This window comes from Sphingomonas sp. PEI4, assembly GCF_056679955.1.
Genome location: NZ_CM155258.1, coordinates 344750 through 460092 on the forward strand (window position 1 = coordinate 344750; position 115343 = coordinate 460092).

A 115343-nucleotide genomic window follows, 5' to 3' on the forward strand; every position below is an offset into this window, starting at 1 on the left:
CTTCCGCGGCCCGAGCAGTTGCGCCATCGTCGCGCGCGCGATCTGTTGCGCGAGGAAACCCAGTGCCAGCGACACGGGGCCGTAACCGAGCAACGCAAAACTCGCCGATACGAGCGCGTTCGCCGCCGCCGCCGCCATGTTGATGAACGACAAGGTCTTGAAGTCGACCGCGCGCTGCAGCAACGCGATCGGCACGGTGTTGAACGGCAGCAGCAGGAAGGCCGCGGCGATCAGCAGCATGATCGGGATCAGCTGGGCATTGGAATAATACCACGCCATCGGCAAGCTCAGCGCCGCGATCACGGCACAGATCGCCGCGCCCACGCACAGCGTGATGGTGGTGCAGGTGTCGAGCACCTGCTCCGTCAATTCCTCGGTCCGGACGAGATACCGGTTAAGCCCGAAATCCTGCAGGTTGGAGATCACGCCCGCCGCTGCGAAGCCGACCGAGAACGTGCCGAACGCCGATGGCGGCAGCAGGTAGCGCGCCAGATAGACGCTGACGGCGAAGTTGAACGCGAAGACGAGCCACTGGCCACTGACCGACCACATCGCGGCTTTACGCACCGCCATCGGCTAGCCTCTCGGCATGAGATAGGATCGACATAGACTGGCCGCCAGCTGTCCTGCCCCCCGCAACTGGCCGTGACGAAGCAGCCGCCCGACCGCGCGTGTTGCAGGCCTGCGCTCGCCGCCTTCGGCTACGTACTCGCCGACCAGTTTCACGCCGCCCGATTTCAACGCGGGCAACGAATAGAGCAATTTCGGCGCCACCCGCGCGCGAACCCGGCGCGCGATGCCTGGCTCGTCGAAGATGGCGTCGAGTTCGTCCAGGTGCTCGACATCCGGCAACGCCGACAGGCCGGATGTCGGATCGGCCCGGCCGTTGCTGTACTGAAGATAGGCTTCCCATGCGACGGTGGCGCCAACGGCAGTATGAAGAAGATGCTGGATCGTGACCTGTCCGTCGTTGACGCAGTAGCGGAGCAGCACATCGTCGACGCTGCATAATTTGGTGATTTGCGACAGCCGCAGCCAGAGGTCGTAATCCTCGCAGTGACGGTACATCGCGCGGTAGCCGCCGACCGTCTCGAACGCGGCGCGCGAGATCATCGAGCCGGGATGGCTCATGATCGGCTTGAACTCCATCGCGGCCACGAACGTCTCGAAATCGCGCGGATAATCGTCGATCAGCCGGATGGTCTTGCCGTGGATGTCGACGTTGAGCTGCTGGCATCCGACGACGCCGTAGTCGGGATGCGCATCGAAAAAGGCGAGTTGCGTCGCGAACCGGTGCGGGAGGCATTCGTCGTCGCCATCCATGCGCGCGACGAGATCGCCCTTGGCCATTGCAAAGCCGCGGTTCAGGCTGGCGACAAGCCCGCGGTTTTCCTGCTCGACCAGGACGATACGACGATCGGCGTTCGCAAGCCGGCGCAGGATTTCGGTCGAGCCATCGGTCGACCCGTCGTTGATAATGATGAATTCGAAATCGGCGTAGGTTTGCCGCAACACGCTGGTCACGGCGCGTTCCACATAGGGCGCGTCGTTATAGGCGCTTAGCAATACCGACAACCGCATCAACCACATCCCTCAGGTCTTGTAGCGTCTTACAGACCGCGCCGTTGAAAATGAATGAATGGACTGAAACGCTTGCGACCGTTTTGCAGAGGTTCGTTCGTAGACTAACCTAAGTTAAGGCCGGGGTGAAAATCGATGTATTTGCGGCCGAACAGCGCCGGCCCGTCGACGAACGCCTGATGCATGGCTTGGGTCACGGTTTCCGGATGCGCCTTGCCCTGGATCCATGTGTCGGCGGTCGGCGACGTCGCGCCGATCGTGACCCCGAGCGGCGCGACCAGCGAGTGCAGGAGCATCTCGTCGGGGCAGTCCGTATATCTGAACAGACGCCAGTACCACGGGTTTTCATCGAGGAACTGCAGCATCTTCTCCACGGTCTGGCGCTCGAACAGCCACCATGCACCGCCGCCGTGCAAGGCGATGCCGCGCAGCTTGCTCAGGGGTTTGTCCGGCAGGCGGGGGAACAGCCGGCTCAGGATCTGCCACGTGATCGGATTCTGAACGTCGTGGAGCCAACGCCTGGTGTAGCGTTCCAGCGGTTTGTGGCTGACCGGCATGGCGGTCAGCTCCATCAGGTTGGCCGAACCGACTGGGAAACTCGCAATCCGGTCGCGGATCTGGTCGTCGCTCTTCACCGGATAGCACTGGCCGCTCATAAGGTAGAAGTGCGTGGTCGTCGGATCGCGGAGTGCGGCGCGCAGGAGGAGCAGGACCACGTCGACCTGGCTCAGCCCACCCCAGTTCACCTGCGCGCGATCGGTCAGGAACGGCGCCTTGTCGCGCAGGTCTGCGAACAGCCCGATATCGGACTTTCGATCGATATGAACCAGCGGCGCCCATAACGACCCGGCAAGCCGATCGAGCAAAAGGCCAAGCTGCTCCGGGCAATGATAAGCTCTGATCAAGGCGGCGATCTTCATGCAGTCTTACTTTCCCGATCGACACAATGGTGCGACGGTACATCGTAGACGTAAAAGAACAGCTACACTTCATCGATCACACGTATAGCGTCGTTCAAGCCGCTGATCGCTCAGCACCGCAATCAGGGTCCGATATCGATCGCTTGTGCCTCCGCGCGTTTCGCCGACGCCTTGGCAAACCCCAGTTGTTCGGCGATCGGATCGTTCCAGCCATAGGGATCCGTGCGGAACGCGACCTTCCCGCCGTCGTCGACATAGACGTTGTGATACAGCAGCCGGACCGGAATGCGGCGGGGCAGGGGGACGAAGCTCATCTCGCCCGAGTCCTGCGCGGTCTGCCAGGCCTCGGCGACCCCTTGGTCCTCTGCGAGCATCTGTGCGAAGCCAAGCGCATCCTCGACCCGTACGCAACCATGGCTCAGGTGACGCTGGCTGCGCTCGAACAGCGCCGGCGCGGAGGTGTCGTGGAGATAGATCGCCTGATCGTTCGCCATGTCGAACTTGACGAGCCCGAGCGCGTTGCTCGGTCCCGGTTGCTGGACGATCCAGCCGTCACGAACCACCATGTTGTGTTCCGCTAAGTACGCCTCGCCGACGTTCGCCATTTCGCCGTTCTGGATCGATTTGGGGACGGTCCAGGTCGGGTTCGCGACGAGCCGATAGATTGGCGAGAACAGGGGCGGCGTCTCGCGGCCGGGTTCGCCGACGATCACCTTGCGCTGGTCGACCATATTGCGGTCGCGGTAATAGCGGAGCTGTGCTGCGGCGGTGTTGACGTCGATCCGCGTCGCCGGCGGGGTTCGCGATAGCCAGCGCCGCCGTTCGAGCCCGACCGCCAGCGCGCGCGCACGGTCCCCGGCGCCGAGATTGAGGACTTTCAACGTTTCAGGACCGACTACACCGTCGGCGGCGATGCCGTAATCGGTCTGGAGCCCCTTCAACGCGTCGGCAATCTCCTGCGTGTAGAGCGAACCGGACGTCGTCGGTGCTAGCAGATACCCGCTCTCGACGAGCTGTTCGACGATGGTGGTGACGCGAGGATCGGAATTGCCCACGCGGATCAGTCCCGAGGGGATTGCCTGCACTGGCGCTGCGACCGTCGCCTTGGCACTGAACGCGAGATAGGCAGCTGACAGCGCCTTGTATTCGGCATCCTGCGGCGCGAGCCCGTCGAACCATGCCGCGAGGTCGCCCTTGGCGAGGGCGCGTGCCAGACCGGTGGCAAGATCGGCCGTCGGGCGGGGCAATGTGTAGACTAGATGCAGCGACTTCGGATCGGTTCTGCCATGGGCAAGCGCACCTGCATAATCGAGCGCAGCCTTTGTCCGAGCAACATCGTCGGCCGCCGCCGTCTGCTCGTCGGAGGTCGGCAGGAATGCCACACGGTCGAGGCCGTGCCGGGCGCGATCCGCGAGTATCCTGTTCAACGCCTCCGCGTTCGCAGTCGACCAGACGCTATGCCAGCCGGCTTTCGCGTAAAATGCGCGAAGGGCTGGGTCGGTGACCCCTTGCCTGTCGATCGGGATGGGAGCGGTGGGTGTGCTTGCCGGAGTCGTGTCGATGGCTTGCGCTGCAGCCACAGGAGCCAAACCGATCATCGCCAAGGCCAGGAGCGGCATCGAACCGAGCGCCAGCCGCGCCCGTACTGTCTTTACTGTCATGTGTCGCTAACGAGTGGACCGTTCGATTGGATCACTTCGACCGACGGATTATCGAGATCGGTCGGCATGGACGCGGATATCCGCGGCGGTGCGACGGTAGTCGAGCCTTCAGCGTCCCGGATTATAGCGGCGCTCCACATGGCCCTTGAGCTCGTCGGGATAGAAGTAGACGGGCCGCAGCTTGCCCCGGGCATACCGATCGATCTGGTCGGCAAAATGCGGTGAGCGCATGTCACCGCTCTCGCCCCCGGCCATGACCGCTGCCGCCTTCACCCGCGGACCGAACTCGACGACCGCGACGAAGCTGTTGCCGCTGGTGCCGTAATATCGCTTCGTTCCGGGCCAGGGCTTGGCACCGAACGAGGCGAGGCTGCCCCATTGAGCCGAAGTGAACGGTACCGGGATCGACGGTCGCGAATCGTCGAAATGCGGTGCGATGGAGTCATCGAGACGCTGGAAGCGGTTGATATCCTTCCACGGCGTCCGCCAGCTGCCGAAGTCGCGGCCGAGCCGGTCGACCGCGGCGCTCAGCGCCGCAAGCTTCGCATCCGGGCCGACCCGCGTGGCGATGTAATCCGGGACGTTGAGCCGCTCGGCCTGCGCGAAGCTGCCGACTTCCCGCCATAGCTGGTCGCCCCAGAATACCGCCAGGCTGGTCGCTGTGGAGTCGTAGCTCCAGCGGTAATCCCAGCCCTTCAACAGCGCGATCGGCCCGTCCAGCGCCTTGCGTCGCGGGTCGCCGGCAGGCAGCGCGGTCCACGCTTGGACCAGTCCGGGCAGCAGACGTGCGAACGCGGGCAGATACGGATCGAACGCCGCGTCGCGCAGCGTCTCCGGCGTCCACCCGGTCTTGCCGGTCAGCAACAGATCGGCGTGCACGCCGCGCGCATTGCCGCCGACCTGATCCATGTAGCGCGGATAATCCGCCGCCTTCGGGCTGTCCGGCCCCGCTGCGCTCCAGGGCCAGTCATTGGTGTTGTGTGCCCATCCGGTCCGCGGGTTGAGCACGCTCGGCAGGCTGGGGAGGGTATGCAGCGCGCGCCAGTCGGTCGCCGGATCGCTGCCGTCGACCGGCCGGGTGTAATCGAAGCGGTCGTCGCGCACCGGCATGAACTGCGGCATCAGGAACGCGATCTCGCCCTTGCTGTCGGCGAACAGCGTGTCGTTCGACGAATTGGCCTGGCGCGCTGCGATCTTCATATATCCGGCGAGATCGGTCGCTTTCGTCCGCAGATAGCTCTGCTCGAGCGCGAGCACCGGTTTCCACATGAGCGCGGTGGCGATCCACCTCCCGCTCTTGATCGCGACGATCGGGCCGTGGTGGGTGCGATACGTCGTGAAACTGCGCTCGCCCATTGCGCCGTCGGCCTTGCGGAAACACACCGTCACGACCTTCGTCGCGACGTCTCGGCTGGCCGTGCCGTAGCGATACGCATAGCCCCCGCCGCGCTGCGCGATCCGCTCGGCAAATTCATCGACATTGTCCACGGTCGAGGAGGTGTGCATCCACCCGGCCTTCGCGTTGAAGCCCTGGTAGATGAAGAACTGACCCCAGGTGCTTGCGCCATACGCGTCCAGCCCCTCCGCGCTGGTCATCTGCGCTTCGGATCGGAAGTAGAAGCTGGTGTGCGGGTTGATCAGCAGCAGCGCATTGCCGTCCGCCGTCAGCCGCGGCGCCATCGCGATGCCATTCGAACCGGACGGTTCGCGCGGTACCATGCCCAGCTCCTCGGGCGTGGGCGGCGTCGGCCTGCCGTAGAAGGTCTTCAGGTCGCTCAGCGAGATGCGTTCGATATCGCCGCCGATGCTGCCCTCGGTGAAGCTCAGCGCCATCCACGGTTCGAAACGCGCAAGGACCTTGGGACGGGTCTGCGGATGCGTCGCGAGATAATAGTTCAGCCCGTCCGCCCACGCCTGCATCAGCGTGCGCAACCAGGCGGGACTGGCGGCGTATTGCGCCTCCAGTTCGGCCGGGTCGACGAACAGCCGCTGGCGGAGATCCCCCCAGATCGCGTCCTCGCCATCGGCCTCCGCAGTTCGGCCTAGCGCGGTCAGGTAATTGGCCTCGATCCGCGGGAAATCGTCCTCGGCCTGCGCGTAGATCAGTCCGAATACAGCATCCGCATCCGATCGCCCCCGGATATGCGGAATGCCCCAGTCGTCGCGCGTGATCGTGACCCGCATCGCTTGTTCCTGCCACCGCGCGATGTCACTCGTGGGCGCGACGGACGCAGCCGTGAGCGGCGTTGCCAGCAGGGCCAGGATGATCACCGGGTTGCGCGCGCGTCTGAGGACCGTGTTCATGGCCGCAGCGTAAGGCGGTGGTCGACGAAAGGCCATGCGCCGGCGGGGGCCATCGGCGATTGCGTTGCGCCGCGCCGCGCGCGACAAGCGCGGTCGATTGGAGATTCGATGCGTATAGCCCTCGCCCTCATGCTTTTGCCGGTCGTGCCGTTAGTCCAGGCGAACGCGGCCGCCCCTGCGCAAGCGGCGAGTACGGCGGTCCAGGATGCCGCGCTGCTCGCGTTTCTCGACAAGGCTTACGACGAGCAACTCGCTCTGAGCCCGGAATCGCAGACACAACTGGGCCTCAAGACGAACAACGATCGGCTGGACGACTATACCGACGGCGCCGCGCTGCGTGCGGAGGCGCTTGCCGAGCGTCAACTGACGGCGATGCGTGCGCGCTTCAAGTCGGCGCAATTGGGCGAGAGCGCCGGCGTCAGCTATCGGCTATTCGAGTATGAAGTGGAACGCGGTCGTCAGTCGCTGCAGTTCCGCAAGCTGCGGTTTCCCGTGTCGACCAATGGCAGCCCCGCGGGCGATATCCCGGTGCTGCTTATCAACAATCACAAGGTGAGCACGGTGGCCGACGCGCAGGCCTATGTCGCACGTCTGCGCGACACCGAGCGCGTCATGCGTGAGGTCGCGACGACGATGCGCGAACAGGCGGCAGCGGGCATCATCCCCAACAAGGTGAACTTCGCGCCGGCGCGGGCAGACGCGCAGGCGGTCCTCAAGGGCGCCCCGTTCGATAGCGGAGCGGACTCCAGCGTCTGGGCGGATTTCCGCAAGAAGGTCGCCGCGCTCGATGCGCCGGCGACGGTAAAGGCGAAGCTGCTCGCAGACGCCAGCGCCGCACTGACCGGGCCGTTCCGCCGCGGGTATGACACGCTGTTCGTTGTGCTCGACGAGATCGAGCCGATGTCGAAGGGCAATTTCGGCGCGTGGAGCCTGCCGAACGGCACGGCTTATTATGCAGACCGGTTGAAAAGCTCGACCACGACCGATCTGACCGCCGACCAGATCCACGAACTCGGCCTGAAGCAGGTCGCCTCGATCCGCCTCGAGATGGAGGCGATCAAGCGCGAGGTCGGCTTCAAGGGTACGCTGGAGGCGTTTTTCAACTCCATCCGGACCGATCCGAAGTTCAAATATCCCAACACTGCGGCAGGTCGCGAGCAGTATCTCGGCGACGCGCGCGCGGTGATCGCCTCGGTCATGGTCGCGGCACCACGCTATTTCCGGACGTTGCCCAAGGCACCGCTGGAGGTTCGCGCGGTCGAGAAATGGCGTGAAGGCACCGCGTCGACCGCGTTCTACAATTCGCCATCGGCCGACGGATCGCGACCCGGCATCTATTACGTCAATCTGGTCGACATGAACCAGACGCAGAAGGTGCAGGTCGCAGGCATCGCCGCGCACGAGGGCGCACCAGGCCATCACTTCCAGATCGCGCGCCAGCAGGAGCTGACCGGTATTCCGAAGTTCCGCAAGTTCGGCGGCTACGGCGCGTACATGGAAGGGTGGGGACTGTATTCGGAGCGGCTCGCCAACGAGATGGGCGTGTACAAGGACCCGTATCCGCGGTTCGGCATGCTGTCTTTGCAGGTCTGGCGGGCGATCCGCCTCGTGCTCGATACGGGTATCCACTCGAAGCGGTGGACGCGCGAGCAGGCGATCGCGTATTTCAAGGCGAACAGCTCGGTGTCCGAGACGGATATCGCGCGTGAAGTCGATCGGTACTTCAACTGGCCGGGGCAGGCGACGAGCTACATGGTGGGCCAACTCAAGATCACCGAGTTGCGCACGCGTGCCGAGCGCGAACTGGGGCCGCGTTTCGATATCCGCGACTTCCACGAGGCGGTGCTGAGCCAGGGTGCGTTGCCGCTTGCCGTGCTGGACGAGCAGGTGAACCGGTACATCGCGGCAAAGCGGCAATAGCACGCTAACCAGCCAATTCCCCCCCCCTCAGGCGGTAGGGGGCCGATCCTGCAAGCGGAGCATCGTCATCATCGTCGGGCCAAGCGTCATCGTCGCGATCCTGGCCTATGGCGCGATCCTGTTCACGATCGCCTGGGTGGTGGACCGGCGGGGCCTGTCGCGTAGGCTCGGGCGGATCGCGTATCCGCTGTCGCTGGCGGTGTATTGCAGCAGCTGGACGTTCTTCGGGGGCGTCGGCACCGCGGCGACGCGCGGGTGGGATTACCTCGCAATCTATCTTGGGCCGGCGCTGGTGTTCCTGCTCGCGCCGAAATTCCTCGCGCGGCTGGTGCGGCTCGCTCGCGCGGAGGGCTCGAGTTCCATCTCCGACTTCATCTCGGCGCGGTATGGACGAAATCGTGGCACCGCCGCGATCGTCGCCGCGACCGCGTTGCTCGCGTCGGTGCCGTACATCGCTCTCCAGCTGCGGTCGGTCACGCTGAGTTTCGGCGCGATCGCCGGCGTCGAGAGCTCGTCGCAGGTTGGCACGTTCGTCGCGGTCCTGCTGGCGGTGTTCGCGATCCTGTTCGGCGCGCGGCGCTACGAAGTGGCGGAGCGCAACCCCGGCGTGGTGGCCGCGATCGCGGCGGAATCGCTGATCAAGCTGCTCTGCTTCGTCGTGCTGGGCGCATTCACCGTCATGCTGCTCGCCGACGTCCCGGGTGCCGTCCTCACCGCGCCCCTCGCGCGGCTGGAATCCGGTTTCACGCTGGGCGCGCTGACGTCCGACTTCTGGGTAAGGACGCTGTTGTCGGCGCTGGCGATCCTGTGCCTGCCGCGGCAATTCTATGTCGGCGTGGTCGAGGCGAGCGGCCCCGAGGCGGTGGCGCGCGCGCGCTGGCCGTTCATCGCGTACCTGATCGCGATCTCGCTGCTGGTGCTGCCGCTTGCGCTCGCCGGGATGACGCTGTTGCCGAGCGACGCGGATCCCGATCTCTACGTGCTGGCCGTCCCCTTGCGACAGGGGCACGATCTGGTCGCGCTGCTGGCGTTCATCGGCGGGTTCTCGGCGGCGACCGCGATGGTGGTGGTCGAGACGATCGCGCTGTCGACGATGGCGACCAACGATCTGCTCGCACCCCTCCTGTTGCGGCGTCACGCCGATGCGGGCGAGGGGGAACTCGGTCGACGGATGCTGCGCGTCCGGCGAGTCATCATCGCCGCGATCGTCGCCGTCGCGCTGTTGTACGGCCGCAGTCTCGGCGCGGACCTGCCGCTGGCGTCGATCGGGCTGATCGCGTTCGCGGGTGTTGCGCAGTTCGCGCCAGCGCTGATCGCGACGGTCGGGTGGAACTTCGCCGATCATACCGCGGCCCGCGCGGGGCTGATCGGGGGCGTGATCGTCTGGATTTACTGCCTGTTGCTACCGTCGATCGGCGAGGGTATCGGGCCGGCGCTGGCGCAGTTTACGCGGGGCTGGCTCGATCCGGGCGCGTTGCTCGGCTGGCGGATCGGCTCGCCTTTGGTCAACGGCACGGTCTGGAGCTTGAGCGTCAACGTCGCGCTGATGGTAGGCTTGCACATGCGAGAGCGGCATCGTGGGAACGCTGCGCTCGACCATGTCACGACGTTGGGCGAGTTGCGGATGCTGGTCGCACGGTTCGTCGGCGAGGGCGAGGCGGAGGCGATCGGCGTGACGGCGCCCGATCTGCGCGCGCCGATCGACGGCCCAGCGGCGCGCACCGCCGAGCGGCTGATCGCAGGCGTGATCGGCGCACCGTCGGCGCGGAAGATCGTCGCGTCGAGCATCGCCGGGTCCGCGATCGACGTCAGCGACGTGGTTCGCCTGCTTGATCAGCGCGGGCGTTCGCTCCGGTTCTCGCGCAACCTGCTGTCCGCGACGCTGGAGACGATCGATCCGGGCGTCAGCGTGATCGACGCGGACCTGCGGCTGGTCGCGTGGAATCCGCGCTATGTCGAGATGTTCGACTATCCCGAGGGCTATGTGGTCGTCGGCCGCTCGATCGCCGACCTGATCCGCTACAATGCCGAACGCGGCGGCAGTGGCCCCGGCGAGATCGAAGCGCATGTCGCACGGCGCATGGGCCATCTCGCTCGCGGCACGCCGCACAGCTTCGAACGGCAACGCCCGTCGGGGCGCTGGATCAAGATGGTCGGCCGGCCGATGCCGGGTGGCGGCTACGTCCAGAGCTTCACCGACATCACCGCGGAGAAGGAGACTCAGGCCGATCTGGAGGCGAGGGTGAGGGCACGCACGCAGGACCTGGCGCAGTCGAACGCGATGCTGGGCGAGGCGCGCGCCGTCGCCGAGACCGCCACGCGCGACAAGACCCGGTTCCTGGCCGCCGCCAGCCATGACCTGCTCCAACCGCTCCACGCGGCACGACTATTCTGTGCCGCGCTCGACGAAGGCAAGGCGCCGCATCAGGCGGAACTGGTGCGCGCGATCGACGGCGCGATCGGCTCCGCGGACACGTTGCTGCGGGCGTTGCTCGACGTGTCGCGGCTCGACGCGGGTGGCGTGGTGCCGAAGGTCGAGCGGTTTGCGCTGGGGGCGTTGATCGAGGAGCTGGCGGTGCAGTTCCGGCCGCTGGCGGGCGAGCGCGGGCTCGTGCTGGCGTCGCATGCCGGATCGTTCAGTGTCGCAACCGATCGCTCGTTGCTCCGGTCGATATTGCAGAATTTCCTGTCGAACGCGGTACGCTATTCGGCGGATGGGCGGATCTGGATCGGCGCGCGGCGGCGAGGCGACGACGTGTTGATCGAGGTGCGGGATAACGGGCCGGGGATCGCGAAGGGCGACCGCGAGCGGATCTTCGAGGAGTTCGAGCGGCTCGAAAGCAAGGGGAGCGCGGGCGGCGGCGTCGGGCTGGGACTGGCGATCGTCCGGCGGATCGCGCGGTTGCTCGGGGTTGCGGTCGAGCTGCGGTCGGCTCCGGGGCGGGGGACGACGTTCGCGGTGCGCGTGCCGCTGGCGCCCGCTGGGATGGACGTGCCGTTGCCGACCCCTTCGGCCGCGCGTGCGCTGGTGCCGGGGTTGCGGGTGCTGTGTCTCGACAACGACGCGACGATCCTCGCGGCGCTCGATGCTGCGTTGCGCGCGCGGCGATGCGTGCCGTTGTTGGCCGCGACGATCGCCGAGGCACTGGAACTGGCCGCGGACGAGGAGCCGGATGTGGCGCTGGTCGACTATCATCTGGATGAGGCGGAGGATGGGCTCGACGTGGTCGCGCGGCTGCGGGCGATGACGCCGACGCCGGCGATTGCGTTGGTGACGGCCGACCGTGCGGTTGCTGACGATCCGCGGTGCGCGGGGTTGGTCGTGCTGACGAAGCCAGTCGTGCCGGCGGATTTGTGGCGGTTTATCGAAGGGGCTTCGGCGGCGGCGGCGCGGGGGAGTTGACCCTCCTTGATCCTCCCCCGCCAGGGGGAGGTGGCTGGCTCTTACCACACGGAGGGGGAGGTAAGAGGTCACCGCTGTTTTGTGTCCTCCCCCTCCGTCACCTTCGGCAACACCTCCCCCTGGCGGGGGAGGATTGAGGGGAAACGGATCGATACTGAGCCGGATCGAACGCGCTGTTTCCGTCATGCCGGGCTCGTTTCGGCATCCACGGTGCCGCATATCGTCGACCGCGGGTGATGCGGAACGGTGGACCCCGGAACCAGCCCGGGGTGACGGAGTGGTTTGAGTCTCATCCGAGGCACCAGAATTTGGTTTGCTTTCAGTCGGCGAAGTGGATGTCCATTGCCCGCGCGGCCAGCACCGCCTGCGTACGGTTCTGCACGCCGAGTTTCCGGAGGATCGCGGTCATGTGGCCCTTTACGGTGCCTTCGGAGATGCCGAGGTCGAAGGCGACTTGCTTGTTCAGGCGGCCGGCCAGGACGCCGAGCAGGACCTTGAGTTCGGTGGGGGTGAGGCTGGCGACGCGAGTGGCCATCGCATCTACGGGGGCGCTTTCGGTTGGCGCGTCGCGTTTGCCGGCCAGGGCTCCGGCTACGGCATTTTCCAGCGTGGTTAGGTCCGCGGTCTTGGAGACGAAGCCGATGGCACCATAGGCCCTCGCTCGGGGCGCGGCCTCGGCTTCGTCCGCCGACGATATTACCATGATCGGCGTGTCGGGGCGTTCGGCATGAAGCAGCGCGACACCCGCAAAGCCTTCCGACCCCGGCATGCGCAGGTCGAGCAGGATCAGGTCGAGCCGCTCCGCCGCCCGCACCGCGTCGACCGCCTCGCAAAGCTGCCCCGCCTCGATCACCACCGCGTCGGGCGCGGCGCGGCTGACCGCCAGTTTGAGTGCCTGGCGGAACAGCGGGTGATCGTCGGCGATGAGGATCGTGCGCGTCATGCCGGGACGGTGATGGCTTCCTCGCGTCCGGCGATCAGCGCATCGACTACCGCGGGATCGGCCAGGGTCGAGGTATCGCCGAGCTGATCGAGCTGGTTTTCCGCGATTTTCCGCAGGATGCGGCGCATGATTTTCCCCGAGCGCGTCTTGGGCAAGGCGGGTGCGAACTGGAGGATGTCGGGCGTGGCGATCGGCCCGATCTCGCGGCGGACCCACTGGACGAGTTCCTTGCGCAGGTCTTCGCTCGGCTCGGCGTTCGCGTTGAGCGTGACGTACGCGTAGATGCCCTGGCCCTTCACGTCGTGCGGCATGCCCACGACCGCGGCTTCGGCGACCTTCGAATGTGCCACCAGTGCGCTCTCGACTTCGGCGGTGCCCATGCGGTGGCCGCTGACGTTGATGACGTCGTCGACGCGGCCGGTGATCCAGTAATAGCCGTCCTCGTCGCGGCGGCAGCCATCGCCGGTGAAATACTTGCCCGGATAGGTCGAGAAATAGGTCTGGAAGAAGCGCTCGTGATCGTTCCACACGGTCCGCATCTGGCCGGGCCAGCTGTCCGCGATGACGAGGTTGCCCTCGACCGCGCCGTCGAGGACCTTGCCGTCCGCATCGACCAGTTCCGGCATCACGCCAAACAGCGGCTTGGTCGCGCTGCCGGGTTTCAGCGCGGTGGCACCCGGCAATGGCGAGATCATGTGGCCGCCGGTTTCGGTCTGCCACCAGGTGTCGACGATCGGGCAACGGCCCTCGCCGACGACGGTATGATACCAATTCCACGCCTCGGGATTGATCGGTTCGCCGACCGAGCCGAGCAGGCGCAGCGACTTCCGGCTGGTGCGCGTCACCCAGTCGTCGCCCTCGCGCATCAGCGACCTGAGCGCGGTGGGTGCGGTGTACAGGATGTTGACCTGGTATTTGTCGACGATCTGCCAGAACCGGCTGTGATCGGGATAGTTCGGGACGCCCTCGAACATCACCGTCGTCGCGCCGTTCGCCAGCGCGCCGTACAGCGAATAGGTGTGGCCGGTGACCCAGCCGACGTCCGCCGCGCACCAGAAAATCTCGCCGGGCCGGTAATTAAACACATATTCGTGTGTCATCGACGCCCACACCAGATACCCGCCGGTCGAGTGCAGCACGCCCTTGGGCTGGCCGGTCGAGCCGCTGGTGTAGAGGATGAACAGCGGGTCCTCGGCGTTCATCGGCTCGGGCGCGCAGTCGGTCGACTGACCCTCGACGCACTCGTGATACCAATAGTCGCGACCTTCGGTCATCGTGACCGTGCCACCGGTGCGACGGACGACGATGACCACATCGACGCCAAGATCACCGTGATCGAGTGCTGCATCGACATTGGCCTTCAGAGGCACGGTCTTGCCGCCGCGAAGTCCCTCGTCGGCGGTGATGACGATGCGGCTGTCGCAGTCGTGGATACGGTTGCACAGGCTTTCGGGGGAGAAGCCGCCGAAGACGACCGAGTGGATCGCGCCGATCCGCGCGCAGGCGAGCATCGCGAACGCCGCTTCGGGAATCATCGGCATATAGATCGTGACGCGGTCGCCCTTGCGGACGCCGCGCGCCTTCAGGCAGTTGCCGAGCTTCGACACTTCGTCGCGCAGTTCGGCGTAGCTGATCTTGCGATCGTCGGCGGGGTTGTCGCCCTCCCACAGGATCGCGATCGCGTCGGGGCGGGCATCGGCGTGGCGATCGACGCAGTTGGCGGCGACGTTGAGCTGCCCGTCCTCGAACCAACGGATGTGAAAGTCGCTCTCGTCGAACGAAGTGTCCTTGATCTTGGTCGGGGCCACGATCCAGTCGAGGCGCTTGGCTTCCTTCGCCCAGAACGCGTCCGGATCGGTCGCGGCCTCGGCATACATCCGGTCATAGGCGGCGGCGTCGATCAGGGCGTCCTTCGCCCATTCCGCGGGGACGGGATAGCTGGCCTCGGTCATCTGGCTCTCCTTTTGCCGCGCTGTACGCGGTCGTGTTCGGGCGATCATCCCGCACCAAAGTAAGGGATGGACCGGGGTACGCAATGCGCCATGATGACGACGCTTATTCCACGCGTAAGACCAGTGGAAAGGTGCGGAGACGGGGATGACTAGGATGGCATTCAAGACACGGCTGGCCCTGACGGCGCTGCTCGCGGGCACTGCGCTGGTACCGGGCATGGCGCAGGCGCAGACGGCGCGCGAGATCGAGCTGGAGACACGGCTCAAGGCGCTCGAGGCGGCCGTGCAGGATCTGCGCGGCGAGTTGACCGCGGCACGGGCCACGGCCTCCGTTGCGCCATCCGCTTCGCCCGCTCCGGCAACGTCCGCGTCGGTGCCGACTGCGGTCGCGTCGTCGCCGACAGCACCCCATCCGACCGGTCCGAATGGTCCGACGGCGCCGACTTCACTCGCGGAGGCCAAGACGACGGCGCCCGCAGCCGCACCGACCGATGGCTTCAAGGTCGCCGGAACGACGGTGAAGATCAACGGCTTCTTCAAGACCTGGGCATCGGTCAGTCGCTATAGCGGTGGCAACATCCCGCCGGAATCGGTCGGCCGCGATTTCTATTTCCCAAGTATGATCCCGGTCGGCGGGCGCAACGAGGGCAACAATTTCGAATCGCACGCCAAGCAGACCCGGATCGTGCTGGCAACGGACACGCCGATCGCCGGGCATAGCCTGAAGGGTTTGCTCGAACTCGATTTCCAGGTCGTGCCGGGAACGCAGGGCAACCAGCGTGTCGTCAGTGGCTATAACCCCGGCCTGCGTCGCGCGTTCTTCACCTACGACAACTGGCTGTTCGGGCAGGAATGGACGACCTTCCAGTATATCGGTGCGCTGCCCGAGACGACCGACTTCATCGGGCCGTCGGAGGGCAGCGTCTTCGTCCGGCAGGCGCAGATCCGGTATACACGCAAGCTGAGCGACACGTTGTCGCTGTCGATCGCGGCGGAGAACCCGGAGACCGCGTCGACCGGCCTGGCCTCTGCGGCGGTCGTCGAGAACGCCGACGATCGCCTTCCCGACGTTGCCGCGCGGTTGAACTACAAGACCGGGTTCGGCGAATTCTCGCTGGCGGGTCTGGCGCGCAAACTCACGATCGACACCGGTACGTTGAACGAGAGTGCGACGGGCTGGGGCGTGTCGTTCGCCGGCAAGGTGCCGCTCGACGTGTCCGGCCGTTCCGACATCCGCTTCATGGTCACGCACGGCGACGGCATCGGTCGCTATGTCGGCCTGAACCTCGCCCCCGACGCGGTCTTCTCGCCGGTGCCGGGAGCGGAGCTGCAGACGCCGAGCCTGACCGCCGGCTTTGCGGCGCTCAAGCTGGGTTGGACCGACAAGCTGCGCTCGACCTTTATCGGCAGCGTGCAGTCGATCGACTATCCGACCGGCGGCGAGCCGATCGGCGCGAGCGCGTCCGCATGGAGCACGTCCGCCAACCTGTTCTTCTCGCCGATCAAGAACATCGATCTCGGCGTCGAATTCCGTCACGCCGAACGTACGCTGGTCGACGGCCAGACGGGCAAGCTCGACCGCGGCGAACTCGCCGCCCGCTATTCCTTCTAAAACATAATCGATCCATCTGAGAGGATACCGCTATGGCCACGACAACAGGGGATGCTTCGTCCCTCGGGCACGTGAAGCAAAGCCAGCCGCTGATCATCATCGCGTCGTCCCTCGGCGCGGTGTTCGAATGGTATGATTTCTACCTCTACGGCCTGCTCGCAACGATCATCACTGCGCAGTTCTTCTCGGGTGTCAACGAGACGACCGGCTTCATCTTCGCGCTCGCGGCGTTCGCAGCCGGGTTCGCGGTGCGACCGTTCGGCGCATTGGTGTTCGGGCGGATCGGCGATGTCGTCGGGCGCAAGAATACATTCCTCGTCACGATGGCGATCATGGGCCTGTCGACGTTCCTGGTGGGCCTGCTCCCCAGCTACGCCTCGGTCGGCGTCGCCGCGCCGATCGCACTCGTCGTGCTGCGCCTGTTGCAGGGCCTCGCGCTCGGCGGCGAATATGGCGGTGCCGCGACCTATGTCGCCGAGCATGCGCCGGACAAGAAGCGCGGGCTGTTCACCAGCTTCATCCAGACCACCGCCTCGCTCGGCCTGTTCGCGGCGCTGCTGATCGTGATCGGCGTGCGGACGCTGGTCGGCGAAGAGGCGTTCGCGGCATGGGGCTGGCGTATCCCGTTCATCGTTTCGATCGCGTTGCTCGCGGTGTCCTTGTGGATCCGCATGCAGCTCGAAGAGAGCCCCGTTTTCCAGAAGATGAAGGACGAGGGCAAGACCTCGAAGGCGCCGCTGACCGAAGCGTTCGGCCAGTGGAGCAACCTCAAGGTCGTGCTGATCGCGCTGTTCGGCGCGGTCGTAGGCCAAGGCGTCGTGTTCTACACCAGCCAGTTCTACGCGCTGTTCTTCCTGGAGAAGAACCTTCGCGTCGATGGGCCGACCACCAACATCCTGATCGCGATCGCGCTGTTGATCGCCACGCCTGCGTTCATCTTCTTCGGCTGGCTGTCGGACAAGATCGGGCGGAAATACATCATCCTGACCGGCTGCGCGCTCGCCGCACTGACCTACATGCCGCTGTTCCACGCACTGTCGAAGGCCGCCAACCCCGCGCTTTACGCGGCACAGGCGAATTCGCCGGTCACCGTCGTCGCCAACCCCGACGAATGCTCGGTCCAGTTCGACCCGGTCGGCAAGAACAAGTTCGACAGCAGCTCGTGCGACATCGCCAAGTCGTATCTCGCAAAGGCTGGCATCTCGTACACCAACGTGATCGCACCCGCCGGCACCGTCGCGCAGATCAACATCGGCGGCGCGACCATCCCGGTCGTCAACCCGGCGGTGGTCTCCGGCCCTGAAAAGGCGGCGGCGATCAAGGCGTTCGGTACCGAGGTGAAGACTGCCCTCACCGCAGTCGGCTATCCCGAAAAGGCAGACCCGGCGCAGATCAACAAGCCGATGGTCGTCGCGATCCTCGTCCTGCTCGTGCTGTACGTAACGATGGTATACGGGCCGATCGCGGCGCTGCTGGTCGAGCTGTTCCCGACCCGGATCCGCTACACGTCGATGTCGCTGCCCTATCATATCGGCAATGGCTGGTTCGGCGGGTTCCTGCCCACCGCGGCGTTCGCGATGGTCGCGGCGACGGGGGATATCTACTACGGGCTCTGGTATCCGATCCTCGCCTGCGCGGTGACGGCGCTGGTCGGTCTCGTGTTCCTGCCCGAGACGTTCCGTCGGTCGCTGCATGGCTGAAGCGGAATGATCCGATCATGACGATCGGTACAGCGACGTAACATCATGGCGGTGTCGGTCCGGTTGCCAACTGGATCGATGCCGCCGATCGTCGTGAGGGACATGTCCCAAAAATATTGGGGTGTGTAGGAACCGATGTTTAACTACGTAACTAGCAGGGGTGGTGACGACGACGTGATCGCGCGTCGTCGATGAGGAAGAAAATGCCTGTATTAAAGTTATATAGGCAGCAAGAACGCCTCTCGTTCCTGCTTATTGCGCTGTCGTTACTCATCACGCTTTCGATGATCGCTCTCGTCACCATCGGCTTGCGGCAGGAACGACGGGATGCCTGGCAGCGTGCGAACCTAGCCTCAACCAATGTTCTGACAGCGCTGGCGCAAGATATCGGCGGCAATATCAAACTCGTCGATCGCAGTCTCAAGGCGACGGTCGATGGGCTCGCGACCCCGGGGATCTGGTCGTATCCCGCGGCGCTGCGAAACTCGGTCCTGTTCGGGGCAGGGAATGCCTCGCCCTATCGCGGGCGGACGTTCGTGTTGGATGCACGCGGGCGGATGATTGCAGGATCGAGCGAGACGGCGCATCTCGGGGAAAGCTTTGCCGACCGACGCTATTTCACCGTACACCAATCGAGGCGGTTGACCGGCGCCTTCCTGAGCGAACCCTTGGATAGCCACGTTGCCGGGGATGGCAGGAGCCTCGTCCTGAGCCGGCGCGTCAACGGCAGCGATGGCGAGTTCGCCGGCATCGTCGGGGCAACGATCCCGGTGCGGTCGCTCTACGCCGCCGTGTCAGCGGTCAAATCCGGTCCGAAAAGCGCGATAAACCTTTTCACGGTGCAAGGCACGATCATCGTGCGTAACCCGCCGCTTCCTGCGGCGGCATCCCATAATATTCGCGGATCGGCGACGTTCGACCGCATGCAGCGCGACCGCGCCGGTCAGTTCGTCGGGACGTCAGCCGTCGACGGGGAGGAGCGTCTTTTTACCTTTCTGCACCTGGCCGGGTTGCCGTTGATACTGGATGTCGCGACGTCTACGCAGGAGATCCTCGCGTCGTGGTGGATACGCGCCATGCTGTACGGTGTGGCCGTCTCCGCGTTGTGCATTGCAGTGATGGCGCTCAGTTTTCTCTTCAGTCGGGAGCTTCGGCGGCGCGCCAGAACTGAAGCTGAGCTTAGTCGATTGGCGTCCACTGATGGTCTGACCGGACTGCTCAATCGCCGCTCGTTCGACACCGCGCTTGCACGCGAATGGCGCCGCGCGCGTCGCACGGGGGCACCGTTGTCGCTGGTGATAATCGACGCCGATTACTTCAAGGGCTTCAACGATATCTATGGCCATGTTGCCGGTGATAAGGTGCTCCAGGCGATCGCCACCGTGATGAAGGACTCCGCCCGCCACCCTAGCGATCAGGTAGCCCGCATCGGCGGCGAGGAGTTCGCGATCATACTTCCCGATACGGATGGCCGCGATGCCTGGCAGTATGCGGAGCGCGTACGGCGCGCGGTCTCGGACCTGAACATCCCGCACAGCGGCAATGGCGAGGGGGCGGTGACGATCAGCATTGGCGTGACGTGCAGCATCGCCGTCGAGTTCGACGACGTCGAAGCGTTTATGAATGCCGGCGACGCAGCGCTTTATTCCGCAAAGAACACCGGGCGAAACCGCGTCAGCGACAACACTCGCGGGCAACGGCAGGTATAATCTCTCCCGATTTGCCGCACCGTACGCGGACGTCTGCGACTTTCACCGCGAGCAACTCGCCGAACCGCGTAATCGATAGCGTTTCCGCGGTGCCCGGCGAGGTGCGGCGGCGAGTGCGGCGACGGGGTACGGCGACGGGGTGCTTTCTGCTGTCGTACCCGATAGATTGCCGAATACCTGATTGAAGGAATGGATATGCATCGCCGCAATTTTCTCGCCAGCGCGACGGCTGCGTCCGTCGTCGGCGCGCTGCCGATCTCTGCCCAAGCGGCCACCACGGATCGCAATACGGCGCTGCGCACCATGCTCGACCGGTTCTTCTACGCGCGGCTCGACGCGTCGCCCGAGCAGGCGACCCGGCTTGGGTTGGACAGCGGCACCCGCGCCGCACTGAGATCGAAGCTGGACGATCATTCGGCTGCCGGACAAGCGGAAGATCTGGCACGCGCCAAGGCCGAACTGGCGGAACTGCGCTCGTTCGGCACGAGCGGCCTATCGCCTGCAGCCGCGCTCGATTATGAAGTCGTGAGCTACCAGTTGACCCGCGCCGTGGCTGGCGCAGAACGCTTCACCTATGGCAATAGTCTGGGTCGGTTCGCGCCTTACGTACTCAGCCAGCTGACCGGCCCTTACCGCGACGTCCCCGATTTTCTCGAATCGCAGACGCGCGTCCGCAATGTGGATGAGGCCGACGCCTATCTGGAACGGCTCTCGGCCTTTCCGAAGACGATCGACGACAGCACGGCGCGGCAACGCAGCGACGCAGGTCGGGGCGTTTTCGCGCCCGATTATATTCTCGACACGACGCTGAAACAGCTCGGCAGCGCCATGGAGCGTCCAGCGGATCAGACCGTGATGGTCGCGAGCTTCGCTGCCAAGCTGAAGGCCGCCAATCTGCCGATGGACCGCGTGGCGAAGGCTAATGCGATCGTCCAGCGCGACGTGTTTCCCGCCCTGGAACGTCAGCGCGCGCTCGTCGCCGAACTCCGCGGCAAAGCGGTCCACGACGCCGGGTGCTGGCGCTTGCCCGACGGCGACGCCTATTACACGGCCGCTGCGGAGGCAGCGACGACGGTGGCAATGAATGGCGACGAGATCCACCGTCTCGGGCTTGCGCAGGTCGCCGAGATCGGCGCGCGGATCGACACGATCCTGAAAGCGCAGGGCATGAGCAAGGGCAGCGTCGGCGAACGGCTGGGAGCGCTCAACCAGCGACCCGACCAGCTCTATCCCAATACCGATGCAGGCCGCGATGCGTTGCTGGCGCACCTCAACCGCCAGATCGTCGCGATGCAGGCTCGGCTTCCGGAGGCGTTCGCGAGCCTGCCCAAGGCGCCGGTCGAGGTGCGCCGCGTGCCACCGACGATCCAGGCGGGTGCCCCCGGTGGATATTACCAGAATGCCTCGCTCGACGGATCGCGCCCTGCGATCTACTATATAAACCTGCGCGACACCTTCGATCGGCCGAAGTTCGGTCTGGCGACGCTGACGCATCACGAGGCGGTGCCGGGGCATCATCTTCAGGTGAGCCTGGCGCTGGAAAGCACCGAGATCCCGTTGATCCGCCGCCGCGGGTTCTTCAGCGGCTATTCGGAGGGGTGGGCGCTGTATGCCGAGCAGCTCGCCGACGAGATGGGGATGTATGAGGGCGACCCGCTCGGACAGGTCGGGTATCTCCAGTCGCTGCTCTTTCGCGCGACGCGTCTCGTGGTCGACAGCGGCATGCATGCCAAGCGCTGGAGCCGTGAGAGGGCGACCGACTATCTGATCGCTACCACCGGCATTGCGCGCGGTCGGAGCCAGGGCGAGATCGACCGCTATACCGTCTGGCCGGGGCAGGCCTGCAGCTACAAGATCGGCCACACCGTCTGGACTCGCCTACGCGCCGAGGCGGAGAAAAAGCCGGGCTTCAGTTTGAAACAATTCCATGGCGTACTGCTTCAGGGCGCGATGCCGCTCGCGATATTGGAGCGCGTGGTGCGCCGGCATGGCGTGTCGGCCAGCTGACCCGATCTTTTCCAAAGAAACGCGACCGGCGACACTCTCAGCGTGAAAAACACCGTTCCATATAGGCGATGCGCGTGGCCCCATCTGCGTGCGCCGCATCGCCCGGAAAGCCGCGCATCGAGGTATTCAATTTCGTCAGTTCGTTTCGTGACAGCCAACCCTGGATCTTGCCCTGTTGCACGGCCCAGCAGTCCGCAGCGGCCTCGCCCGGACCGAATATCTGATGCGCGCATTCGTGCGTGTACCAGAAAAGCTGCTGCGCGCGCGGTAGGTCGAGGACGCGGGGATGGAGAATGATCCGCCCCCGATAGGCCGCTGCGATATCGTCGATCGGCTTGATCATCGTATCGACCGGACCACAGGTCGCACGGTAGCCGGCCAGCAGCAGAGCACCCGGCAGGATGAGACGTTGCGCAGCCGCAGGGTGGGGGGCGAGCGCCAGCAACGACGCAGCAGCGCACGCGAGAATATTTTTGAACATGACGATCCTGGCCCCGCCGAAGGCAGGGACGCGAATGAGTAATCTGGGGGAATTGTGCGCCGATGGACGGCGGCGACCTTCGTTACAGGTCGGGCTGCGCTATCTCAGGTACAGGAACAGAAGTCCGGCCCAGAGGAGCAACGAGAACAGCAGGGCCGCGACCAGGCCGAGCGCTACCGGGTAAATATCGTCCGTCGCCGGCTCTGGTACGAACCGTGGGGCTGGACGGCGTTTCGTTCGCGCCTGGGCGTCCGCCGTGGTAGTTGGCGTTGCAGATCGTAGTGCGCGGAATATAGATTCCGCGCCTGCCGAAAACGTCGGTTGCATGATAGGTCTCCGCCGATGTCCGTTAAATCGCGTCACCCTTCACTCTCGCCGGCAGCGGAGTATGGGATGTTCCCGAACTCTTCGGTCTGGTGCGACTTAGCGCATCCATCAGGGCGGGGTGGTTGCGAGAAACTCGCTCAACCGGCCTAACCTATGTTGGTCGTATGAAGATAAACGTACGTTAGCGGCGAAAGATGCATCTACTAAAAATATAAATACATGATAAGAACATAGGCTATCGCTCTGGTCGACATGCGATGACTAAGGCAGTGAAAAGATGTCGGAATTTCTCAATACTGGCGCTTGGCCGACGGATGTTTCCGGGAATACGTCGCTGATTTCGGCGCGATTGAACGCTCTCGATCTTCGTGATGGACAGATGGAAGCGCTGACCCGTTCCGACGCTGCGATCGGAGTCCGCGAACGTATCGCCTGCTACCCCGATGCCGTCCGCATTCCCGCGAACAGTGTCGAGTTGTATATCGTGCGGAATTTTCTGTCGGTCGAGGAGTGCGATGCACTGATAGCACTCATCGATGACAATCGCGTGCCATCACCCGTGGTGGCCGATAAACCCGTTCCTTTGTCGCGCACCAGCGAGACCTGTTACCTGTATGCGGGCCCCGGTCCGGTGACGGTGGTCGAGACCAAGCTCGATCAACTGACGGGGCTCGAACCGCGGTTCGGCGAGGCGCTGCAAGGCCAGCGCTACGCTGTTGGACAGGAGTTCAAACCGCATCATGATTACTTCGATACCGGCCAGCTCTACTGGCGCAATCAGGTGCCGATCGGCGGTCAGCGGACCTGGTCGGCGATGACGTTCCTGAACGGACCCGAAGCTGGTGGGCGGACGAACTTCCCTACCGCGGGTGTGATGATCGCACCGAAAGCGGGCAATCTGGTGATCTGGAACAACATGGATGAGCTCGGGCGTCCAAATCCGGGATCGCTGCATCAGGGCATGCCCGTGGAACAGGGCACGAAATATGTCCTGACCAAATGGTATCGTGAACGGCCTTGGGGTTAATGCACCGGGCGCAGACCGCCAGCCTGCGATTCCCTTAGCGCGGAACCGCGAAGACGCTGCGTAACGGCTTGGTTTCAGGAAGAATGTAGACGATCCCGACCGTCCCTATGAACAGCGGCTTCACGATATCGTCGTAGAATTTGGCGGGCACGTTGATGCAGCCGTACGAAATCCGGTTGTCGTCCGGCGACGCCGACGCAAGCCGCGCGGCACGGCGATCCTGCGGGCGGCCGGCGATGACGCGGTGCAACGAGAGCGCCGCATCGTAATCGACCCACAAGATATCCTGGACGAAATCGCTGCCGAGCGATGCCTGGAACCGGCCCGCGGGCGTAGTACGCTCGGCCGGCGTGATCGTCGCTAGCTTCCGGTGTCCGATACCGGGTACGCTGGCATCGCCGCGCGCCATGCCGAGCAACGCGGGGGCGGTCCCCCGAAGCGATCCGCCGCTATCGAACGCCAAGACCCTGGCATTCACCTTGTAGATGACGATGAACGGCAAACCGCGATTATCGTGCGACGTCGTAACCCATGTCGCCGTATCGCGTGCATCGCGCGAGACCGCGTTGCCGTGGAACTGCACGATGTCTGCGCCGACCGACGACGGCAAGGCTGGCGCGACCGGATCGACCGACGTTGGAACGCCTGCCGGTGCGGCGTTTGCAGTGGAGATGTTGACCGTAATCGCGAAGACCAGCGAGACGAGGCCTCGCTGGCGTAGCGCCCTCATCAGTTTCGCGCCTGCTTGCGAGGATAGACCGGGACCGGGGGTTTGAATGGTGGCGCAGGCGGCACGGTGACGTTCCGTGTCCGTGTCGTAATGGGTGGCGTTGGGGTGGGCGGTATGATGGTACCGAGTGGAGGGCTGCCTTCGGGCATTTCCACCCTGACGATCCCCGGGCGATCGGGAGTGGGGGACGTCACGCCGCCCTCGACGATCGCGATCGGTGGCGCGTTTGGAACGCGCACGCGAACGGGCGGGACCTCGAGAATCGGCCTTGTCGCGTTGGGAAGCTGAGGCACGACTGGAGGCGTTGGCGGTGTCGTAATGGGTGGCGTTGGCGTTGGCGTGGGAGCAGGTGCGGGCGCAGGTGCCGGAGCGGGCGCAGGTGCCGGAGCGGGTGCTGGTGCCGGAGCGGGCGCAGGTGCCGGAGCGGGCGCTGGTGCCGGGGCGGGCGCAGGTGCCGGGGCAGGCGCTGGTGCCGGGGCAGGCGCTGGTGCCGGAGCAGGCGCTGGTGCCGGGGCAGGCGCAGGTGCCGGAGCAGGCGCTGGCGCAGGTGCAGGCGCAGCCGTGATCGTCCCCGTCGTCCGAAACCCTGCGACGCAGCACGAACTCGCCAGCGCATAGCGCTCCGCATTCGCGCCGGTCAGCGTGTAGCCGGTGAAGCTCACCCCGATGCCGGTACCTTCGCCGGCGCTGTCGAACGTCGCGGACGCATCGGTACCGGCGACCAGCGATACGCCGGTCGGCGTGCCCGAAGTGCCGTTGGTGTTGAACCCGCTCAGTACCGCCGCGTTCGTGCCGTCCGCCACCTTCTGCGCGGTCGGGAACAGCAGCATGCGCTGGGTGATCGCCGCGCCTTCGGTCAGCACGAACTCGGTCGAGAAGTCGGTCGGCGTTGTGTACGAGACCGGGTTGTAGTTGATCGACACCGGTGCCGCGGTGACGGTGGTCGGCGGCGACAGCGCGGAGAACACGATCGTGCCGCCGTTGACGCCCGGCCCGGTGCCGTCCGACCCCGCGATCAGCGTCAGCCCGACCGGCAGGCCCAGGCTCTGCGCCGGAATCGTCGTCCCGCGGGTCAGCGTGACCGCGGCGTCGATCATCACGTCATGGCCCGCGCACAACGCGATGTTGCCATCGGTCGTCGTGATCGCGTGAAATACCTGCACATTGCGCCCGGCGTTCAGCAGGATGCTGCCGTTGGTCGTGGTCAGCGGCGCGTTGACGTTCACGTCGCGGCCGCAGCAGGCGACGATATTACCGTTGGTCGCACTGATCGGCGCGTTGATGTTGACGTCGCGAAACGCGTTCATCGTCAGCGTCGTCGGCACGCCCGAGGCAGTCCACGCCACCGCATCGTTGACGAAGATGTCGCCATTGCCGGTCGTCGTGTCTCCCGCCGCGGGGATCGTGCTGATCGTGATGCTGGTCGTCACGAGCTGCGCCGACAGCGTCGAGCCCGAGATGTTGCCGCCTGCGCCGATCACGAAGTCCTGCGGATCGATCAGCCACTGGCCGGTCATGCCCGAGGTCGCATAGGTCGAGACCTTGGCGCTGTCGGCGATCCCGACGGTTGCGGCCGACGTCTCGATGAAGCCGCCATTGCCGCCGACGGGTGCGCTGGCGTCGAGTTCGCCGCTGACGCTGACGGTCCCGGTCTTCATGTCGCCGAGCAGCAGGATCGTGCCGCCACGGTTCTGCAGCGTGCGCGCCTCGACGATGCCGGTGTTGTTGACCGCGGTGTGGAGCAGGTCGCCAGCCCCCTGCGCAGTCATCACGACCTTGCCGCCGTCCGCGCGGATCAGCCCGCCATTGCGGACCAGCGCGCCGACCGCACCCTTGTCGACCGCGACGTTGAGAAGCCCGTCACCCGCAACGTCGAGCGTGATAGCCTCGCCGCCCGCCAGCACGACCGTGCCGAAGTTCGCCTTGATCGTGCCGCCATTGCCAACGTTCGCGCCGAGCAGCGCGACATAGCCGTTCTTCGCGGTGATCTTGCCGTCGTTCTGGACGCTCGCGCCGCTCGTCCCCGCAAAACTGTTCTTGCCCGCGAGGAAATCAGTGTTGGAAATGTTTAATGTCGAGGCCACCAGCCCACCGACGTTTACGTTGGCGGTCTGGCCGAACAGGATGCCGTTCGCGTTGACCAGGAACACCTTCCCGTTCGCCGACAGATTGCCGAGGATCACCGACGGGTCGGACCCAAGCACACGGTTGAGCGCGACCGAACTGCTGGTCGGCTGGTCGAAGACGACGCTCTTGCCCTTGCCGATCGAGAAGGACTGCCAGTTGATCGCCGCACGGTCGCTGGTCTGCGTCACGGTCAGCGATTTGGTACCGGTCGCGATGCTCGCTTGGCCCGCGACGACTTCGCCACCAGTCGGCAAGGTCTGCGCCTCGACCGGGCGCGCCGCGATCGTGCCCGCCAGGCTGAACCCAATCAGCCACGCGAACCGCGCAAGCCCGGTGGTGCCGAACAAGCCGCCGCGCCGCGTGCGGGTGACGACAGGAGCGGGACGACGGGTGTTTCTGATCGACGAAGGGATGGGGTTCATGTGCGGGATCCTTGGTGGCGGCGGACGGCCGCGAATTCGGGGGTGCGTGCGCGGTCAGAAGGTCTTCGAAACCTGGAACCAGGCGCGGCCCGACTTGTCGGGGGCAGACGTCGCATCGGCATTCCCGAGCTTGCGCGCATAGGTCGCCTTCGCAGCGATCCCATACGGTCCGGCCCAGCTTAGTCCGGCGCCGTACGCGCTGCGCTTTGCGTGGTTCGATCCGTCGAAATACGGGTGCTTGACGTAATCGACCTCGCCGACGTCGACGAACCCGAACAGCTGGAGCGCACCCAGCACGACCTGCGGCAAGGCCAGCCGCGCCTCGGCGGTGGCGACATAGCCCTGGTCGCCATACGCCTCGCCCTCGGGATAAGCGCGCACCGCATAGGCGCCGCCCAGCTCCATCTTCTCGGAGATGTCGAGGTTGCTGAACGCGATCTGCCCGCGGGCGGAGGCGAACAGCGACAGCGGGCCGGCGATCGTCTGCAACCGCGCGAAGCTGAACTGCACCTTCCCGTAGCTCCCGTCGGTGCGTGCGGTCAGCGCGTCGACCGAGCGCTCGTACGCGCCGCGGATATCGAGATTGCCCACCGAATAACTCAGCGAATACGCGCTCCAGCCGCCACCGAGCAGCGTGTCGTGCTCGTCGCCGCTGAGACCAGCGGTGATCACCTGTGCGCGGCGATAACTAGTGACGTCGACGATGCCGATCCGGTCCTCGAACCATTTCGCGTCGCCGCCGATGGTCAGGTACAGATTGTTGTCGCGCGAGCGGATCAGCGGATAGCTGGCATAGACGCTGGCGACGTCGGCATTGCCGCTGCCGTCGAGGCTGTCGAATTCCTTGCCCAGCGAATAGTTGAGATGCGCGAACGCGACGCCCAGCGTGACCTGGCCGATCGGTGCCTGATACGACGCGCGGCCGTAGGCGAGCCCGGAGAAGGAGGTCAGCGCGCGCAGGCTCAGCACGTCGCCCGAACCGGTCGGGTTGTTCCAGTTGACCACGCCGCCGACGCGGTAGGCGCCGGTGTAGCGGTTGCCGGCATTGTCGGCCTCGACGCTGCCGGTGATGCTCTGGCCGGGCGTGATGTCGACGAGCAGATCCGACGTGCCGACCGCGGTGCCGGGGCTGAGGGTCGAGGACACGCGTACGCCGGGAAGGTCCGACAGCATCAACAGGCGGCGTTCGAGCGGTGCGACAGCAACCGGATCGCCAACCTCGAGCCCGGCGAGAATACCGTTCGCGACGCTATCCGACAGCCGCGACTCGTTCTTCACGCCGACCGCGCCGAAGCGCCCTTCGAGCACCGCGATCGTGACCGCGCCGCTCTGCACGTCCTGCTCGGGTAGGTAGGCGTTCGCGACGAAATACCCGCGGCTGGTGTAATAAGCGGTGATCCGCGCGGCGAGCATCTTCAGGTCGGAGAGGTCGAGTTCGCTGTTCGGCGTGAACTCCAACGCCGCGATCAAGTCGGCCTCGGGAAACAGCGTCGCACCGGTCACGCGCAACGACCGGACGAGCGTCTTCGGACCACCCGTCGCAGGAACGACGACAGGCGTCTTGCGCTCAAAGCCGAAGTCGGGGGCGGGCGCCTCGTTCAGCGGTGCGGGCGGGATCTGCTGAAGCTGTCCACCGGCCCCCACGGGCACCTGCGCCTGTGCCGATTGCGCAGAAATCAGCAAGGCAGCCGGGCTCACAGCCGCAAGCGCGGCCGCCCAAAGGGTCGACTTGTACATGAACACCTCGAAAGTCACCGCGGATGGAAGGCACGGATCTCCCATCCGCAGCAGCGGGAGCCGTTCGAGGAGGGGTAGAGCGCCCGAAGCAAGGACGAAGCCTTCAAAACGTCAGTGCCGCCAATAGTGTACGTGTCACGACGTTGCAGTCAGGAGTATTCAACAGGTTCAGTCTAGAGTGTGGGGGTCGCGAGGATCGCGCTGTATGGCTTATTCTAAATCGTTCTTAACATATGTATGTATATGAAGTTTGACACAAGATAATAATGAGCGCCATGCATTATTATTTTACAATAAGAGCCATCTACGCCCAGTCGGTTCAGTACAAGATCGTAGTTAACGGGTTTGATACTGCGTCTCGGCGTTCTCGGCCATAACTCGGCGATCGAATATCATGCGGATCGGTGAGTCGTCGCGCACTTCGATCATGCTGGTGGGGACATCGATTCAGCATAGCCTTGGCGCGGGAATGTGACGGCCAGTTGCACGCGACAGCGCGTTTCCATGATGCGACGAGTTCGAACTATGCCTGCGAGAGAGACGAGATGAGCGCGCCGCTCAAGCCGTGTGCCGCTTTCCTGGACTAGCCAGTGGTCGCTTCGCCTTGTCCTGCATGAAGGCTGAAGCGGATTTCACCATGTTCCGGACTGGTAACCAGCAACATTTTCGCGTCCTTTGAGACACATGTGAGCTGCCGATCACTCGCTTCGGCATTGCATCAGGCCTCGATACGACGTGCGCGCAGGATCATGTCGGTATCGATCCTGATCGCTTGAACCGGGCACGGGCGAAGATGACGGATCGGTCGAGCACGAAGATCGCGAGGGCCGATGTGCCGAGCATCGGGAAGGCGAGACCCGCCACGATCAGGATCGCGATAGCGCCCTTGATTCTAACAGAAGGAACTCGGGCGGGGGCGGCGAGGCGACCTGTCGGGCGGCGTTTCCACCACATGACGATGCCGCTGACGACGAGCAGGACGATCGCGATGCAGATCGACAACATCAGGAGTTGGTTCGCGAGGCCAAAGTAGTTGCCTATGTGGAGCTGGACGCCGAGCTCGATCGCCTTTGCCGCCCAGCCATAATCGGGATAGCCGACCTCGCGGATCAGGCCGCCGGTCCAGCGATCGAAATACAGCGTGCGCTGGCCCTGCGGTTGATCGGGGTAGGTGTAGGCGGTGTAGACGCCGGTGGGGCCGCTCGGGAGGAACAGGCGGTAGGCGCCGGTCATCCCGTGGTTGCGGGCGACCGAGGTGGCGATCCGGTCTGTCCCCGACACGGCAGCGTTGTCGCGGACGGCCATCGCCATCTCGTGTCCGGCATGCCCGGCGTGTTCGGACGAGGCCGCCGAGCTAGGCATTGGGGCGAGTTCCATCGTCCAGGGTGCCTCGCCGAGCGCCGCCTTCATGGACACGCTGGCCGGCGCGTTGTGGGTACGGTTCGAGGCCGGGTAGCCGATCCCGATCGCTGCGGTGCCTCGGTTGAGCAGGTCGCCCTGGATGCCGGCCCAGGGGAGGCCGGTCAGCAGCAGGAACGCGATGAACGCGACCGACCAGAACCCGATCACCGCGTGCAGGTCTCGCCAGAACAGGCGTCCGCCGGCGCGCAGGCGGGGATAGAGGATGCCGGCAAACCCGCGGCGGTTGCGCGGCCACCAGAGGTAGAGGCCGGTAAAGATCAGGACCAGCGCCCAGCACGCGGCCAGCTCGACGATGCGGTCTCCGATCGTGCCTAGCGTCAGCGAACCGTGCATCGCGTCGGCAAACCCGACCAGCGTGCGCGCGTAGATCGTCGATCCGAGCACGCGACCGGTGCCGGGATCGACCGCGACGCGCCGTGGTTCGCCGTGGTCCGGCGTCACGTAGACGATGGCGGAGCGGTTGGCGGCGCCGGGAAGGTCGATCCGGGTCGCGACGCCCGGATACGCGGTCGAGGCGGCGCGGATCATCCGTGACGGCGGCACGTGCGTGGCATGAACCGCAACGAAGCGTTGCGCCGGATACAGCGCGTCGTCGATCTCGTCGTTGAAAAGGTAGATCGCGCCGGTGATGCTGAGGATCAGCAGGAACGGCGCGACGATCAGGCCGGCGTAGAAATGCCACCGCCAGATCGCGCGGTAGGCCGTTGGATCGGTGGAACTGGCGGAAGCCATCGGGAAACTCCTGCTCAGAAATGCGTGGACAGGGCGATTTCGACGCTGCGGGGCGCGCCGATATAGACGTTGGTCGTCGGGTAGCCCGAATACTCGCCGTAAAAGGCGTTGGTCAGGTTACGCCCGCGGACCGAGACGGAGGCTTGCGGCGCGACCTGGTAGCTGACCGAGGCCTCGACGACGGTGTGGCCGCGGACGAAATAGGTGTTGGCGGTGTCGGTGTAGAAACCGGAGACGTGGCGGACGAAGACGCCGAGCGTCACCGGCAGCGCCTTGATCCTGTAGAGTGCGGAGCCGCTGACGGTGGTCGAGGGGGTGTTGATCGGGCGATTGCCCGCGCGATCGATGCGGACGCCCGATATGAGTTCGCTGAGCTGATCGTAATTGGCATCGGTGTAGGCGGCGCCGGCGGACAGCGAGAGCGCGTCGGTGACCGCCGCACCGATGCTGAGCTCGACGCCTTGCGACGATTGCTCGCCGCCCTGGATTGCCTGCTGCGGATTGTTCGGATCGCGGGTGAGGATGTTCGTCTGCTCGATGCGGTAGGCCGCGCCGGTCATTGTCAGCCGCTTGGCGAAGGCCGATGCCTTGAAGCCGACTTCGTAGGAGCGGCCCTTGGTGAGCTTGTAGCCGGTGTTGACGATCGACTGGAGCAGGATCGACGACACCGGCGTGACCGCCGTCGTATATTGCCCGTAGACGGTGATGCTGGGCGTGAGATCGTAGGTGGTGCCGACCCGCCACGAGAACGGATCATAGGTCGGCGTGCCGCGCGTGACCGCGCCGTTCGCGTTCAGGTTCGTGATGACGCGGGTGAGATCGATGTGATCGTAGCGCGCGCCGCCGACAAGCAACCATCCGGGGGTGAGGTTCAGCGCATCCTCGGCGAAGACGGAGGCGGTCTTCAGCTTCGAATCGTAGATGACGTTGGTGGTGGAATAGGGGGCGTCGGTGGTCGGGAAGATGCCGACGACAGGCGCGTACGGGTCGACGTTGGCTATCCGGGCGGCCGCGCTGCCGCCGATCGGGCTTTGCTGTCGTGGGTTGGTGAAATTGGTGTCGTTATATTCGCCGCCGAGGCTGAACCGGTTGCGCAAGCCTGCGATATCGCCGTCGTTGGCGGCTACGAGGCGCTCGTTCCAGAAGCGGTGATCGTGGTAGATCCGCTGGACCGAGCGCGCGAAGCTGCCGTTCGGGAATGCGGCGGTGGGTGCGGCGAAGACCTGATCGCCGCTCACCACGAAATCGCGCTTGGCACGATACCAGGTGAAGTCGTTGGCGACCGACCAGCCGCCGCCGATCGCATAGTCGATCCGCGAGCGCAGCGTCGTGTCGCGCGCGCCCGAATAGGCGCCGGCGGGGTTGTAGTTGCGGCGGCGGAGCGCCTTGTCGAGGACCATGTCGTTGGGGCTACGAAGTGCGTCGCTCGCGTCGCGTGCGACGGCGGCGGAGACGAACGGGAGGCCCTGATAACTGCTATCGTAGCGATCCTCGTAGTGATCGACAGCCAGCAGGACGGACAGGTCGGGCGCGGGCTTGAGGAGGATGCTGGCGGTGAGACCCGTGGAGCGCGTTGCGTTGTCGTCGACGTCGTAGAGGCTGTCGGAATGGAGGTAGCTGGCGTCGGCGCGGATCGCGACGGTGTCGGACAGCTTGAGGTTGACGCCGCTGGCTGCGGTCACCGTGGCGAAGCTGCCGACGCTGAGCAGGCCGTCGAGGTGATCGCCGTCGAGGGTCGGCTTGCGCGTCACCTTGTTGATGACGCCGGCCAGCGCGCCTTCGCCGTAGAGGACCGAGGCGGGGCCCTTGATGACTTCGATCCGGTCGAAATGCCAGGTGTTGGTGTCGCGCTGGACGACGGTCGAGGTGGAGACGCGGACGCCGTCCTGGAGGATCGACACGGCGCCGCCCGAAAAGCCGCGCAACGTCACGACTGCGGGGTTGCCGGGGACGTTGCCGGCGATCGCGCCGACCACCGAATTGAACGCCTCGCGCGCGGTGCGCAGGCCTTGCACCTGCATGTCGGCTTGGGTCAGCGTTTCGACCGTGGCGGGGGTTTCGCGCACCGACAGGCCGAGGCGGCTCCCGGTGTCGGATTTGCGATCGAGCTTCAGCTGGTCGCGCTGGCCGGTGACGACGATCTCGGTCTGCGGATCGTCTGTATCGGTTGCGTGGGCGGGAGAGGCGAGCGCGACGATGGACGCCGAGGCGGCGAGGATGGTTCTGAACATGCGAGTCCCTGTTCGTCCTGTCGACGCACGGCGGCGCCGGCATGGATGCCGTGGTCCGCGCGGCGAAATCGCGCGCGGAGGCTGTTCCGTCCAGCGTGCGGACGGTCGAAGCGGCGTGATAGGCTCGGTTGGAAGACCGTCCGATCACGCGGGGACGCGCGGGGGACCTCGCAGGGGTGGCCTGAGATAGGCGGGTGCGGCGACCGGGATGGTCGACGTCCGGCGAAAGGCGACGGCGATGATGAAGGCGATCGCGACCGCGAGCAGCAGCGGATCGACCGCCGCAAGCAACGGTGCGGACAGCCCCGAGAACGCGCAGGGCATCTCGCGACCCTGATGATCGGTCTTGTCGTTTTGGTGGTGCGTCATGCCCGGCATTGCGTTGGCCATATGCGTCGCTGGGATTTCCGCCGGCATCGTGCCGCCGCAGATCTGGATCGAGACCATGCCCGCCGACACGACCGGCATGAAGCCGGCGGGGACGAGGATCTTCATCGCCAGCGCGCACGCGATCAGCCACGCCGACAGCGTGCGGTGATCGAGGAAAAGGCGCCGGAGCCCGGTCATGCGTACGGACTACGCCGAGTGCGCGGCGGTGTCACTTGGGCAAACGGTCCGGCCCGCCGCGATCCTGGTATCAGCGTCCTCTCAGACGCTTCCAGCCGAGCCAGATGCCGCTGACCGACGTCACCAGGCCGACGATCGATCGGCGGCGGTACGTTCACCGCGCGCCAGTCAATCGGCTCCGCGCGCGCCAGCGTCTCGGCCGGCGTGAGCGAAGGGTAGGGGACGTAGAGCATCACCAGCCCCGACAGGAACCACATCGCAAAGAACAGGCAACTCGCGATTCCGACCCACCGATGCACGAGATACAGCCAGCGCCGGCCTACCTTGCCGAACGACGATGGGCGACGAGCCTTAGAATCCGGCACGAAGCGACACGTCCACTGCGCGAGGCCGTCCGAGAATCCACTGCTGCGCGCCGTAGCTGTTGATCGCGTAATCCTTGTCGAGCAGATTATAGACGTGGAGATCGACCCCGACCCGCGGCGTCACGGCGTAGGACAGCGTGGCGTCGACGCTCGCGTAGCCGGGTATGCGGAAGTCGTTCGCATTGTCCGAATAGCGACGCCCGACATAGCGGAGCCCGGCACGCGCCTGGAATGCGCGCTTCGCGGTCCAGCGCAGCCACAGGTTCGCCATCGTCTCCGGCACGTCGGGCGGCGTGTTGCCGGTGTAGCTCCGGCCGCCCGAGACGAAATCGTCGAACGTGGCGTTCAGCACGCTGCCGTTCGCGCCGATCCCGAAGCCCCTTGGCAGGTCCAGCGAGATGGCGGCCTCTATGCCCTTGGCGGATCGCTGGCCGACCTGTTCGATCGGGCTGGTCGGAGTCGGTTGCGACAGCAGCCCCTTTTTGACGATGCGATAGGCGGCGATCGTCGCGGTGCCGCGTCCGTCGAGGAACACCGCCTTTGCGCCGATCTCGACCTGATCGCCCTTGGCGTTGCTGAACTCTACCTGCCCGGTCGAATAGGTCGTCAGCGTGCCGAGTGGATCGACTCCGGTCGCGTATTGCGCATAGAGCGAGACGGTGGGGATCGGTTGATAGACGCTGCCGACGCGCCACGTCGTGTTGTGCAGACGCTTGTTCAGCGCAACCGTTTCGGTGGGGACGGCGACCGTGGAGTCGATCGTCCAGCGCTGAACCCGGTCGCGTTCGTGACGGATGCCGCCGACGATCGAGACGTGATCGCCTAGCTTCAGCCGGTCCTCCGCGAAGACCGCATATTCGTTGGTCCGCGTACGATAGCGTGGCGCGATCCCCTGTGTGTCGACGATCAGGCCGGGGTCGAAGTCGTACGGATCGACTTGGGATATCTGCGGGTCGGCGCCGAAATTGTGCGAATAGGTGAGCGTGATCAGGTTCACGTCGAAACCCAGGACGACATCGTTCGAAATGCGGTCGGCGATCGGCGTCTTCAGCGTCATGCTGGCCTGATCGCCCCATTGCGTCTGGTCGTGGACGATTCCGGTCATGTCGGTGCGATAGATATGGCCCGGCGTAGCGGGGTCGCCATTGGCGCCGTTCGGGCAGAAGCCGTCCGCGGCGATCCAGCAATAGCTTTCGAGATTGCGCCAGGATCGCTTCGCGGTGAGGCGATACGCCTGGTTGCTGAAGGTGAGCGCGTCGGTGGGCTTCCAGTCGACCTGCAGGCTGGTGCGGTTGTCGCGGTAGCGGACATGGCCGTCGCGCGTGTTGTAGTTACGCTGGCGGTTATCGTCGTCGAGCCGCCCGTCGATCAGCGGCGTGCCGAAATAGCGCATCGGATTCTGGCTTCCGTAATCGTCGCGCACGGTGACGACCAGCGTATCGGTCGGCGCCCAGCGCAGCGTCACGGAGAGCGCGTGGCTGCGCGATTGGCCGCGATCGACATAGCCGTCGGACCGCCGATAGCTGCCGTCGACGCGGTACGACAGGCGGTTGCCGATCGTTCCGCCTGCGCCGGCTGCGACATGGACACTGTCCTGCGATCCATAGCCGATCTCGCCGTCGATCCGCGTGCGGGTGGTGTTGGGCTGGCGCATCAGCACGTTGACCGCGCCGCCGAGCGCACCCTGGCCGTAGAGCACGGAGGCGGGGCCGCTGAGTATGTCGATGCGATCGACCATCCAGGGATCGGTCGGGAAGGTGATCGTGCCGGCCGCGGGAAACAGGCGGACGCCGTCGATCAACTGGAGCACCGAGCCCTGGCCGCTGAACCCGCGGGCGGCGAGCGCAGTGCCGCCATTGCCGAGATTGCCGACGCTGGTGATGCCGGGCGCGCGGCTGGTCGCGTCGATCACCGTCATGTCGCCGCGTGCCCGGATCGTGTCCCCATCGATGACCGACAGCGTCGCGGGCGTTTCGAGCGGCGAGAGATTGAGCCGGCTTCCGGTCGTGTTCGGGACGGTCAGGTCGGCCTTGTGGCGGCCGGTGACGAGGATGTCTTCGGTCGGATCGCCCGACGGGTCCTGCGCGACCTGCGCATGGGTCGTGGACGGCAGTATCGAAACGAGAAAGGACGCGGCGATCGTGGCGCGCGAAATCGAAAAGACCATTGGTAACCCCCGGGGCGTCGGACGAACCGGCAGGGGACGCTCTCGAGCGAGCACACGCTTCGGTCAGCGTCACGAGCGATCAGCCCGAGCACACGCCTCAGCGAACGGGAGCAGTCGCGCCAGCCGGACGCCGTCGCGGCCGGCACGTCTGCCCATGCGGTCCCCACCGCACACATCGTCGCTCAGACGGAGTACCGTGCCTCGGTCATCCCCTGGACCAGGCAAGAGCGACCACACGCCGGCAGGTCTCCTGGCTCACGGGTCTACGCCTGATGCACAACCTTCCCAGACCGATCGGTCCAGTGGCTGGCGGCTCGGGGCATTCGCCCGGCCACGCACATGCATCACGCTCGCCGCTTACAGTTGCAGGGACAGCCTCGGCATCAGGTGGTCGAAGCCACCCTCACCGCGTTCCCTTTTAAGCTCCTTGCGGAGCACCGGTGCGATCATGCCGACCTGTTCGAAGAACGGGCCGACGAGGGGGGCGTAGCTGGGACGGAAAGCGCGGGCAATCGGCGATCGTGTCGGATGCGTTCCAATACGACCGAAGACGAGTGCGGTGTCACCAAGGCTGCCTGCCGCGAGCGCTCGGCTATGCGCGGCATTCCGGAGTCCGTCGCCGGAGTGGGCCGACGTGATCCATTCTACCCGGCTCGGAGGTTGGAGGGGCTAGCGGGACCTTGTCGCGTCAAGGAAGCCGGCGGTCCAGACCAGGGGAGCATTCCAGTTGATCGCGACTTCGTTGACGGTGAAGGCGCGGTAGTCGTCGACCCAGCAGGTTTGTGGTGCGCAACCGCGCATCGGGCCGGGTTCGTCCGCCGCCGCCGAATTGGGGCCACCGGACAACACGCCGGACGGTGGCGCGGGGTAGCGCTTGTCCGCAGCGGCCGCCCAGAAGCGGTGGTGCGGATGCTGGATCGGGCGCGTGCCGAAGCCGGTGACGTAGGACCGGTCGAGCGGGTTGCGGCCAAGGATATAGTCCAGGCTGGCGACGACGGCGTCCCGATAAGCGGGCTTGCGGTCGATCTGCCATGCGACGCCGAGTATGATCGCGCGGTTCAGGACGGTGCTGTTCGAACCCCAGGGGTATTTGGTGCCGGCGAACGGAATACCATAGCCGCTGCGTTTGCCGTCCTCGACAAAGCCATCGGCAAGCGCGGTGATGCGGGTTTTGAGCTTGGTGCGGTCTGCTGCCGAAAGCTGGCTGGGGGCGGTCGCCAACGTGAGAGCAGCCGGCAACCGCAACGAACCCCAGTCGATGCCGGTGCCGGGATCGGTGAAGAGGCCGTCACGGCGGACCCGGTCGAGGAACGCGGCTTCACCCGTCGTGGCGTAGAGCTGCGCGGCGGCGAACGTGAATTCGTCGCGGACGTCCGGGTCGCCATAGCCGCCGCTGCCGGTGAAATCCGAGCTGGTGAGCAGGTTCGGGTGGCGGAGTGCTGCTGCCCAGCCGCGTCGTGCTGCGGTCAGACACTTGGTGGCGAAGGCTGGGTCGATCGTCCGCCAGATACGCGCGCACTGTGCGGCGACGCCGACCATGTTGAGAGTTGCCGCAGTTGAAGGCGGGTAGAGGAAACGGGTCTGGCGGTCTTCGGCAGGCGCTGTCGGAAGCCCGGTCCAGTTCTCGTCCGCGATCTTGGTGTGGACCAGGCCGCTCGCGTCGATCGTCTCGAACCGCGTGATCGTCTTGCCCGCGACGCCGGCATCGGGTGCTACGGCGATCTTGGTACCATCGGGGATCTGCATCGCGAGCAGGAGGGCAACCTCGACGCGGGCTTCGTCGAGCAGGTCGTCCTTGCCGTTGGCGCGTTCGGGTAGCGCAAGGCGGCCATCGGCGAACGCGTTGGCGTTACCGAAGGCAGCCAGGCGCTCGTGCAGGTCGAGCAGCGTCCAAGTCGAGACGCCGCCGTTGACGACGTATTTGCCGTGGTCGCCGGCATCGTACCAGCCGCCGGTCGCGTCGAGTTTGTAGCTGCAGCCGGGCCATTTGACGCCCTTCTGGTCGCGGCCGGCGAAGCAGGTGGCGATGTCCGACGCGTGACCAGCGGGGCGGGCGAGGTCCTTGCGCTCGACGAACGCGGGCAGGATCGGCACGCCGCTGCGCTGCTGGTAGAAGAAGGCCATCGCCGCTGTCGCCAGCGGGGCGAAGGGGCGGTCGGCGATCGTGAAGGCGTGGCTGGCGTTCGCGCCGACGTGCAGGCGATAGCCGGCGCCGGGGGTGCGGACGGTCCCGAAGTCGATGCGGTGAATGCTTTCACCCGAGGCGGCGTCCGGCCCCACTGGTATCGTCTGGCCCGTCGCCACGGTCTTGCCGCCCGCGCGGGTCAGCGTCCACGTCAGCGGCGTCATCTGCGTCGATGGCAGGATGGCGATCTTGGGACCGCGCGTCTCGAACCCCGCCTGGTCGATCCGAATCGGCGCGGGCGGAGCTTGCGTCGCGGCGGTCGTCAGCAGGACGGCCGCCGCACCCAGCAGGAGGTTCAATCGCCGCATTTGGTCATCGGCACGGGGGCGGAGTCGATCTTCACGTCGGAGATCGACAGGCCGAGCTTGCCGTCGGTAGCGATCACGAACGGTGCGGTGACGTGCGCCATGTCGATGCCGCGCTTGGCGAAGCACTGTAGCGGGACGATGACCTGCTGCCAGTCGCCGGGCTTGCCCGCCGCGAGCGTCTTCGTGATCGGGATGGTGACTGCCTTGCCGTCGTTGCTGACCATGCCAAGCCCGACGGGCGCGCTGCCTGCGCGATCGACGCGGACATCGACGACGAGGCTCAGTTCGCCATTGCTTTCGCGCGTCAGGTCGAGCGGACCGGACGCCTCGACCCGCGCGTCTGCGGGGCCACCGGTCCAGACGAGCGCGCGTGCGTCTTCCTGGCGACGGCGGTCGACGGCCGAGGCGGTGAGGCGCTTGGTCGCAGTGGTCGCGTTGACGCCAAGCAGGCGGACCTTCGACTGATCCTGCTCGACCAGGGTCAGCGACCAGCCTTCGGGAACGCGGCCCTTGCCGAAGATCGTGCCGTTCGACGACGAGGCCATGCCAGCGGGGCGGGTCTCGTCGAGCTTCGGCACCGCGCCGGGCTTGGCGTAGCTCAGGCCGTAGCCGAACGCGAACAACGGGTCGTAATCGGGATCGGAGCGGTTCAGGACATACTGATCGGGGCGCTTCGGCCACGAGAAACTGAGCTTGCCGCGGAAGTCGTTGGCGACGCTGCCGTCCTTCTTGCGGAACAGCACGTCGGCCACGCCACCGCCTTCGCTGCCCGGCAGGAACGCCGCGACGAACGCATCGGACGCGTTCAGTTCGGCGTTCACCCAGAGCGGGCGACCCGACAGGAACACGGCGACGACCGGGACCCCCGCGGCCTTGAGTTTCCGCAGCAGTTCGAGGTCGGACTTGTCGTCGGGACTGTATTCGAGGTTCGGGCGATCGCCCTTGAACTCGGCATAGGGCTGTTCGCCGAACACGACGATCGCCGCATCGGGCTTCTTGGCGAAGCTGCCGTCCGCGGACAGAGTCGCGGTGCCGCCAGCCGCCTTGACCGCGGTGTCGATGCCCGACCAGATCGTCTGCGCATTGGGGAAGTTCGCATTGGTGGTGCCTCCACCTTGCCACGTCAGCGACCATCCGCCCGCCTGCTGCGGAATGTTGTCCGCACCACCGCCAGCGACGAGGATGTTGGCGGAGGGTTTCAGGGGGAGCAGGCCGCCTTCGTTCTTGAGCAGCACCATCGATTCACGCGCAGCACGGCGGGCGATCGCGCGGTGGTCGGCGGCACCGATCAGGTTCATCTTGCCGGCGAGCGCGCGCGACGACGGGCGGCCGCGATCGAACGTGCCGGCGCGGATCTTGACGCGCAGGATGCGGCGGACCGCATCGTCCAGGCGTGCTGCGGAAATTTCGCCCGACTGCGCCTGCTTGAGCGTATTGTCGTAGAGCGTCTTCCACCCGCTGCCCGAATACATGAACATGTCGAGCCCGGCGTTGATCGCTGCGGCGCAGCTCTCGTTCGAGCAACCATCGACTTGGCCGTGGCCGTTCCAGTCGCCGACCACGAAGCCGTCGAAGTGTAGGCGGTCCTTCAGCACGCCGGTCAGCAGGCTCTTGTTGCCGTGCATCTTGGCGCCGTTCCAGCTCGAGAAGCTCGCCATCACCGACTGGGTGCCCGCCTCGATCGCCGCCGGATAGCCGCCGAGATGGATATCGCGCAGGACGGTTTCGGGGATCAGCGCGTCACCCTGATCGCGCCCGCCCGTGCCGCCGTCGCCGAGGAAATGCTTGGTCGTCGCGATCACGCGGTCGGGGGCGAGGAACTCCTTGGTGCCGACCTTGCCCTGGACGCCTTCGATCACCGCGCCGGCGTAATCCGCCTGGATCGTCGGTTCCTCCGAATAGCTCTCGTACGTCCGGCCCCAACGATCGTCACGGACGACCGCGAGCGTTGGAGCAAAAGTCCAGTCGATACCAGCGGCGGCGGTCTCGATCGCGGTGACGTGGCCGATCTCGCGCATCAGGTCGCGGTCGCGCGCCGCGCCGAGCCCGATATTGTGCGGGAAGAGCGTCGCGCCGGGGATGTTGTTGTTGCCGTGGACCGCGTCGGTGCCCCAGATCACCGGGATTGCGGGGCGGCCGTCGGTGCGGGCCATGGAGGCGTCGTAGAACTGGTTCGCGAGCTTCAGCCATTCGACGGGAGGTGCGAGATCGTTGCCGCCAGGGCCGGCGTTACCGCCGTTGAGGATCGAGCCGAGCTTGTAGGTGCGCAGGTCCGAAGGCTCGATGCTGGCGATGTCGACCTGGATGAGCTGGCCGATCTTGTCCGCGACCGACATGCGTTTGATGATCGCATCGATCCGTGCCTCGACCTTCGGATCACGCAGGGGGCGTGCGTTCGCGGTCGGCCAGATCTCGGGATGCGCGACCACGGAGAGCGGCGCGCTAGGTGCTGCAACAGGCGTCGCCGCCGACTGCAGCAGAAGCGCGATCGTGAACGTGGAAAAACTCGCCGACATCATACTCTCCCTGGGCGGTACGCGACCGTGATCCGTACCTTGGCACGCGTGCTACCGGGTGACGGCAGCATTGCGCAAATCATTTGGTTATCTGCGCGCCCACATCGCGGGATGCGCGTCGATATACGTGGAGAGCGCCGTGGTGATCCGGGCGTCGTCAGCGGTCGAAGGATGCGCGTGGCAGCCCGTGAAGGCAAGGCCGGTCACGGGCACGAAGGCGACGTTGCGTACGCCATCGGCCTTGAGGCGTGTGGCGACCTTGCCGACCTCGGTTGCGATCTCGCCATCGGCCATGTCGGTCGCCCACAGGACGACGTGTGCGTCGGGGGCACGGACTCGCAGGCTTTTGACGAACTCGACATAGCGCTGCTCGTAATCGGTGTGGAGTGCGTCGCGCGTCTTCCACGGTTCGCCGGGATGGAGCGCAGTGGTGAAGTCGTTGGTGCCGAGCGCGATGACGAACAGCCGGGGACGCCAGGCGGGATCGGCGTAGCGCTTGGCCTTGTCGAACAGCGTGAACGGGTAGGCGACGGGAACTGTGTCGGCGCGCATCCCGTCGTAATTGCGGACGATCCCGCGGCCGGAAATCGCATTGACCTGATAGTCCGCGCCGTAGCGGCGGGCGGTCAGCGCTGGCATGGCTTGCGACGTGTCGGTGGTCGCCCAGACCTCGTCCTGCGTGCAGTCTCGCTTGGTCGAGATATTGCCATAGCCGACGGTGTGGGAATCGCCGATGAACTCGATCTGGCGGGGGCGGGCAGGGAAGGTGAGCGCGCGGGTTCCCGGTACCGCGTAGAACCCGCCGAACACGGTCGAGGCGGCCTGGCTTTCGCTCGCGACGTCGACCCGGATGATATGGCGCCCGTTCGTCAGGCCGTCGACCTGGTAGAAACCGGGCTTGGGCTTGAACAGCGTGGCGGTGGTGCCGGCATCGACCGAGACGCGAAGGATGACGTCGCCCTCGCCGACCTTGAACAGGATTGCTTGCCCGCGGAAGTTCGCCTCGAAATACGTGCCGGGCCATTGGCGCCGATAGCCATCCGCGGTCCGCTCGACGCGGCCGCCAATGTGAACCGGGAGCGGCGCGCCCGGCTTGGTCGATACCGGGGTCACGGTCAGCGGCGCGGAGATTGCGGACGTCGACAACAATGCCGCACCGACCAGCCCCATCAGTTTTTTCATGGTCTCACCTTCAGCCATGCGGGCAGCTCGTCCTTGGTGACGTAGCGCTTCGACGCGAAATCGCGGCGGAGTTGTTCCGGCGTGTTCTGGTCGGCGCCGGTTAGCCACCGGGTGTGCCACGTCATGAACCAGAGCCAGTCCGCCGAAGGTCCGAGCGAGGCCGGATCGGGGACCGGGCCGTTCTCGTGCAGGCAGATTGGCAGCGTGTCACCGATAATGGCCTTCACCTGCGCGAACATCGGGGCGAGGTTGCCGTGGTCGTTCGCATAGATGTCGGCGCCGGCGACATCTACGGTGGCCCGGCCGGGATACCAGGCGGGGTCGACGTTCTGGCCTGCCCAGCCGAGCACCCAGATCAGGTTGTTTAGGCGGTGGACGCTCGTGAACTGGTCGTACATCAGCGCCCAGAGCGCCTTGAACGCGTCCGGGCCGTGCTTGCCCCACCAGAACCAGTCGCCGCTGAACTCGTGGAACGGACGCCACAACACCGGCACGTTGCGGTCCTGGAGAACCTTCAGCAGCGCTGCCACTTCGGTCATGTCGCGCATCATCGCTACGTTCTGCGGCGTGCCGGGTTTCAGCGCGGCGGCGACATCGAAATCCTTTTTCGAATTCTCGTAGCCGGTGCCGATGTCGGGTGCGCCCCAATGCCAGCACAGCGTGACGATCCCGCCGGACCGTGCCCAGGCGGTCGCACGATCGTTCACTGCATCATTGTCGCGCGGGTCGATGTAATCGAGGCCGAGGATCGCCGGCAGCTTGCCGGTCACGCGCTTGAGATAATCGAGTTCCCCATTCGGATTGGGCGGGGCGGATCCCTGTTCCTGCTGGCCGGTCAGCGTTTTCCGCCCGTACTGGCTCCACAGGTACGCGTAGAGTTGCCGCGCCTCCGGATTGGCGTTCGGGTTGCTCAGCGTGCGGTTCGGGACCGCCGCCAGTGCCGGCACGCCATGAAGCAGGCCGAGCGCCGCGGTCATGCCCAGCGTTTCGCGTCGGTTCAGCATCAGAGCGCCGCCATCGCCGCAGCGTGCGCGCGGATCACGGCCTGAGTGGAGGCATCGCTGTCGAACACCCCGTACCAGCCCTGCGGTTCGTGCGGCGGATCGCCCATGTAGCCGAGGTCGCCGCGCTGGAAGCGGTGATCGGCATGCGGCGTCCGCGCCTCGCCATTCCAGGCCCAGAAGTTCGAGCCTGCGAGCGGGCCGCCGGATTTCGCGTTCGCCTCGATCGCCGCGTAGATCTGGCGGTAGAAGCGATCCTTGTAGACCGTCGTGATGGTCGGATCATAAGCGGTCTTCCCGTCGCGGGGATAGCCGAACTCCTCGATCACCAGCGGCTTGCCGAGCGTCGTGGCGAGCCGGATATGCGTATCGATATATTCTGCGACCTTGGCCGCACCGGCGTCGTAGGTGCCGGCGAGATTGCCCGCGTCCATCCACGTCCAGTTGTTCGGCCAGATGTGCGTCGTCAGGTAATCGATAGACGGCGAGCGATGCGCGGCGAGCACGACGTCCTCACGCTCGATCGAGCCCTTCAGCCCTTCCGAGCCGGTCGAGACGAGGTGGTTGGGATCGAGCGTCTTGATGTACCGCGCGGTCTCGTCGATCCAGCGATAAAAGGCGGGCAGGTTCGGGATGGCGACCGCGGGGCCGCCGGCAGGACGCGGTTCGTTCGCGAGCTGCCACGCCATGATCGTCGGGTCGGCCGCATAGGCGACACCCGTCACGCTGTTGGTGCGAGAGACGACCGCGCGGATATAGTCGCGGTACATCGCCTGCGCCTGGCTGTTGGTGTAGAACGCGGCGTTCCAGTCGGCGAACTCGGGCCAAGGGTGCGCGGGGTCGTTCATGTTGATGAACTTGCCGCCATTGACCCACGACAGATACGTCATCATCCCGCCCGACCATTCCCAGAAGTTGGTCAGATAGATCACGCCCGTCATGTCGCGCTTCGCCATCTCGGCCAGCGTCCAGTCGAGGCCCTTGAGCAGATCCTCGTTGTAGGTCGCGGTCTTGTCGCGGAACCCGGGGGTGATCGAGTTCTTCAGTGGCGACAGTTCGGCCGAGCCGAGGATGCGCAGGTTGCGGACGCCGAGCGCTTTCAGCCGATCGAGTTCTCGTCCGAGGCGCGCACGGTTGCCATATGCGGTCTCCGCGCCGAGCCATGCTCCGTACCAGATGTTCGCGCCGGCATAGTGGTAAGGCTTGCCGCCGCGTTTGAAGCCGGTGCCATCGACGGTCACGAACGCCGAGGGGGCAGGCGCTTCGCCAAGATGCCCGCCGTTCGTACAGGCCGCGACCAGCGCAACGCCTCCCAGCAGCGCCGCACGCCGCCCGATCATTACTTTGTCCACGTCATCCCCCTCTATCGATTGCCTCGCTGGGCGTTTCCGTCGGACATTCCGCCGATCGGTCATGGCCCGCCCGCTTCATGCAATCATCTTTAGGTTTGCGTGCGGCGTCGCGCCACCGCGATTTGTCATACTTCGAGCGAAAGCCGCGGTGCGCGTCCGGCTGGCGACGAACAACCTGCATTCCTTGCATCCCGATCGTACCAGAACGCGTTTGTGTACTACCGCCTCGCTGGTCGAGTCAGGTCATCATCACTGCCCGGAGTTGCCTCATGTCCAAGACCATCATCGCCGATCTGTTCGCCGAGACGTTGCATCTGGCGGGCGTCGAGCGGATCTACGGCGTCGTCGGCGATAGCCTCAACGGCCTGACCGACAGCTTGCGGCGACAGGGCAAGATCGAGTGGATCCACGTCCGCAACGAGGAGGCTGCGGCGTTCGCGGCGGGCGCGGAGGCGCAACTGACGGGCAAGCTTGCGGTATGTGCGGGGTCGTGCGGCCCCGGCAACATGCACCTCATCAACGGACTCTACGACTGCAACCGGACGCGCGTGCCGGTGCTGGCGATCGCCGCGCAGGTGCCGAGCGGCGAGGTCGGCTCGAACTATTTCCAGGAAACGCGGCCGGAGGCACTGTTCCGCGAATGCAGCGTGTATTGCGAGACGATCTCAGACGCGGACCAGATGCCGCGGACGCTGGAGACGGCCATCCGTGCGGCGGTCGGTCACCGCGGCGTCTCGGTCGTGGCGATGCCGGGCGACGTGGCGCTGCGCTCGACGACGGGGACTTTGGCGCGGTCGGCGGGGGCGCTGTTGCCACCGCGTTCGGTCACCGTTCCAGCCGATTCGGACATCGCCGAACTCGCCGCGCTGCTGAATGGCGCGAAGAAGGTGACGATCCTGGCGGGGCGGGGGTGTCGCACCGCGCATGCCGAACTCGTCAAGCTCGCCGGTGTGCTGCAGGCGCCGATCGTCCACGCGCTGGGCGGCAAGGAATTCATCGAATACGACAACCCCTATGACGTCGGCATGACCGGGCTGATCGGCTTTTCGAGCGGGTACGACGCGATGATGGCGTGCGACGTGCTGCTGATGCTGGGCACGGATTTCCCGTATCGGCAATTCTATCCGGAGAAGGCCAAGGTCGCGCAGATCGACCTGATCCCGGAGAATCTAGGTCGGCGGACGGCGATCGACATCGGGCTGGTCGGCGATGTCGGCGCTACGCTCGCCGCGCTGATCCCGCGGCTGACGACCGGGCGCGACGGCAGCTTCCTGAAATCGGCGATCGAGAACTACACGGAGTCCCGCAAGGGGCTGGACGATCTTGCGGACGGAAAGCCCGGCAGCGGCGTGATCCATCCGCAGCACGTCGCGCGCGTCCTCAGCGAGCAGGCGGCGGACGATGCGGTCTTCGCCTGCGACGTCGGTACGCCGACGGTGTGGGCGGCGCGCTACCTCAAGATGAACGGACGGCGCCGTTTGATCGGATCGTTCAACCACGGATCGATGGCGAACGCGCTGCCACAGGCGATCGGTGTGCAGGCGACCTATCCCACGCGGCAGGTCGTGACGCTGTCGGGCGATGGCGGGCTGGCGATGCTGATGGGCGAGCTGCTGACGGTACGTCAGCTCGGCCTGCCGGTGAAGATCATCGTCTTCAACAACGGCACGCTTGGGTTCGTCGAGATGGAGATGAAGGCGGCCGGGTTGATCGAGACCGGCGTGGCGCTCGACAACCCCGATTTCGCGGCGATGGCGCGGACGATCGGGCTGCACGGCGTTCGGGTCACCGATCCGGGCGAACTGGAAGCGGGGATCCGCGACGTGCTGGCGCATCCGGGGCCGGCGCTGCTCGATGCGGTCACCGCGCGCACCGAATTTTCGATGCCGCCGAAGATCACGCTCGAGCAGATGAAGGGCTTCACGCTCTATATGGCGAAGGCGATCATCAGCGGGCGCGGGGACGAGGTGGTCGAGTTGGGCAAGACCAATGTCGGCTTGCTGAAGCACCTGTTCTGAGCGAGCCGAAATTGGTTGGTGCCGGGTCCGTTAGAGCGCGAGACGGACCCGTGCCGCACGGTATTCGCGTTCGAGCCGGTCGACGCGGTCAGCAACGCTTTCGACTTTGGTGACTGCGCCGATGCCTTGGCCCGAACCCCAGATGTCGCGCCACGCCTTCGGCTTCGATCCCCCGTCCTTATTGGCGCCGCCGCCGAAGTCCATCGTCTTCAGGTCGCCTTCGGGCAGCGCGTCCGGGTCCATGCCCGCCGCGACGATCGACGCGCGGAGGTAGTTGCCGTGGACGCCGGTGAACAGGTTCGAATAGACGATGTCGGAAGCCTTTCCGGCGACGATGCCGTCCTTGTACGCCTGATCGGCATTGGCCTCGGTAGTGGCGATGAAAGGCGAGCCGATATAGCCGAAGTCCGCGCCCATCGCCTGCGCGGCCAGCACCGCGTCGCCGGTCGCGATCGAGCCCGACAGCGCGAGCGGGCCGTCGAACCACTGGCGGATTTCCTGGACGATCGCGAACGGTGACAGGCGGCCGGCATGACCACCGGCACCGGCCGCGACCGCGATGAGGCCGTCAGCACCCTTCTCGATTGCCTTGCGCGCGAACCGGTCGTCGATCACGTCGTGGAGCGTGATGCCGCCCCAGGCGTGGACCGCGGTGTTGAGGTCCTCGCGTGCGCCGAGCGAGGTGATGACGATCGGCACCTGCCACTTCGCGCACGTGGCGAGGTCGCTTTCGAGGCGGTCGTTCGATTTATGGACGATCTGGTTGACCGCGAACGGTGCCGCCGGGCGATCCGGGTTGGCGCGGTTATGTTCGCTCAGTTCCTCGGTGATCCGGTGCAGCCACTCGTCGAGCATCTCCTGCGGCCGTGCATTGAGGGCCGGGAATGATCCGACGATGCCCGCCTTGCACTGGGCGATCACCAGTTCAGGCCCGGAAATGATGAACAGCGGCGAGCCGATGACGGGCAGGCGAAGATCTTTTAGAATAGCGGGTACGGTCATGTTGGTTTCCTAGCGCAACCTATTCGCGTGCGCCAGCGCCGGTTTTCGCAAAATGATCCGGTCGAAATGTGGCGGGTTGATTGTCGTCCGGCGGAGCTTCGTTCAAGGCGTCCCGATGCGTACGATTTCTTCCAGCATTTCGGTCCGGCTCTACCATCTCGACGATAGCGGCGAGGGCGGAGCCGCGATCACATTGTTCTATGGCCCGCTCGGCGAGGCGATGGCGCTTGCCGCACAGGAGCCCGAGGACGTGCAGGCAGGGTTGTACCTCGCCACGGAAAACGACGTCGTCGCGTATCTCGACCTCGACGACTAGAGCAGCCTTCACCATCCTTTCCCTGGGGAGTGGGAAGCGTGTTCAGGTTCCCGGCGTGAACCCGTCATCCCGATCCGGCGGCGTCGGCGCATGCACCTCGCTACAGATCGAACGGAGGGCGGGCTTCATGCCTTCCTCGAAGGTCGGGTGGTAGAAGGGCAGATCGAGCACTTCGGTCGCAGTCCAGCCGCTCTGTATCGCCCAGGCGATCAGGTGTGCGCTGTGCTCCACAGCCGGTCCCACCATCGTCGCGCCAGTCAGGCGTCCGTCGCGCCGATCGGCGTAGAAGCGGACCAGTCCGGCATTGCACGCCTCGACCTTCGCACGACCCTGGTCGTCATAAGACGCGGTGCCGATGACCGAGTTGGCGTCGTCATCCTGCTCGACCGAGCCGATCACCGCGACGTTTGGGTGCGTGAAGGTGATCGAGAATGGCACGCTCCGCTTGCCCGGCGTCACCTCGGGATAGCTCGCCGCGTTGCGCCCCGCGATCATGCCCTCCGACGACGCCTCGTGCAGCACCGCGCGATCATGGTCGGCATCACCGGCGAGGAAGATCGGCGCAGTACCGCACTGCATCGTCTCGGAATTATAATCCGGCATGCCGTGATCATCGAGTGCGAGGCCGGTCGTCTCCAGCCCGATACCCTTGATCCGCGGTGGCCGGCCGGTCGCGACGAGCAGATAGTCGAAGCGTTGCGTGCCGGATGCGGAGCCGGTCCATGATAGCACCACGCCGTCTTCATCCAGCCGGGCGTCAAGCTCGACGCCCAACAGGATAGGCAGTTCGCGCGACAGGATCGTGTGCAGCGCCTCGCCGACATGGCGGTCCTTCAGCCCGGCGATCGTTTCGCCCATGTCGAACACCATCGTCTCGACCCCGAGCCGCGCCATCGCCTGCGCCAGTTCGAGCCCCAGCGCGCCCGCGCCGATCACGCCGAGCGACTTCGGAAGGTCCGTCAGTTCGAAGATGTTTTCGCTGGTCAGCACCCGGTCGCGCACCGCGTCGAACATCTCGGGGATGGCCGGGCTCGATCCGGTCGCGGTCACCACCGATTTCGCGTGGACCTCGCGGCCATCACTGAGCGACAGGATCGTCGCACCGGCAAATTTCGCGCGCGCCTTGATCGTCACGCCGGCGGGTAATTTGTCAATCGACGTCTCGACGCCCGCGACGAATGCGTCCCGCTCCTTTCGCACACGCGCCATAACCGCGACGCCGTCAACCTTCCCAGATGCCTCGACCCCGAACACCGACGCGTGGTTCACTGCGTGCATTGCATTCCCCGCTGCGATCAACAGCTTGGACGGCATACATCCCACGCTCGCGCAGGTCGTGCCGCCAAAGCCTTCGTCGATCAGCAGCGTCCTGGCTCCGTTACGACGCGCGCTGCGTTCGGCGGCAAGGCCGGCGGTTCCGGCGCCGATGATCGCCACGTCGCAGGTCAGCTTGGTCATGAATCTCTCCGTTGCCGGAGAATTCCGGGGTCGCGGTCAACGAAACCTTCGATGCCGCCCAGCCGTTCCGCGGTGCAGCACATTCCCAGTCACATTCCTAGTCGAAGGACGCTTATGTTAACGCTCCACCACCTGAACTACTCGCGCTCGATCCGTGTGATCTGGCTGCTCGAAGAGCTCGGTATCGAATACGACCTCGTCAAATACGAGCGTGACGAGAATTTTCGCGCGCCGGCCGAACTCAAGGCGATCCACCCGCTCGGCAAGGCGCCGGTCCTCGTCGACGACGCGCTGACGCTGGCCGAGAGCGCTCCGATCCTGTCGTACATAGACGAGCGCTACGGCGATCGCCGGTTCTCGCCGCCTGTAGACAGCGACGCGGCGGCGATCCACGACGAGTGGCTGCAATATGTCGAGAGCTCGGCGTCGCTGCCGATCATGATGACGTCGCTCGGCAAGCGGATGGGCGGGCTGCCCAACGGTCTCGCCAAGTTCACCGGGCCTGAGGTGACCAAGACGCTCGACTATATCGCGGCGGGGGTTGGCGATGGCCCGTATCTGATGGGCGAGCAGCTGATGCTCGCGGACATCCAGATGTGCTACATCCTGGCGATCGCCGAGAGCGCCGGATTACTCAACGAGCATCCCGACGTCGCCGCGTATCTCGATCGCCTGCGCGCCCGCCCGGCGTTCATCGCCGCGACCGAAATCGGTGGCCCGCTGATGCCGCCCCGCCGCTGAATGCAACGGGGGGATAAGCGTCCGCGTTATCCCCCGAAGCTGCGCCCACCAAAGCCGCCACCGAAGCCACCGCGCGAGATCACCGAACTGCGCGACTGGACGCGGGCAGGGGCTCTCGCGGTGGTCGGCGTGAAGGCGTCGGAGCCTACGCGCGTCCGGCCAGTTACATAGTCCCGGTTGATCCGGCCCCCCGCGCCGCCGTAGTAATTCCCGTCACGGTCGCGGTACATCGGTGCGCCGCGGTTCCCGAACCCGCCGTTGAGCGCTTGGCCGACGAGAAAGCCGGTCAGCAGCGGCGTGAAGAAGCTGCCACCACTTCCGTTATTTCGCGTTTCGCACTGGGCCGCACCATATTGCTCTTCGCACGTCTGCCGGTCCTGAAACCGTGGCGCAGTCTTTGCCGCGTCGGCCTTGGCCTGCTCGAACGCGGTATCGCACTGGACCGCCGACAACGCACCTGCCGCGCGGCACTCCTGCACCGACGCGTAGCTCTGCGCCTCGACGGGCTTGCCGCCGACATCGCCGTCGCAGGCGGTCAGCGAGATGCCGGAGCCTGCGATCAGGCTGGTGAGGACGATAGATCTGGAACGCTTCATCGGTGCCTCCTCAGTTGGTCATGCAGGCGGCGTTGAGGATGCCGACGCACAGCGAGATGCTGCCCATATAGGTCGCCGCCGCGATTTCGCCGCGGACGATGCGGTCGTTGAAGTCGCGCATCACGAAATGCTGGACGATCAGGAACGTCACGATCTGGATCACGCCCGCGAGCAACGCCCATACGGCGAACTCGACCAGCGAAACGGTATGCGTCAGCGCGGACGCGAGCGGCAGGACATAGCCGAGCAGGGCGGCGCCGAGCGTGATCGCCGCGGCGGTGTTGCCTTCGCGGATCAGCGACTTCTCGTGGTACGGCGTCGCGACCTGGTAGACGATCTTGAAGACGATCGTGAACGCCCCCGCCGCGACGAACGCGATCAGGAAGGCGAGCGCGCTGGCGCCGAAGCTGTATTGGTCGATCATGGCATTTCCCCCGGAGCCGTTCGCCCGTGATGCTAGGCCCTGAACTCGCCGAGTTCCAGTGCTACGCCCAGCATGATCTCGAACGAGACCTCGCCCGCCTCGTTCTCCATGTCGATCGCCAGCAACAACTCGCGACCATCTTCGCCCGGCAGGTCGCGGCTGAACAGCATGCAGGTCTGGAATATTCGGCGATCGACGATCCCGTCGCGGTCGTCATGCAATTCCTCCCAGAACGTCACCGGCTCCTGCTCGCTCGCTTCGGGGCCGAACCAGGAGCGGCCGTACTCGGGCAGGCCCTCGGCCGTGAATGTGCGCGCCTTTAGGCGGCTTTTCCAGGCGGGACGCTCGGCGGCCGACGACGGGTAGCTGCTGTCCCATGGTGCGAACAGCGTGACATCGGTCACGTCCTGGCCAGCACGGTCGTTCGACACCGCCTGGAACATGATGTCGTCGTCCGTGTAGAACCGGTGGACGAAGCCGCCTTCGTTGAGATCGATCAGTCCCTGCGCGACGATCACCAGCGTATCGCGGTCGAACGGGAACAGGAGTTCGGACCCGAACCGGCGCCATGCGAGCGGGTCGACCGTCACCGTACGCCCCAGCGTGACGTTCCGGACGACGGGCAAGGCATTGCCATCAAGCGCTGGCTTGCGGCCGAACAGGCGATCGAACATGCAATCCTCGCGTGTGTGTGGTTGGCGTGCTTCTTAGGGCAAAGCGGCCGGCGTCGCAAAGAACAACCCCGTCATTCTGACGAAACTCTCTCGTCATCCTGACGAAAGTCAGGTCCCAAGGTGACGGAGGGCGGCGCGGGTGGCTCTGGATCCTGACTTTCGTCAGGATGACGGAGGGAGGGTGGCAGGCGCTCGCGAAAAGCCTATGTGTCTCCGCGAGCGACAAGCACGGGAGTTCTTGCATTGACCGACATCTGGACCGTCCGCAGCCTGAAGGCGGCGCTCGATACGTCCGAGCCTGCGAAAGCCGGCGAATTCACCGCGCGAATCCTGGAAGGCGCGGACCCGGTATTGCTGGTGACGATGCACCATCACGGCGACCTCGAACTGTTCGTCAACGTCAGCGAGGCGCAGATCGCGTGCTCGACCCTGCTGTGGCCGTGCGACGAGCAGGAGGATGCTTTGGCGTTCAACACGTTCCTGCTGAAATCGCAGAAGCTGGTGCCGCTGTCGAACTTCGGGATCGGCACCGTCGATGGCCGCGATTATTACGAGCTGTTCGGTGAACTGGCGACGTCCAGCCCGCTCGATACCGTGGTCATCGAACTGCGCACGCTCGCCGAAAATGCGATCGATGCGGCCACCGACCTGCGCCACGCGCAGGTTCCCGCCGCCTGACATCATCGCCTGAACTGATACAAACGGAGAGACTGGCATGGCCATCTGGAGCAAGCTTTTTACCCTCGGTCGTGCCGGCGCGCACGAAGCGGGTTCGGCGGTCGTCGATGCGAACGCGCTGCGTATTCTCGACCAGGAAATCCGCGATGCCGACAAGGCACAAGGCAAGGCACGCGACGATCTCGCGGGCCTCGTCGCGCGCCGCCGCATCCTCGAAACCGAAGTCGAGAGCTTCCGAGCCCAGGCTGCGAAATACGAGGCGTCTGCCCGCATTGCGGTCGAGAAGGGTAACATGGATCTCGCGCGCCAGGTGGCGCAGCGGATCGCCGATCTCGAACAGGACATCGCGCTGAAGACGCCGCAGGTCGAGGACATGCGCGCCGCCGAAGAGCAGATCCACACCGCCGTCGCGCAGACCGATCGCAAGATCGAACAGCTCCGCCGCGAAGTGGATGTCGTGAAGGTCAACGAGTCGGTGCAGAAGGCGCAGGCCTCGGTCGCGTCGGGCAGCATGGGCGCAGGCAACAAGCTCGGCTCCGCCGCCGACAGCCTCGCGCGGATTCGCGAGCGGCAGGCGATCCGTGGCGAGCGGATCAAGGCCGCTGGCGAGTTGGAAGACCGTCGTACCGGCGCCGATCTCGACGAGAAGCTGCGACTGGCGGGCATTGGCCCCGGCCAGTCGTCGGCGGACGACGTGCTCGCGCGGCTGACGGCCCCGAAGACGCCGCAAGTCGGCCAGACGCTGCAGATCGAGCAGCGCGACGACTCCAAGACGTCGGACTCCTGATGCGCCGGATCGCGGTCGACCCGCGCGGCGACTGGCGCGACCGGGCCGACGCGATCGGGTTCGTCTATCACGACACGGACGGCGAGCCGTATTGGGATGAGGGCGCGGCCTACGCCTTTACGCTGGCGGAGATCGAGGACGACCTCGAACCCGCGGCGGAACAACTGCACGCGATGTGCCTCGACTTGGTCGACGAGGTGGTCCGCGACCAGCAACTGATGGAACGCCTCGCGATCCCGCGCGAGCAGTGGAACTACGTCGCGGAGACGTGGCGGACGCGCCAGCCATCGCTCTATGGGCGGTTCGATTTCGCCTATGACGGGACCGGCCCGGCCAAGCTGTACGAGTATAACGCCGATACGCCGACGTCGGTGTTCGAATGCGCGACGTTCCAGTGGATGTGGCTGGAGGACTTGCTTGCGAGCGGTGCGTTGCCGGCGGGGACGGACCAGTTCAACAGCCTGTTCGACAAGCTGCGCGAGCGGTTTCGTGCGCTGTTCCCGAGCGGCGGTTTCGTCCATTTTGCGGCGGATGCGAGCGCGGTGGAGGATCGCCAGACGGTGCGGTTCTTCGAGGATCTTGCGTCGCAGGTTGGTATCGAGCCGAAGTTCGTCGAGATGAAGGACATCGGCCTCGCCGCCGACGGCCGTTTCATCGACACCGACGGCTTTGAGGTGCAGGCCGCGTTCAAGCTGTATCCGTGGGAGTTCATGCTCCGCGAACCCTATGCGCCGAACCTGTCGCGGGCCGACGCGCGCTGGATCGAGCCCGCGTGGAAGTCGATCCTGTCGAACAAGGGCATCCTGCCGTTGCTGTGGGAGCGGCATCCTGAGCACCCGAACCTGCTCCCGGCGTTCTTCGACGACGATCCCGCCGCGAAGATCCTCGGGCCGAAATACGTGCGCAAACCGCTGTTTTCGCGTGAGGGCGCCAACGTCGAGGTGATCGGCGAAAGCGGCCACGCGGTACTCGACCAAGGCTATGGTGCCGAGGGCGCGATCCGTCAGGCCTATGCACCGCCACCGGTGTTCGATGGGCGCCATCCCGTGATCGGCGCGTGGATGGTCGGCAACGAAGCCGCGGGGATCGGCGTTCGGGAAGATGAAACGGTCGTGACGCGCAATCTCGCGCGGTTCGTGCCGCATATCATCGAGGCCAATGATGACTGACGCGCGTGAGCTACCCCCGTTGCCGCCGATGGAGCGGCTGGTCGAACTGATGTTCGATGCGGCCCGGACAGGGCGCGACGAGATGATCCCGGCGCTGGTGCAGGCCGGCGTCGACATCGAGGTGACTGACGCCAAGGGCTACACTCCGCTGGTGCTGGCGAGCTACAACGGCCAGGCCGAAGCCACCGCGGCCCTCCTCGCGGCCGGCGCGCAGGTCGACGGCGCAGCGGACGCACGCGGCAACACCGCGCTGATGGGCGTCTGCTTCAAGGGCTATGCCGAGATCGCGCAGATCCTGCTCGACGCGGGCGCGGATGTGAACCGGCAGAATGGCGTCGGCCAGACCGCGCTGATGATGGCGGCGCTGGTGAACCGAACAGAGATCATCGACCTGTTGCTGGAGCATGGCGCGGACCCAGCGATCGTAGACGCCGCGGGGAACACCGTACACTCGCTTGCTGTATCGCAGGGTAATGCCGAGTTGGCGACGCGCTTCGCAACGGCGAGCTAGCTACACCAATTTGTTCACCCGCGAAGGCGGGTGCCCAGTCTGGGCACCCGCCTTCGCGGGTGAACAAGCTTTTCTGGTTCGTCAGCTTTCGTCCCGCTGCTCGTCGCCTCCATACGTCTTCGGCAAAACCGCCCCGACATGCGCCTCGCCCCGAGCCTCGGCCAACCGCATTTGCCGCTCGCGCTCCGCATAGCCCGCCCGCTGAGTCTCGTCCCGCGCATCATGACATGCCGGGCAACTCACCCCCTCCACATACAGCGGCGACGAACGATCCGTGACGCTAACCGGCATCCGGCACGCATGACACAGGACATGACTTCCCAACGTCAGCCCATGTCCGACCGCAACCCGCTGATCGAACACGAAACATTCCCCTTCCCAAAGGCTCTCCGCCTTGGGCACCGTCTCCAGATATTTCAGAATGCCGCCCTTGAGATGATACACCTCGTCGAGTCCCTCGGCCTTCAGGAACGCAGTCGACTTCTCGCACCGTATGCCTCCGGTGCAGAACATCGCGATCTTCGGTGGCGGGCCGTCGCCGACCAGTTCGTCGCGATGCTCGCGAAACCACGCCGGAAAGTCTCGAAACGTGCGCGTCTGCGGATCGACCGCGCCAGCAAACGTCCCGACCGTGACCTCGTAATCGTTGCGCGTGTCGATCACGATCGTCCCCGGCTCGGCGATCAGCGCGTTCCAGTCCTGCGGCTCGACATAATGGCCGACGCCCTCCAGCGGATCGATCGCAGGCTCGCCCATCGTCACGATCTCGCGCTTCAGCCGGACCTTCATCCGGTGGAACGGCATCGTCTCGGCACGGGACTCCTTCACATCGAGATCGGCACACCCAGGCAGCGCACGGATATGCGCGAGCACCGCGTCGATGCCCGCTTCGGACCCGGCGATCGTCCCGTTGATCCCCTCGGCAGCGAGCAGCAGCGTGCCTTTCACTTCATTCGAGCAGCAGACGTGCGCGAGCGGCGGCTGGATCGCGGCGATGTCGGCGAACGGCGTGAAGCGGTACAGCGCCACGACGCGGATGGGGAGGGTGTCGGTCATCGGTCTATCGTGCAGGGGAGGAGTGCCTTCCCTTAGCGCAACTCGGCAGCCGCGTCAGCCCGCGGTGACGATCATACCGTCGACCACCGCGACCGGCCAAGGTGTCAGCCGCGCGCCGCCACAGGGTCCACCGACGCAAACGCCGCTGTCGATCGCGAACAGCGCGGAGTGCCAGCTGCACGCGATCAAGTCGCCGCGCGGCGTGAGATACTCGTCGAGCACCTGCGCGAGCGGCAGGCCCATGTGCGGGCAGCGGTCGACATAACCGAACACCGCGTCGTCCTTGCGCACGACGAAGCCGTGAAAACGGCCCGCGCGCATCTGCAGCACGAAGTTTCGCGCCTTACCCTCGACGATCGCATCGAGCGGCGCAAGTTTGATCCCGCCAGGCGTCGCGGTCAGCCGTTCGCCGTCGCTCATGCGCGGTCGGCGTCGGGTTGCCGGTCTGGATGCGCGGCAGCGAAAGCGGCGATGGCGCGGGCTTTGTCGGCAGCAGCCATAAGGTGCGGGTAGGGCGAAAGATCGACCGCGAACCGCTCCGCCGAATAGACTTGCGGTACGAGATGACAGTCGGCGATCGTCGGTGTCGCGCCGAACGCGAAGCCGACGCCGTGACGCGCGATCATCGTCTCCAAGGCGGCGAAACCGTCGCCAATCCAGCCAGCAATCCAGCGGTTCACGGCCGCCTCGTCCGCGCCGAACTCGGCGCGCAAGGCGTTCAGGATACGGAGGTTGTTCACGGGGTGGATGTCGCACGCTATCGTCGCCGCCACCGCACGGACGATCGCTCGACCATTCGCGTCGACGGGAAGGAGCGGTGGATCAGGATATGTCTCGTCAATCCATTCGAGGATCGCGGGGCTCTGCGTCAGGACCGCATCGTCGGTTTGCAATGCCGGCACCAAGCCTTGTGGATTGAGCGCGCGATACCCCGCCTCGCGCTGCGCACCGGTGCGGAGATCGTGCGTGACCTGTTCGTAAGCGACGCCCTTCACGGCCAGCGCGATGCGGACGCGGTAGGCGGTGGTCGAGCGCCAATAGCCGTGCAGCGTCAGGCTCACTTCGGCACGATCGCCTTGGGGAAATCCGACCACACGGCATCGTAATCGAGTTGCGAATGCTCCAGCGCATAGGCAGTCGGCTTATACGGCCAGCAGCTTTCCAGCATGAACGCCATCGTCCCGTCGATCTTGTGCGGCTTCAAATCCGCCGCACTCGCACCTTGCCAGCTCGCCAGATCGGGGCCGTGTCCGGACATCAGATTATGCAGCGAGATGCCGCCAGGCGCGAACCCTTCGGCCTTCGCGTCGTACGCACCGGTGATCAGCCCCATCGCCTCCGACATGATGTTGCGGTGGAACCACGGCGGCCGGAACGTGCCCTCGGCGACCATCCAACGCGGCGGGAAGATCACGAAATCGGCGTTCGCGCGGCCGGGTACGTCGCTGGGCGAGGTCAGCAGCGTGAAGATCGACGGATCGGGATGATCGAAGCTGACGGTGTTGATCGTGTTGAACCGCGATAGATCGTAGCGCCACGGCGCGAGATTGCCGTGCCAAGCGACGACGTCGAGCGGCGAGTGATCGAGCGTGGTGATCCATAGCGACCCCATGAACTTCTGGACGACCTCGACCGGTTCGTCGCGATCCTCGAACCAGGCGACCGGCGTCTCGAAATCGCGTGGGTTGGCAAGGCCGTTGGCGCCGATCGGGCCAAGGTCGGGCAGGCGGAACAGCGCGCCATGGTTCTCCGCGACATAGCCGCGCGCTTCGCCGTCGGGGAGTTCGGCGCGGAAGCGGACGCCGCGGGGGACGAGGGCGATCTGCCCGGGCGCGATGTCGATCCGGCCGAGTTCGGTCAGCAACCGGAGCCGCCCGCTCTGCGGCACGAACAGCAGTTCGCCATCTGCGTCCATGAACACGCGCGACATCATGTCGGTGTTGGCGGCATAGACGTGGAGCGCGACGCCTTCCAGATCGGCGGGATCGCGGTTGGCGAGCATCGTCGTCATGCCGTCGATCAGGTCGGTATTCGGGGCGGGCGCCTCGATCGGATCCCAGCGAAGGCGATTGGGCGCGAGCGGTGCGTCGGTGGTGCCCGGCGCGAACCGCTTGCCGCCGGTGTAGCGCTCGAACGGCGGGTGCTCGGCGGTCGGGCGCATCCGGTAGAGCCAGCTGCGGCGGTTCTCATGACGCGGCGCGGTGAACGCGGTGCCCGAGAGCTGCTCGGTGTAAAGGCCGAACGCGGGACGCTGCGGCGAATTGCGGCCAATCGGGAGCGCGCCGGGAATCGCCTCGGTCGATACGTGGTTGCCGAAGCCGGGTTGGTACTCAGTCTGGCCGGCGGTCTCGCCTGCGGCATCGATCGGCTGGTGGATTGTCATGGCTTCCTCTCCGTCACCTGTTCCGATCAACGCCCGAACCGCCGGCCGTTCAAACTCTTCTAACCCTCTCCCTCGGGGAGAGGGAGGGAGACGCGCGCTTGCGCGGCTGAAGGGTGAGGGCACGTACTGGCGTTGCGCGTGCCCTCACCCTCGGCGCTGGCGCGCCTTCCCTCTCCCCGAGGGAGAGGGTTTAGAACTCACGCGTCGACGGTTATGACTCCGCGGCGGATCTGGTCGAGCTCGATGCTTTCATACAACGCCTGGAAATTGCCGTTTCCGAAGCCCTCATTCCCCTTGCGCTGGATGATCTCGAAGAAGATCGGCCCGAACATGTTCTCGGTGAAGATCTGCAGCAACAGCCCTTCCTCACCGACATTGCCGTCGATCAGGATGCGGTTGCGGCGTAGGCGCTCCAGGTCGTGGCCGTGGTTCGGCACGCGCTTGTCGACCAGCTCGTAATAGGTCTCGATCGTGTCCTGCAGCTTGACGCCGCGTGCGCGCAGCTTCTCGACCGTCTCGAAAATGTCATCGGTGGTCAGCGCCAGATGCTGGATGCCCTCGCCATTGTAATCCTTCAGGAATTCCTCGATCTGGCTCTTGTCGTCCTGGCTCTCGTTCAGCGGGATTCGAATCGCGCGATCAGGCGCGATCATCGCCTGACTGAACAGCCCGGTTGCCTTGCCCTTGATGTCGAAATACTTCTGCTCTTCGAAGCCGAAGATCTGGCCGTAGAATTCGGCCCAAGTCCGCATCTGGCCGCGCTTCACATTGTGTGTGAGGTGATCGAGCAGGTCGAGACCGACATTGTTCGCAGCCTCCGCCTCCGCAGCACCCGGAACCTGGTTCCAGTCGTCGTACAGGCTGCCGGCCGCGCCATGCTTGTCGACGAGATACAGCAGCGAACCGCCGATCCCCTCAAGCACATAACTGCCCTCGCCGAGCGCACCCGCGGCGGGATCGGCCGCCTTGGCGCCGCGCGACAGCGCCGCGTCGAACGCTTCCTTCGCGTCGTGAACGCGGAACGCCATGCCGCTCGCCGACGGACCATGATCGGCGCGGAATGCCGCCGCGTGGCCGCCGTCCTCGCGATTGAGCAGCAGGTTGATGCGGCCCTGCTTGTAGCGCGTCACGGCTTTGGTCGGGTGAGTGGAGGCGGCGACGAAGCCGAACTGCTCGAACTGCGCGGCCATCCGGTCGGGATCGGGCGAGGTGAACTCGGCGAACTCGAACCCGTCGAGCCCCATCGGGTTTACGTCCATATGATCGACAGCGCTCATGATCGCATTCCTGACTGGTATCTGTTGTTACCAATCTGGCGGGTTGAAGAACTGGTGTCAATCGTTACGATTTCGCCATGCCCCACCGCGCACTCGTCCTGGACGATTTCATCCCGTATCGCCTGTCGATCACCTCGAACCTCGTCAGTGAGGCGGTGGCGGATACGTATGAGGCGCTGTTCGGGCTGACGATCCCGGAGTGGCGGCTGGTGGCGGTGGTCGCCGAAGCGGACGGGATCACGCAGCAGCAGATCGGCCAGCAGACGCGGATGGACAAGGTGACCGTCAGCCGCGCGGCGATCGCGCTGGTCGAGCGCGGGCTGATGCAGAGGCATGCGAACCCGGAGGATCGCCGCTCGCATCTACTGCGGCTGACCGACGACGGCGACACGCTCTACGCCTCGGTCGCGCCGAAAGCGCTGGACCTGGAACGGCGGATCTTCGCGGGCTTCTCAAGCGCAGAAGTCGAGCAGTTCGTCGCGATGCTGCGGCGGATCGATGCTGTGACGATTGACCTCGTTCAGGACTCCCACGGCGGCATCGGCGACCAGAGACCGCGCAGGTAATCGAGCAGCGCCGCCGTGCCCGACGACACGGGCCCGCGCGCATGCACGGCATAGATACCGACGTCCGCAGACCCCGCCAACTCCGGCAGGACCCGCACGAGCCGACCGCTCGCAAGATCTGCGCTGACGTCCCATAGCGAACGCAGCGCAATGCCGACGCCCGCCAGCGTGAGTTCGCGCACGACTTCGCTGGAGTTGGTCGCGACGTAGCTCGGGCGGTCGATCGTGACGTCGCCGTCTGGTCCAGTCAGGCGCCAAGGCATCTGGCCTTTCGCCGCGAGGAGGCGGTGTTTCGTGAGTTCAGCCGCGTCGTTTGGCGCAACGTAGCTTGGCGCAGCGCAGAGAACGCGGCGGCTGTCGGCGAGACGATAGCCGGTCAGGCTCGGCGGCACGGCAGGCGCGATCCGGATCGCGAGGTCTAGCCGGTCGCCGATCACGTCCGAGAAGCCGTCCGACAGATCGAGATCGAGTTCGATCGCAGGGTGCGCGTCGAGGAACGGCTTCAGGTGCGGCGCGATGTGCAGACGCCCGAACGACGTCGGCGCGCTGACCCGGAGTGGCCCCGCCGGAGTCTCGGCGCGGTCCGACACGCGCGCCTCGGCGTCGCGGATTGCGGCGAGGATCTCGATCATGTCCCGGTGATACGCAGCCCCCCGAGCGGTCAGTTCAAGCCGACGGGTCGTCCGGTTGAGCAACCTCACGCCAAGCCGTGCCTCCAGCCGCGCGATCCGCTTCGACACCATTGCCGGAGAGATACCAAGCGAACGCCCCGCCGCGCTCAGGCTGGCAGTGCGGACCACTTCGGCAAAGAGGACGATGTCGGGGTCCATTCGTTCTCCAGGCGATCAACAGCTTTCGGTTTATAGTGTCTAGTGGCCAAGATGGCGGGCGTCTATCGTGCTGGCAGAGCATAGGAGAGCAGCATGGCCGAGATGATCGAAAGGGCAGGTCTGAAGATCGCCGCGTCGCTGGTGGACTTCATCGAGACGCAGGCGCTGCCGGGCACGGGGCTCGATCCGGCGGCGTTCTGGCAGGGCGTGTCCGACATCTACGCGAAGTTCGCGCCGGAGAATGCCGCACTGCTCGCGGTCCGCGATGACCTTCAGGCAAAGATCGACGCCTGGCACGAAGCTCTCGGCGGCAAGGCGATCGAACAGGCCGGGTATCAGGCGTTCCTGCGCGAGATCGGTTACCTGGTCGACGAACCTGCGCTGTTCGCGGTCGCGCCGACCAATGTCGATGCGGAAGTCGCCGCGCTCGCCGGCGCGCAGTTGGTGGTGCCGATTCTCAATGCGCGCTTCCTGCTGAACGCGGCGAACGCGCGCTGGGGCAGCTTGTACGACGCGCTCTACGGCACCGATGCGATCCCAGGCGCGGCGTCCGGGAAGGGCTATGACGCTGCCCGAGGCGCGCAGGTGATTGCCTGGGCGAAGGCGTTCCTCGACGATGCCGTACCGCTGGCGAACGGGTCATGGACCGATTGGACTGGCGGAAGCCCCGAGCTTGCCCATCCAAGCCAACTCGTCGGGCATGCTGGCGACAACATTCTGTTATGTCACAATGGCCTGCACATCGAACTTGTGATCGACCCTGCGCATCCGATCGGGCGCGACGATCCCGCCAGCCTCGCCGACGTCGTGCTCGAATCCGCGCTGACGACCATCGCCGATCTGGAGGACTCGATCGCCGCTGTCGATGCGGAGGACAAGGTTGCCGCCTACGCCAATTGGCTCGGGCTGATGAAGGGCGACCTGACCGCCAGCTTCGAAAAGGGCGGGCGCACGGTCACGCGCGCGCTCGAACCGGACCGGCAGTACACCGCGCCAGACGGCAGCGCGTTCACGCTCCCCGGCCGCAGCCTGATGTTCGTGCGCAACGTCGGCCACCTCATGACGACGCCCGCGATTGTGCTCGCCGACGGCAACGAGGCGCCCGAAGGCATCCTCGACGGCATCGTCACGGCGCTGATAGCGCTGCATGACCTGAAGGGCACCGGCCGGATCCGCAACAGCCGCGCGGGCTCGATCTATATCGTCAAGCCGAAGATGCACGGCCCCGACGAGGCGGCCTTCACCAACCGCCTGTTCGACGCCATCGAGGATCTGCTCGGCCTCGCGCGCCACACCATCAAGGTCGGCGTGATGGACGAGGAGCGCCGCACGTCCGCCAATCTCGCCGCGTGCGTCGCCGCGGTGAAGGACCGCGTGATGTTCATCAACACCGGCTTCCTCGATCGCACCGGCGACGAGACGCACACCTCGATGCGCGCGGGCCCGATGATCCGCAAAGGCGAGATGAAGTCCTCGTCGTGGATCAAGGCATATGAGGATCGCAACGTCCAGATCGGGCTCGCCTGCGGGCTCAGCGGCAAGGCGCAGATCGGCAAGGGCATGTGGGCCGCGCCGGACCGGATGGCGGACATGCTGGAGCAGAAAATCGCGCATCCGATGACCGGCGCGAACACCGCCTGGGTGCCGTCGCCGACCGCCGCGACGCTGCACGCAACGCATTATCACCGCGTCGACGTGTTCGCGCGACAGGCGGAGCGCAAGGCCGAGCCGATCGCCTCGCTCGACGCGCTACTGACGATCCCGGTCGCAACCGGCCACAACTGGCAGCCGGACGAGGTCCGTGAAGAACTGGAGAACAACGCGCAGGGTATCCTCGGCTACGTCGTGCGCTGGATCGACCAGGGCGTCGGCTGCTCGAAGGTGCCCGACGTCCACGACATCGGCCTGATGGAGGACCGCGCGACGCTGCGGATCAGTTCTCAGCATATGGCGAACTGGCTGCTCCACGGCATCGCGACGCCCGACGAGGCCGACGCGGCGCTGCGGCGGATGGCGGCGAAGGTCGATGCGCAGAATGCGGGCGATCCGTTGTACCGGCCGATGGCGGGGCGTGAGGACGACAGCCTCGCGTTCCAGGCCGCCCGTGCGCTCGTGTTCGATGGCCTCACGCAGCCGAGCGGCTATACCGAGCCCTTGCTCCACGCGTATCGGGCGCGGGTCAAAGAAAGGGATGCCGATGCCGCTCTACGCGATCGAGGGTAAACGACCGACGCTCGGTGACGACGTCTGGGTAGCGCCCTCCGCCGACGTGATCGGCGATTCGCGGCTAGGGGAGGGTTCCAGCGTCTGGTTCGGTGCGGTGATCCGCGCGGACAACACGCCGATCCTCGTCGGCGCGCGGACGAACATCCAGGAGGGCGCGATGCTGCATTCCGATCCCGGCGCGCCGTTGACGATCGGCGAGGGCTGCACGATAGGCCATCATGCGATCCTCCACGGCTGCACGATCGGCAGCAACGTGCTGGTCGGGATGGGGGCGACGGTCCTCAACAATGCTGTGATCGGCGAGAATTGCCTGATCGGCGCGAATGCGCTTGTGACGGAGGGGAAGGTGTTTCCGGCGGGGAGCCTGATCGTCGGTTCGCCGGCTAAAGCGGTGCGCGAGTTGTCGCCCGAGGCGATTGCCGGGCTGACGATGTCGGCGGCGGCCTATGCGGCCAAGCAGCGCGTCTACGCCGAGGGGCTGACGCTGGTCGACGAACAATCCGGGCCCGGGAAATGACATCCACCCCGGCCAAAACCGGGATGGATGCTGCCCAAAATCGAAACTCGCGCGCGCCAGGTCAGAAGGTCAGGCGACCACCGAGCGAGACCTCGATCGCATGCGCGTTCCGGAGCAGGCCCCTGGTCAGGATCGGCGTCTGCACGGCGGTGCCGGCATAGGCAGCGGTGACGCGATCGATCGTCGTGTCGCTGAAGTCGATATAGTTCGCACCCAAATCGAACGCCATGCGCGGGGTCAGCTGGTAGCTGCCGCCGGCCGCATAGGTCCAGCGGTTGGCGTCAGGCACGCGCGCGTCGCGCAGACCGTCCTGGGTCGGCGTCTTGGCGCGCTGGATGCCGGCGCGCAGCGTTGCCTTCGGCGTGACGTCGTAGTCGAACCCGCCCGCCAGGCTCCAGCTGTCGCGGTAGCTTTCGGGAATCGCGGTATTCAGCGGTGCACCGAGATCGATCGTGTCGAACTTACTCCAGCTGTATGCGACGACCTGTGCGTTGAGCGTCAGCTTGTCCGTACCGCGGAAGCGGCCAGCGACGATCACCTGGCCGGGCGTGTTGAAGCTTGCCGTGGCGCCGTCGATCGAGACGTTCGAACTGGCCAACGGGCCGACCAGCCCGGTGATGTTCAGGCTGCCCTTCAGCTTATGGCGGATGCTCGACTTGTAGCTGACGCCGACGGTCGCGAAATCATTGTGCAACTGGACGCCAGCGGTCCAGCCGAGATCCCAGCCGTCGCCCTTCAGCTCCTGGAAGCCGTCCGGCTGCGCTGCCGACAGGTTGGGCAGCGCGTTGTTGAGGATCGCATCGGTGTATTCGATGTTGAGCGCGCCACCGACCCGCAGCCAGTCGGTGACCGCGATGCCGATTGAGGGCTGGATGTCGATCGTGCGCAGCCGCGTCTTGTCCGCAGTGTAGCGCGCCCAGCTATTCGCTTCGTAGTTGGTGGTGAAGCTGAACGGCGACGTCACCGCGACACCGATCGCGATGCGGTCGGTCAGCGGATAGGCGATCGAACCCGACGGAACGACGCCGTTGTTGATCGGATCGCTGGAAACGCTGTTGCCGCTGATCGGGGCGTAGCTGTTTCCGTTGGGCAGTCCCGTGGCCGAGAAGGTCGGGCGGCCGATCACGGTGCCGTTGTCGACCACGTCGCCCTTCGGCCGGATCACGGTCGCCGCGATCGCGGCGCTGCCGTCGCGGATGCCGGCAATCGCCGCGGGGTTCCACCACAGCGACGCGGCGCCGGTGTCGGCGGCCTCACCCGAAAAGGCGCGACCGGTGCCGCGCGCGGACTGCGACTGCAGATAGAAGGCGTTGGCGGAAGCGGCGCTCTCGAAGCCAAACGCGGAAACGAGCGCAGTGACAGCCAGCAACGGGGCCTTGGTACGAAACGACATGGGGAGGTCCTAAGCTAAGATACTGATTCAGATACGACGGCGGCGCCTTAGCGCACGCGCGTCCAGGTCTGCGTCTTGCAGAGCGGGAAGAACACGCAGCCGCGCAGCTTCAGCTGGTGCGCGCCGACGGGCGTGATCTTGCCGCTATAGGTCTTGCCGTCCTCGGCATTGTAGACCTGACCGCTGCTCCAGACGCCGTCCTTGTCGGGCTTGAACCCGCTGAGCATCTGCATGCCCTGGATCGGCCGGTTGCGCTGCGCCGTATTAGCGTTTTTGGCGTCCTTCATCGAAGGGTTTGCACGCAGCGCGTCGGAGGTCAGGATCTTGCCGCAGATCGACGGGCCACAGCGGGCGATCTCGACGATCGCGTTGTGCGTTTCGGTCTTCCAGCGGCCGACGACGGTGTCGGCGGTGGCAGGCGCTCCGGCGAGCAATGCGCCGATGATCAACAGGGACATCTTGTCTATCCTCTCCTAGCTGCGGGGTGACGCCGTACGTGTACGGTCGTCAATGTCTCGTAATGCGGTCGACGTTAGCGCGACCCTGTTGCCGTATAGGGCAAGTATAATGCCCCGTTAGAATTGTACAAAGACAAGTCAAGTCTTCTTACGCAATTCGGCGGGTGAAAAGATGTTCATCTCGCCAGTCATGCCGGGCTCGTTCCGGCATCAACCGTTCCGCACGCTCGAAGCCATCGAGTTCGCGGAACGGCGGACCCCGGAACAGGTCCGGGGTGACAATGAGGCGGGGCGAGATCAGTTCCGCAGCGGTTTGCCGGTCTGCAGCATGTGGACGACTCGAGCCTGTGTCCGCGGATCCTTCACGCTCGCCATGAACGCGGCGCGCTCGAGATCGAGTAACTGGTCCTCGGTTACTATATCCACCAGATCGGCCTCGCCACCGGTGAGCACCTCCGCGAGCCGGTCCGCGACGATCAGGTCATAGTCGGTCGCCAAACCCTTCTTGTGGAAGTCGGCCACCGCCATGCTCAGACCCGTCCGGCCACTCGCACCCGCCAACCGGAAGGTCGGCTTCTCCGGCGCCACATATCCCTCAACCAGCGACAACGCCTTGGCCTTCGCGTCCGCCAGCAAACGGTCGCGGTTCATGGTGATGCCGTCGTCCTTGCGCAGGATCATCATCTCCTTCGCCTCCGCCGCCGACTTGGCGACGACCGCGGTCGAGATACTCTGGAACACCTTGGTGAGCACCGGCATCGGCCCGTTCGGCAGCGTGCGCGACTTGGTCCAGCGGTCGAGCATCTCGCCATTGCCGCCCCAGCCGGGGACAAGCCCGACGCCGCACTCGACCAAACCCGCATAGGTCTCGGCATGCGCCTGCACAGCGTCGGAGTGGAGCAGGATCTCGCACCCGCCGCCGAGCGCGAGTCCGGCCGGCGCGCTGACGACGGGGAAGGGCGCGTATTTCAGCGCCTTGTACGCCTGCTGCCCGCCTGCGACGCTGGCCTCGACCATGTCCCAAAGGCCAGCCCCGACCGCGAACATCGCCGCGCCCAGGTTCGCGCCCGCCGAGAAGTTCGACGCTTCGTTATACACCACCAGCGCCTTGAAGCGCTCGCGGACGACCGGAATCGCCTCGTTGATGAGCGCGACGACCTGATCGTCGAGCGCGTTCATCTTGGTGTGGAATTCGAGCGCCGCGACGCCGTCGCCGACATCCCAGAGCGAAGCCGACAGGTTCTGGAGGATCGGCTGCGAGCGGAGCTTGATGTCCTCCAGCAGTTCGACGCCGTCTGCGCGCGGCACGTCGGCATACGCACCGTCCGCAGTGAGATACTGGCGCTGCCCGTTCTCGACGCGGTAGAACGGACGATCGCCCGCAGTCGTCAGGATCGTCGGAACGTCGCGACCTTCGTCGGCGAGGCGCGCGGCGAGCACACCCGGTCCCATCCGGTCGATCAGCTCGAACGGCCCGTATTTCCAGTTGTAGCCGAGCTTCATCGCGTCATCGATCGCGACGACATCGTCCGCGGCCTCACCGACGAGCATCGCCGCATAGGACAGCACGCTGCCGAGAATCGTCCACGCATAGGTCCCGATCTTGCCGGGCTCCGCAACAAGCGCGGCGAGATCCTTGCCGGTCTTGCCTGGCAGCTCGGCGGGCTTCGCCTCGGCGCGATACTCGCCGGTCACAAGGTCGAGCGACAGCTTGGTCCGCGTCGCCTTGTCGAAGCGGTAGAACCCGCCCTTGCCCTTGCGGCCGGTAAAGCCCTCCGCGATCATCTTGTCGACGAGCGGCAGCGGACGCAACGTATCGAAATACGGATCGCCTGCGGGCAGCGTGGACGACAGGCTCTTCGACAGCAACGGCATCAGGTCGACACCGACGAGATCGACCAACCCGAAAATGCCGGTCTTCGGCACGCCCATGGGCCGGCCGCCAATCTGGTCGGCTTCCTCGACAGTCAGCCCCTGGTCCATCGCCGCGTTGATCGCGATCGCCAGCCAGTACGTGCCGATGCGGTTGGCGATGAACCCCGGCGTATCCTTCGCCCGCACGATCCGCTTGCCCATAAAGCGATCGACGAAATCCTCGACCTTCTCCGCGACCGCCACGTCAGTGTGCTCGCCCCGGACGATCTCGACCAGCCGCATGTAGCGCGGCGGGTTGAAGAAATGCGTGATGAGGAAATCGGCCTTGAACTGCTCCGAACGCCCCTCGACGAGGTTGCCGAGCGGGATCGTCGAGGTGTTCGACGACACGGCGGTGCCAGGACGCTTCAGCGCCTCCAGCTTGGCATACAGCGCCTGCTTGATATCGAGCCGCTCGACGATCGCCTCGACGATCCAGTCGCACTCGGCGACACGGGCGAGATGATCGTCGATGTTGCCCGTCTCGACCAGCTTGGCCGCACGCTTCGACATGAAGGGTGCGGGGTCGGTCTTGAGCATCTTCGCGACCGCGCCCTTGGCCACCGCATCCCGGTCGTCGCCCTCGCGGGGGACGATATCGAGCAGCAGCACCGGGATGCCCGCATTGGCGACCTGAGCCGCAATGCCCGCGCCCATCACGCCTGCGCCGATGACGCAGACCTTTTTCACAACGTCGACCATCATGCGCGCTCCAGCACCGTTGCGATGCCCTGACCGCCGCCGATGCACTGGGTCGCCAGAGCGTAACGGCCACCTTCGCGCGACAGCAGCGAGGCCGCCTTGCCGACGATGCGCGCGCCGGTCGCGCCGAGTGGATGGCCGATCGCGATCGCGCCGCCATCAAGGTTGATCGTCTGCTCCTTCAGCCCGAGGTCGCGGATGCAGGCAATCGCCTGGCTAGCAAACGCCTCGTTGATCTCGACCACGTCGAGGTCGGCGACCGTGATGCCGGCGCGCTCAAGTGCCTTCTTCGAGGCCCCGATCGGGCCGAGCCCCATCGTCTCGGGCGCGCAACCCGACACGCCGATCGACTTGATCCGCGCGAGGATCGTCAGCCCGTGCTTCTTCGCGAACTCCTCCGAGGTGACCAGCACCGCGGACGCGCCATCGGTCAACGGGGAGGACGTGCCCGCCGTCACCGAACCGTCAGCGCTGAACGCGGGCTTCAGGCCGGCGAGCGCTTCGGTCGTCGTACCGGCGCGGATGGTGCCGTCCTGGCTGACCGGGCCAGCCTTGGTCTGGATCGTCACGATCTCGTCCGACAAGCGGCCATCGGCGCGCGCAGCGGCGGCCTTGTCCTGGCTCTTCACCGCGAACGCGTCCTGCTCGGCGCGCGTGATCTGGTAGTTGCGCGCGACGTTCTCGGCGGTCTCGCCCATGCCCATGTACGCGCCCGCGCTCTTCTTCGCGAGCTCGGGGTTGGGCAGGGGGTTGTAGCCGCCCATCGGTACGCGGCTCATCGATTCGAGCCCCGCGCAGATGAACGCCTCGCCCGCGCCGACCGCGATCTGGCCGTAGGCGATGTGGATCGCGCTCATCGACGACCCGCAGAACCGGTTGACCGTCATGCCGCCGACCGAGATCGGCAGGTCGGCGATCTGCGCGATCAGCTTGGCGACGTTGAGGCCCTGCTCGCCCTCGGGGAAAGCGCAGCCGAGGATGATGTCCTCGATCTCGGCCGGATCGACGCCGGTCTTGTCGAGCAACCCGCGAATCGTCTGCGCGGCGAGATCGTCCGGACGGACGCGGGCGAGCTCGCCTTTGCCGGCGAGGTGGAACGGCGAACGGGCGTACCCGGCGATGACGACGTTGGTCACGATGATCCTCTCATATTTCGGTCGACCCGGTTAACGCTTGCGGGTTACCCTTAAGGTGCGATACCTCACCTTTACGTCAAGGTGAAGCGGCCGACAATATGGCTTACGCACACCATGTTATGGAGAGCGACATGCAGGAGAGTTCCGTGGGCACCGCCGTCGGCGTACCGTTGCTGAGCGAGGCGCGATTGCTGGGCGACATGCTCGACACGTCGGTCCGGCGGTTCGGATCGCGCACCGTGCTCGATTTCCTCGGACGGACGATGACTTATGCCGAGCTCGGCGAGTCGGTGACCCGCGCCGCACGCGGGCTCCAGGACATGGGCGTGGTGAAGGGCACACGCGTAGCGCTGTGCCTGCCGAACACGCCCTATTACCCGATCCTGTTCTTCGCGATCCTCAAGGCCGGCGGCATCGTCGTCAACGTGAACCCGCTCTACGTCGAGCGCGAACTGGCCCATCTGCTCGAGGATTCGGGCGCGACGATCATCGCCACCTGCGACATTACCGAGATCCACGCGCGCGTCCTGAAGGTCGCGGGGCAGATGGGCGTGAAGCACGTCATCACCTGCCCGATCGCCGGCGCGTTGCCGACGCTGAAGTCGATCGCTTATCGCATCTTCAAGCGCGGCGAGATCGGCCACGTGCCGAGCGACGCGCGACACTCGACGTTCGACGCGCTTTTGAAGGCGAAGGGCGCGCCGACCCCGGTTGCGGTTTCCCCGGATGAGGTCGCGGTGCTGCAATATACCGGTGGGACGACCGGCGAGCCCAAGGCGGCGATGCTCAGCCACGCGAACCTCGTCGCGAACGCGGATGCGATGGTGACGTTCGTCGGCGGCGAGCAGCCCGAGCAGGACCGCGTGCTCGGCGCGTTGCCGCTGTTCCACGTCTTCGCGCTGACCACCGTGCTGACCTATTCGATCCGCGCCGGCGCGGAGATGATCCTGCTGCCGCGGTTCGAGTTGCAGCAGCTGCTCAAGACGATCGCGCGAACCAAGCCGAGCTATTTCCCCGCGGTGCCGACGATCTACGCGGCGATCACCACGGCCGCGGAGACACAGAAGATCGACCTGTCCTCGATCCACGCGTGCATCTCGGGCGGCGCGCCGTTGCCTGCAGAAGTGCGGATTGCGTTCGAGGCGGCGACCGGCGCCAAGCTGTGCGAGGGCTATGGCCTGTCCGAAGCCTCGCCGATCATCACCTGCAACCCGATCGACGGTCTCAACAAACCGGGCTCGGCCGGTCTGCCGTTCCCGGGCACGACGATCGAGATCCGCGACCGCGAGAACCCGACCCGGCTGCTGCCCGTCGGCGAGAATGGCGAAATCTGCGCGCGGGGTCCCCAGATCACGCAAGGCTATTGGCACAAGCCGGCCGCCACCGCAGACCTGTTCGCGGACGGCGCGCTGCGCACCGGCGACGTGGGACACCTCGACGAAGACGGGTATCTGTTCATCGTCGACCGTATCAAGGATTTGATCCTCGCCGGCGGCTACAACGTCTATCCGCGCGTGATCGAGGAGGCGCTGTACGAACACCCTTCCGTTCTGGAGGCGGTCGTGATCGGCGTGCCCGACAAATATCGCGGCCAGGCTCCCAAGGCGTTCGTCGTGCTCGCCGAAGGAGCGGTCGCTACCCCGCTCGAACTACGCGATTTTCTCCGCGACAAGATCAGCAAGATCGAGCTTCCCCGCGAGGTCGAAATCCGCGACAGTCTCCCCAAGACGCTGATCGGCAAGCTATCCAAAAAGGAACTTGTCGCAGAAGAGGCCGCAAAGGCCGTGGCGGCGGAGGCGAGGGGAGTGAACGCGTGAACGACCGACAGGACGATCTGACCGGCATACAGGAGGTCTCGCGCATGCTCGGCGTGAGCGCGCGGACGCTCCGGTTCTACGAGGACAAGGGGCTGATCGAGCCCTGCCGGATCGGTACTACGCGGGTCTATACAAGGCGTGAAGTGGCGCGGATGCAGCTGATTTTGCGGGGCAAGCGGCTTGGGTTCACGTTGCGCGACATCGAGGAGTTCCTCGACCTCTACGACGCCGACCCGCAGCACGTGGAGCAGATGCGCGCACTGGCAGAGCGCTGTCGCCAGCGGATCGAACTGCTGGATGCGCAACGCGAGGCGATCGTCCAGACGAGGGATGAACTGGAGAAGATCGAGCAGGAGGCGCTGGCGCGGATACCGGCCGGCTCCGTCTAAGCCGCGCGCATGGCGTGTTGGAGGGCTGGGCGATCCGCCTTCGTCATGCCGGGCTTGTTCCGGCATCCACGGTGGCACAAACCCGCGGAGTATGGAGAGTGCGGAACCGTGGACCCCGGAACACGTCCGGGGTGACGGGTAAAGGCTGAGGCGCGCACCCCGATATCTCACCCACGTTCTCCCGCGAAAGCGGGAGCCCAGGGTCAAGCCATACAACGCAAATCGCGCTGCTCCCCTTTCGCAAGGATAGCAGCGCGAAGGTAGCGCTAGTAAATAGGCCGATCGCCAAGACGGCGTGGCGCGCCTTCACGCACCACCCCGCCTCGGACCCGAAGCTTAAAGCCCCACAACACCGCCATCGTTCTTCGTAATCACGATCGTCGACGACCGCGGCCGCGACGGCGTCGTCACAGGCCCAGCCTGGTTCGCAGGCCAGCTGCTCGTGATGTTCGTCGGCCCGCCACCCTCACCCGGATGCTGGATGTTCACGAACAGCGAGCGACCGTCCGGCGTCGAGTAAATGCCGGTGATCTCGCACTCCTTCGGCCCGACCAGGAAGCGACGCAGCGCCGCCCCCGGTGCCTTGCCGATCCGCGTCGTCACGGATCCGGTCGCTGCACCGACCGTGTTCGTCACGGTCCGCGTGCCGCCATCGTTGACGATCCCCGGTACCGAGGCGAGCAGCATGCAGTTGGTGACGTCGGTGTACGCGCCGTCGTCGGTCTCGATCCACATCACCGGTGATATCGTCCCGGAAGCATTGCTCGGCAGGCCGAACCACAGGCCATCCGGCGACGAGAAGTCGTTGGTCGCATCCAGGCCCGACAGGTTGATGTTGGTCGCATCCAGATCGCTGCCGGCACCGAACGCATAGATGTCCCATGCGAACGTCGTCGCCTCGGACGTGTCGCCCGCCTCGCGAAGACGGATGATGTGCCCGTTTACGTTGCCAGGGTTATTCGTGCGGCTATCGGTGCGCGGATCTACATAGGCGCGTGGGTTGGACGCGTCCGCAGTCGCCACGGTCCGCGACGAGTTGTTGGTGAGCGTGCAATACATCTCGCCGGTCGCCGGATTGACCGCGGTCCACTCCGGCCGATCCATCCGCGTCGCACCCAGCGCATCCGCCGCCAACCGCGTGTTGATCAACACATCGACCTGGCTTGAGAACGGATACGCCGCGTTGGCCGATGTCAGCGGGCCCACATTGTAGGTCAAAGGCAGCCACTGGCCGCTGCCATCCGCTGCAAGCTTCGCCACGTAAAGCGTTCCGGTATCGAGATACTTGTCACCGATCGCGAGACGGTTCGCCGCCGTTGCATCCGCCGCAGACCACGGCGTGGCCGACACGAACTTGTAGATATACTCGTTCTGCGCATCGTCGCCCATGTAGAACGCCGGCCGCTTGCCGGGGATCGTGCGGCCGATTTCGCAGCCTTCATGGTTCATGCGACCAAGCGCGGTCCGCTTGCGCGGTGTCGAAGCAGCATCGAACGGGTCGATCTCGACCACCCAGCCATATTGGAAGATCTCGTTGCGGAAATCGCCCGTACCGTCAGCGGGCGCACCGTCCTGCGCGGTGATGTTCCAGCGCGCATACGCGGTGCTGGCCGCATCTGCTGGCTTGACTGTCGACCAGCCATAATTGCCGCCGGTGTTGTTCTCGCTCTTGCCGTAGCGTGCCAGCGAAGTGTTGGCTTTCACACCCGCCGGGCCGCTCGCTGCACGGCGCGCGCCGTCACCGACCTCGCGGCGGAAGTAACCAACCCAGTTCTCTTCGTTCGTCAGGTACGTGTTCCAAGGCATTGTACCGTTGGCACAATTATTGATGGTACCACGCCCGGCGGTGCCGTCGGGCGAATAGCGCGTCTTCAGGCTGTCGGCACCGCGCACCGGCCCCGAAAAGCGCATTGGCGTCAACGGGGTGATGCGACGGTTGAACGACGAGGAAGTCGTGTAGCTCCAGGCCGCGGCGCGGCTGACCTCGATCACCGATACGCCGTGGCACTCCATCTCCTTTAGCGCCTCGGCTTCGGGGCGGACACCGCCGGTCGTGGTCGGGCCGGTGGGATGCAGATAGGCTTGCGTGATGTTCTCATGGTTGAGCACGAGCAGACCGCGCGTGTTGCCGTTCGCGTCCGGCGTACCCGTAGCGGACATGCCGAAATAGCTCATGCCGTCATGATGATCGCCGGCACGCTTCGAGAAGGTCGCGTCGGTGCCGTCATTGGCATAGGCGCCGACCCCGCTGCCGATCGGATCGCCGAGCCGGTACAACACCGTCACCGCATATCCGGCTGGAACTGCAACGACATCGGCGAGGCTCTTCGCAACCGCCGTGAAGCCAAGTGAAGCTGCGCCGACGGTCACGCTGGTCGTCGCATTCACCGATCCGCCAGCCGATACTGCCGTGAACTGGAAGCTTAGCACGGTCCCGGCGGCAGCGCCCGGTACGACGAAGGTCGCGGTGGAGGTCGTTGCCCCTGCGAGCGTGACGGCGGGACCGGCTGTCTGCGTCCAGGTCACGCTGTCGACCTGGCCGATCGCTGCGCCGGTAAGCGTCGCGACGCGACCTGCGGTCGAGCTGCCACCGGCAGTCGCGGTCACCGTGACAGGGCTTGAGCCGTTGCCGTCATTGTCGTCGTCGCACCCGGTCAGCAGCATGCCGCCGAACACCGCCGCGGCGGTCGCGGACATGCCGCCCATCAACGTCTGGCGACGCGAATAGCGCGTGTCGATCAGGTCGTTGATGTGCGGGTTGGCGGTCGGGTTGGTATCGATATCGCCGTCGGTATAGATGGTCTCGAACGTCATGCTTGGTCCCCCCGGGGATTGTTGCGTGGTGTGTAACGATGCGTGAGAGTTAGAATTTCGCGCCCAGCTCGATGCCGTAGAAGCGCGGTTCGCCGGCGATGTAGGTCGGGATGCCGAAGCCCCCGCCGGTGTTGCCCGCGTCGATCAGGTACCGCTTGTTGGTCGCGTTGCGGACGAAGCCGCCGATGCTATAGCGGCCTTGTGCGAACTCGAGACCGGCACGGACGTTGACCAATGTGTAGCCCGGCGTGCTGATCGCAGGATTGTTCGGGAGTTCGAAAAACGCCTTGGTCCGGTAATTGACGCTCGGCGTGGCGTAGAGCGTCGCGCCACCGACGGGCAGACGAAGAATCACGCCGCCCGACGCGGTCGTATCCGGCTGGAGGCGGAACTGGTTGCCCGCAAAAACGCCGTTCGCCGCTTCGTCGCCGATACCGCCGTCGATGTACGCAAACGTCCCGAATACCGATAGATACGACGCTAACCTCAGATTACCTTCGAGCTCGACGCCGAGGTTCTTGGCCGATCCGGCGCTCTGGGTAGTGGTGACGCCGTTGTTCGTCACCGACACCTGGAAGCCGTCATAGGTCTGGTAGAAGACCGACGCCGCGCCGCTGAACGGACCAACGCGTCCCTTGATGCCGCCCTCGTAGTTCCAGACGTTCTCTTGCGGCACGACCTGCAGGTTCGGACCGACGCCGAACGCGGTGCGCTGTGCGGCAAGCTGGACCACCGGCGAGCGCCGGCCCTTGCTGATCGTGCCGTAGAGATTCACGTCGTCGGTCAGCTTCAGCAGCGCGTTGAAGCGCGGCAGGATCGCGGTGAAGCTCTTCTCCGCAACGAACTTGTTGCCGTTGGTGTTGGCCGTCCCGAGCAGGCTAGTTAACGTCGTAAACGGCGCAGGCAGGCCTGCGAGGATCACCGAGTTCGGCTGGATCGACGAGTAGCCCGACTGGCGATCCTCGATCAGGATGCGCGCGCCAGCAGTCAGTTCCAGTGCTGGTACCGGAATATAGGTCGCATCGGCGAACACCGAGTAGGTGTCGTTGTTGCCGTAGTTCGTGAACTCCGCGGCGTAAGGTATTGCCGTGGCTCGACCACCGGTCAGTAGTCCAGTAGCGCGCGTGGCGGGGATCGTGCCGTTTGGTGCAACACACCCGGTCCCGGTTGGGATGCCCGCACCGTTCAACACCGATCGGATCGGCGCATACGCACCAGCGACCGAGCAAGCGAGATACGTCCCCTCTTCGGTCGCGAACGGTACGCGCTGATAGCCGTTTTCGAAGAACGCGTTCCAGCCGACCGAGGCGCGGTATTTCGGCCCTTCGAACGCGAAGCGGCTCTCGTGGCTCCACTGGTCGCCCTTCGCGTCTTCGGCGAACTCGAGATACGCGGCGGGGCCACCGTCCGCGTCGAAGATTTCCAGCGCGTCAAAGCGGCGATAGCCGTTGACCGTGGTGAAGGTGATCCCCGGCGAGAGGTCCGCGGTGATCGTCAGGTTCGCGTCGTAGACGTTGCGGTCGAGGCCAAGCTTGCGCGCGCCGAGTGCGGTCGCGCTGTACGGCGAGCCCGAGAGCTCGGCATAGCCATAGTCGCCGGTCTGGCCGCCCGTCGGTGCATGCGCACGGCTCTTGAACGCGGTGCCGGGGTTGCGCTGTCCGTCATAGGTCAGGACGAGGTCGGCGGTGATGCTGTCGCTCGGGCGATAGCGCAGCGATCCGCGGATGCCGCGCTGGTCCTGACCGTTCAGGTCGTCCTGGTCGACGCGGCCCTGGTTCTGGTTCGGCACGTTCGCGTCGCCGGCGATGTTGCGGACATAGCCGTCGCGGTATTTGTACGCGAACGCGATCCGCCCCGCGAGCACGTCGTTGCCGGCGTTGAGGAACCCGGAAACCTGCGTGCGGTTGAAATTGCCGTACGATCCGTTGATCGCGCCCGAAAAGCCGGCTTCCGGCCTGGCCGAGATCACGCTGATCGCACCGACCGCAGCCGCCGTGCCGAACAGCGTCGCCTGCGGACCCTTGACGACCTCGATCCGCTCGAGATCGTACAGATCCTGATACGCGCCACGCGAGCGGCTGATGTCGATCCCGTTGTAATACAGCGTGACGCGGGCGCCCTGTTGCGACGAGCCATTGTCCGAGGTGATGCCGCGGATCACGAAGCCCGGATTGTTCGCGCTCTGCTCCTGGATCTGGAGGCCGGGGATATATGCGGCGACTTCGGTCAGCGAATTGACCCCGATCGCGGCCATGCGCGCACCGGTCAGTGCGGTGACGGTGACGGGAACATCCTCGATCCGCTGTTCGCGCTTCTGGGCGGTGACGACGATCTCGTCGTCGGATGCTGCAACTCGTGTTTCGGTTTGGGTGGTCGCTTGGGCGAGTGCCGCGGTCGAGCAGGTCGTGGCGAGCGTCGCAACCGCGAGCCGCGTGAAGATACGTGTCATTAAGTCCCCCGTTTCGTTGTCGTCGCACTACGGGGGGGAGGTGACGTTTCAATGGCGTCTTCGTGAAAGCAAAATGACTATTCCGTAACGGCGCTGTCACATCGCTGCCGCCGGGATGTCTTCGATCGTGGCTAGCAGGCGGGCAACACCCGTTACGAAAGTCTGAGACGATGACAATAAACCGCCGCGATGCCCTGAAGAACGCCCTGAAACTGGCCGGCTCGGGCGCGACGCTCGCGCTCCCCGCCGTCGCCGCGCAGGCAGCGGGCACGGCGAAAGTTCGGTTCGATCACGGGGTGGCGAGCGGCGATCCTTCGGTCGACGGCGCCATCCTCTGGACCCGGGCGACACCGGTCGACACGGCGCAGGCCGGCGACATCGCGCTGACCTGGCACGTCGCGGAGACCGAAGGCGGCAAGCCAATCCGCTCGGGCAGCATCAAGGCTCGGGGCGCGCGCGATTTTACGGCCAAGGTCGAGGCGAGCGGACTGCAGCCAGGCCGCGAATACCGCTATTGGTTCGATGCAGCCGACGGCACGCGCTCGCCGGTCGGCCGGTTCCGGACGTTGCCGAAGGGCAAGGTCGCGGACGCGGTGATGGCGGTCGTCTCATGCCAGCTCTACGGGGGCGGCCTGTTCAATGCGTATGACGCGATCGCCAAGCTCGACCGGCTCGACGTCGTGCTGCACCTCGGCGACTATATCTACGAGTATGGCGCGAGCGGATACGGCGCGGACATCGCCAAGAAGATCGACCGCCTGGTCGAGCCGCGCCACGAGATCGTCAGCCTCACGGACTACCGCATGCGCCACGCACAGGTGAAGCGCGACGTCGACATGCAGGCAGCCCATGCGCGCGCCGCCTTCATCTGCGTCTGGGACGATCACGAGGTCGCCAACGACGACTGGATGCACGGTGCCGAAAACCACGATCCGAAGACCGAGGGCGACTGGGACGCGCGCAAGGCAGCTGCGATGCAGGCCTATTTCGAATGGATGCCGATCCGCGATCCGAAACCCGGCCAGCCCTGGGCCGCGATCAACCGCAGCTTCGATTTCGGCGATCTCGCGACGCTGGTGATGGTCGAGACGCGGTTGCTCGCGCGCAGCCAGCAGGTCGCGTCGAAGGGGGAGGGGATCTCTCCGGCTGACTATGCGCCGATGATGGCCGAGCGTGCTTTGCCCAATCGCGAGTTGCTGGGGCCGCAGCAACTCGCCTGGGTCGAGAAGACGATGGCGACGTCCGTCGGGGCGGGGAAACCGTGGCAGGTGCTCGGTAACCAAGTGGTGATGGCGAAGGTTGCGGGCCCCGACATCGAGCGGCAGCTTGGCCCGGTGCGCTACGGCGCGATGACCGCGAAGATGCCGGCGATGTGGCGCGATCGGCTGGTCCAGGGCATGGCATCCTACCGCGCAGGCTTGCCGTTCAACTTCGACAGCTGGGACGGATATCCACCGGCACGCGAACGCCTGTACGCGGCGTTCCAGCGGGCGAAGTCGCGGCCGATCGTGCTGTCGGGCGATAGTCATGCCGCGTGGGCGAACGATCTGCATGACGATACGGGGAAGCTGGTCGCGGTCGAATTCGGCTGCACTGCGATCACCAGTCCATCCTACGGATCGCTGCTGCCGGGTATCGGGACGTTGATCTCCGACGCCAATAAAGGCGAAGTGCGGTTCTGCGATCAGGACGCCAAGGGCTTCACGCTGCTGACGTTGACGCCCGAGCATGCGACCGCCGACTTCCAGACGGTGTCGACCGTGCTGGCCAAGCCGTTCACGCAGGCCACGGCAAAACGATTCCGGGTGCAAGCGGACCGGCCCGAACTGCCGCTGGAAGAGATTGCCTGAAACGATCCCCCGCCGGGAAAGGACTGAAAATTGGTTGCAGGCGGCACCGACTACCGCGTGACAATCAAAGTTTTTCCACGGCAAAGTTCAATCGACTGTCAATTCCTATCTCTCGAGGGGATATTCATCTCTTCGGACGGAGATGGGAATGCAGCGAAAGGCTTCGAGGTCTACGGTAGGATGGCTGACCGTCCTGCTGGCGGGTATCGTGTACGGCGGATGGATGCTTGCGACGGCGTGGCATTCGGTCATGCCGACGCCGTTGCTGGCCCTGGTCGGCGGGTGGTTGCTCGCGTGGCAGGGGTCGCTGCAACACGAGGCCATCCACGGACATCCTACGCGTATCCGCTGGATCAACGATGCAATCGGGTTCGCACCGCTGTCGCTCTGGCTACCCTATCGTCTCTATCGCCGCAGCCATGTCGCGCATCATGGCGCGGAGGTCATCACCGATCCGCGGCATGATCCCGAATCCCGCTATCGCGTACGGGCGCACGGCCTGGACGGAGTGCTGGGCCGGCTCCAATCTACGCTCCTCGGGCAGATGATCGTCGGACCTGCGATCTCGGTCGTCCGGTTTGTCCGCGAAGAGTCCCGCCGACTGGCGCGCGAACCCGCGCGCGTGATGCGCGACTGGGCGCCGCATCTCCTCGCGGTCGCGCTGGTCCTTTGGTGGCTCGATCACGTCGGGCTGGGGCTCGGCCGCTACGTCCTCTGCTTCATCTATCCGGGGATGGCGCTGACGATGGTGCGTTCCTATGCCGAACACCGCGCCGATCTTTCGAGTCCCGGTCGAGCTGCCAGTGTCGAGCGCGGCGGCCTGCTCGGGTTGCTCTATCTCAACAACAATCTGCACGCCGCGCATCACGAGCGGCCGTCGCTCGCCTGGTACGATCTGCCTGCGTACCACCGACGTAACCGAGCCCGGTTCGCGGAGGCGGGGGCGCCGATCTATCAGGGGTATGGCGAGATCGTGCGGCGGTTCGCATTCAACGCGCACGACGACATGGTCCATCCGCTCCACCGCGAGCTCTTGTCTTGACGGACCGGATCGCCTCGCTCGGGATGTACGACCACCCCGCGCAGCACGATGCGAACGACCGGTTCTGGTCGGCGATCGCTGCCGTCCTGCGCGCGCGCGGCGTGGCGGATGTGCCCAATCGGCTCGATCGGACGCGCGACGTCCATGCGTTCTGGCACGATCCGGCGCTGCTGTTTGGTCAGGCGTGTGGTTATCCGTTGATCGCAGATCCGACCCTGCATCTGCGCGTGATCGCGTTCCCGATCTACGCTGAGCATGAAGGTGGCAGCTTCGTCGTGGCGAGAGCGGACGATCCTCGCGCTTCGATCGAAGCGTTTCGCGGTAGCCGTGCGGCCATCAACGATCGCCAGTCGAACACCGGCATGAACCTGTTTCGCGCGACGCTCGCGCCATTTGCAGGGCAGCGAGCGTTCTTTGCCGAGGTGCTCGAAACCGGCGCGCATCGTGCCAGCATCGTCGCTGTCGGATCGGGCAGGGCGGACCTCGCGGCGATCGACCGCGTGACCTATGCGGCCATCGCGCGGTTCGAGCCGGCTTTGGTAGCCGACCTTAAGATCGTCACGCACACCCCCGCATCGCCCAGCCTGCCGTTCGTGACCGCGGCCGGGACCGACGCCGAGACGGTGACGGCGTTGCAGATCGCGCTCGATCATGTCGCCGCCGATCCCGATCTGGCGGCGGCACGCGAGACGCTGTTCCTCGCCGGGATCGTACCCGCCAAGCCAGATGCGTTGGCGCCGATATCGACGCTGGAAGCCGAGGCCGTCCGGGCCGGCTATTCCACGCTCCGCTGACATGAAGGACAACGCCGTGTCACCAGCACCCGACCCGATCGACCTCGCCACGACGATCGACGAACTGCGCAGCGCGCGTCGCGCCTGGCGGCAGGAGCAGGACGGCCGCCATAGCGTCGCGCGCTTCCCGTCGCTGGCGGAGACCGGTTGCGCGCTCGACGATCTCGTCGCGGCGCTGTTTCCCGGGAGGCTCGGCATGTTCGCTGGCCCGATCGAGCGTGAGGATGCGTTCGTCGAGACGCGGCTGCGGCAGGCGCTGGAACGGCTGCAACGGCAGGTCGAACGCGAATTCGCCTATTGGCAGGAAGAGGCGGTGCTGTCGTTCGACGTCAGCCACGCGAGCATGATCATCGGCCTGTTCTGCACGGAACTGGGGCCGATCCGCGAGCTGGTCGACGACGACGTCCGCGCGGCATTCCTCGGCGATCCGGCGGCCCGCAGCGCAGACGAGATCCTGATCTGCTATCCTGGCATCGTCGCGATCCTGTATCACCGGATCGCGCACGCGCTCTATGGCCTCGGCGCGCCGATCGTCGCGCGGATCATCTCGGAACTCGCCAACAACCGCACCGGCATCGACATTCATCCGGGCGCGACGATCGGCCGCAGCTTCTTCATCGATCACGGCACCGGCGTCGTGATCGGGGAGACCGCGATCATTGGCGACCGGGTGCAGATTTATCAGCACGTAACGCTCGGCGCCCGCAGTCCGCTCGGCGTGACCGACGTGTCGGCGCGTGAACGGCTCGCGCGGCATCCGATCGTCGAGGACGACGTGGTGATCTATGCGGGCGCGACAATTCTGGGCCGCGTGACGATCGGGCGGGGGGCGACGATCGGCGGCAATGTCTGGCTGCTCGAAGACGTTCCCCCAGGCAGCGTGGTCGCGCAGCCGACCGCGGTGATCCTGGCGGGCGATGCGGCGGACCAGTTGCACGAGACGCTACGGGGGCGGGGAGCATGAGGCGGTTCGCCTGCTGCCGCGACGAGGACGGCCCCGTAAAGCCGGTGATCGGCGTGCTGTGCTGCAACGAGATCGCCGATCGACCGGTCCAGGCGGTTGCGACGCGCTTCATCGAGCCGCTGGTCCGCTATGCCGGCGCCACCGTGCTGCTCGTGCCGGCGGTTGCGGACGCGATGGACACGCGCGCGTTGGCGGGGCGGCTCGACGGGCTCTTGCTGACCGGGTCGCGCTCGAACGTTGCAGGCGCGCGATACGGCAAGACGGATGCCGCCGACGATGCGCTCGATCTCGACCGCGATACGGTCGCGCTCGAACTCGCGGGCCGAATGATCGAGGCGGGGCGACCGGTGTTCGGCATCTGTCGCGGTCTGCAGGAACTGAACGTGCTGTTCGGGGGCACGCTGACCGAAACGCTGGAGGACGGGCACCACCGCTGGACCGACGACAAGACGGAGTATGAATCGCTGTTCGATCACGTCCACGATGTCGCGCTGCAATCGGGCGGCCGGCTTGCGACGGCAACGGCGCGGGAGAGCATCTCGGTCACGTCCGTCCACCGGCAGGGGATCGATCGCCTCGGCACGGGCCTTCGAGTCGAAGCGCATGCCGTCAGCGATGGCCTGGTCGAGGCGTTCTCCGCACGGCCATGCGGCGGCGACGTGCTGGCGGTGCAGTGGCATCCCGAATGGGACGTTGCGGCCAGCGCATCCAGCCGCGCATTCTTTTCACTTATCGGCCAGTCGCTTGAAACCTATCGGGACCATTGAACGCGTCGGATCGTTTCACGCCTACCGCAAAGATCGTCTCAGAACGATTCACCTACAGGGACTCTAATATGACTGCTTATCGTACCGCGTTGGCGCTTGCCGCCTCAACCCTCGCCTTCGCCAGCGCACACGCCGCATACGCCCAGGACGTGCCGGCCGATGCCACTGCACAGGCCGCGGCGCTGCCCGACACGCAGGACGATATCATCGTCACGGGCACGCGGACGGCGGGCCGGTCGCGGCTCGACAGCGCGGCACCCGTCGACGTGCTGAGCTCGGCGGCACTTCAGCGGCAGGGCACGACCGAGCTTGGCGCGGCGCTGTCGGCGATCGCGCCGTCGATCGACTTCCCGCGGCCGTCCGCGGTCGACGGGACCGATGCGATCCGCCCGGCGACGCTGCGTGGCCTTTCGCCCGACCAGACTTTGGTCCTGATCAACGGCGTGCGCGGCCATACCGCGGCGCTGCTCAACATCGGTGGCTCGGTCGGCCGCGGTTCGGCGGCCGTCGATCTGAACACGATCCCGACCGTCGCACTCGACCGGATCGAAGTGCTGCGCGACGGGGCGTCGGCGCAATACGGCTCTGACGCGATCGCCGGCGTCGTCAATCTCCGCCTGCGTGAAGCCCGCTCGGGCGGCGCGGCATCGGTCACCTACGGCTTCTACAACACCGATATCGACACCGCGCGCGGCAGTCGCAGCAGAACCGGCGAGCCGACCGTGTCGGTGTCGGGCTGGCAGGGCGTCGGCTTCGGCGAGGACGGGTTCCTCACCATCTCGGGCGAATATCTGAACCGTCAGGCGACCAACCGTGCCGATTTCGACAACCGTCCCCTGGTCAGGGTCCCCGGAACGCCGGCCCGGGTGACCGGTCGCTTCGGCGATCCCAAGGTCGAGCAATACAGCATTTTTGCCAATGCCGGGACGACGCTGAGCGGTACGTGGAAGCTGTACGGCTGGCTCGGCTATCAGGACCGCGACACGCGTAGCGCGGCTTTTCCGCGGTTGCCGCTGGCATCGGATCCGGTAGCTGTCGCGCGACTGGACCTGGCAGGACTTTCCGACGGCTTCCTCCCGCTGATCAACACCAAGTCGCGCGATATCAACTCGGCGCTCGGCATCAAGGGTGAGGTCGCCGACTGGAACGTCGACCTGAACGTCAGCTATGGCCGCAACAAGATCGGCTTCCGCACGCTCAACTCGGCGAACTACGCCTATGGCAGCGCCACGCCAAGGGACTTCTCGGACGGCGCGCTGATCTACGACCAGTACATCGTCGGGCTCGACGTCGATCGCAAGTTCGACGTGCTGCAGGGCGTGAACGTCGCCTTCGGTCTCGAAGGGCGCCGCGAAGGGTTCAAGATCCAGTCGGGCGAACTCGCATCCTATGGCTATCCCGCCGCTGGCACGGTGACCGGCGCGCTGCCGACCGCACCACCGGGGGCGCAGGGGTTTGGCGGTTTTTCGCCGGACAACGCGATCGAGCGGAGCCGCCGCAACGGCAGCGTCTATCTTGATATCGAAGCACAGGTGACGGACAAGTTCCTGGTCGGCCTCGCCGGCCGCGGCGAGGATTATTCCGATTTCGGCTCGACCGGGACCGGCAAGATTTCCGCCCGCTATGATTTCGCGCGGTGGTTCGCCCTGCGCGGGACGGCCTCGACCGGATTCCGTGCGCCAGCGCTTCAGCAGCAATATTTCACCTCGGTCGCAACCGTCATTCAAAACGGGAGCCCGATCCAGACCGGCACCTACCCCTCGGTGAGCCCCATAGCGACCCGGCTGGGCGGCCTCCCGCTGGAGCCGGAGAAGTCGACCAACTTGTCGGTCGGCACGGTCTTTCGCTTCGGCGGGTTCGACCTGACCGTGGACGCGTACCGCATCCATATCCGCAACCAGATCGGGTTGTCGGAGAACATCACGACGTCGACGAGCCAGTCCGACGCGGTCAACACGCAGATCCGCGACCTGCTCGCGGGATCGGGCGCATCCGCCGCGCGCTTCTTCATCAACGGGCTCGCCTCGACCACCAAGGGCATCGACGCGGTCGCGCATTACCGGCTGCCAACCGATGCGGCTGGCACATTCGACCTCACGATCGCGGGCAACGTCAACGACGTGAACGTGACGCGGGTGCCGACCTCGACCTCCGCGCTTAATCCGGCGCCGACGCTGTTCGCACGTAGCCGTATCGAGTCGCTGGAGAACGGGACGCCGGGCGAGAAGGTGACGGGCTCGATCGACTGGTCGCTGGACAATCTCGGTGCCACCGCCCGCGTCACCTATTATGGCGACGTCAACCAGCCCGGCACGACCGAGGCCGGCGACGTCCATAGCGGCAAGCACGTCATCACCGATCTCGAACTCCGCTATCAGGCAAAGAAGGGTGCGCAATTCGGCTTGGGCGTCAGCAACCTGTTCGACGTCTATCCCGATGCGACGGTCGTCGCGAACAATCCGACCGGCGTGATCGGCTTCCCCTACTACTCGCCGTTCGGGTTCAACGGCCGCTACGTCTATGCGCGCGCCGGCTTAAGCTGGTGATTAAATCATAGCGTCACGATAGGGTATTGCGTTCGACCGCATCGCTCGGTAGCTTTCGGTTCCAGAACCGATGTTGCGCAATGCGGTCGTAATTCTGAATTAGTCACCACGGAGACCATTCGATGAAGAAGATCACGATCGTGCCACTGATTGCAGTCATGGCGCTCAGCCTTGCCGCATGCTCCAAGCCGGCTGACACGTCGAATGTCACCGACATCGAGACGAACACGATCGTCGAGGACACGGATTCGAACCTGTCGGCAGTCGACGGCATCGAGACCAGCAACTCGGCCGATCTTGAGAACTCCGCCGATCTGAACAGCAGCGGAAACGCTTTCTGATCGCTTACGGTCGACATAAAGGCAGATAAAGATCGGTCCACCGCGGTCGTTTCTCTACGCGCCAAAGAACAGGGCGATGCGTTCCATTTCAGCATGGAACGTATCGCCTTTTTTCGTATTGAAACCTTTATATTCGCGAGGTTACGAGAGAATTTAGCTGGTCGCATTTAGTACTCGATCCGCCGCGGATACTGACGAATCCTATTCCCTATGCAATCGGTGTGTATTACGAGGAGGTAACGTCAAGGCGAAGTGAAGCTCCCTAGACGGAACCTCGTGGTCCAGCAGAACCCCTCTGCTGGGCCACCGTTTTTCGTGGCTGGATCGATACGGCCGCGTGTGTGCCATCGGCTCGAACCGGCCGACGGCGTCGCTGCGCTATTCGGGACGTGACGTGGATCGTCAGCGTGGGGACGTGGCGGTGTTCGATCGCCGTCCGCGCCAGTACCGGATCACCGCCATCACCGACGCGATCACGATCGCCAGGATCGCGACACCAGCCAGCTTGTGCTTCGGCATGATGCCATGGACCGCGTCCAGCAACGTGTCGCCGAACAGATAGCCGATCCCGGTGAACAGCACGCCCCAGACCGCGGCCGAGATCGCATTGAGCACCATGAACGTGCGTGCCGGGACATGCGACGTACCGATCGCGATCGGGCTGATCGTGCGCAGGCCGTAGAGAAAGCGGAAGCCGAGGATGAAGACCGTCGGATGGCGTTCGAGCGTGTCGAGCGCCTTGGCGAACGCCGGTTTCGCCGCGATCCTGCGGACCCGTACCGTGTCCCGGTAGCGGCGACCCGCGAGGAAGAAGAGCTGGTCCGCGGCGAACGAGCCCGCGATCGCCGCCGCCGCGCTGCCCCAGAGCGGCAGCAGATCCTGATGCGCGAGCAGCCCGCCGGTGACGACGGCGGTCTCTCCCTCTATCCCTGCACCGAGGTAAATCGCGGCGAGGCCATATTGGGCGATGAGCGTTTCGATCGACATGCCCCGTCCTTGCCGCAGCGTCGTGCCGTTCGCCAGCCTTGCCTAACGGCCGAGATAATCCATCTTGCCGATCGCCACGCCGCGCATCCTCAGCAAGGCATAGGCTGTCGTGACGTGAAAATAGAAATTCGGCAGCACGAACCCGAGCGCGTAGCTTTGTCCGGTGAATTCAACCGTCCGACTGGGCGTGACGAGCGTAACGGCTGCGCTTTCCTTGCCGTCGATGGCGGCGCGCGGCACGGTGTCCAGGAAGGCGAGCGTCGCGGCGATACGCTGCTGAAGCGCGGCGAACGTGGTTTCGTCGTCGGCCATCGCCACCGTCGGGACGCTGCCGATCCGAACCATCGCGCCCTTCGCGGTATCGCTCGCACGCTGCACCTGCGCGGTCAGCGGCGCCATGTCCGCGATCAGACGGGTGCCGAGCATGTCCGCTTCGGCGATGCCGCTGTCGCGCGCGAACGCTTCGCCAGTCGAGAGGATCGCCGAGAGGCTGGCGAACCCGCGCCGAAAGGCAGGGACGGTGAGATCATAGAGGCTGGTCATGGACCCAGACCTAGGCTGGCAATCCGGGCGGGTCGAGCAGGAACGCGGCAAGCTGGTTCCAGGCGGGTTGCTTGGCGGCGAGCCCGATCGTGTGGAGCGGGCTGCTCGATGGCAGCGCGACGATCGCCGGCCCCTCATAATCCGGCCCGAGCAGTTTCTGTCCCTGCTTCAACGCGGTGCCACCGTTGAACGCGATCACGCGAAGCCGGGGCAGGCGGGCGACAAGTCCTGCAATATCGTTTCCTGCGATATCGACGATCGCGGCATCGCTGCTGCCCGTCCGTCGCGCGGATTCGACCACGTCCCACAACGCGACGCCGTTCGCGCGCAACGTCGTCAGCCGGTCGTCATAGTCCAGCGCGACGAGATCGATGCCGACGACCGGCGCCATCAGCCGCCAGAACTGGTTCTGCGGATGCGCGTAATAGCGCTGGGCTGCGATCGACCGATCACCCGGCAGGCTGCCGAGCACGAGCACGCGCGCGTCTGGATCGGCAACGGGCGGAAATGAGTGCTTCAGCGGCATGAGCCTCCCTCGCATGACGGCGCGTGCCGTGTCACGGCTGACGCACGACCTGCAAGTCGGTGGTGGAAGGCTAGCCGGTCAAGGGGTTAGTCTCTATAACCCACGTTATGCATCGCGCGCGACGTGGCGTGCTCGATCGATGGAGGGTTGCCGGGTTGGCACAGGACGCACAATTGCCGGCGCTCGCACGGACTGGAATCGCGGGTCTGGACGACATTCTGAACGGCGGACTGACACCGGACCGAATGTATCTGATCGAAGGCACGCCAGGCACGGGCAAGACCACGCTCGGACTTGGGTTCCTGCTGGCCGGCGCCTCGATCGGCGAGGCCGGGCTCTACATCACGCTAGCCGAAACCGAGATCGAACTGCGCGCAGTGGCCGCCACGCATGGCTGGTCGCTGGATGCGCTCAACCTGTTCGAGATGGTGCCCGCAGACGGCCTCGGCGAGGATCACGAACAGACGCTGCTGCATCCGAGCGAAGTCGAACTGGGCGAGACGATCCGCGACGTGATGGCGAAGGTGGACGAGCTACGCCCGAAACGCGTCGTGATCGACAGCCTGTCCGAACTCCGCCTGCTCGCGCAGAGCCCGATCCGCTATCGGCGCCAGATCCTCGCGCTCAAGCATTTCTTCTCGACGCGCGCCTGCACCGTATTGTTCCTCGACGACAAGAGCGGCTCGGGCAGCGATCTCCAGTTGCACAGCATCGCGCACGGCGTCGTCTCGCTCGAACAGACCTTGTCCGGTTTCGGCGCGCAACGGCGGCGCCTGCACGTCGTCAAAATGCGCGGCGTACGGTATCGCGGTGGCTATCACGATTTCGAAATCGAACGCGGCGGCCTGCGCGTCTATCCGCGCTTGGTCGCGTCCGAACATGTCATGAAATATTCGGACGAGGCCGTATCGACGGGGTCCGTCGAGCTCGACACGCTGCTGGGCGGCGGACTGATCCCCGGCACCGCGACGTTGCTGACCGGCCCGGCTGGCGTCGGCAAGACGACCGCGTCGGTCCAGTCGATGATCGCAGCGCTGAAACGTGGCGAGCGGGCGGCGTATTTCCTGTTCGACGAGCGATTGCCGACGTTGCTGAAGAGAAGCGCGTCCCTCGGCATGGACCTGATCCCTTATGTCGACAACGGGCAGCTCGAACTGCGCGCGATCGATCCTGCCGAAATGTCGCCGGGGGAATTCTCTGGCGCGGTGCGGGCGGCGGTCGAGGAGCATTGCGCGAAGGTCGTCGTGATCGACAGCCTCAACGCCTATTTGCAGGCCATGCCGAACGAGCAGTTCCTGATCCTGCAGATGCACGAGATGCTGACCTATCTGGGGCAGAAGGGCATTGTCAGCCTGCTGATCCTCGGCTTGCACGGAATCACCGGCGACGTCCGGTCCGACGTCGACCTGAGCTATCTCTCCGACACCATCGTGCAGCTTCGCTATTTCGAGGCGCATGGCGAGGTGCGGCAGGCGATTTCGGTCATCAAGACGCGCACCGCACGGCACGAACGGACGATCCGTGAGTTTCAGATCGGTAGCAACGGATTGCTGGTCGGCGAGCCCCTGCGTGAATTCCAGGGTGTGCTGACCGGCGTTCCGACATTCTCGGGCGAAGGAAAGACGTTGATGGCCAGCCGAATGGGGGCGCGTGACGGACGCGACTGACATGGATGACCGCGTCCTGATCCTGGCACCACGGGGGCGCGATGCGATCATTGCGGCGGATCTTCTCGGCCGGAACGAGATCGATGCCGTCGTTTGCGGGGACCAAGCCGCGTTGCTGTCCGAGCTGGATGCTGGTGCCGCGGTCGTGATGCTGACCGAGGAGGCACTGACGATCGAGGACACTACGCTCCTCGGCGATTGGGTCGCGGCGCAACCCAATTGGGCGGACATCCCGTTCGTCGTGCTGACGAACGGGACCAAGGCACCGCGGACCGTGCGCGCAACCGAGCGGCTGAGCAATCTCGGCAACGTCATTCTTCTGGAACGTCCGCTGCATGCCGAGGCGATGCTGGGTGCGATCCGGTCGGCCCTGACCGCGCGCAGACGGCAATATGAACTGCGCGACGTTGCGGTAACGCTCGAACGCGCGGTGCTGGACCGCACGAGCGAGCTGCGATCCGCGCGCGAAAGCCTCGAAATCGCGCTCGAAGCGGCGGGCATGGGTAGTTGGGACATCGATCTACAGACCGGCGAATCTCGGCGGACGCTGCGGCACGATGCGATCTACGGCTACCCGGAGGGCCGGCCGGACTGGAGCATGGAGACGTTCCTGAGCCATATCGATCCCAAGCAGCGCGGCACTGTCACGCGCGCAATGACCGAGGCTAAGCGTACCGGCAGCATCGATGTCGAGTACCGCATCGACGCGGCCGACGGTCAGTCGCGGTGGCTCGTCGCCAAGGGGCGTGTCCGCTATGACGAAACTGGCAGGGCATCGCGGATGACGGGCGTCGTCTCGGACGTCACCGATCGCAAGGAAGCCGATGCGCAACTCGCGCAGGCGCAGAAGATGGATGCGATCGGCCAGCTTACGGGCGGCGTCGCGCACGATTTCAACAATCTCCTGACTCCGATCGTCGGCAGCCTCGATCTGCTGCGACGGCGGCACAAGGACGACGAACGCACGCAGCGGATGATCGGCGGGGCTTTGCAGGCGGCCGAGCGGGCGGCAACGTTGACGCAACGCCTGCTGGCGTTCGCGCGGCGACAGGCGTTGCAACCCAAGGCGGTCGATATCGGCGCGCTGATCGATGGGTTGGTTGATCTGATGCGCCGCTCATTGGGGCCGTCGATCGCGGTGACGATCGAGATACCCCGGCATCTGTCGTCGGCGCGCGTGGACCCCAACCAGCTCGAGCTCGCGCTGCTCAATCTCGCGATCAACGCGCGCGATGCGATGCCGGGCGGCGGCAAGCTGCTGCTGTCGGTCAGCGAGACGGTGGTCGACGACCGCAACGCGATCGGCCTCGCGCCCGATCGTTATGTCCGCATCGCCGCCATCGACACGGGCGTGGGCATGGACCGTGCGACGCTGGCCCGCGCAACCGAACCGTTCTTCTCCACGAAAGGCGTCGGCAAGGGGACGGGTCTCGGCCTGTCGATGGTCCACGGGCTCGCGGCGCAATCAGGCGGCACGCTCCGCCTGACCAGTGAGCCGGGCGCCGGGACGACGGTCGAGCTATGGCTCCCCGCGACCGACGAAGCCGCAGTCGACACCGTCGAAAACGCCGCCGAACCCGTTGCCGCGCGCCGCGCCGCGAAGGTGCTGCTGGTCGACGACGAGGATCTGGTACGGACCGCAACCGCCGACATGCTGCGTGACATCGGCTATGTCGTCGTTGAAGTCGCCTCCGCCAGCCAGGCGCTGTCGGCGATCCGCTCGGGCGTCGACGCCGATATCCTGGTCAGCGACTATCTCATGCCGGGGATGACGGGCGGGCAGTTGATTACCGAACTGCGCGCCGTCGGAAACCGTATTCCCGCGCTTCTGGTCACCGGATATGCGGCGGCCGGCGAAGACGTGCCCAGCGACGTGATCCGCCTATCCAAGCCGTTCCGCCAGACCGATCTCGCGGCGCGAGTGGACGAACTTTTGCGGCAATCACCGCCGAGACGCCCCAAACTCCGAGCAGTAGAATGACGGCGGGTCCGGCGGTTTGCCGTCGGACCCGCCACGGTAGCTAGCGTCAGAAGCCCTTCTTCAACGATACGAAGAACTGCCGTGGCGCGCCCGCCAGCAACGTCTGGTTGTCACCACTTGCGGTGAAGCCGTTCGAGCCGATCGTCGCGATGTACTTCTTGTTGGTAAGGTTGGTGACGTTGCCCTCGATCGCCACGCCGTGCAGCGCGCCGTCACCCTCGAACCGGTAACCGATGCTTGCGTCGACCAGCACGCGTGCGGGCACCGACTGGTCGTTGAGATAGGTGAAGTAGCGCTTGCTCATATAGTCCGCGCCGACCCGGCCGGTGAAGCCCGACTGTTCGAGCACGACCTCGCCCTTGATCATGTGCTTGGGCGTATCGACGACGGTATCGCCCTTGCGGACCTGGACCGATCCGGAGGTGTCGGTGACCGTGTCCTGATATTCCGCGTTGGTGTAGGAATAGCTGGCGAACAGCGAGAGCGGGCGGAACACGCGGTAATTGGCCGAGACTTCGGCGCCGTACGTGCGCACGCTGCCGGCATTGTTGAGCGTGGGCGCATTGCCGAGGATGCCAACGCCGTTCGCGAACGCCAGCAGCCGGTTCGAAAAGTCGACATAATAGCCGACCGCCGACGCCTGGAACGGTCCACTGTGCAACCGGACGCCGCCTTCTGCTGTCTTCGAGCGCTCCGGCTTGAGGCGGCCGCGAACGGCGTTGAAGCCTGCCTGGTTCGCCGCGAATGGTCCGGTCGTCGCCGACGACACAAACGCGCGCATGTTCTCGGTATAGTCCGCAAAAACCTCGGCTGCGGGGCTCAGCTTGAACAGGATGCTCGCCTGAGGCTGGAACCAGTCCTTCGCCGAGATCCGCCCGACCGCCAGCGGCGCGGTGGTCGCCGGCAGCATCGTCGCACGATTGACGACGTATGCGCCCTTCCAGCCGGCGTTGATCACGAGCCGGTCGTCGGCAAGTTTCAACGTATCGTCGACATGATACTGCATCGTGTCGGTGCCGTATTTTCCGTCCCACTGGGTCGCGTACGCGTTTTTCTGGAACTTGAGGACATCGCGGTTGGGCTCTGCGCTATCGGTCATCCCGTAGAAGCGCCGCGCCTGCGTGAACGTGTTCGTCTCCAGCCAGCCGCCGATTGCGATGGTGTTCGCACCCGTCTCATAGGCGATGTTGCTGAGCGCACCGCCGCGCTTGATACTGTATTCCGTCGTCCGGAAGCCCAGCGGGCTAGGCGCGGTGATCGCGCTGCCGTCCTGGTTGAGCGTCCCCGCCGCAGTAGGCGAGTAGGGCGTGATCCACGACCCCTGGCCCTTGTTGTCGTGATAATAGCCGGTGGTCACCATCGTCAGTTCGGGCGTCAAATTCGCGTTGAGCGTGACGCCGCCAAGGTAGTCGCGACGCACGCCGCCAGCATCGAAATAGGCATCGTCGACCGTACCGAACCCGGTCGGGAAGGTCGTGCCGGTACCCGCCCAAGGTGCGACGAACCCGACCGACGAGCCGTTGTTCGCCCGGACGTACGTGGCGAGTGCGGCCTGGTTCTGGTAGGTCTTCCCGATCTGCAGCGCGAGCGGATAGTTGTTTGCGATATTGTCGTTGCGCAGGCCACGCCGACGGATGATGTCGTAGCTCAGATCCTGGTAATCCTGCTCGCGCCGATCGGAGAAGTTCAGGAACGCAGACAGGCTGCCGACCGCGCCGAGATCCTTGAAGATCTTGCCGTTCGCCTGGTGCTGGCGCTGGACGCCGTCGCCTTTCCACTTGTCGGTCGTCAGATAGCCGTAGCTGAGATAGCCCTTGAGCCCGCCGCCCAGATCGCCGCTGTCGATCCGTGCATAGCCGCGATAGGTGCTGTCCGAACCATAGGTCCCGCCGCCGGTGACGTTGGCGGTATCACGGGGCTTGTCGCTGAAGAACTGGATCGTGCCGCCGAGGTTGCTGGTCGACGCGGTGCCGAGCGCGCCGGCGCCCTGCGCGACCTCGGTGCGGGCGACGTTCTCGGAGATGATCGCGCGGCTGATGTGCAGGCCGTTGACGTTGCCATAGCTCATGTCGCCGAGCGGCACGCCGTCCAGCGTGAAGCCGAGCTGGTTCTGGTTGAACCCGCGTAACGAAATGCGGACCGCCCATTCATACGCACCGAACGGGTCGGACGCCTGGAAATTGACGCCGGGAAGTTTCTGGATCGCCTTGAGCGGGCTCGATCCCGGGGTGAGGCGCGCGAGATCGACCGCGCTGACGCTCTGCACCTGACGGCTCTGGCCGAAGCCGAGCACGACGATGTCGGCCGACGTCTCGGTTGCGGGGTCGGCCTGGACCTCTGCCGGCGCGGCTACCGGAGTTTCCGGCGCGGACTCTGGCGCGGCTTGGGCGAAGGCGGCAGGCGTGGCGAGCGCCGCGAGTGCGACACCGGCGAAGAGCGACGATATGGTCTGCATGATGTCCCCTGAAGCGCGACGGCGCTCAGCGGCCCTTTGCCGATCCGCGTGACGCGGCGGCGACAGATCGAAGACGATTCCGCGACGATCGTCGATATTGTTACGGTAGTGTCCAAACGCTCTCTCCCACCGGGGAGAGGGAAGAGACCCGCAGCTACTTAGCCGTGGGAAGGGTGAGGGCACGCGTGGTTTACGCAAGCCATCACCCCCGCATCATCCGCGCGATCGTCTTTGCCGCCGCCGCACCATAAGGCGGCTTGAGCCCCGCAAGCTTGGCAACGTCCAACTTCGATTGCTTGTAGACCGCGCGCGCATGGCTGAACGTGCGGAAGCCATCGATGCCGTGATACGCGCCCATCCCCGACGGGCCGCTGCCACCAAACGGAAGGTCCTCCATCGAGACATGGAAGATCACGTCGTCGAGCGTCACGCCGCCCGAGATCGTCCGGTCCATCACACGGCGGCGCTCGGTGTCGTCGCTGCCGAAATAATACAGCGCGAGCGGACGATCGCGGCGACTCACCTGCGCGATCGCATCGTCGATCCCGTCATAGCGGCGGATCGGCAGGACCGGGCCGAAGATCTCTTCCTGCATTACGATCATGTCATCGGTCGCGTTACGGACGATGTGCAGCGGCATCTTTCGCGAATTCGCGCTGGCGAAATCCTCGTTGGCGGGGTTCACGACCTCGACGGTTGCCCCCTTGGCGCGGGCGTCGGCGATCCAGTCGGTGAGGCGCTGGTGGTGGCGGTCGTTGATCACCGAAGTGTAGTCCGCGTTGGCGAGCAGCGTCGGGTACATTGCGCTCGCCGCCGCCTTGATGCCGTCCACCACCGCCGCCTCGTTTTCGGATGGAACGAGCAGATAGTCGGGTGCCAAGCAGATTTGCCCGGCGTTCATCATCTTGCCGAGCGTCACGCGCTCGGTCCCGCGCGCGATATCCGCCGATGCGCCAAGGATGACGGGCGACTTGCCGCCCAGTTCCAGCGTCACGGGCGTCAGATTGTCGGCGGCGGCGTGGAGGATGTGACGACCGATCGCAGTCGCGCCGGTGAAGACGAGGTGATCGAACGGGAGGGCGGAGAAGGCCTTGCCGACCTCTGCATCGCCGGAGACGATAGCGAGTTCGTCCAGTGCAAAATATTTGGGGGTGAGTTCCTCGAACAGCGCGGCGGTGGCGGGCGTGTATTCGCTCGTCTTCGCCATCGCGCGATTGCCCGCGGCGAATACGCCTGCAAGCGGTGCCATCAGCAGGTTCACGGGAAAATTCCACGGCGCGATGATGCCGATCACGCCCTTCGGCTGATACTCGACCCAAGCCTTCGCACCCAGCAGCCCGAGGGGAAACTGCACCGCGCGGCGCTCGCGTCTCATCCAGCGATCGAGATGCTTGGCGGCGTGCGATATCGGCGCGAGCGACGCGCCGATATCGGTGATCATCGTCTGCTCGCGGCTCCGATGCCCGAAATCCTCCGACACCGCGTCGCAGAACCGCGCCGCGTTATCCCGCACCATCGCCGCCGCGCGCTTCAGCCGATCGAGGCGGACGGCGCTGGTGACGGGCATCTCGGCCATGAATGCGTCACGCTGGGCGGCGAGGATGGTGTGCATGTCGGTCATCGGGACATCCTTGGCAGATATTCGAATGGGCGTGGAGCGGCGTTAAATTCTCGACACGACGAGCAAAAGTAAAAATCTGAGCAGCGATATTAGTCTGCACCACCTTTTGCATCCATAGTCACCGGCCAACGGGTAATTTCGGACGGAAATTTCAGAAATTGCCGTGTTTGACTTCGATCGACTTTGTATGCCCTTCATATCCATTGAGCTCGATATCAGATCAATGTCGCCGACATTCTACCGTTTGACGAACCTGCAAGCTCGCGAGACATTCAAAGATCATATCGGGGGTGGAAACTGTGCTCCACCTCATGTTAGGCGGCTTGTCGCTGCGGACGATTTTTTCGGCGCTGATCAGCGATTGACGGAGGTCCGGGCGGCACGATCCAAACCCTCCAATCACGCCCCCACCGGCAAGTCCCGGAACGCCTGATCCTTGTCGACGCGGATTTCGCCGGGGAGGCCGAGGACGCGTTCGGCGATGATGTTCTTGAGGATCTCGTCGGTGCCGCCGGCGATGCGCAAGCCCGGTGCCCACATCGTCGCGGCGTGGAACGCGCCCTTCAACGGGGCGAGCGCCGGGTCGGATATGATGCCGTATTGATCGCCGGCCTCGACCGCCGTGTTGCCAATCGCCTGCAACTGGTTGGCGGCGACGATCTTGCCGATCGAGCTCTCGGGGCCGGGCACTTGGCCTTTCGACAGCGCGGTGATCGTCCGCATCCGGGTGTTGCGCAGGCCCTCCGATTGCACCCACCAGTCGGCGAGCGTCTGGCGGAACGCGGCATCCTTCAGCAGCGGGCCGTCTGCGCCATTGGCCTGGGCAGCGAAGGCGAGGATGTCCTCGGGGCCGACGCCGCCGTTCGTGCCGATCGCGAGGCGCTCGTTCATCAGCGTGAACAGCGCGACCTTCCAGCCGCCGTCCACGGGTCCGAGGCGCTGCGCGTCGGATATCCGGACGTTTTCGAACCAGACTTCGTTGAAGCTCGACCCGCCGGACATCTGGTGGATCGGGCGGATTTCGATCCCCGGCGCCTTCAGGTCAAGCCAGAACATCGTCAGGCCCTGGTGCTTCGGCACGTCGGGATTGGTGCGGACGAGGACGATGCCGTAGTCGCTGTAATGCGCGCCCGAGGTCCAGACCTTCTGGCCGTTGATGACCCAGTCGTCGCCGTCTCGGACTGCCCGCGTTCGGATCGCGGCGACGTCGGAGCCCCCGGCGGGCTCGGAGAAGAGTTGCGACCAGATCTCGTCGCCGCGCACCGCGGGGCCGACGAAGCGGCGCTTGGTCGCGTCGTCGGCATAAGCCATCACGGTCGGCACGCACATGCCGAGCCCGATCGTGAAATAGCTGCCGTCGACCGCGTGTTTAGCCTCTTCCTGGCCGAAGATCACGCTCTCGATCGGGGTGCCACCGCCGCCACCCCATTCCTGCGGCCAGGTGATGCACGCGTAGCCGCCGGCCGCCTTGCGCGCCTGCCACGCTTTCGCTTTGGCCATGTCGTCGGGGTAATGGCAGGCGTGATGCTCGGCGATGTTGGCGTCCAGCCAGTCGCGCGCTGCGGCGCGGTAGGTGGCTTCGGCGTCGCTGTCCTTGAAGTCCATGATCGTCCTTTCAGGCGGCGTTGCGCATTTCGAGTTGGCCGACCAGGCGTTCGCGCCACGCTGCGGGGGCGCCGGCGACCAGCGCGAGCTGACGCGAGCGGCGGTAATAGAGGTGGCAGTCGGACTCCCAGGTGAAGCCCATCCCCCCATGCGTCTGGATGTTCTCCTTCGACGCGAACCAGTACGCGTCGGACGCGGCGACGCGCGCGGTGGCGGCGGCGAGCGGCAGTTCGGCGGCGCCCGCATTCAGCGCCCATGCGCCGTAATAGGCGTTCGAGCGCGCGAGTTCGTTCTTCACGTACATGTCCGCGAGCTTGTGCTTGATCGCCTGGTAGCCCCCGATCTGCCGGCCGAACGCGTAGCGATCGAGCGCATAGCCCTTCGCCATGTCGAGACAGCGATCCGCCCCGCCGAGTTGCTCGAACGCGAGGAGAACGGCGGCACGGTCGAACACCGCCTGCATCGCGGCGATGCCGTCGTCGGTACCGAGTTTTTCGCAGGGCGCGTCGGTGAAGGTGAGGCGCGCGGCGCTGCGGGTCGGGTCGAGCGTTTCGAGGATCTCCGCGGTGACGCCGGTGCCGTTCTCGACGAGGTAGAGGCCGTCGCGCGCAAGGACGACGATCAGGTCGGCGACGTCACCGTCCGTGACGGGGATCTTCTCGCCGGTAAGTTTACCGCCGGAAACGGTGGTCCGGATCGAGCGGGCGGTGACCGGGCCGGCGCCTTCGGAGGTTGCGAACGCGCCGATGACGTCTCCCGCCGCGATCCGGGGCAGCCACCTGACCTTCTGCGTGTCGCTGCCGTAGAGCATCAAGGCTTCGGCGACGAAATAGACCGCCGAGGCGAACGGGATCGGTGCGCAGGCCCGCCCTAGTTCTTCGGCGATCGCGCAGAGTTCGATGTGGCCGAGGCCGAGGCCGCCGAATTCCTCGGGGATTGCCGCGCCCAGCCAGCCTTGGGCAGCCACAGCTTTCCATAAGTCCGCGTCATAGGCCTTGGCGGAGTCGTCGAGCACCGCGCGGACACGGTCGCTGCCACAATGCGCGGTCAGGAACTTGCGCGCTTCGTCCTTGAGGAATTTCTGGTCGTCGGAATAATCGAAGTTCATGCGGACTCCTTCGAAAGCGCCCAATATTCGTCGCGGAGCAGGCGCTTGTAGAGCTTGCCCGTCTCGTGCCGCGGCAGCGTGTCGCGGAAGTCGATCCGGCGCGGCGCCTTGACGTGGCTGAGGTTCGCGCGGGCGAAGGCGCTGAGCTCGGCGGCGAGTTGCGCGCGATCCTCTGACGGATCGGCGGGGCAGACGATCGCGACCACCTGCTCGCCCATCTCGTCGTCGGGCGCACCGATCACTGCAACGTCGGCGACCTTCGGGTGCGTGACGAGGAGGTTCTCGATCTCGGCCGGATAGATATTCACGCCGCCCGAGATGATCATGAAGCTCTTGCGGTCGGTGAGGTAGAGATAGTCCTCCTCGTCGAGCCAGCCGACGTCGCCGAGCGTCGTCCAGCCGTGCGCGTTGGCAGCCTCCGCAGTCTTGGCGGGATCGTTGTGATATTCGAACGCCCCGCCCCCCGCGAAATACACGTCGCCTTCCGCGCGCGGTGGCAGCGCGTTGCCCGCCTCGTCGCAGATCATCGTCTGCGCAGTCAGGTTGCGCCCGACCGAGCCCTTGTGCGTCAGCCATTCCGCGCTGGAGATCGCGCAGAAGCCGTTGCCCTCGGTGCCGGCGTAATATTCGCCGATGATCGGCCCCCACCAGTCGATCATCGCCTGCTTGACCGGAAGCGGGCAGGGGGCCGCGGCGTGCCACACCGCCTTCAGCGAAGACACGTCGTAGCGGGCGCGGACCTCGGGCGGGAGTTTGAGCAACCGGATGAAGTGCGTCGGCACCCACTGCGCATGCGTGATCCGATAGCGCTCGATCGCGGCGAGCGCGCTTTCCGGGTCGAAATGCTCCATCACGACGACGGTGCCGCCGACCTGATGCACCGCCATCGACCAGCGCAGCGGTGCCGCGTGATAGAGCGGAGCAGGCGAGAGATAGACCATGTCGGGCGTGAACCCGTACAGCCCCTTGCCGAGCATCACGAGCGGCGAGACGTTGGTGCCGAACGGCTCGTCCGACAGCGCGTGCTTGACGCCCTTAGGCTTGCCGGTGGTGCCCGAGGAATAGAGCAGGATGCCGCCGGGAGACGGATCGGCGATTGGATCCGGGGGCATCGCGTCGCGCGCGGTTTCGTAAGAGTCGTACCCCTCGATCGTACCGTCGACCATGTAGCGCGCCACGTCGTCGAGCATCGGTGTCAGCGCCGCCGCGACGTCTGCACACCCCTTGCTCGCGATCAGCATGCGGCAATCGCCGTCGCGTATGATGTACGCCGCCTCAGCCGCGGTCAGTTTCGACGACAGACAAGTGCAATACACGCCGGTCCGCTCGGCCGCCCAGATAACCTCCAGATAGCGCGCCGAATTGTCCATCAACACCGCGATCCCATCGCCGCGCTTCAGCCCCAGCGAGCGGAGCAGATGCGCGCCCTGGTTCGCGCGTACATCGAGGTCGCGATACGTCACCGTCTCGCCCGTCGCCGCCATGATGTAGGCGGGCTTGTCGGGCGTGGTGAGCGCATGCGCGACGGGGTGCATCAGACGCGCTCGATGATGATCGCCGGGGCCATCCCGCCGCCCGCGCACATCGTCACGAGCCCGCGCTTCAGGTCGCGACGTTCGAGCTCGTCCAATATCGTGCCGATCAGGATCGCGCCGGTCGCACCGATCGGATGGCCCAACGCGATCGAGCCGCCGTTGACGTTGACCTTGTCGCGGTCGAGCTTAAGGTCGCGGATGAACTTCTCGGCGACCACCGCGAACGCCTCGTTGATCTCCCACAGATCGATGTCGTCGACCGTCAGCCCGGCCTTCGCCAGCACTTTCCGCGCCGCGGGGACGGGGGCGTTGAGCATCAGCGTCGGATCGTCGCCCATGTTCGCCATCGCGACGATCCGCGCGCGGGGTTTCAGCCCGTGCTTGGCGGCATAGTCGGCGCTGGCGAGCAGGATCGCGGCGGCGCCATCGACCACGCCTGATGAATTGCCGGCGTGATGGACGTGCGCGATCTCCAGGTCGGGATAGCGGCGGTTGATCTGCTTGCGATACGTCGTGCCCTTGTCGTCTAGCGGCACGTCCGCGATCCCCGCGAACGCCGGGCGCAGCCCGGCGAGGCCCTCGGCGGTCGTGTCGGGCCGCGGATATTCGTCCTTTTCGAGGACCAGCGCGCCGGTCGCGTCCGTGACGGGGACGAGACTACGATCGAACCGCCCCTCGGCGATCGCCACCGCCGCACGGCGCTGGCTTTCCAGCCCGAGCGCTTCGAGCGTTTCGCGGTCGATCCCCTCGATGCTGGCGATCGCGTCGGCGCAGATGCCCTGGTTCGATTGCGGATGCGCGGCGTCGAGCCTGGCATTGCCCGAGCCGATCCCCAGCGGTCGCTTGCCCGCCGCCATGTCGTCTTGCATCATCGTCGTGGTCAGCGACATCATCTCGGTTCCGCCGGCGATGACGAGGTCTTCCATCCCGCTCATGATCTGCGCCGCGGCGAAGTTCACGGCCGTGATCCCGCCGCCGCAGAACCGGTCGAGCGTCGTCCCACTCGCCTTCACGTCATAGCCCGCATCGAGCGCCGCCATCCGCCCGAGATCGCCGCTCTGTTCGCCGCGCTGCGTCGAGGTCGACCAGATGATGTCGTCGACATCGGCGGTTTCGAGATGATTGCGCTCGGCGATCGCCTTCAGCACGGTCGCGGCCAGGTGTTGCGGGTGCATGTGAGCCAGCGCGCCCTTGCCGGTCTTGCCGATCCCACGCGGAGTACGGACGGCGTCGATGATCAGTGCCTCGGCCAACATCGCTCTCCTGTTACACCCGCCGCTATGATGCGATCGTGGTGCCTGATGCCGGATTGCGTCCGGCTTCGTTACGACGTAACATTCGTTATGGAGAGTGGCTTGTCAAGCACGGTATCGGTTGAAAACGACGTTGCACCCCGCCCGGATCTGGCGCCGCGCGACTGGCTCGAGATCGGGCAGGCGTTGTTGAAGAGCGGCGGCCTTCGTGCGCTGAAACTCCGCAGCCTGGCGCAGGCGGCGGGCGCGTCGACCGGCAGCTTCTACCATCACTTCAAGGATTTCGACTGCTATCATGCGGCGCTCGCGTCGTATTTCGCCGAGGCGCAGATCGATCCCTTACTAGCGTCGCTGACCGCGTCGGACCTCGCGCCGGTCGAACGGATCCGCGCGTTCGCCGAGCATGTCCGCGACCACGACATGTCGCAACTCGCGCTCGCGATGCGCGCCTGGGCAAAGAGCGACGCCCGCGCGGCATCGGCGATCCGCGAGCATGACGACAAGGTGATGGCGTTTCTGGTCGAGCAGTTGACCGCGCACGGGTTCGACTCCGTCGAGGCGGGTATCCGCGGCTATGCGCTGCTCGCGGTAGGCTTGAGTGAAGTGCATCCGGTCGAAGGTCTCGATCGCGGCGTGCTACGCAACGGATTGCTGACGCTGCTGTGCGAGCGCTAGCGTATCGAGGTGAGGCGACTCCGTAAAATAGCGGAGCGTCATGAGGAGGATGCGAGCATGCAGACGTATGACTACGTGATTATCGGCGCGGGCTCTGCCGGCTGTGTGCTGGCGGCGCGATTGACCGAAGACCCCGACGTCTCGGTGCTGCTGCTGGAGGCGGGCGGGCGCAACGATGGCATGCTGGTGCGAATGCCCGCCGGCGTCGGCGAACTCATCAAGAGCAAGAACCCGAGCAACTGGGGCTTTTCGACCGAACCCGAGCCGCATCTCGACAACCGCCACCTGTGGTGGCCGCGGGGCAAGGGGCTGGGCGGCAGTTCGTCGATCAACGGCATGATCTATACCCGAGGGCACCCGCAGGATTACGACGAGTGGCGGCAGATGGGGCTGCCGGGCTGGTCGTTCGACGACGTGCTGCCGTATTTCAAGCGATTGGAAGGGCATCATCGCGGCGACTGCGACCTGCATGGCGGCGGCGGTCCGCTGACGATCTCGAGCGGCGAGTCCGACAGCCCGTTCTACGACGCGCTGGTCGAGGCAGGGCGGCAGGCTGGCTATCCCGTCACCGAGGATTTCAACGGTGAGAGCCAGGAGGGCTTCGGCCGCTACGACCTGACCGTCGCGGACGGGAAGCGCTGGAGCACCGCGGCGGCGTATCTGCGCCCGGTACTGGCGCGCCGCAACCTGACCTGCGTCACCGGCGCACGGACAACGCGCATTCGGATCGACAAGGGGCGGGCGACCGGCGTCGATTACGTGCTCGACAAGCGCGGGCGGACGGAGTCGGTGACGGCGGCGCGCGAAGTGCTGCTGTGCGCGGGTGCGGTGCAGTCGCCGCATATTCTCCAGCTGTCCGGGATCGGCGATCCGGATCGACTAACCGCGGCGGGCGTCGGCGTGGTGCATGCGCTGCCCGGTGTCGGCGAGAACCTCCAGGATCATCTCGACGTCGTGATGAACTGGAAATCGCGCGGGCTGCGCACCGGCTATGCGATGACCAAGGGCGTCGGGATGATCGGCGTGGGGCTCAACTACCTGTTGCGCGGCCAGGGGGCAGGGCGGCAGCAATTCCTCGAGGCAGGCGCGTTCGTGTCCTCGCGCGAAGGGTTGTCGCGGCCCGACGTCCAGATCCACGCGGTGCTCGCGATCATGCAGGATCACGGGAAGACCAAGGCGACCGAGGACGGCTTCACGCTGCATCTCTGCCAGTTGCGGCCGGAGAGCCGGGGGCGGATCGGACTGCGTTCCGCCGATCCGTTCGCCGATCCGGTTATTGCCGCGAACTATCTTGCGACCGCGGAGGATCGGCGGGTGATGCGGGCGTGCGTGGGGATCGGTCGCGATGTCGCGCGGCAGGCGGCGCTTGATCCGTATCGCGCGGGGGAGTTGTCGCCGGGCGAGGACGTGCGGACTGACGACGAGATCGACGCCTGGGTGCGGCGGACCGCGGAGACGATCTACCACCCGGTCGGCACGTGCAAGATGGGCACGGCGGACGACGCGCTCGCGGTGGTCGACGCATCCCTGGCGGTGCGTGGGCTGCGCGGGTTGCGGGTGGTGGATGCCTCGATAATGCCGACGCTGGTGGGGTCAAACACCAACGCCCCGACGATCATGATCGCGGAGAAGGCGGCGGACATGATCAAGAGGCGGAGCTTGGCGCGGGCGGCCTGATCAATCCCTCATCCTGACAGAAGTCAGGATGAGGGGGGTGTTACCGAGGCGCCATCCGGATCGCCCCGTCCAGCCGCACGTCCTCCCCATTGAAATACCCGCACTCGATCATCGTCAGCGCGAGCGCCGCAAACTCCTCCGGCCGCCCGAGCCGCTTCGGAAACGGCACCGACGCCGCCAGCGCGTCGCGCACCTGCTGCGGCGCGGCCGCCAGCAACGGCGTATCGAAGATCCCCGGCAGGATCGTGTTCACCCGGATCCCCTCGCTCATCAGGTCGCGCGCGATCGGCAGGGTCATCCCGACCACCCCCGCCTTCGACGCGGAATATGCGGCCTGCCCCATCTGGCCATCCTCCGCCGCAGCACTCGCGGTGTTGACGATCGCCCCACGCTCCCCGTCCGCGCCGGGCTCCAGCGTCAACATTCCCGCCGCCGACTTGGCAATGCAGCGGAACGTGCCGACCAGGTTGATCTGGATGATCCGGTCGAACGCATCGAGCGGGAAATGCTTGATCGAGCCATCCTGCTTCGATCGCCCCGCGGTCTTCGCGGCGTTCCCCGTCCCCGCGCAATTGACCAATATCCGCTCCTGGCCATGCGCAGCCCGCGCTGCCGCGAACCCCGCATCGACGCTGTCGTCCGACGTCACGTCGACCTTGCAGAACACCCCGCCGATCTCCGCTGCCAGCGCTTCGCCCTTGTCCGCCTGGAGGTCGAAGATCGCCACTTTCGCGCCCTTGGCGGCCAGCGCCCGCGCAGTCGCCGCGCCCAATCCCGACGCACCGCCGGTCACGACGGCAGCGCTGTTTTCGACGTCCATGCATCTCTCCTGTCAAAGCCCGCGGTCCGCGCCCCGGTTGCAGAACATTAGTTATGCTCGTATTCGAGGCTTGCCAAGCCGGCATGTTGCACGGGGATCCGACGATGACCGCAGCGTCCTTGCAGAATGCCAGCCCGCACTGGCTACCGCGCCAAGCCAAGGGCGCGCTGGATCATATTCCGGGCAACGAAGGGCTGCCGCTGGTCGGGAACACCTTCAAGCTGCTGGCCGATCCGATCGGGTTCGCCGAGCGGATGGCGGCGCGGTACGGCCCGGTCTACCGCAGCAACGCGCTCGGCGGTACCGGCGTGACGTTGCTCGGGCCGGACGCGAACGAACTGATCCTGTTCGATCGCGACAAGATATTCTCGTCCGAACAGGGCTGGGGCCCGATCCTCAACCTGCTGTTCCCGCGCGGCCTGATGCTGATGGATTTCGACAAGCATCGCGCCGACCGGAAAACGCTGTCGGTCGCGTTCAAACCCGAGCCCATGCGGCATTACGCAGCCGAACTCGACGCGGGGATCGAAGCCGCGGTCGGCGGCTGGAGCGGCCAGACGCTACGCTTCTACGACGCGGTCAAGAAGCTCACGCTCGATCTCGCCGCGGCCAGCTTCCTAGGCGTGCCGCTCGGTGCCGAAGCGGACAAGATCAACCAGGCGTTCGTCGATGAGGTGCAGGCCAGCGTCTCGCCGATCCGCAAGCCCTGGCCCGGCACGCAGATGCGCAAGGGCGTCCGCGCCCGCGCCTACCTCGTCGACTTCTTCGAACGCGAAATCCCCGCGCGGCGCACCGGCACCGGTCAGGACTTCTTCTCGCAATTCTGCCGCGCCACCGATGACGACGGCGCACCGCTGACCGCGCTGGCGATCGCCGACCACATGAACTTCCTGATGATGGCCGCGCACGACACCATCACCTCGTCCGCCACTAGCCTGGTGATGCTGCTCGCCCGCAACCCGGACTGGCAGGAGCGGTTGCGCGAGGAAGTCGCCGCGCTCGACCGCACGGTGCCGCTGGCCGAGCAACTCGATCGCCTCATCCTCACCGAATACGCCTTCAAGGAATCGCTGCGGATGATGCCGCCGGTCCCGTCGATCCCCCGCCGCGCGCTGAAGGACTTCAGCTTCGGTGGCTTCGATATTCCGGCGGGCACGAACGTCGGCACTGGCATCATCTACACGCACCGGATGGCCGAGCATTGGCCAGACCCCGACCGCTTCGACCCGCTCCGCTTCACGCCCGAGGCGTCGAAGGGCCGCCACCGGTTCGCCTGGGTCCCGTTCGGCGGCGGCGCACATATGTGCATCGGGCTGCACTTCGCGACGATGCAGATGCGGCTGCTGATCGCGCACCTGCTCTCGCGCTACCGGATCGAGGCGGCGGCGGCGGGCAGCGGCGATGCGTGGCAGGTGTTCCCGATCCCGCGCCCGAAGAATGGCCTGCCCGTCACGTTCGTACCGCTTGCTTCCCCGTAACAATCCGTCATCGTCGCGCGGTTCATTCGAAGGAGCCGTTCGTTGCGCTTGACCCTTGCTCTCCTCCTGCTCGCGGCGACGCCGGCCTTTGCCCAGCAGCAGCCGGTCGCCCCGGTTCCCGCCCCCGCGCCCGATGGCCCGACGCGCAGCTTCACTGGTAGCGACCTGTTCGGCCTGACGATCGCGGCGGATCCGCAGATCAGCCCGGACGGCAAGACGATCGTCTATGTCCGCCGCGCCGGCGACGTGATGACCGACAAGATGCAATCCTCGCTCTGGCTGATCGACGTCGCGAGCGGGCGGCAGACCCCGTTCGCCACCGACGGCAGCAGCCCGCGCTGGTCGCCAGACGGCGCGCGCATCGCGTATGCTGCGCGAGACGGCGAGGGATCGCAGTTGTTCGTCCGCTGGATCGGCAGCGCGCAGAGTGCACGGATCACGAGCTTCCCGGGCGATCCGCAGGCGCTCGCCTGGTCGCCCGACGGCACCAAGCTCGCCTATATCGCGACGGTAGCAGGTGAGGGGGCCAAGCTCGGCACGCAGCCACCCAAGCCCGAGGGCGCGAAATGGGCCGAGCCGCTTACGATCATCGACCGGGTGAACTACCGCAACGACGGGCCCGGTTACGTGAAGCCGGGCTACGACCATCTGTTCGTGGTCGGCGCGGACGGCGGCGCCGCGCGCCAGCTCACTTACGGCAAGTTCGACGACGGCGGTCCGCTGTCGTGGACGCCCGACGGCCGCAGCATCGTCTTCGCCGCGATCCGCGGACCTGCCGCCGATCGCCAGGTGATGAACTCCGACGTGATCGCGGTCGACGCGGCCAGCGGCACCATGCGAACGCTGACGACGCGCGACGGCCCCGACGCCCAGCCGCGCGTGTCGCCCGACGGCTCGAAGATCGCGTGGCTCGGCTTCGACGACAAGCGCCGCAGCTACGAGAACACGCAGCTCTATGTCGGTGACCGCGATGCCGCCTCGCCGCGTTCGCTGACTGCAACGCTCGACCGCGCGATCGAAGACGCCGTGTGGTCCGCCGACGGCCGCAGCCTGTATGCAAGCTACGACGACCACGGCCAGCGCCGCGTCGCACGGATCGGCGTCGATGGCCGTGTCACGCCGCTGATCGACAACGTCGCAGGCGGCGGGCTCGACCGGCCCTATACCGGCGGCGAGTTCTCAGTCTCGAAGGGCGGCACGATCGCCTATACTGGCGGGGACGCCAGCACGCCCGCCGACGTCTGGGTGCTGGCGGGCGGCAAGCCGCGCCGCCTGACGATGCTCAACGCGGTGCTGACCGGATCGAAGGCGCTGGCGTCCGTTCGAAAGATCGCCGTGACCGCGCCCGACGGTCGCCCGATCGACGCTTGGCTCGCCACACCGCCGGGCCGTGTCGCAGGCCAGCGCCTGCCGCTGATCCTCGAGATTCACGGCGGTCCGAACGCCGCCTACGGCCCCGGTTTCGCCACCGACATGCAGCTTTACGCAGCCGCCGGCTATGCGGTGCTCTGGACGAACCCACGCGGCTCGACCTCCTACGGCGCCGAGTTCGCCAACCTGATCGACAAGACCTATCCCGCCGCCGATTACGACGACCTGATCGCCTCGGTCGACGCGGCGATCAAGGACGGCACCGCTGATCCGGACAATCTGTTCGTGACCGGCGGATCGGGCGGGGGGCTGCTGACCGCCTGGATCGTCGGCAAGACCGATCGGTTCAAGGCGGCGGCGACGCAGAAGCCGGTGATCAACTGGATCAGCGAGGCGCTGACGATGGACAACACGCTGTTCACCTCGCGCTACTGGTTCACCAAGCTGCCGTGGGAAGATCCGATGAGCTATTGGAACCGTTCGCCGCTGAGCATCGTCGGGAACGTCAAGACACCGACCCTGGTCGTGGTCGGTGGCGACGATTACCGGACGCCGGTCAGCGAGTCCGAGCAATATTACGCGGCGCTGCAGATCCGCGGCGTGCCGACCGCACTCGTGAAGGTGCCGGGCGCGAGCCACGGTGGCATCGCCGCACGCCCGTCGCAGTCGGCCGCGAAGGCGTCGGCGATCATCGCCTGGTTCGATCGATATCGGACGTCAACCACGACACCGGGCACGTCTCGATGAACGTGACGATACGGGCCTGAATCACGGCAGCTATTTCGATCGCGGCGTGAGGACGTCGTTCTGGGGCTGTGCATGTTGGCGCTGGTTCGGGCCGCTGTCGAGCTGGGCAGGGTGGCAAGTCGGACGGCCCCGAACACGTGTCAATCGTGCAGCCGGCGTAGACTGGGCCAACTCCGTCGGCGCGCAAATTCCCGACACGAGCGACGCCGCTCCCGAAATTTACCACGATATAGAAATTTGTATTCTTTATTGACCGGCCGCGCCGATTGCCCGAAACCGCTGAGCATCAAAACCGCAGGAATCGCGGGCGACGTCGGGGTGAGGGTTGCCAGACCAACGCGACAGCGCCGCGCATATGCAGCATTCCGAATGATCAACCACGGCGAATGCCGCACGGCATTACGCACAGAGGTCGGAAAAGGGCAGGTCGTGATACACCGCGTGCATTCATACGGCCCGGTCGTGAGCGGTTGCCCGGCAATCGGCCTTCAATTCAGCTTCGTCGAGCCGGTGGTGTTGAGATCGGCAGAGGTTCGACCGAGGGGATGAGCAAGCCGATGGATTTTTCCGACTTCGAACCGTCGAACACTGGCGGCGTAACTGCGGACGAACGCGCGGTCAGGCTTGGCCCCAGCCTGTCGGGGACCAACCTCGCACGCGCTGGCGATTATAATCAACGTGTCGTCCTACAGGTGATCCGCCGCCACCCGGACATCACGCGTACCGAAATTGCCACGATGACCAACCTGACTGCGCCGACGATCGCGAACATCACTGCGAGGCTGTTCGATGCCGACCTGATCGTCGATGCAGGCCGGCGTACCGGTGGGCGAGGGCAACCCGCGGTACGGCTACGGATCAATCCGGACGGGTGCTTCGCGATCGGTCTCAACATCGATCGCGATCACGTCACGCTGGTTTCGCTCGATCTTGCAGGCGTGGTGCGATCCCGGTTCACGCGGCAACTGCCGTTCGCGATGCCGGCCGACGTGGTAGACGTCGTCCGTACGGGGATCGCGGACATTCGCGAAACCCAAGTGATCGGGATGGATCGGGTGCTCGGCGTCGGTGTGGCAGTGCCCGACGATCTGGGACGTGTCGCGTTGCCGCACCGTCCGTCCGGCTATGAAGCCTGGAGTGCCGTCGATCTCCAGACGTTGTTGGCCGACGTCGTGCCGTGGTCGGTTCACGTCGACAATGATGCCGCCGCCGCTGCGATCGGCGAGGCGCAATTCGGCGACGGCCATGACCATGCGAGCTTCTTCTACATCCTCGTCAGCGCCGGGCTCGGCGGCGGCGTCGTGATCGATGGCGCCTATTACCGCGGGGCCAATGCCCGCAGCGGCGAGATCGGCTTCCTGCCGTTGGCCGACGATACGTCGCGCGTGTTGCAGGACGTCGTATCGCTGTCCGCGCTCTACGCCCGCCTGGAAGACGCCGGTGTGATGCAGCCCGGCATCGATCCGACGCACCCCTTTCCCGAGGCGTTCGCGCCGCACGTAGACGCGTGGCTTGCCGACGCGTCGACTGCGCTGGTGCCAGCGTTGACCGCGGTGAACTGTATTCTCAATCCAGCAGCGGTGCTGCTCGGCGGCCGCTTGCCGACCGAGGTGCTCGACCGACTGGCGGCGGCAACGCACCGCAAGCTGCGCGTTGCCGCGCCCAACCTGCCGAAGACCGCGCCGATGCATCGTGCCAGCCTGTCACGCGATGCGCCGGCCGTCGGCGCGGGGATCCTGCCGTTCCTCGATCGCATCCTCCCGTCCGATGCGATCCTGATCAAGACCTGAGCCGGTCAGGGCGTGTCGCGAAGATCGCACACACCGCCGCGAAGATTCCGGCGCGCGATGGGGCCGGTCTGCTCGAACGCCATGTAATCGCGCCTGGCGCTGGTATACGGCTTCCAGGCCGGCAGCGGCGCGGTGTTCGGGTTGCCGGTCTTCACGAAGCTCAGCCAATAGGCCTGCAATGGTGGCTGGCCTGGTTTCGGCGTGTTGAACAGGTAGCCGATCTCGCTCGAATGACTGACCGTGCCACCGGGCGGCGCATAATCGAACTGATATTGCCAAACCGGCACGCCGACCCGGGTCAAGGCCTTCGAGACCGCCACTGTCGGACACCGGAACGTTAGGTCGGTGGCCAGCTGTGCGGTCACGTCACCCAGGCGCGGGTCATCGACAGGCGTGCCACCCGGGTTCAGGCCGTAGAAGGCGAGCGCCGCCTTTGCCTTCGGTCCGAATTCACGGCGGATGGTCGCTTCGGCAGCGGGACGCCCGCCATGCAACCCGAGTTCGCGCGCGTTGACGCCGATCACCAGCGGCGCAGGATCGACCCGGCCGCTCGCCAGCAGGTTCGCCGGAGTGTCGGTAAGGACGCGCCCGTCCACACCGCCTGCAGCCACATAAAACTGTCGTCGTCGAGATCGGGAACGTCGACCGTGTCCTGTACCCACGCCAAAACCCGGCGTTCCGCTCTCTTCGATCGCCTGCGCGAACAGGCGGCGCGAGGCGGGCGCCAGCCGATGGAGTGCGACGTCCTGAGCACCCGCGGATTCGCCTGCGATCGTGACCCGCGTTGGATCCCCGCCAAAGCGCGCGATGTTGCGCCTGACCCAGCTTAGCGCCGCCTGCTGGTCCATCAGCGCGTAATTGCCCGAATGCCCGCCCTGTTCACGGCTCAGCGCCGGGTGCGACAGGAAGCCAAGTGCGCCCAGCCGGTACTGGATGCTGACCAGAACGATGCCGCCGTCGGTGATGGTGGACTCTACCGTACCGCCACCCGAGCCGCCGCGATTGGCGCCGCCGTGGATCCAGACCAGCACGGGGAGGGGCTTGGCTGGTGTCAACGTCGGCGTACGGACGTCGAGGAACAGGCAGTCCTCGGAGCCATGTTCCGCGGCCGTGCGGTTCCATTCACCATAGTCGCCTTGTGGACAGGCAGCATGCTCGGCGACCGCGTCGACCGGCTCGGTCCATTTTGCGGGTCGTTCCGGTGCACGCCAGCGGAGCGGCCCCGCCGGCGCCTTCGCGAACCGGACGCCACGAAACACGCTCGTTCCCCCGGCCAGTGGCTGGCCACGCACCGGACCGTCATCGGTGCGGACGATCGGCGCGCCGGCCAGCGCGAGCGCAAGTGTCAGGATCATCGCAGGCCTCGCGGTGCTGGTTTGGCGAGCGCGGCGCGAATTGCGGCTTCGGCAACCGGCGCCATCGCCGCGTAGCCGGCCTTGTTCGGATGGACGCCGTCATAGGTTAGCGATGCGCGCGTCGCGTCGCCGTCATGCAACGCGCCCCAATAATCGGCGTAGGTCGCGCTGATCTGGCGCGCATAGTCCTTGAGCCACGCGTTCATCGCCGCGATCTTCGGTGCCGTCTCCAGACCCGGCCGCCAAGGGAACCGATCGGCAGGCGGAATCGAGGCGAGGATCACCCGGATGCCGTTGGCCCGCGCCAGATCGGCCATCGACATGATGTTCGCCTTCGACTGATCGGGCGTCATCGGTCCGGTGTTGCTGGCAATATCGTTGGTGCCTCCCATGATCTGGACGACCGCGGGGTGCAGCGCGATCACATCCTGGCGGAAACGCACCAACATCTGCGGCGTCGTCTGTCCGCCAATTCCGCGGCCCAACCGGTCGTCCGCGAAGAACGCCGGGACCATGTCGAACCAGCCCTGCGTGATCGAATCGCCGATGAAGACGACGCGGTGGTCACTCGGCTTCGGCAACGTGGCATTGGCGGACTGATAGCGGCCCAGCCACGCCCAATCCTCGTGCAGCCGGGTTTCCGCGACTTGTGCCTGCCGCAGCTTGTCGGCGTCGGTCTGCGCAGTGGCGGCGGTTCCGCTAAGCGCGACCAAGGCTGCAAGGGCGAGTTTGGCGTAGGTCGTCATATAGCTTGACTCCAATGTCGCGGCGTCTCGGGATGCCGCCAATGTCGGTCCGGGTTTCGATGGCACGATCGAACCATCATGGCGTCGGCGCTGGAGAGTGACTGCGCCCCTCATCGTACCGTTCCCGCCGCAACGTTCCATCCACGCAGCGCAACATGCGGCGAGGAAGCCTTGGCCGTTGGATAGCGGATCTCGACGGTTCGTACGTCACCCGGCAACAGGGAGACGTAGTTGTCGCTGAAATACGCCGGCAAGACCTGCGTGCCGTCCGCATTCATCACCGTCAGCTTGGTCTCGATCGCGGGCGTCGCGCTGGTATTGCGCAGCGTCACCGCGGTGACCGTGTCCGCGCCCTCCACTCGCGTCGTCGACGCCGTGTCGAGAGTCACCGCCGCCAGACCGTTCAACGTCTGGAACTGCGCATCGTCCGCCGCCTGCCAGTAGAAGTTGGTCGACAACAGCTTGCCCGTCGCATCGTTCGCCTCCAGCCGGACGAGCGCGACACCGTTCGCGGTCGCCGCCTTGGGATCGAGCGTGAACGCATCGCTCGCCGCCTCGCCGGTGGCGGTGATCGTGGCCGACTTCTCGGCGATCGTCCGGTTGTCGAGCCCGACCACCTTGGCCTTCACCGTAACCCCGCGGAGCGCCGCCAGTCCGTTATTGACCAGCACCACCTTCCAGTCGGGCAGGTTCATCTGGACGTGGACCGGCTCGGACGCCTTCTTCACGCCGTAGAACGACGCCTGCGTGTCATAGTCCGACGAGAATATCTGCCATGCGGACGACGGCCATGCCGGTTGCGTCATCCACAGCATCCGGCCGCTATGCTCAATCCAAAGCTTTGCGTTCATCCCCTCGAAGATCGCGCGGTAGGATTCATACTGCATCATCTGCGCCTTGCGCTCGAAATCCTCGAGGCTGGTGCCCGGGCCGAAGCGCTTGGCAAGCACGTCCATATACGTCTTCACCGCGCCGTTCCCGGTCTGGTGCCAGTCGTGATACGCCCACGCGTCGCTGATCGGCCATTGATCGGCAGGCGCCATCGCGCGCTTCCATGCCTCCAGCGTCGGCAGCGACGGCGTACCGCTCTCGACCGAGAAACCCTTGGCATGCTCGGTGAAATACTCGACCGGCGGCCGCCAGTTATACGGCCCGGAATTCTGCAGGTTCACCCGGTTGGACGAGCCCATGTAGAGCCGCGTGCCGTCTTCCTTGTCGATCAGCGTCTCCAGCGCCTCGTTCAGGATCGGTTGCGGCACACCTTCGTTGCGACCGAACCAAACGACGATCGACGGATGGTTCCGATACCGCTTCACGACGTCGGTCGCGTTGGTCATGAACAGCGGCACGTCTTGGGCCTCGATGTTGTAATCCTGCGTCGATTCCCAGAAATCGTTGAGGATCATCAGACCGTATTCGTCCGCCAGGTCGTAGAAGGTGTCCTCGGTATTCTGGCCGACCCAGTTGCGGATGATGTTGAGATGCGCGTCCTTGTGCAGGCGGAAGAACGGCTCCAGCCGCGTCCGGTCGACGCGCTTCATGAAGTCGTCCATGCCGATATTGCCGCCCCGCGCGGCGATCTTCACGCCGTTCACGCGGATCACGAGATAGGGCGACAGGCCGTCCTGATCCTTGATCGGCGTCACAGCGGGAGACTTGTCCGCACCGGCGACGAAGCTCGCCGCCCAGCCGTTCGCAACCTTGCGGATGCCGGTATGCGAACCGTCGACGATCCGCTCACCACGTTGCCGCGCCTTGGACAGATCGATGCCGACCCGGTCGAGGTCGCCGTCCTTGTCCATCAGCGAGATGTCGTACGTTACCTGCCGGATCCCGAACCGGACATGCTTCGTATCGCTGGTCGCGCCGTCCACGGTTATCGTGAGGGTAAGGTCGTGCAGCGCAGCGTCGCCATAGCCGTTGGGCCACCAGAGCTTCGGGTTGCGTACCGAGAGCTGCGGGAAATCGGCGGGTTTCATCACGACATTGGCGGACTGGCCGGCCGTGAGCGTCACCGGCTTTTCAACGACGATACCATCGAACGCGGCGCGCAGGGTCGCGGTCACGGTTCGATCGGACGGATTCGAGACGGGCACGCCGATCTCTATTTCCGCGACGCTGTTGTCCGCCTTGGGCAACGTCGTGACGACCTGCGCATCGCCTAGCGTCGCGATACCGGTCGCGGTCAGCGTCACGCCGCGCCACATGCCGATATTGCGGTCGCGGATGCTCGGAATCCAGTCCCACCCCTCGGTCGCGACGAAGGTCGGGCCGTCCAGCATCATCATGCCGCCATTCTCGCCGACGCCCGTGGTCAGCGACTCCTCGTGCGCGATGCCCGGATGCGGCGGCGGCGACACCTTCACCGCGACCGCGTTGCGCCCTGGCAGCAGCTTGCCGGTCACGTCGAACTGGCCGCGCACGAACGCGCCCTTCATGGTCCCGATCGGTGCGCCGTTCAGCCACACCTCGGCGCTGTAGTTGACGCCGTCAAAATTGAGCATCTGTCGCTTGCCCGCGGTCGCGGCTGGCGCGTCGAACTCGGTGCGATACCAGTAATCCTGTCGCGCCAGGCTTTCCGGGATCGTCATGTTGTTCAGCCCGAACGCAGGGTCGGCATAAACACCGCGATCGACCAGCGTCGTCAGGACCGTGCCCGGCACCGTCGCGACGTACCAGCTCGACGCATCGAACCCTGCACGGCTGAGCGTCGCGCCGGGTGCGGTCACCTTCGGCGCCTCGGCCAACCGCCAGCCCGCGACCTTCCAGGCGCCGTCACGCAGCGGCGCGATCGCGGGTCCGGTCGGCAGCGGCTTGGCAACGGGGGCGGGGAAGGGCGCCTTCGACACCGGCCGGGTCCAGGCATCCTGGGGCGTGGTCTGACCGGACATCTGGCGCACCTGTACCGGCCACGCCGGGCTGCCGTTCTGGTAGACGATCGACGCACTCGGCTTGGTCGTCGATCGGGCCTTCACCGCGTTCGCATCGAGCGCACCCGCCTGCATCGCGAAGCCCGACACGCGACCACCGAACGGCGCGATCGTCGCGACCGACGGTACGGGCGCGGCGGTCATCCGGCGTTGCGCGACCGGTCGGCCGTCGACGTACAGCCGTGCCAAACCATCCTCGACGGTCGCCGCGACGTGATGCCAAACCCCGGCCGCGATCCGCGACGGCGCGATCAGCGTACCGGTTTCGGTGACGAGGCTCGGGCGCCCCTTGTCGAGCGCAAGATAGCGGCGCGGTCCGTTCGCGATGTCGCCGAACCCCGCAACGGGCACGATGCCGTCGCGGATCGTCCCGGGTTCGATCCACCCCGACAGCGTCCAGCTTGGTGCGTCGATCGGCTTGGCAGTGTCGCCACCGATGATTGTCTTGAGGGGCGCGCCGCCAGCAGGCGCCGCCACGTTGAACGGCCCATAGGTCTGGGCCGACGCGGCGGTCGCGCAGCATAGGGCCAACATGGAAATCGTGCCCGCGAACACCCGCTTGCCCATTGATCATCCTCCCGTGCGGAATCTGACGATGCTCCGCGATTGGCGATCAACATGACGCGGCGCCGCGAAAAAGCCAAATTGAATTACGAATTGTTTGCGATCGATAGGGGCGCCGCCGACCATGCTTTGCCGATGCGCGTATTGGCAGCGTTGCGAAAGCAGGATACCCAACCGGGCAGGTGGCGGATCAACGCCGCCTGCATGATCGCGTCGGTGCCCTTCGGGGCTTGATTGGGAATGCGGTGCGGTGGGGTTCGCCCCGCCAATGCCGCGGCTGTCCCTGCAACTGTAAGCGGCGAGCGAAACGCACGGGCCCTTCGACTGGAGGGCAGCCACTGGGCCGTAGAGCCTGGGAAGGCGTGGCGTGGAGCTTTGACCCGTGAGCCAGGAGACCTGCCGGCGTCTGGTCGCTCTTGTCCCGGTCCAGGGGGTGGCCGAGGCACGGTGAACGCCGTCTGAGCGACGACACGCGCGGCAGGGGCCGCACGGCGACGCGCGTCGGCCGCTCGTGGCGTCCGGTCTTCACGTGTCCCGGCCGTTCGCGGCAGGCCCCCGTCCTCGTCGGACGCCGGGGAGTTCTGCATGACGACGTCGACGATCGATAGACGGGCCGACAGACTGGCCGACAGGCAGGCTGGCAGACCGACGCGGACCGCCACCCGCAGGCGGATCGGCTGGATGTTCGCAGGCCTGATCGCCGCCAACATCGC

General features: G+C 65.6%; 86 protein-coding genes and 2 riboswitches (2 of these 88 running past the window's edge). Of the genes, 35 read left to right on the forward strand and 51 right to left on the reverse strand.

Going from position 1 to position 115343, the window contains the following annotated elements; genetic code table 11:
- From AC1MLZ_RS01565 to AC1MLZ_RS01585, 5 genes are all read right to left on the reverse strand, one after another.
- Positions 1–573: the beginning of an oligosaccharide flippase family protein gene (locus tag AC1MLZ_RS01565; protein WP_480960132.1), read on the reverse strand. Its footprint begins 876 nt before the window's first position; 573 of the gene's 1449 nt are visible here — the first part of the coding sequence; the start codon lies at positions 571–573; the stop codon falls past the left edge of the window.
- Positions 574–576: 3 nt separating this feature from the next.
- Positions 577–1581 (reverse strand): glycosyltransferase family 2 protein, encoded by a 1005-nt coding sequence (locus AC1MLZ_RS01570; protein ID WP_480960133.1) that lies wholly within the window; start codon positions 1579–1581, stop codon positions 577–579.
- A 104-nt stretch (positions 1582–1685) separates the two neighbouring features.
- On the reverse strand, positions 1686–2501 hold the full coding sequence (locus AC1MLZ_RS01575; protein ID WP_480960134.1) for a beta-1,6-N-acetylglucosaminyltransferase: 816 nt from the start codon (positions 2499–2501) through the stop codon (positions 1686–1688).
- Positions 2502–2623: 122 nt separating this feature from the next.
- Positions 2624–4162, reverse strand: coding sequence for a L,D-transpeptidase family protein (locus AC1MLZ_RS01580; protein ID WP_480960135.1), 1539 nt, complete (start codon positions 4160–4162; stop codon positions 2624–2626).
- 108 nt (positions 4163–4270) lie between these two features.
- Positions 4271–6466: a penicillin acylase family protein gene (locus AC1MLZ_RS01585; RefSeq protein ID WP_480960136.1), complete on the reverse strand. Its 2196-nt coding sequence runs from the start codon at positions 6464–6466 to the stop codon at positions 4271–4273.
- A gap of 108 nt (positions 6467–6574) precedes the next feature.
- Here AC1MLZ_RS01585 and AC1MLZ_RS01590 point away from each other — a divergent pair, with 108 nt between their 5' ends.
- The gene (locus AC1MLZ_RS01590) at positions 6575–8386 is read left to right on the forward strand and encodes a DUF885 domain-containing protein (RefSeq protein WP_480960137.1); all 1812 of its coding nucleotides are present in this window, start codon (positions 6575–6577) and stop codon (positions 8384–8386) included.
- Positions 8387–8525: 139 nt separating this feature from the next.
- Complete coding sequence (locus tag AC1MLZ_RS01595; protein ID WP_480960138.1) at positions 8526–11789, forward strand: hybrid sensor histidine kinase/response regulator; 3264 nt, start codon at positions 8526–8528, stop codon at positions 11787–11789.
- A gap of 319 nt (positions 11790–12108) precedes the next feature.
- Here AC1MLZ_RS01595 and AC1MLZ_RS01600 read toward each other — a convergent pair whose 3' ends face one another.
- Together AC1MLZ_RS01600 and acs are read right to left on the reverse strand one after the other, a co-directional pair.
- Positions 12109–12732: a response regulator gene (locus AC1MLZ_RS01600; RefSeq protein WP_480960139.1), complete on the reverse strand. Its 624-nt coding sequence runs from the start codon at positions 12730–12732 to the stop codon at positions 12109–12111.
- Positions 12729–14684 carry an acetate--CoA ligase gene (gene acs, locus AC1MLZ_RS01605; protein WP_480960140.1) on the reverse strand — a complete coding sequence of 652 codons (1956 nt, stop codon included), beginning with the start codon at positions 14682–14684 and terminating at the stop codon, positions 12729–12731. The genes AC1MLZ_RS01600 and acs overlap by 4 nt, the downstream gene beginning before the upstream one ends.
- 154 nt (positions 14685–14838) lie before the next feature.
- Between acs and AC1MLZ_RS01610 the strand changes: the two genes are divergently transcribed.
- The 4 genes from AC1MLZ_RS01610 to AC1MLZ_RS01625 all read left to right on the forward strand — a co-directional run bounded on the left by AC1MLZ_RS01610 (position 14839) and on the right by AC1MLZ_RS01625 (position 21712).
- Positions 14839–16296: a DcaP family trimeric outer membrane transporter gene (locus tag AC1MLZ_RS01610; protein ID WP_480960141.1), complete on the forward strand. Its 1458-nt coding sequence runs from the start codon at positions 14839–14841 to the stop codon at positions 16294–16296.
- A 32-nt stretch (positions 16297–16328) separates the two neighbouring features.
- Positions 16329–17996 (forward strand): MFS transporter, encoded by a 1668-nt coding sequence (locus AC1MLZ_RS01615; protein WP_480960142.1) that lies wholly within the window; start codon positions 16329–16331, stop codon positions 17994–17996.
- A 191-nt stretch (positions 17997–18187) separates the two neighbouring features.
- Entirely contained in the window at positions 18188–19705 is a 1518-nt protein-coding gene (locus tag AC1MLZ_RS01620) for a sensor domain-containing diguanylate cyclase (RefSeq protein ID WP_480960143.1), read from the forward strand.
- A gap of 195 nt (positions 19706–19900) precedes the next feature.
- Positions 19901–21712, forward strand: coding sequence for a DUF885 domain-containing protein (locus tag AC1MLZ_RS01625; protein WP_480961439.1), 1812 nt, complete (start codon positions 19901–19903; stop codon positions 21710–21712).
- Positions 21713–21749: 37 nt separating this feature from the next.
- Here the strand turns inward: AC1MLZ_RS01625 and AC1MLZ_RS01630 are convergent, their stop codons facing one another.
- Positions 21750–22193: a hypothetical protein gene (locus AC1MLZ_RS01630; protein WP_480960144.1), complete on the reverse strand. Its 444-nt coding sequence runs from the start codon at positions 22191–22193 to the stop codon at positions 21750–21752.
- 706 nt (positions 22194–22899) lie between these two features.
- Here AC1MLZ_RS01630 and AC1MLZ_RS01635 point away from each other — a divergent pair.
- Positions 22900–23547, forward strand: a complete 648-nt coding sequence (locus AC1MLZ_RS01635) for a prolyl hydroxylase family protein (RefSeq protein WP_480960145.1) — start codon at positions 22900–22902, stop codon at positions 23545–23547.
- A gap of 34 nt (positions 23548–23581) precedes the next feature.
- Here the strand turns inward: AC1MLZ_RS01635 and AC1MLZ_RS01640 are convergent, their stop codons facing one another.
- From AC1MLZ_RS01640 to AC1MLZ_RS01700, 13 genes are all read right to left on the reverse strand, one after another.
- Positions 23582–24277: a L,D-transpeptidase gene (locus AC1MLZ_RS01640; RefSeq protein WP_480960146.1), complete on the reverse strand. Its 696-nt coding sequence runs from the start codon at positions 24275–24277 to the stop codon at positions 23582–23584.
- A complete protein-coding gene (locus AC1MLZ_RS01645) occupies positions 24277–26826 on the reverse strand; it encodes a two-partner secretion domain-containing protein (protein WP_480960147.1) in 2550 nt (849 codons plus the stop codon). The genes AC1MLZ_RS01640 and AC1MLZ_RS01645 overlap by 1 nt, the downstream gene beginning before the upstream one ends.
- Positions 26827–26880: 54 nt before the next feature.
- Positions 26881–28563: a ShlB/FhaC/HecB family hemolysin secretion/activation protein gene (locus tag AC1MLZ_RS01650; protein WP_480960148.1), complete on the reverse strand. Its 1683-nt coding sequence runs from the start codon at positions 28561–28563 to the stop codon at positions 26881–26883.
- Between the two features lie 747 nt (positions 28564–29310).
- A complete protein-coding gene (locus tag AC1MLZ_RS01655) occupies positions 29311–30717 on the reverse strand; it encodes a PepSY-associated TM helix domain-containing protein (protein ID WP_480960149.1) in 1407 nt (468 codons plus the stop codon).
- Between the two features lie 14 nt (positions 30718–30731).
- A complete protein-coding gene (locus AC1MLZ_RS01660) occupies positions 30732–32948 on the reverse strand; it encodes a TonB-dependent receptor (RefSeq protein WP_480960150.1) in 2217 nt (738 codons plus the stop codon).
- A 144-nt stretch (positions 32949–33092) separates the two neighbouring features.
- The gene (locus AC1MLZ_RS01665) at positions 33093–33515 is read right to left on the reverse strand and encodes a DUF2946 family protein (protein WP_480960151.1); all 423 of its coding nucleotides are present in this window, start codon (positions 33513–33515) and stop codon (positions 33093–33095) included.
- On the reverse strand, positions 33512–33880 hold the full coding sequence (locus tag AC1MLZ_RS01670) for a hypothetical protein (protein WP_480960152.1): 369 nt from the start codon (positions 33878–33880) through the stop codon (positions 33512–33514). Before AC1MLZ_RS01670 ends, AC1MLZ_RS01665 begins: the two co-directional genes overlap by 4 nt.
- The gene (locus tag AC1MLZ_RS01675; protein ID WP_480960153.1) at positions 33867–36047 is read right to left on the reverse strand and encodes a TonB-dependent receptor; all 2181 of its coding nucleotides are present in this window, start codon (positions 36045–36047) and stop codon (positions 33867–33869) included. Before AC1MLZ_RS01675 ends, AC1MLZ_RS01670 begins: the two co-directional genes overlap by 14 nt.
- A gap of 223 nt (positions 36048–36270) precedes the next feature.
- Positions 36271–36502: riboswitch (cobalamin riboswitch) on the reverse strand.
- Positions 36503–36716: 214 nt separating this feature from the next.
- Entirely contained in the window at positions 36717–38540 is a 1824-nt protein-coding gene (locus AC1MLZ_RS01680) for a glycoside hydrolase family 9 protein (RefSeq protein ID WP_480960154.1), read from the reverse strand.
- A complete protein-coding gene (locus AC1MLZ_RS01685; RefSeq protein ID WP_480960155.1) occupies positions 38528–41056 on the reverse strand; it encodes a glycoside hydrolase family 3 protein in 2529 nt (842 codons plus the stop codon). The genes AC1MLZ_RS01680 and AC1MLZ_RS01685 overlap by 13 nt, the downstream gene beginning before the upstream one ends.
- A gap of 87 nt (positions 41057–41143) precedes the next feature.
- Positions 41144–42238 (reverse strand): SGNH/GDSL hydrolase family protein, encoded by a 1095-nt coding sequence (locus AC1MLZ_RS01690; RefSeq protein ID WP_480960156.1) that lies wholly within the window; start codon positions 42236–42238, stop codon positions 41144–41146.
- A complete protein-coding gene (locus AC1MLZ_RS01695; protein WP_480960157.1) occupies positions 42235–43242 on the reverse strand; it encodes a glycosyl hydrolase in 1008 nt (335 codons plus the stop codon). The genes AC1MLZ_RS01690 and AC1MLZ_RS01695 overlap by 4 nt, the downstream gene beginning before the upstream one ends.
- Complete coding sequence (locus tag AC1MLZ_RS01700; RefSeq protein ID WP_480960158.1) at positions 43242–44591, reverse strand: glycoside hydrolase 5 family protein; 1350 nt, start codon at positions 44589–44591, stop codon at positions 43242–43244. The genes AC1MLZ_RS01695 and AC1MLZ_RS01700 overlap by 1 nt, the downstream gene beginning before the upstream one ends.
- A 269-nt stretch (positions 44592–44860) precedes the next feature.
- On the opposite strand from AC1MLZ_RS01700, the gene poxB reads away from it, so the two are divergent.
- Positions 44861–46609 (forward strand): ubiquinone-dependent pyruvate dehydrogenase, encoded by a 1749-nt coding sequence (gene poxB, locus AC1MLZ_RS01705; RefSeq protein WP_480960159.1) that lies wholly within the window; start codon positions 44861–44863, stop codon positions 46607–46609.
- Positions 46610–46639: 30 nt separating this feature from the next.
- Here the strand turns inward: poxB and AC1MLZ_RS01710 are convergent, their stop codons facing one another.
- Complete coding sequence (locus tag AC1MLZ_RS01710; protein ID WP_480960160.1) at positions 46640–47611, reverse strand: NAD(P)H-dependent flavin oxidoreductase; 972 nt, start codon at positions 47609–47611, stop codon at positions 46640–46642.
- A gap of 115 nt (positions 47612–47726) precedes the next feature.
- Here AC1MLZ_RS01710 and AC1MLZ_RS01715 point away from each other — a divergent pair, with 115 nt between their 5' ends.
- Positions 47727–47927, forward strand: a complete 201-nt coding sequence (locus AC1MLZ_RS01715; RefSeq protein ID WP_480960161.1) for a hypothetical protein — start codon at positions 47727–47729, stop codon at positions 47925–47927.
- 42 nt (positions 47928–47969) lie between these two features.
- Here AC1MLZ_RS01715 and AC1MLZ_RS01720 read toward each other — a convergent pair whose 3' ends face one another.
- Positions 47970–49385 (reverse strand): dihydrolipoyl dehydrogenase, encoded by a 1416-nt coding sequence (locus tag AC1MLZ_RS01720; protein WP_480960162.1) that lies wholly within the window; start codon positions 49383–49385, stop codon positions 47970–47972.
- 114 nt (positions 49386–49499) lie between these two features.
- On the opposite strand from AC1MLZ_RS01720, the gene AC1MLZ_RS01725 reads away from it, so the two are divergent.
- On the forward strand, positions 49500–50126 hold the full coding sequence (locus AC1MLZ_RS01725) for a glutathione S-transferase family protein (protein WP_480960163.1): 627 nt from the start codon (positions 49500–49502) through the stop codon (positions 50124–50126).
- A 26-nt stretch (positions 50127–50152) separates the two neighbouring features.
- On the opposite strand, the gene AC1MLZ_RS01730 is transcribed toward AC1MLZ_RS01725, so the two are convergent.
- From AC1MLZ_RS01730 to AC1MLZ_RS01740, 3 genes are read right to left on the reverse strand one after another with little or no spacing between them, the layout of a single operon-like run.
- A complete protein-coding gene (locus AC1MLZ_RS01730; RefSeq protein ID WP_480960164.1) occupies positions 50153–50722 on the reverse strand; it encodes a DUF1190 domain-containing protein in 570 nt (189 codons plus the stop codon).
- 10 nt (positions 50723–50732) lie between these two features.
- A complete protein-coding gene (locus AC1MLZ_RS01735) occupies positions 50733–51146 on the reverse strand; it encodes a DUF350 domain-containing protein (protein ID WP_423325833.1) in 414 nt (137 codons plus the stop codon).
- A 32-nt stretch (positions 51147–51178) separates the two neighbouring features.
- Positions 51179–51820: a DUF2491 family protein gene (locus AC1MLZ_RS01740; protein ID WP_480960165.1), complete on the reverse strand. Its 642-nt coding sequence runs from the start codon at positions 51818–51820 to the stop codon at positions 51179–51181.
- Positions 51821–52063: 243 nt separating this feature from the next.
- Between AC1MLZ_RS01740 and AC1MLZ_RS01745 the strand changes: the two genes are divergently transcribed.
- The 4 genes from AC1MLZ_RS01745 to AC1MLZ_RS01760 are packed head-to-tail and all read left to right on the forward strand — an operon-like array spanning position 52064 to position 54965.
- A complete protein-coding gene (locus tag AC1MLZ_RS01745; protein WP_480960166.1) occupies positions 52064–52498 on the forward strand; it encodes a YjfI family protein in 435 nt (144 codons plus the stop codon).
- 37 nt (positions 52499–52535) lie between these two features.
- Positions 52536–53285 carry a PspA/IM30 family protein gene (locus AC1MLZ_RS01750; protein WP_480960167.1) on the forward strand — a complete coding sequence of 250 codons (750 nt, stop codon included), beginning with the start codon at positions 52536–52538 and terminating at the stop codon, positions 53283–53285.
- Positions 53285–54454 (forward strand): glutathionylspermidine synthase family protein, encoded by a 1170-nt coding sequence (locus AC1MLZ_RS01755; RefSeq protein ID WP_480960168.1) that lies wholly within the window; start codon positions 53285–53287, stop codon positions 54452–54454. Before AC1MLZ_RS01750 ends, AC1MLZ_RS01755 begins: the two co-directional genes overlap by 1 nt.
- Positions 54447–54965, forward strand: coding sequence for an ankyrin repeat domain-containing protein (locus AC1MLZ_RS01760; protein ID WP_480960169.1), 519 nt, complete (start codon positions 54447–54449; stop codon positions 54963–54965). Before AC1MLZ_RS01755 ends, AC1MLZ_RS01760 begins: the two co-directional genes overlap by 8 nt.
- Positions 54966–55046: 81 nt before the next feature.
- On the opposite strand, the gene trhO is transcribed toward AC1MLZ_RS01760, so the two are convergent.
- From trhO to hppD, 5 genes are all read right to left on the reverse strand, one after another.
- On the reverse strand, positions 55047–56021 hold the full coding sequence (gene trhO, locus AC1MLZ_RS01765) for an oxygen-dependent tRNA uridine(34) hydroxylase TrhO (protein ID WP_480960170.1): 975 nt from the start codon (positions 56019–56021) through the stop codon (positions 55047–55049).
- A gap of 54 nt (positions 56022–56075) precedes the next feature.
- Positions 56076–56441 (reverse strand): Rieske (2Fe-2S) protein, encoded by a 366-nt coding sequence (locus AC1MLZ_RS01770; RefSeq protein WP_480960171.1) that lies wholly within the window; start codon positions 56439–56441, stop codon positions 56076–56078.
- Positions 56438–57115, reverse strand: coding sequence for a maleylacetoacetate isomerase (gene maiA, locus AC1MLZ_RS01775; protein WP_480960172.1), 678 nt, complete (start codon positions 57113–57115; stop codon positions 56438–56440). The genes AC1MLZ_RS01770 and maiA overlap by 4 nt, the downstream gene beginning before the upstream one ends.
- Positions 57079–58404 carry a homogentisate 1,2-dioxygenase gene (hmgA, locus tag AC1MLZ_RS01780; RefSeq protein ID WP_480960173.1) on the reverse strand — a complete coding sequence of 442 codons (1326 nt, stop codon included), beginning with the start codon at positions 58402–58404 and terminating at the stop codon, positions 57079–57081. Before hmgA ends, maiA begins: the two co-directional genes overlap by 37 nt.
- A 197-nt stretch (positions 58405–58601) precedes the next feature.
- Entirely contained in the window at positions 58602–59681 is a 1080-nt protein-coding gene (gene hppD, locus AC1MLZ_RS01785) for a 4-hydroxyphenylpyruvate dioxygenase (protein WP_480960174.1), read from the reverse strand.
- Between the two features lie 77 nt (positions 59682–59758).
- On the opposite strand from hppD, the gene AC1MLZ_RS01790 reads away from it, so the two are divergent.
- Complete coding sequence (locus AC1MLZ_RS01790; protein ID WP_480960175.1) at positions 59759–60247, forward strand: MarR family winged helix-turn-helix transcriptional regulator; 489 nt, start codon at positions 59759–59761, stop codon at positions 60245–60247.
- On the opposite strand, the gene AC1MLZ_RS01795 is transcribed toward AC1MLZ_RS01790, so the two are convergent.
- On the reverse strand, positions 60202–61077 hold the full coding sequence (locus tag AC1MLZ_RS01795; RefSeq protein WP_480960176.1) for a LysR family transcriptional regulator: 876 nt from the start codon (positions 61075–61077) through the stop codon (positions 60202–60204). The two genes, AC1MLZ_RS01790 and AC1MLZ_RS01795, sit on opposite strands and share 46 nt — an antisense overlap.
- Before the next feature lie 102 nt (positions 61078–61179).
- Here AC1MLZ_RS01795 and AC1MLZ_RS01800 point away from each other — a divergent pair, with 102 nt between their 5' ends.
- Positions 61180–63300 (forward strand): malate synthase G, encoded by a 2121-nt coding sequence (locus AC1MLZ_RS01800; protein WP_480961440.1) that lies wholly within the window; start codon positions 61180–61182, stop codon positions 63298–63300.
- The gene (locus AC1MLZ_RS01805; protein WP_480960177.1) at positions 63275–63820 is read left to right on the forward strand and encodes a gamma carbonic anhydrase family protein; all 546 of its coding nucleotides are present in this window, start codon (positions 63275–63277) and stop codon (positions 63818–63820) included. The genes AC1MLZ_RS01800 and AC1MLZ_RS01805 overlap by 26 nt, the downstream gene beginning before the upstream one ends.
- 61 nt (positions 63821–63881) lie before the next feature.
- Here the strand turns inward: AC1MLZ_RS01805 and AC1MLZ_RS01810 are convergent, their stop codons facing one another.
- The 4 genes from AC1MLZ_RS01810 to AC1MLZ_RS01825 all read right to left on the reverse strand — a co-directional run bounded on the left by AC1MLZ_RS01810 (position 63882) and on the right by AC1MLZ_RS01825 (position 69423).
- Positions 63882–65213, reverse strand: a complete 1332-nt coding sequence (locus AC1MLZ_RS01810; RefSeq protein ID WP_480960178.1) for an OmpP1/FadL family transporter — start codon at positions 65211–65213, stop codon at positions 63882–63884.
- Between the two features lie 47 nt (positions 65214–65260).
- A complete protein-coding gene (locus AC1MLZ_RS01815) occupies positions 65261–65671 on the reverse strand; it encodes a DUF2147 domain-containing protein (protein ID WP_480960179.1) in 411 nt (136 codons plus the stop codon).
- 297 nt (positions 65672–65968) lie between these two features.
- Entirely contained in the window at positions 65969–68287 is a 2319-nt protein-coding gene (locus tag AC1MLZ_RS01820; RefSeq protein WP_480961441.1) for a 3-hydroxyacyl-CoA dehydrogenase/enoyl-CoA hydratase family protein, read from the reverse strand.
- Positions 68287–69423 carry a thiolase family protein gene (locus tag AC1MLZ_RS01825; RefSeq protein WP_480960180.1) on the reverse strand — a complete coding sequence of 379 codons (1137 nt, stop codon included), beginning with the start codon at positions 69421–69423 and terminating at the stop codon, positions 68287–68289. Before AC1MLZ_RS01825 ends, AC1MLZ_RS01820 begins: the two co-directional genes overlap by 1 nt.
- A gap of 131 nt (positions 69424–69554) precedes the next feature.
- Between AC1MLZ_RS01825 and AC1MLZ_RS01830 the strand changes: the two genes are divergently transcribed.
- Both AC1MLZ_RS01830 and AC1MLZ_RS01835 read left to right on the forward strand, forming a co-directional pair.
- On the forward strand, positions 69555–71240 hold the full coding sequence (locus AC1MLZ_RS01830; RefSeq protein WP_480960181.1) for a long-chain-fatty-acid--CoA ligase: 1686 nt from the start codon (positions 69555–69557) through the stop codon (positions 71238–71240).
- Between the two features lie 44 nt (positions 71241–71284).
- Complete coding sequence (locus tag AC1MLZ_RS01835) at positions 71285–71629, forward strand: MerR family transcriptional regulator (RefSeq protein ID WP_480961442.1); 345 nt, start codon at positions 71285–71287, stop codon at positions 71627–71629.
- Positions 71630–71965: 336 nt separating this feature from the next.
- Here the strand turns inward: AC1MLZ_RS01835 and AC1MLZ_RS01840 are convergent, their stop codons facing one another.
- Entirely contained in the window at positions 71966–74443 is a 2478-nt protein-coding gene (locus AC1MLZ_RS01840; protein ID WP_480960182.1) for a PhoX family protein, read from the reverse strand.
- Positions 74444–74492: 49 nt separating this feature from the next.
- Positions 74493–76892 carry a TonB-dependent receptor gene (locus tag AC1MLZ_RS01845; RefSeq protein WP_480960183.1) on the reverse strand — a complete coding sequence of 800 codons (2400 nt, stop codon included), beginning with the start codon at positions 76890–76892 and terminating at the stop codon, positions 74493–74495.
- A gap of 170 nt (positions 76893–77062) precedes the next feature.
- On the opposite strand from AC1MLZ_RS01845, the gene AC1MLZ_RS01850 reads away from it, so the two are divergent.
- From AC1MLZ_RS01850 to AC1MLZ_RS01880, 7 genes are all read left to right on the forward strand, one after another.
- The gene (locus tag AC1MLZ_RS01850) at positions 77063–78742 is read left to right on the forward strand and encodes an alkaline phosphatase D family protein (protein ID WP_480960184.1); all 1680 of its coding nucleotides are present in this window, start codon (positions 77063–77065) and stop codon (positions 78740–78742) included.
- Between the two features lie 148 nt (positions 78743–78890).
- Complete coding sequence (locus tag AC1MLZ_RS01855) at positions 78891–79784, forward strand: fatty acid desaturase (RefSeq protein WP_480960185.1); 894 nt, start codon at positions 78891–78893, stop codon at positions 79782–79784.
- Complete coding sequence (locus tag AC1MLZ_RS01860) at positions 79781–80578, forward strand: phosphate/phosphite/phosphonate ABC transporter substrate-binding protein (RefSeq protein WP_480960186.1); 798 nt, start codon at positions 79781–79783, stop codon at positions 80576–80578. Before AC1MLZ_RS01855 ends, AC1MLZ_RS01860 begins: the two co-directional genes overlap by 4 nt.
- A 1-nt stretch (position 80579) precedes the next feature.
- Positions 80580–81542: a serine O-acetyltransferase EpsC gene (gene epsC, locus AC1MLZ_RS01865; RefSeq protein WP_480960187.1), complete on the forward strand. Its 963-nt coding sequence runs from the start codon at positions 80580–80582 to the stop codon at positions 81540–81542.
- Positions 81539–82309: a gamma-glutamyl-gamma-aminobutyrate hydrolase family protein gene (locus AC1MLZ_RS01870; RefSeq protein ID WP_480960188.1), complete on the forward strand. Its 771-nt coding sequence runs from the start codon at positions 81539–81541 to the stop codon at positions 82307–82309. Before epsC ends, AC1MLZ_RS01870 begins: the two co-directional genes overlap by 4 nt.
- Before the next feature lie 68 nt (positions 82310–82377).
- Complete coding sequence (locus AC1MLZ_RS01875) at positions 82378–84855, forward strand: TonB-dependent receptor plug domain-containing protein (protein ID WP_480960189.1); 2478 nt, start codon at positions 82378–82380, stop codon at positions 84853–84855.
- A gap of 122 nt (positions 84856–84977) precedes the next feature.
- Entirely contained in the window at positions 84978–85196 is a 219-nt protein-coding gene (locus AC1MLZ_RS01880; RefSeq protein WP_480960190.1) for a hypothetical protein, read from the forward strand.
- Positions 85197–85598: 402 nt separating this feature from the next.
- Here AC1MLZ_RS01880 and AC1MLZ_RS01885 read toward each other — a convergent pair whose 3' ends face one another.
- From AC1MLZ_RS01885 to AC1MLZ_RS01895, 3 genes are read right to left on the reverse strand one after another with little or no spacing between them, the layout of a single operon-like run.
- Positions 85599–86183 carry a DedA family protein gene (locus AC1MLZ_RS01885; protein ID WP_480960191.1) on the reverse strand — a complete coding sequence of 195 codons (585 nt, stop codon included), beginning with the start codon at positions 86181–86183 and terminating at the stop codon, positions 85599–85601.
- 42 nt (positions 86184–86225) lie between these two features.
- Positions 86226–86726 (reverse strand): DUF1993 domain-containing protein, encoded by a 501-nt coding sequence (locus tag AC1MLZ_RS01890; protein WP_480960192.1) that lies wholly within the window; start codon positions 86724–86726, stop codon positions 86226–86228.
- A gap of 10 nt (positions 86727–86736) precedes the next feature.
- On the reverse strand, positions 86737–87252 hold the full coding sequence (locus AC1MLZ_RS01895) for a DNA-deoxyinosine glycosylase (RefSeq protein ID WP_480960193.1): 516 nt from the start codon (positions 87250–87252) through the stop codon (positions 86737–86739).
- 173 nt (positions 87253–87425) lie between these two features.
- On the opposite strand from AC1MLZ_RS01895, the gene AC1MLZ_RS01900 reads away from it, so the two are divergent.
- Entirely contained in the window at positions 87426–88919 is a 1494-nt protein-coding gene (locus AC1MLZ_RS01900; RefSeq protein WP_480960194.1) for an ATPase domain-containing protein, read from the forward strand.
- Positions 88903–90900, forward strand: a complete 1998-nt coding sequence (locus tag AC1MLZ_RS01905) for an ATP-binding protein (protein WP_480960195.1) — start codon at positions 88903–88905, stop codon at positions 90898–90900. The genes AC1MLZ_RS01900 and AC1MLZ_RS01905 overlap by 17 nt, the downstream gene beginning before the upstream one ends.
- A 46-nt stretch (positions 90901–90946) precedes the next feature.
- Here AC1MLZ_RS01905 and AC1MLZ_RS01910 read toward each other — a convergent pair whose 3' ends face one another.
- The 6 genes from AC1MLZ_RS01910 to AC1MLZ_RS01935 all read right to left on the reverse strand — a co-directional run bounded on the left by AC1MLZ_RS01910 (position 90947) and on the right by AC1MLZ_RS01935 (position 100477).
- Positions 90947–93355 (reverse strand): TonB-dependent receptor domain-containing protein, encoded by a 2409-nt coding sequence (locus AC1MLZ_RS01910; RefSeq protein WP_480960196.1) that lies wholly within the window; start codon positions 93353–93355, stop codon positions 90947–90949.
- A gap of 202 nt (positions 93356–93557) precedes the next feature.
- Positions 93558–94967: a coniferyl aldehyde dehydrogenase gene (locus AC1MLZ_RS01915; RefSeq protein ID WP_480961443.1), complete on the reverse strand. Its 1410-nt coding sequence runs from the start codon at positions 94965–94967 to the stop codon at positions 93558–93560.
- Between the two features lie 408 nt (positions 94968–95375).
- Positions 95376–96581 (reverse strand): acyl-CoA dehydrogenase family protein, encoded by a 1206-nt coding sequence (locus AC1MLZ_RS01920; RefSeq protein ID WP_480960197.1) that lies wholly within the window; start codon positions 96579–96581, stop codon positions 95376–95378.
- Positions 96582–96591: 10 nt separating this feature from the next.
- Positions 96592–97689: an acyl-CoA dehydrogenase family protein gene (locus AC1MLZ_RS01925; RefSeq protein WP_480960198.1), complete on the reverse strand. Its 1098-nt coding sequence runs from the start codon at positions 97687–97689 to the stop codon at positions 96592–96594.
- Complete coding sequence (locus AC1MLZ_RS01930; protein ID WP_480960199.1) at positions 97686–99224, reverse strand: acyl-CoA synthetase; 1539 nt, start codon at positions 99222–99224, stop codon at positions 97686–97688. The genes AC1MLZ_RS01925 and AC1MLZ_RS01930 overlap by 4 nt, the downstream gene beginning before the upstream one ends.
- Positions 99224–100477 carry an acetyl-CoA C-acetyltransferase gene (locus AC1MLZ_RS01935; RefSeq protein WP_480961444.1) on the reverse strand — a complete coding sequence of 418 codons (1254 nt, stop codon included), beginning with the start codon at positions 100475–100477 and terminating at the stop codon, positions 99224–99226. The genes AC1MLZ_RS01930 and AC1MLZ_RS01935 overlap by 1 nt, the downstream gene beginning before the upstream one ends.
- A gap of 102 nt (positions 100478–100579) precedes the next feature.
- Between AC1MLZ_RS01935 and AC1MLZ_RS01940 the strand changes: the two genes are divergently transcribed.
- Both AC1MLZ_RS01940 and AC1MLZ_RS01945 read left to right on the forward strand, forming a co-directional pair.
- Positions 100580–101152 carry a TetR/AcrR family transcriptional regulator gene (locus AC1MLZ_RS01940; RefSeq protein ID WP_480960200.1) on the forward strand — a complete coding sequence of 191 codons (573 nt, stop codon included), beginning with the start codon at positions 100580–100582 and terminating at the stop codon, positions 101150–101152.
- Between the two features lie 57 nt (positions 101153–101209).
- Positions 101210–102829 carry a choline dehydrogenase gene (locus AC1MLZ_RS01945; RefSeq protein ID WP_480960201.1) on the forward strand — a complete coding sequence of 540 codons (1620 nt, stop codon included), beginning with the start codon at positions 101210–101212 and terminating at the stop codon, positions 102827–102829.
- Positions 102830–102869: 40 nt separating this feature from the next.
- Here AC1MLZ_RS01945 and AC1MLZ_RS01950 read toward each other — a convergent pair whose 3' ends face one another.
- Positions 102870–103649: an SDR family NAD(P)-dependent oxidoreductase gene (locus tag AC1MLZ_RS01950; RefSeq protein WP_480960202.1), complete on the reverse strand. Its 780-nt coding sequence runs from the start codon at positions 103647–103649 to the stop codon at positions 102870–102872.
- Between the two features lie 104 nt (positions 103650–103753).
- Between AC1MLZ_RS01950 and AC1MLZ_RS01955 the strand changes: the two genes are divergently transcribed.
- The 3 genes from AC1MLZ_RS01955 to AC1MLZ_RS01965 all read left to right on the forward strand — a co-directional run bounded on the left by AC1MLZ_RS01955 (position 103754) and on the right by AC1MLZ_RS01965 (position 109035).
- Positions 103754–105127, forward strand: a complete 1374-nt coding sequence (locus AC1MLZ_RS01955; RefSeq protein WP_480960203.1) for a cytochrome P450 — start codon at positions 103754–103756, stop codon at positions 105125–105127.
- Between the two features lie 42 nt (positions 105128–105169).
- A complete protein-coding gene (locus AC1MLZ_RS01960) occupies positions 105170–107245 on the forward strand; it encodes a prolyl oligopeptidase family serine peptidase (protein ID WP_480960204.1) in 2076 nt (691 codons plus the stop codon).
- A 545-nt stretch (positions 107246–107790) separates the two neighbouring features.
- Entirely contained in the window at positions 107791–109035 is a 1245-nt protein-coding gene (locus tag AC1MLZ_RS01965; protein WP_480960205.1) for an ROK family transcriptional regulator, read from the forward strand.
- 5 nt (positions 109036–109040) lie between these two features.
- On the opposite strand, the gene AC1MLZ_RS01970 is transcribed toward AC1MLZ_RS01965, so the two are convergent.
- The 3 genes from AC1MLZ_RS01970 to AC1MLZ_RS01980 all read right to left on the reverse strand — a co-directional run bounded on the left by AC1MLZ_RS01970 (position 109041) and on the right by AC1MLZ_RS01980 (position 114600).
- Entirely contained in the window at positions 109041–110390 is a 1350-nt protein-coding gene (locus tag AC1MLZ_RS01970) for a carboxylesterase/lipase family protein (protein ID WP_480960206.1), read from the reverse strand.
- Entirely contained in the window at positions 110387–111136 is a 750-nt protein-coding gene (locus AC1MLZ_RS01975; RefSeq protein WP_480960207.1) for an SGNH/GDSL hydrolase family protein, read from the reverse strand. The genes AC1MLZ_RS01970 and AC1MLZ_RS01975 overlap by 4 nt, the downstream gene beginning before the upstream one ends.
- 110 nt (positions 111137–111246) lie before the next feature.
- Positions 111247–114600 carry a glycosyl hydrolase 2 galactose-binding domain-containing protein gene (locus AC1MLZ_RS01980; protein ID WP_480960208.1) on the reverse strand — a complete coding sequence of 1118 codons (3354 nt, stop codon included), beginning with the start codon at positions 114598–114600 and terminating at the stop codon, positions 111247–111249.
- Between the two features lie 72 nt (positions 114601–114672).
- On the opposite strand from AC1MLZ_RS01980, the gene AC1MLZ_RS01985 reads away from it, so the two are divergent.
- The gene (locus AC1MLZ_RS01985; protein WP_480960209.1) at positions 114673–114864 is read left to right on the forward strand and encodes a hypothetical protein; all 192 of its coding nucleotides are present in this window, start codon (positions 114673–114675) and stop codon (positions 114862–114864) included.
- Positions 114830–115048: riboswitch (cobalamin riboswitch) on the forward strand. It overlaps the preceding gene by 35 nt.
- Positions 115049–115311: 263 nt before the next feature.
- A protein-coding gene (locus AC1MLZ_RS01990) for a HoxN/HupN/NixA family nickel/cobalt transporter (RefSeq protein WP_480961445.1) crosses the window boundary here: on the forward strand, positions 115312–115343 show its 5' portion. The gene runs 958 nt beyond the window's last position; the window shows 32 of its 990 coding nt (coding positions 1–32); it begins with the start codon at positions 115312–115314; its stop codon lies off the right edge, out of view.

Bases quoted from the DNA above. Each gene is read 5' to 3' on its own strand.
- AC1MLZ_RS01570 (WP_480960133.1), bottom strand. From the start codon at position 1,581: ATGCGGTTGTCGGTATTGCTAAGCGCCTATAACGACGCGCCCTATGTG.
- AC1MLZ_RS01575 (WP_480960134.1), bottom strand. From the start codon at position 2,501: ATGAAGATCGCCGCCTTGATCAGAGCTTATCATTGCCCGGAGCAGCTT.
- AC1MLZ_RS01580 (WP_480960135.1), bottom strand. From the start codon at position 4,162: ATGACAGTAAAGACAGTACGGGCGCGGCTGGCGCTCGGTTCGATGCCG.
- AC1MLZ_RS01585 (WP_480960136.1), bottom strand. From the start codon at position 6,466: ATGAACACGGTCCTCAGACGCGCGCGCAACCCGGTGATCATCCTGGCC.
- AC1MLZ_RS01590 (WP_480960137.1), top strand. From the start codon at position 6,575: ATGCGTATAGCCCTCGCCCTCATGCTTTTGCCGGTCGTGCCGTTAGTC.
- AC1MLZ_RS01600 (WP_480960139.1), bottom strand. From the start codon at position 12,732: ATGACGCGCACGATCCTCATCGCCGACGATCACCCGCTGTTCCGCCAG.
- acs (WP_480960140.1), bottom strand. From the start codon at position 14,684: ATGACCGAGGCCAGCTATCCCGTCCCCGCGGAATGGGCGAAGGACGCC.
- AC1MLZ_RS01610 (WP_480960141.1), top strand. From the start codon at position 14,839: ATGGCATTCAAGACACGGCTGGCCCTGACGGCGCTGCTCGCGGGCACT.
- AC1MLZ_RS01615 (WP_480960142.1), top strand. From the start codon at position 16,329: ATGGCCACGACAACAGGGGATGCTTCGTCCCTCGGGCACGTGAAGCAA.
- AC1MLZ_RS01620 (WP_480960143.1), top strand. From the start codon at position 18,188: ATGAGGAAGAAAATGCCTGTATTAAAGTTATATAGGCAGCAAGAACGC.
- AC1MLZ_RS01625 (WP_480961439.1), top strand. From the start codon at position 19,901: ATGCATCGCCGCAATTTTCTCGCCAGCGCGACGGCTGCGTCCGTCGTC.
- AC1MLZ_RS01630 (WP_480960144.1), bottom strand. From the start codon at position 22,193: ATGTTCAAAAATATTCTCGCGTGCGCTGCTGCGTCGTTGCTGGCGCTC.
- AC1MLZ_RS01635 (WP_480960145.1), top strand. From the start codon at position 22,900: ATGGAAGCGCTGACCCGTTCCGACGCTGCGATCGGAGTCCGCGAACGT.
- AC1MLZ_RS01640 (WP_480960146.1), bottom strand. From the start codon at position 24,277: ATGAGGGCGCTACGCCAGCGAGGCCTCGTCTCGCTGGTCTTCGCGATT.
- AC1MLZ_RS01645 (WP_480960147.1), bottom strand. From the start codon at position 26,826: ATGAACCCCATCCCTTCGTCGATCAGAAACACCCGTCGTCCCGCTCCT.
- AC1MLZ_RS01650 (WP_480960148.1), bottom strand. From the start codon at position 28,563: ATGTACAAGTCGACCCTTTGGGCGGCCGCGCTTGCGGCTGTGAGCCCG.
- AC1MLZ_RS01655 (WP_480960149.1), bottom strand. From the start codon at position 30,717: ATGGCTTCCGCCAGTTCCACCGATCCAACGGCCTACCGCGCGATCTGG.
- AC1MLZ_RS01660 (WP_480960150.1), bottom strand. From the start codon at position 32,948: ATGTTCAGAACCATCCTCGCCGCCTCGGCGTCCATCGTCGCGCTCGCC.
- AC1MLZ_RS01665 (WP_480960151.1), bottom strand. From the start codon at position 33,515: ATGACCGGGCTCCGGCGCCTTTTCCTCGATCACCGCACGCTGTCGGCG.
- AC1MLZ_RS01675 (WP_480960153.1), bottom strand. From the start codon at position 36,047: ATGGTCTTTTCGATTTCGCGCGCCACGATCGCCGCGTCCTTTCTCGTT.
- AC1MLZ_RS01680 (WP_480960154.1), bottom strand. From the start codon at position 38,540: ATGCGGCGATTGAACCTCCTGCTGGGTGCGGCGGCCGTCCTGCTGACG.
- AC1MLZ_RS01685 (WP_480960155.1), bottom strand. From the start codon at position 41,056: ATGTCGGCGAGTTTTTCCACGTTCACGATCGCGCTTCTGCTGCAGTCG.
- AC1MLZ_RS01690 (WP_480960156.1), bottom strand. From the start codon at position 42,238: ATGAAAAAACTGATGGGGCTGGTCGGTGCGGCATTGTTGTCGACGTCC.
- AC1MLZ_RS01695 (WP_480960157.1), bottom strand. From the start codon at position 43,242: ATGCTGAACCGACGCGAAACGCTGGGCATGACCGCGGCGCTCGGCCTG.
- poxB (WP_480960159.1), top strand. From the start codon at position 44,861: ATGTCCAAGACCATCATCGCCGATCTGTTCGCCGAGACGTTGCATCTG.
- AC1MLZ_RS01710 (WP_480960160.1), bottom strand. From the start codon at position 47,611: ATGACCGTACCCGCTATTCTAAAAGATCTTCGCCTGCCCGTCATCGGC.
- AC1MLZ_RS01715 (WP_480960161.1), top strand. From the start codon at position 47,727: ATGCGTACGATTTCTTCCAGCATTTCGGTCCGGCTCTACCATCTCGAC.
- AC1MLZ_RS01720 (WP_480960162.1), bottom strand. From the start codon at position 49,385: ATGACCAAGCTGACCTGCGACGTGGCGATCATCGGCGCCGGAACCGCC.
- AC1MLZ_RS01725 (WP_480960163.1), top strand. From the start codon at position 49,500: ATGTTAACGCTCCACCACCTGAACTACTCGCGCTCGATCCGTGTGATC.
- AC1MLZ_RS01730 (WP_480960164.1), bottom strand. From the start codon at position 50,722: ATGAAGCGTTCCAGATCTATCGTCCTCACCAGCCTGATCGCAGGCTCC.
- AC1MLZ_RS01735 (WP_423325833.1), bottom strand. From the start codon at position 51,146: ATGATCGACCAATACAGCTTCGGCGCCAGCGCGCTCGCCTTCCTGATC.
- AC1MLZ_RS01740 (WP_480960165.1), bottom strand. From the start codon at position 51,820: ATGTTCGATCGCCTGTTCGGCCGCAAGCCAGCGCTTGATGGCAATGCC.
- AC1MLZ_RS01750 (WP_480960167.1), top strand. From the start codon at position 52,536: ATGGCCATCTGGAGCAAGCTTTTTACCCTCGGTCGTGCCGGCGCGCAC.
- AC1MLZ_RS01755 (WP_480960168.1), top strand. From the start codon at position 53,285: ATGCGCCGGATCGCGGTCGACCCGCGCGGCGACTGGCGCGACCGGGCC.
- AC1MLZ_RS01760 (WP_480960169.1), top strand. From the start codon at position 54,447: ATGACTGACGCGCGTGAGCTACCCCCGTTGCCGCCGATGGAGCGGCTG.
- trhO (WP_480960170.1), bottom strand. From the start codon at position 56,021: ATGACCGACACCCTCCCCATCCGCGTCGTGGCGCTGTACCGCTTCACG.
- AC1MLZ_RS01770 (WP_480960171.1), bottom strand. From the start codon at position 56,441: ATGAGCGACGGCGAACGGCTGACCGCGACGCCTGGCGGGATCAAACTT.
- hmgA (WP_480960173.1), bottom strand. From the start codon at position 58,404: ATGACAATCCACCAGCCGATCGATGCCGCAGGCGAGACCGCCGGCCAG.
- hppD (WP_480960174.1), bottom strand. From the start codon at position 59,681: ATGAGCGCTGTCGATCATATGGACGTAAACCCGATGGGGCTCGACGGG.
- AC1MLZ_RS01790 (WP_480960175.1), top strand. From the start codon at position 59,759: ATGCCCCACCGCGCACTCGTCCTGGACGATTTCATCCCGTATCGCCTG.
- AC1MLZ_RS01795 (WP_480960176.1), bottom strand. From the start codon at position 61,077: ATGGACCCCGACATCGTCCTCTTTGCCGAAGTGGTCCGCACTGCCAGC.
- AC1MLZ_RS01800 (WP_480961440.1), top strand. From the start codon at position 61,180: ATGATCGAAAGGGCAGGTCTGAAGATCGCCGCGTCGCTGGTGGACTTC.
- AC1MLZ_RS01805 (WP_480960177.1), top strand. From the start codon at position 63,275: ATGCCGCTCTACGCGATCGAGGGTAAACGACCGACGCTCGGTGACGAC.
- AC1MLZ_RS01810 (WP_480960178.1), bottom strand. From the start codon at position 65,213: ATGTCGTTTCGTACCAAGGCCCCGTTGCTGGCTGTCACTGCGCTCGTT.
- AC1MLZ_RS01815 (WP_480960179.1), bottom strand. From the start codon at position 65,671: ATGTCCCTGTTGATCATCGGCGCATTGCTCGCCGGAGCGCCTGCCACC.
- AC1MLZ_RS01820 (WP_480961441.1), bottom strand. From the start codon at position 68,287: ATGGTCGACGTTGTGAAAAAGGTCTGCGTCATCGGCGCAGGCGTGATG.
- AC1MLZ_RS01830 (WP_480960181.1), top strand. From the start codon at position 69,555: ATGCAGGAGAGTTCCGTGGGCACCGCCGTCGGCGTACCGTTGCTGAGC.
- AC1MLZ_RS01835 (WP_480961442.1), top strand. From the start codon at position 71,285: ATGCTCGGCGTGAGCGCGCGGACGCTCCGGTTCTACGAGGACAAGGGG.
- AC1MLZ_RS01840 (WP_480960182.1), bottom strand. From the start codon at position 74,443: ATGACGTTCGAGACCATCTATACCGACGGCGATATCGATACCAACCCG.
- AC1MLZ_RS01845 (WP_480960183.1), bottom strand. From the start codon at position 76,892: ATGACACGTATCTTCACGCGGCTCGCGGTTGCGACGCTCGCCACGACC.
- AC1MLZ_RS01850 (WP_480960184.1), top strand. From the start codon at position 77,063: ATGACAATAAACCGCCGCGATGCCCTGAAGAACGCCCTGAAACTGGCC.
- AC1MLZ_RS01855 (WP_480960185.1), top strand. From the start codon at position 78,891: ATGCAGCGAAAGGCTTCGAGGTCTACGGTAGGATGGCTGACCGTCCTG.
- epsC (WP_480960187.1), top strand. From the start codon at position 80,580: ATGAAGGACAACGCCGTGTCACCAGCACCCGACCCGATCGACCTCGCC.
- AC1MLZ_RS01870 (WP_480960188.1), top strand. From the start codon at position 81,539: ATGAGGCGGTTCGCCTGCTGCCGCGACGAGGACGGCCCCGTAAAGCCG.
- AC1MLZ_RS01875 (WP_480960189.1), top strand. From the start codon at position 82,378: ATGACTGCTTATCGTACCGCGTTGGCGCTTGCCGCCTCAACCCTCGCC.
- AC1MLZ_RS01880 (WP_480960190.1), top strand. From the start codon at position 84,978: ATGAAGAAGATCACGATCGTGCCACTGATTGCAGTCATGGCGCTCAGC.
- AC1MLZ_RS01885 (WP_480960191.1), bottom strand. From the start codon at position 86,183: ATGTCGATCGAAACGCTCATCGCCCAATATGGCCTCGCCGCGATTTAC.
- AC1MLZ_RS01890 (WP_480960192.1), bottom strand. From the start codon at position 86,726: ATGACCAGCCTCTATGATCTCACCGTCCCTGCCTTTCGGCGCGGGTTC.
- AC1MLZ_RS01895 (WP_480960193.1), bottom strand. From the start codon at position 87,252: ATGCCGCTGAAGCACTCATTTCCGCCCGTTGCCGATCCAGACGCGCGC.
- AC1MLZ_RS01910 (WP_480960196.1), bottom strand. From the start codon at position 93,355: ATGCAGACCATATCGTCGCTCTTCGCCGGTGTCGCACTCGCGGCGCTC.
- AC1MLZ_RS01915 (WP_480961443.1), bottom strand. From the start codon at position 94,967: ATGCACACCATCCTCGCCGCCCAGCGTGACGCATTCATGGCCGAGATG.
- AC1MLZ_RS01920 (WP_480960197.1), bottom strand. From the start codon at position 96,581: ATGGACTTCAAGGACAGCGACGCCGAAGCCACCTACCGCGCCGCAGCG.
- AC1MLZ_RS01925 (WP_480960198.1), bottom strand. From the start codon at position 97,689: ATGAACTTCGATTATTCCGACGACCAGAAATTCCTCAAGGACGAAGCG.
- AC1MLZ_RS01930 (WP_480960199.1), bottom strand. From the start codon at position 99,224: ATGCACCCCGTCGCGCATGCGCTCACCACGCCCGACAAGCCCGCCTAC.
- AC1MLZ_RS01945 (WP_480960201.1), top strand. From the start codon at position 101,210: ATGCAGACGTATGACTACGTGATTATCGGCGCGGGCTCTGCCGGCTGT.
- AC1MLZ_RS01950 (WP_480960202.1), bottom strand. From the start codon at position 103,649: ATGGACGTCGAAAACAGCGCTGCCGTCGTGACCGGCGGTGCGTCGGGA.
- AC1MLZ_RS01955 (WP_480960203.1), top strand. From the start codon at position 103,754: ATGACCGCAGCGTCCTTGCAGAATGCCAGCCCGCACTGGCTACCGCGC.
- AC1MLZ_RS01965 (WP_480960205.1), top strand. From the start codon at position 107,791: ATGAGCAAGCCGATGGATTTTTCCGACTTCGAACCGTCGAACACTGGC.
- AC1MLZ_RS01970 (WP_480960206.1), bottom strand. From the start codon at position 110,390: ATGATCCTGACACTTGCGCTCGCGCTGGCCGGCGCGCCGATCGTCCGC.
- AC1MLZ_RS01975 (WP_480960207.1), bottom strand. From the start codon at position 111,136: ATGACGACCTACGCCAAACTCGCCCTTGCAGCCTTGGTCGCGCTTAGC.
- AC1MLZ_RS01980 (WP_480960208.1), bottom strand. From the start codon at position 114,600: ATGTTGGCCCTATGCTGCGCGACCGCCGCGTCGGCCCAGACCTATGGG.